Origin of the sequence: Rhodococcus sp. D-46 (assembly GCF_011290655.1) — a bacterium.
In the GTDB taxonomy this organism is placed as follows: Bacteria; Actinomycetota; Actinomycetes; order Mycobacteriales; family Mycobacteriaceae; genus Rhodococcus_F; species Rhodococcus_F qingshengii.
In genome coordinates, this window is the sequence record NZ_JAANTF010000011.1 from 170414 (window position 1) to 285756 (window position 115343).

The following is a 115343-nucleotide window of genomic DNA, read 5'->3' on the forward strand; positions in this document are numbered from 1 at the left end:
AGTTCGCCAAATTCCTGCGTGCCGAGAGTGACGAGCGAGGCAAACTGCTCGAGCGTCTGTTCGACACCAAGCGTTTTGTCTCCGTCGAGGCATGGTTCGACGCCAAGCGAAAGGCAAGTGCGACCGCGCTCGCGGCCAGGGAGCAATCCGTGCGGCTGCTGCTCGCGAAGGTCGAGACAGCTGCGGGACTCGAGGTAGGCGCCGAGGCACACCCACTGGAATGGTCGCGCAAACTCCTCGCCGAGGCTCAGGACACCCGCGATACAAGTCTTGCGGAGCTGGTGACCGCGAAAGATGCAGCAGCCGAGGCTAATCGGGTGCTCACCGTTGCGCAGCGAACCGCAGATCTGGTCGCTCGCCGTAATCGTGCGACCGCTGAACTCGCAGCATTCAATACGGGCACCGCCCAAAGAGCTGTGATCGGCGCTGAACTCGAGACCGCCAAGCGCGCACTGCCGGTGGCCGCTGTCGCCGGCGATGTGGACGCTGCCGGCTTGCACCTCGCTGCCGCACTCGAATCGATGACCGCAGCGATGTCGACCTACTCCGCAACGGGCGGTCCGGAGATTTTCGTGCCGGAGGTGTGGCCACCCACCGACGACGAGCGTCAACGCGTCGTAGCTCGGATCCGGACCTGGCGTGACGAGATCGTTCGCCTGGACGCAATGGCGGAGGATGCTCGCAGAGCCGATGCGGCAGAAGCCGAGATCGAGAAACTCGGAGTTCGGCGAGACGCTCTGTCCGAGCGCATCGATGCCATCGCGGTTGAACGCACTCAACTGCCAGAAATGGTGCGCTCGGCCGGCCAACGGCTGGAGGATGCGCAACGCGCGCACGCGGCTCTGCCCGGCCTCGAAGCTGCACTGGCCAAAGCATCGGATGCTGCGGCAGCGGGTCATGAATTCGTCTCTCTGCGTACGCAAGCCGAGAAGATTCGTGTGCAGGTGTTGGATGCGCGCGACGCCCGTCAGAGTGCTCGCGGGCGCTGGCTCGACCTCGTGCAGAAGCGTATCGAGGGCATGGCTGCGGAGTTGGCGAGTTCACTCGCGCCCGGTGACCCATGCCAGGTGTGTGGTTCGCGTGAACACCCTGCGCCGGCGCAGTCTGATGTCGTGACGGTCACCGAGCCCGATCTGGAAGTCGCGTCCGCAGCCGAGCGTGCGGCCGAGAAAGCCCTGAGCAAGGTAGTCGACCGCCAGGTAACCGTCGACCGTGACATCGACCGGGTGATCGCCCGCGGCGGGGACGGCGACGTCGCAGAACTCGACAGGCTCCGCGCCGCGGCTCGGAACGCCGTTGACGAGGCGACCCACTCTGCCGGTCAGGTTGGAGGGTTGGCCGACAAGCTCGGGCATCTCAACGAGCGTGACGGCGAGCTGCAACAGGAATCCGCTTCTCTGACGGCCGAATTGGCGGCACTGACCGAGCGTACGACGACTCTGTCGGCCACGGTCGAGCAGATTCGAGCGGCGATCGTCGCTGCGGTGGGAGAAGATTCGACCATCGCTGCTCGGCGCTCGTGGTTCGAAAGGATTGCCTCCGCTGCCTCGGCGGCGTCTGAGATGCGTGACGACGCCGTTCGTGCGCAGGCGCGATCGGCGGAACTGTCGACCAAACTGGCCGCTGCGGCGGCCGCTGCTGGATTCGATTCGGTCGAGGCTGCGATCGAAGGGGTGAGATCGCCGGCCCGAATCACGGCGATCGAAACGGAACTCGCCAAAGCACGCGACCTCGAGGTGGCCGCTCGGACGGTCCTCGACGACCCCGAGGTCGTTGCGGTGAGCGAAGTCGAGACAGTCGACGTCGACGGTCCTCGCGAGCGTGCTCTTCGGTGCGCCGAGGTGGTGAACTCGGCTGTTGCAGCTGCTTCCCTGGCCGAGAACCGTGTGTCGGATCTCGAACGGTTCAGCGGACAACTCGAGAAGGCATACGAAGCGGTTGCACCTGAGCGTGAACTGCACGACGAACTCGCGGCGCTTGCCGACGTGATCGCCGGCAAAGGTCAGAACAGTCGCAAGATGTCGCTGCGAGCGTATGTGCTCGCGTCGCGGTTGGAAGAGATCGCCGTGTCGGCGTCGGTTCGGCTGCAGCGGATGTCCGGGGGCAGATACGAGTTCGTGCACAGTGACGAGGCAGGTTCTCGGGGTCGCCGCGGCGGTCTGGGACTCGACATCCGGGACGACTTCACGGGTGTGGTTCGCTCGGCGAAGACGCTCTCGGGCGGTGAATCATTCTTGGCGTCATTGTCTTTGGCCCTCGGACTTGCCGATGTGGTTGCGGCGGAGTCCGGCGGAATCGTTCTCGACACGATGTTCATCGACGAAGGATTCGGCACTCTCGACGCCGACACCCTCGACTCGGTGATGGCTGTGTTGGACGAGCTTCGCGACGGTGGACGAGTGGTGGGCATCGTCAGTCACGTGGACGAGATGAGGCAGCGAATCCCGAGTCGCCTGCACGTCATTCGCGGACGTGCAGGCTCCTCGGTGAAGGTGATCGCGGGCTGATCAGGCCTTTTTGTTCTCTACCTCTGACTCGGCGTCGTCGTCTTGATCCTCGAGGATGTCCGACGCATCGCCGGCGGGCATCGGCTCGTTGTCGCTTGCGCGTTCGTCGATCTGCTCGCCGATGTACCGGATGACAACTGCTGCCACAGCGGCGACGGGCACTGCGAGGAAGGCGCCGACGATGCCGTACAGCGAGCTACCGGCGGCCACGGCAAGCAGCACGATGACGGCGTGGAGTTTCATCGACTTGCTCTGCAGCACAGGCTGAAGGACGTTTCCTTCGATCTGCTGAACGGCCAGGATGATGATCAACACGATGATGGCGGTGGTGAGACCGTTGGCCACCAGCGCAACCAACACAGCCAGGGCGCCGGCGACAAAGGCACCGACGATCGGGATGAAGCCACCGATGAACGTGAGAATTGCCAGCACCGGTGCCAGCGGGACCCCGAGTATCAGCAGTCCGGCGCCGATGAAGACCGCGTCGATCAGACTCACCAGTGCTTGTGTCCTGATGAATCCGCCGAGCGTGTCCCACATGCGGGTGAGGACCTCTTCGAGATGCCGACCGGCACGGCCGCCGCCGACAGCGTGGAGCCAGGGGATGAACCTCGGTCCGTCCTTGATGAAGAAGAAAGCGAGAATCAGGACCAAACCGAGCGTGACCAACAACGAGCTCGCTGTGCTCACGCCGCTGAAAACGCCTGAAGCGATGGCGGTTCCACTTTCCTGCACCTTGGTGATGACGGCATGGACGGCGTTGTCGATCTGGTCGTCCTTCAGGTTCAGCGGCGGACCCTGGAGCCAGTCCTGAACCTGGTTGATGCCCTCGGTGGTCTTGTTCGCGAGCTCGGGGGCCTGGCTGACCACTGACGGAACGATGCCGGCGATCACACCGGCCAGGATTCCGATCGAGAGCACCAGGGTGATGCCGGCTGCCGCGGCCGGTGGCATCCCGCGCTTGATCATGCCGCGGGTCGGCGGCCACATGACTGTCGCAACAACGATAGCCAGAGCCACCGGCAGGATGATGACCCAGAGCTTTTCGATCAGCCAGCCGAAAATCCAGGCGCCCAGCGAAATCGACGCCAACACCAACGACCATTTTGCGAGCCACATACCCCCTTGCCCGATGATCTCGCCGCGGTCGCGCTTGCGCACCCCTGCGGACGTCCCCTTGTCTTGCTCGCTCACTGATCGTCCTTTCCGTCGGCGCAGGGATCTCCTCGCCGATGTGCGAATCCGGTGATCTAGCTGAGCTGATCGTAACGACTGCATGCGATAACTCGTGTGTTGCGCTGCAATACTGTGTTTTGAAGCATGCTGATCGGACTAACATTTCCGTCATGAGAATCGCAGCAGCAGTCGGGGCAGCAGCAATCGTCGTTCTCGGGCTCACCGCGTGTAGCACCGAGGATCAGGACAACGCGCAGAACAAGATCAGCGAGGCAGTCACGAGCGGGCAACAGGCGCTCGAGACGGCGAAACAGTCAGCGGGCAACGCCATCGATCAGGGCAAGACGGCGCTGTTCGTCGCCACGTTCCGTGGGGCTTACGCACCGTTGGCGGAGAACCGCGACGACGCAGACATCGAGGAGATCTTGACGACCACGTGTACCGAGGTCGCCAACGGCACGGACGAGGCGGAGGTCAAGACCAAGATCACCGACCTGGCCGAGAACAACGGCAACAAGCCCACCGACGAGCAGGCCGGCCACATATACGAACTCGCGAAGGCCACCTGCCCCTGACCGGATTCAGCAGCAGCGGGCGCCTGGGTTGGCGTCGGCTGCTGCGTGTCGGCGGCGCCAGAACTCTCGTTCGCTGATCACCGGTGAGTCGGAGTGGTGGCGTCGGGTGTGCTCGACGTAGCGCTGATAGTCGAGATCACCCATCACCGAGCGAACCCACCACAGCGTTCCGCGGAACGCTGTGGTGAGTTTTGCCGTCATGGTCGCCGTCGTCATGGTCAGTGCCCACCTCCGTGTGCGGCGCCGGGCGCCCGGACTTTCCCGGCTTTGATCAGCTCGTCCCATTCTTTCTGGATTTCCTTCTCCGCGGGCGTCGGAATGAAGCTGGCGGGTCCGAAGATTTTCGACGGTTCTTCCGGGGACTCTGTGGTCGGCAGCCCGCCCGCTCGGATTGCCTTGGCACATACGATGATCCCGGCGATGACCACGACGATCACCAGTGACGCGAAGATGATCGACAACGTGCCCTGGATGAAGGTGTTGCGAATGACGGCATCGATGGCCTCCGGAGTCTTCGCGGAACCGTGCGCCGTCTCGCCGGCAGCCTTCGCGTCCTTGAACACGTTGTGCTGAGCCCAGTACCCGATCGCGGGGTTGTCGGAGAAGATCTTCTGGTACGACGCGGTCATGGTTACGACCAGGTCCCACACCAGCGGCACGCCGGGAATCCAGGCCCATTTGAACAGGCCCTTCTTCATGACGATCGTCATGACCACCGTCAGTGCGATCGCGGCGAGTAGCTGGTTGGCGATGCCGAAGAGCGGGAAGAGTGTGTTGATTCCGCCCAGCGGATCGGTGACACCCATGAGCAGAATCGCGCCCCAGGCAGCGACGACGATCAGCGAGCACAGCCACGCGCCGATGCGCCACGACGGGTCCTTGAACTTCTTCGCCGGACCGCCGAAGTTGCCGAGCGAGTCGGAGAGCATGAATCGAGCGACGCGGGTGCCGGCATCGATCGTGGTGAGGATGAAGAGCGCCTCGAACATGATCGCGAAGTGGTACCAGAACGATTTCAGCGAGTCGCCGCCGAAGACGTCGCTGAGCACTTCGGACATTCCGAACGCGAGCGTCGGGGCGCCGCCGGTTCGCGAGATGATCGATTCTTCGCCGACGGCCTCGGCTGCCTGAGTCAGCACGTCCGGTGTGATGGGGGCAGTGCCGAGGGGCAGATTGTTGACGTATTCGGCTGCGGTTTCCGGTGTTCCACCGGTCAGTGCCGCGGGAGCGTTGAGTGCGAAGTACAGGTGCTGATCGAGGATGCAGGCGGTGACCAGAGCCATGATCGCGACAAACGATTCGGTCAGCATGCCGCCGTACCCGATCATCTTGGTCTGGCTTTCCTTCTCGAGCAGCTTCGGCGTCGTACCGGACGCGATCAGTGCGTGGAAGCCCGAGAGTGCGCCACAGGCAATGGTGATGAACAGGAACGGGAACAGTGAACCGGCAAAGGCCGGGCCTTCGCCGTTGGAGGCGAACGGCGTCACTGCCGGCATGTTCAGCGCGGGTCGTGCGACCAGAATTCCGATGGCCAGCAGCGCGATGGTGCCGACCTTCATGAACGTCGACAGGTAGTCGCGCGGTGCCAGGAGCAGCCAGACCGGCAGCACCGAAGCGGCGAATCCGTACGCGATCATCAGCCACGCAATGGTGACCTTCGAGAGTGTGAACCAGTCTGCGCCCCAACCGGTATCGGCTACCCAACCACCGGAGACGATGGCCAGGAGAAGCAGGACGACGCCGATCAGGGAGACTTCGGAAACCTTGCCCGGCCGCAGATACCTCAGGTACACGCCCATGAACAGGGCGATGGGGATGGTCATCGCGATCGAGAACACTCCCCACGGGGACTCGGCGAGCGCATTGACGACCACAAGTCCGAGCACCGCGATGAGGATGATCATGATGACGAACACGCCGATCAATGCGGCGACGCCGCCGACGAGGCCGAGTTCTTCGCGGGCCATCTGACCGAGGCTGCGCCCGCGGCGCTTCGACGAGATCCACAGGACCATGAAGTCCTGCACCGCCCCGGCGAACACGACGCCGACGATGATCCAGATCGTTCCCGGAAGATATCCCATCTGTGCGGCCAACACGGGTCCGACCAGGGGGCCGGCACCGGCGATTGCCGCGAAGTGGTGACCGAACAGCACCCGACGGTCGGTCGGCATGTAGTCGGCGCCGTTCTCCATGATCTCGGCGGGAGTGGCGACGTCGTCGCGAGGTTTGACGATCTTGCGTTCGATCAACCGCGCATAGAAGCGGTAGGCAATCAGATAAGTGCAAATTGCGGCCAACACGAACCAGACGGCACTGATGTGTTCACCGCGGACGATCGCAATCATGTACCAGGCGCCCGCGCCGACCAGTCCGAGAACAAGGAAGACGACGCGCGCAGTCGTGGAGATGGGTGTTTTGTCGATGACGCCGACAGGTGGCAGGTCAGGATCGGTTTTCAGGTACTCGACATTTGGTTCCGGCGCAGTCGTCAAGCTCATCGTCGAACTCCGTCCACTAGTGCACGTGTGGCCGCCGTCACAGCGGGCCATCTGTCACTGTAGGACCAGAAGGGTGAATCCGCGCGATCTGAAACGCGGGAGTCGACCGACGTCAGAATCGGTGAGCGTCGGCGTCGATCCAATCGGTGAGCCAGCTCTGCGGCGGGGAGTCGAGCAGTTCGCCCGGCATCAGCCAGTCGAACAGGTCGGCATAGGTGCGAGTGGTGAGACCGTCGACGCGGCGGTTGAGCATTCCCGGTTGCAGTTGGTCGAAGGAATCGATGCCCATCGACGCGATCATCTGTTGCGCGCTGGCGACGGTTGCCTTCTGGAATCGGTAGACGCGCTCGCTCTTGTCGGGGATGTCGAGTGCGCGGGTGCGTGCCGGATCCTGAGTGGCAACGCCGACCGGGCAGCGGTTGGTGTGGCACATCTGGGCCTGAATACAGCCCACTGCGAACATCATTGCGCGGGCCGCCATCGTGAAGTCTGCGCCCTGGATGATGCGTTTGACGATGTCGGAACCGCTCGCCACCTTTCCGGAAGCGCCGACTTTCACGAGAGGGCGCAAACCAGTTCCCACCAGAGCGTTGTGCACCAGCATCAGGCCCTCGGTCAACGGCATGCCCATGTGGTCCTCGAACTCCACCGGACCTGCGCCGGTGCCGCCTTCGGAACCGTCCACGATGATGAAGTCGGGCGTGATACCGCGTTCGATCATCGCCTTGCAGATTCCGAGGAATTCACGACGCGAGCCGACACACAGTTTCATCCCGACCGGCTTGCCTCCCGACAGTTTTCGCAGGGTCGCGATGAAATCGACCAGTTCGACCGGGGTGCTGAACGCGGTGTGCGCGGGTGGCGAAATCACGGTCTGGCCGACGGGTACCCCGCGGGTTTCGGCGATTTCGGGGGAGACCTTGACTCCGGGAAGCACGCCACCCAACCCGGGTTTCGCACCTTGCGAGAGCTTGATCGAAATGGCCTTCACCTGGTCGGAGCCTGCGCGCTCGGCAAAACGGTCAGGATCGAATCGGCCGTCCTCGGTTCGGCACCCGAAGTACCCCGAAGCGATTTCCCAGATCAGATCGCCGCCGTGTTTGCGGTGATACGGACTGATCGCGCCTTCGCCCGTGTCGTGAGCGAAGCCGCCTTTGGCTGCGCCGGCGTTGAGGGCCTCGATTGCGTTGGCGGACAACGACCCGAAGCTCATCGCGGAGACGTTCAGGAGAGCGATGTCGTACGGCTTCGTGCAATCGCGTCCGCCGAGGCGAACTCGCGGAACGGTGTCGGGGGCGGTCCGTGCGCGAATCGAATGCGTCATGAACTCGTAGCCGATCGCATTGACGTCGCGCTCGGTCCCGAAGGGCTCTTCCGCCAGTGTTCCCTTTGCCCGCTCGTAAACCAGATCTCGCGTTTCGCGATCGAATGGCATTCCATCGGTGGATGATTCGACGAAGTACTGCTGGATCTCCGGTCGAATCTTCTCGAGGAGGAATCGCGCGTGCCCCAGGACCGGATAGTTACGGAGGATGCTGTGGGACTTCTGAGTGAGGTCGTAGGTGCCCATGGCCGCCAGCGCGAGTGTGACGACAGCGATCACCCACCATCCGGGCGAGGCGACAATTGCGAGCGCGGCGGTGCCGAGACCCACTATCCATATCAAGAGCACGATCAGCATCCGAGTCACCTCGAGAGCGTAGGCGCTCACTGTGACACGGCAGCGGTAAGTCTCCACTAGGTTCTGCGATAGAGAACCGAATCCGACTCTTTGGGGGAATGATGACCGAACCGCAATATCCGACCGACCCGCAGGATCCGAAGGAGCAGCAGTATCCGAAGGAACAGCAGTATCCGGCGGGCCAGCAGTATTCAGCCGGTCAGCAATATTCAGCAGGCCAGGAGTATCCGACGGGCCAGCAGTACCCGACCGACCCGCAGTACTCAGCCGGACAGCAGTATCCGACCGGTCAGCAGTACAGCGCGACCCAGCAGTACAGTGCCGCTCCCACGTACGCGGCGCCGCAGTACGGTCCGCCGAAGTCCAACGCGGGATGGGCCGTCGCGTCGATCATCTTCTTCTGGCCTATCGCGTTCGCCGCGTTCAACCATCTCCACGACATCTACCCGAAGTGGGCGATGGGCGATCACCAGGGCGCGCAGTACGCGTCCGAGCGGGTGAAGAAGCTCGGGCAGATTTCGCTCCTGATAGCCGTCATCTGCTGGGTGCTGTTCATCGCGTTCTACGTGATCTTCCTGGTTGCGATCGTGTCGTCCGTCGATTCGTATACCTACAACTGATCACCTGCCGCGACGTGACGGTGGGGCGAGTACCCGTCACGTCGCCGCGAGGCCGTAGAATCCACAGACCGTGAGCCTTACCCTCGGAATCGTCGGACTGCCCAACGTCGGCAAGTCCACCCTTTTCAATGCACTGACCAACAACGACGTGTTGGCAGCGAACTACCCGTTCGCGACCATCGAACCCAACGTCGGTCTGGTCGAGCTGCCCGATCCGCGGCTGCAGAAGCTCGCCGAGATCTTCGGCTCCGAGCGCATCCTCCCCGCGACCGTGTCGTTCGTCGACATTGCCGGCATCGTCAAGGGAGCGTCCGAGGGCGCAGGTCTGGGCAACAAGTTCCTGGCCAACATTCGTGAAGCGGACGCCATCTGCCAGGTAGTTCGCGTCTTCGCCGACGACGACGTCATCCACGTCGACGGCAAGGTCGACCCGGCCTCGGACATCGAGGTCATCGAGACCGAGCTCGTGATCGCCGACATGCAGACCTTGGAGAAGGCTCTCCCGCGTCTGGACAAGGAAGCTCGCAAGAACAAGGAGCTCAAGCCAGCCCACGACGAGGCGCTCAAGGCTCAGGCCTTCCTCAACGAGGGCACGACGCTCTTCAGCGTCAAGGACAAGCTCGATTTCTCGTTGCTGCGTGAGCTGAGCCTGCTCACCACCAAGCCCTTCCTGTACGTCTTCAACGCCGACGAGTCTGTGCTCACCGACGCAGCGAAGATTGCGGAATTGCGCGCATCCGTCGCACCGGCCGACGCTGTGTTCCTCGACGCGAAGGTCGAGCAGGAACTGCTCGAGCTGGACGAGGAAGATCGCCAGGAAATGCTCGACTCGATCGGTCAGACCGAGCCCGGCCTGCACGCGCTTGCACGCACCGGCTTCCACACCCTCGGACTGCAGACTTACCTGACGGCTGGTCCGAAGGAAGCTCGCGCCTGGACCATCCACAAGGGTGACACCGCTCCCCAGGCTGCCGGCGTCATTCACACCGACTTCGAGCGCGGCTTCATCAAGGCTGAAATCGTGTCCTTCGACGACCTCGTCGAGGCGGGTTCCATGGCCGCAGCCAAGGCTGCCGGCAAGGTCCGCATGGAGGGCAAGGAATACGTCATGGCCGACGGCGATGTGGTGGAGTTCCGCTTCAACGTCTAAATCAACGGCTCCTGGTCGTCACCCCACGGGCATCTCGCTGAGCGTCCGACGGGTGACGAACCGCCGCGCTCTCCCCGACAACGGATCGGTGAATTCGAGTTCCCTCGCGAGCAATTGGAGTGGGAGACAATGATCGTCTGGGGCGTCGGGCAACAGGTCGGGGTATCGCCGGTCGCCCAGAATCCCGGCGCCGAGGGCCGCCAGATGCACCCGCAACTGGTGCATCCGTCCGGAGCGCGGACGTAGAACCGTGTGCAGCACAGCACGTCCGGAGGCACTCACACCCATCCCTCGCGCCTCGATCATGGTCTCGGAGTTGGGTTCACGGCTGTCGTCGACGACGACTCGCAACTCGCCGCGTCGAGCTTCGATGTGGTTGCGGTAAACGAGAGGGACGTCGAGCGCTGGTGCATCCCGGCCCCGCCGGGTCGGTCGCGCCGACACCGCCTCGTAGACCTTCGTGACCTGACGCTTCTCGAACAGTGACTGGTACGCGCCGCGCGTCGCGGGGCGGGCCGAGAACATCACCACCCCTGCGGTGCCGCGGTCGAGTCGATGGATCGGGGTCAGATCTGGGTTGTCGAGACGAACCCGCAGGCGGACGAGCGCCGACTCACGCAGGTATCGCCCGCTCGGAGTGGTCGGGAGAAAATGTGGCTTGTCGATGACGACGAGATCGTCGTCGGTGTGCAGGATCTCCTCGTGGAACGGCACCGGGTCCTCCGCCGGCAACTCACGGTAGTACCAGACGAACCGGTGCGCGCTGAGTTCTGTGTTCAGGCAGATCGAGTGGCCGTCGGTATCCACGAACTCGCCGTCGTCGAACCGCCGATACAGGTTCTCGGCGTCCAGATGGTCGAACTTGGCTACGACGTACTCGGCGATCGTCGCCCACGGCCCCGAGAGCGGGATGCGTAGGCGCGTCGGGCCAACCCCGTTCTTGACGGGCAGCGGTGGGGACATGGACACGCAGGTCATCATCCCATCGACTACTGGTCAGCGGTGATTCGGTGTGGCCTCGACGGGGACGTCCCCGCGGGGACGCGGAAACCGAACTCACAGCGGTGGTCGGTGTAGATCGTCTACTCGAAAATCAGTGGCGCGGAAGAGATGCGGGCCCGTATGGTTCGGCAGAGAAAGATCGCAGTCGAAAAGCACTGCGGGCCATACCTTCTGTAGCTCAATTGGTGAGAGCACCCGACTGTGACTCGGGCGACGGCGGATCGTAACCGCCCAGAGGGACCAGCTCAGATACGGTTGAGGTCGGGCCTCTAGGCGCAGAGGCCGGCGGCCCTTTGCCTGCACAGTTGTCGAACGAGCCTGAGCCGGTATTCCCTGAATCGCCGGACCGCATTCCAGTCACCCGCCATTTCCGCGTCGGCAAGTAGGTATTCGCAGTTGTCCAACTGATCCTTCAAAGACATCATCAGAATTCACCTCCGATCACCCGAGCAAGTACCTGTCCAGGATGCGGCCGACGGGACCCCGGGGACATCGGCCGTAGTACCTGTTCAGGTACCTGCTTCGGTGCGCGGTGGAGGCTACTTCTTGACCGCAGGTGCAGGTAGTGGCATGCCTCGCTCGGCCAGAACGGCTCGGAGATGATCGGGGTAGTCGGTGATGATCCCGTCGACACCGAGGTCGATCAGGGCGTGCATGGTGGCGGGATCATCGACGGTCCACGGGATGACCTTCATGCCACGCGCATGTGCGCTCGCGATCATGTCGGCTGTCGGATAGAGGGTGAAACCGGGATCCCCGACCTTTCCGCCCTGCGGAGTTCCTTGGACGGGGGAGTAGGCGGAGGCACCAAAGGTTGCTACCGCCGCGATGCCGTCGCCACCGAAATCATCGATGTCCAGACCGCCGAGCCACGGTGACGCTCCGTCCTTGCCTACCTGGAGAAAGTCGCCGTTTGTGAGCGCAACGACGGGGACACTCGGCGCGAGTTGACGGGTGAGCATGAGCGAGCCCCAGTCGAAGCTCTGAATGGTGACGCTGTCCAACAATCCGGCTGCCCGGATCGTATCGAGGACTACAGAGACGAACTGCTCACGCGGGGCGGTCTCGTGAGGCGCTCCCGCTTCCACCTTGGTCTCGATGTTGAGCTTGATTCCGGGTGCGTTGTACGACTTCACCAGGGCAAGCACTTCTTCGAGCGTCTGCATTTTCGCTCCCGGAACATTCTGCTGTTCAGGGTATCCGGCAAGGGGGAGAGTGCCGCAGTCCATGGTCTTGATCTGCTGCAGGCTCAGCGTGTTGACGAATTTGCCGACGTACGGGAACTCCGGGTCACCCGCAGTTGCGGGCTCGGTGTCGAGGCATTTCTTGTTCGAGATCTTACGATCGTGCGTGACGACAGCGATCCCGTCCTCGGTGATCTGGGTATCGAGTTCCAGTGTGCTGACGCCCATTTCGAGGGCATTCGCGAACGCGGCCAGGCTGCTTTCCGTGTACAGGCCGAGCCCGCCGCGGTGGGCTTGGACGTCGAACGTCGAAACCGGCTGGGGTGCTGAACTACCGAACGAACCGGACCAGTCGAGACTGCCGGTTGGCGATGCGCCGGCCGGGGCCGCCAGGGCGGTGAGGGGGAGTGCGACGGTCACGGCGGCACACGACAATATTCTGCTCAGTTGCATGAAAGGAACGTAGAGGCGTCGAATGGCTCCCCGGGGTTCGTTAGGTAAACTAACGGTAAAGGTCAGGCCGCGTGAATGCGCTGCCCGACGCCGCTCGCGTGGACCTTCATCCACGACGCCAGAAGCTCACACCCGGTCAGTCCGCTCTCGTCGAGAGGTTCGATCGCGTAGCTGATGTGTCTACCGCCGCGAGGGTTCTTGAGCTGAAATCGGTTCAGGTTCAACTTCGTCGGCAGGTAACCAAGTACTTCGAGGAACGCGGTGCGAATACGTCGTAGATCGGTACGCCACTGTTTCGGACTGAAACGAGTCTTCTGCGCATTCTGGAAAGCATTGCTACGAAGTAGTTCCCAAACCTTTCCTGCCCACACGCGTGCCTGCGAGCAGGACATCCAGCGCGTCAAGTCTGCGATGTCGCGAATGTAGCTGTCGTCGCTGGCATTACAGATCATGTCCTGCGGGTGCCCGATCCACTTGACCGGAATCCACGGCTGGATCTCGGGTCCGTCGCCGGCAACTCCGTGTCCCTCACAACCTTCGATCACGCCTGCCGGTTGTTGAGGATCGGAGATCAGTCCGACTCCGATGATGTTGGCGCGGTTCAGCGTCGGAAGAGCCGAGCGGATCACGGTGCATCCCTGTGAGTATCCGATCAGCATCACGGGGCCGTCTGTCTGCGCGATTTCGGCGGTGAGGGCTTTCACACCCATCGCGGTGCTGTGCCGAAAGCTCAGGCCGCCGTCGGCGACCGGACCGTACGATGCGGGATAAGCGACCCAGCGAGAATCGAATCGACTGTCGAGTTCGTCGGTGACGGCACTGAGGAGTCCGCGCACACGGGCGCCGTGGTCGCCGACGTGGGATTCGCCGGTGCCGCCAACTGCAAGAACGGTTACCTCAGCCATGTCAGCGATCATCCACGTCGATTCTGAGAGGTCTGCATCCAAACCCTGAGAAGAGACTGGCAATCCGTTGTACTGCGAAATCGTTATCGAGCGAGCACCATTTACCCATGACGACGCCGAATCGTTCATCCAGACGAAAAGTGTCCGTTGTCGGTGCGGGAAGCGTCGGCACCGCAATTGCGTATGCGTGCCTGATACGCGGATCGGCCGACGCGCTCACCCTCTACGACACCAACAGCGCAAAGGTCCGGGCCGAAGTTCTCGATCTCAACCACGGCACCCAGTTCACACCGCCGTGCACTGTTGACGGAGGCGATGACATCTCGGTCACCGCGGGATCCGACTTGGTCGTCGTCACCGCGGGCGCCAAACAGCATCCCGGTCAGTCGCGGCTCGAACTTGCCGCGGTGAACGTCAAGATCGCGCAGACACTGACCGAACAACTGTTGGCGGTGTCACCGGACGCGGTCCTTCTCTTCGTCACCAACCCGGTCGACGTGGCGACCTACGCAGCGATCCAGGCCGCGGGACCGTCGTACCGCGGCCGAATTTTCGGATCTGGGACCGTGCTGGACACGGCCCGATTGCGATTCCTGCTGGCTACCGAACTCGGAGTCGCGGTGGAGAACGTTCATGCCTTCATCGTGGGCGAGCACGGGGATTCCGAGATTCCGCTCTGGTCGAGCGCAACCATCGGCGGAGTGCCGGCAACCTCGTTCGTGGGACCGTCGGGTGGCGTCCTCGGCCCCGACCTACGCGCGAAAGTAGCGAAGTCTGTAGTCGAGAGTGCTTACGAGATCATCGAGGGTAAGGGTGCGACCAACCTCGCCATCGGATTGTCGAGCGCATTCATCGCGGAAGTCGTGTTGCGGGACGAACAACGGGTTCTGCCGGTGTCGACTTTGCAGAGCGGCGTCCACGGACTCGAGCACGTTTGCCTGTCCCTTCCCACGATGGTTGGTCGTGCTGGTGCCGGCCGAGTCCTCGAAGTACCGCTATCGGAAAGAGAGGCTTCGGGGCTCCGATCTTCTGCCCGGACATTGCGAGAGGTGCAGGAATCTCTGGGATTGTGAATATCTGTTCTCCTCGATATCCGACATATAGGATCAACAAATGATCAGCTTCCTGATTCGCGCCGCGATCTTCCTGGGTTCTGCCGCTGTCGGGCTTCTTGTTGCGTCGTTGATTCTTTCGGGCTTCTCGGCGCCCACATCCGGGTTCATCGTTGCGGTCGTGATCTTTGCGATTGCGCAGTCGGTCCTGGCGCCGTTCATCGCCACGGTGGCAAAGCGCCATGCACCGGCATTTCTCGGCGGAATCGGATTGGTGTCGACGTTTGTCGCGCTGTTGGTGGCGTCGCTCTTCTCCAATCTGTCGATCTCCGGTGTCTCGACGTGGATTCTGGGAACCGTCGTCGTGTGGCTGGTAACCGCCGTTGCGACGTTGGTTCTTCCGTTGTTGTTCGTGCGTAAGAAAGTTCAGGAGAAGAAGGCACAGTGACCCGCCCGAACATCGGTATGGACTACACAGTCTTGGACTGCCCGGATCCGGCTGCATTGGCCAACTTCTACGTCCAGGTCCTCGAGTGGAAAAGTGTTCGCGACGAGGACGATTGGCACGTGATCGAAGGACCCGGCGGGGAGCGGCTCGCGTTTCAGCTCGCTCCGGATTTTGTTCCGGTGGACTGGCCGACCTCCGGTGTCGGGATCCATCTGGATCTGTTCGTGGATTCTCTCGACCCCGCGGAGGCTTGGGTGACGAACCTGGGAGCGCAGCGGGTGACCGACATTCCGGAGCATCAGACTTTCCGCGTGTACCGCGACCCGGTCGGTCACTATTTCTGCCTGTGCCTGCGGGACTGAGTGTCGACTCGCTCCGATCTCGTCGACCGTGGATAATTCCGAACACTTGTCACGCCCGAGAATTGGAGATCGACGATGGCTTCGCAGAATTCCAACGAATTCCTGGTAGAACGTACGACGATCGTCAAGGCAGAAGCACCGGTCGTCTTCGCGTTGATCAACGATTTCCATCAGTGGACTCAGTGGTCGCCGTGGGAAGGTCTCGACCCGGCGATGCAGCGTACGTACGCGGGGCCTGGCGCGGGCGTCGGGGCTTCGTACGCCTGGGCGGGAAACAAGAAGGCGGGCTCCGGTTCGATGGTGATCACCGAATCCGTCCCGAATGAACGAGTAGTTTTGGACCTGGCCTTCCTCAAGCCGTTCAAGGCGCAGAACGTCACCACGTTTCTCATCTCGCCGAATTCCGGTGAAGTTCAGGTGACGTGGAAGATGACCGGAAAGAAGAATCTGTTCTTCAAGATCTTCGGTTTCATCTTCAGCATGGACAAGCTTGTCGGAAAGGATTTCGAGAAGGGCCTGTCCCAGCTGAAAGCTGCTGCAGAAAAGAGCTGACAAGCCGGTGGTACCGTCTCCCGGTGTTACGGATGACGCCCACCGATGCCCAAACCTTCTGGATTTCGGAGAAGATCCCGAACGATCAGCTGCTGCTCTACTGTTTCGACGGGCAGAGCCAGCACATGGACGAGCTACGACGCTCGGTGGTGGAAAGAGCGTCGCTCATTCCGGATCTCAATGTTCGGATTCGTGAATCACCGTGGCACCTCGACTATCCGCTCTGGGAGCCTATGCCGGTCGATGCCTCGTTGGTGAGAGTGCATGAGCTGCCCGAAAACTCGTGGCTCTCGTGCATTCACGGCATCGAGAAGCTACTCGAAAACCACGTCGACCCACGCGAGTCCCCGTGGACGCTGCACCTGTTTCACGGCGTCACCGGCGTGCCGCGCTGCAGTGGCCCGGCGCTGATCGCAGTTCTGCAGGTCGCTCATTCTCTGGCGGACGGCAAACGCGCGTCGGCGATTGCTCGCCAACTGTTCTCGCCGCAACCGCCCGCGAAGCAGAAGACGGACGTGCGGCGTAGCGGATCAGCCGAGATTCTGGGCCGCGCCGCCCTGCGCCTTCCGGGCCAACTCGTTTCGCTGTTCCGCGACGGCCGGGCGGGGCACCGCGCGCAGTTACAGCTGCAGGCGGACACCGAATCGGGAGTTGTTGCGCCGCAGGCAGCGAGCCGTCCGAAGGTGCGCTCGAACATCCCTCCCGGACCGCACCGACTGGTGCGCATGGTCGTGCGGGACAGCGCAGATTTCCGTGGCGACGGCGTATCCGTCACAGTCGGAGCGATGACAGCCATCTCGGTAGCGATGGCGAACTACCTCACCGAGCGAGACGGCTCGGTACCGCCCGAATTGGGAGCTGAGGTGACCATCGCCAAGGCAGGTACACCCACGGCGCGCAATCACTTCCGCAATGCAGGTGTCGGGCTGTTCCCGGAAGTCGATGATCTTCGTGAGCGAGCCCAACTGATCAGGGAGTCGATGGACGAGCGTCGCGCACGTGCGTCCCATCCATCCAGCGCAGCGTCGGATCTCGCGCTGAACGCTGTTCCCGGCCCGCTGGTCCGTTGGGGCGTGCAGCAATACGATTTCACGGCAGTACCCGACGAGGTCACTGGAAACACCGTGGTGTCGAGTGTCGCGCGCGGTGACGCGGATCTGGTGCTCGGAGGCGGCGTCGTTCGGTTCACAGCGGGCTTCCCGAGTTTGTCGCCGGTCATGTCGTTGACCCACGGCGTACACGGGATCGGGGACACGGTGACGATCAGCATCACCAGCAGTCCGGCCTCGATTCCGGACATCGATGTGTACGAGCAGATGATGCACGACGCGATCGACGAGGTGCGCGAGGCGCTGTCGTGACGGCCTGATGTACTGGCTGCATGGGATTCACGCGCGCCGAACTGGAATCGTTCCGAGACGCCGAGATCGAGGATCTGATCGGGCCGGATTGTCGGCTGTTGTTCGTCGGTATCAATCCGGGACTGTGGACGGCGGCGACCGGCGCGCATTTCGCCAGGCCGGGTAATCGGTTCTATCCGGCACTGCTGAGGGCAGGCATAATCAAGCATGCGATCGATCCTTCCGCGGGTATGTCGGACGCTGACACACAGCATCTGATCGATCGGGGAGTGGGCATCACCAATTTGGCGGTGCGGGCAACTGCGCGCGCAGATGAATTGACGTCGGAGGAACTCGCAACTGGCGGAGTTCGGGTCCGAAACATCGTGCGCGCAACCAATCCAGTAGTCGTTGCCTTCGCCGGGATCACCGCCTATCGAACAGCTTTCGGTGACAAGAAGGCGAAGGCCGGGCGTCAGGACCGTGATTTCGAGGGGGCAAAACTGTGGATCGTGCCCAATCCCAGTGGTCTCAACGCACACGAGACGGTGGACACCTTGGCAGCGAAATATCGTTCCGCCGCATCCGAAGCCGGAATTCTCTGAGAGAAGTCGCAGTTCCGTTCGGCCAGAACAAGGTACAAGTTAAAGTGCTTGTATGTCTGTTCTATACAACGTCTTTGTAGTGATTCACCTACTCGGCATGGCTGCCCTGGTCGGTAGCTACTTCACCGTCCTCAAGGCTCCTTCGATCACCGAGGTCATGGTGTGGGGTGCCAGGATGCAGTTCGTGTCCGGCCTGATCATCGTCGGGTTGGGCGAAGGCGCCCTGGACAAGAACTACATTCACGCGAAGATCGCTGTGAAGCTGGTGCTTTCGCTGGTCATCGTGGCGCTTGCCGAGATCACCCGGGCGAAGCAGAAGAAGGGCCAGCCCAATCCGAATCTGGTACACGTCGTCGGCGGTTTGTCGTTCGTGACCGTATTCGTGGCCGCGCTCTGGACCTGACAAAGACACAAAAGAGCCCCGGCGATCGAAACTCGCCGGGGCTCTTTGCTGTTGACGTGTCTACAGACCCGGACGCTTGCCGATCGTCAGGGTCACTTCACCGGTGTGCGCAAAGAAGTCGTTGCCCTTGTCGTCGACGACGATGAAGGCGGGGAAGTCCTCGACGTCGATCTTCCAGACGGCTTCCATTCCCAGTTCGGCGTACTCGAGGATGTCGACCTTCTTGATGCAGTCGAGTGCCAGGCGAGCGGCCGGTCCACCGATCGACCCGAGGTAGAAACCGCCGTGCGAGTTGCAGGCGTCGGTGACCTGCTTGGAGCGGTTTCCCTTGGCCAGCATGATCATCGAGCCACCGGCGGCCTGGAACTGCTCGACGTACGAGTCCATACGGCCGGCCGTGGTCGGGCCGAACGAACCGGACGCCATGCCGTCGGGCGTCTTGGCGGGGCCGGCGTAGTACACCGGGTGATCCTTGAGGTACTGCGGCATCTCTTCGCCTGCGTCGAGGCGTTCCTTGATCTTGGCGTGCGCGATGTCGCGTGCCACGACGAGCGGACCGGTCAAGGAGAGACGAGTCTTCACCGGGTGCTTGGAAAGCTCGGCGAGGATCTCCGACATCGGCTTGGTCAGATCGATCTTGACCGCAGCACCCTTGCCGGTACCCGAAATACCATCCGTCTCTTCGTCGAGCTGAGCGTCCGTGACCTCGGGCAGGAAACGACCCGGGTTGAATTCGAGCTGTTCCAGGAACACGCCCTCCGGGGTGATCTTGGCCTTCGCCTGTCGATCTGCCGAGCAGGACACCGCAATGGCGACGGGCAACGAAGCGCCGTGGCGGGGGAGTCGAACGACGCGGACGTCGTGGCAGAAGTACTTACCGCCGAACTGTGCGCCGATGCCGATCTTCTGCGTGAGCTCGAAGACCTTCTTCTCGAGTTCGTGATCGCGGAAGCCGCGGCCCGTGATGGCGCCTTCGGTGGGCAGCTCGTCGAGGTAGTGCGCGGACGCGTACTTGGCCGTCTTCATCGCGAACTCGGCCGAGGTACCGCCGACGACGATCGCGAGGTGGTACGGCGGGCAGGCCGCGGTGCCGAGTGAGCGGATCTTCGCCTCGAGGAACTGCATCATCGAGTCGGGGTTCAGGATCGCTTTGGTTTCCTGGTACAGGTAGGACTTGTTGGCGCTGCCGCCGCCCTTGGCCATGAAGAGGAACTTGTACGAGTTCTCATGTCCGGCAGCAGTATCGGCGTACAGCTCGATCTGCGCGGGCAAGTTGTTGCCGGTGTTCTTCTCGTCCCACATCGTGATGGGGGCGTTCTGCGAGTAGCGCAGGTTCAGACGCGTGTAGGCGTCGTAGACACCGCGGGCAATGGACTTCTCGTCGTCGCCGGGGGTGAGTACGTGCTGTCCACGCTTGCCCATGACGATGGCGGTTCCGGTGTCCTGGCACATCGGCAGAACGCCGGCAGCGGCGATATTGGCGTTCTTGAGCAGGTCGAGCGCGACGAACTTGTCGTTGTTCGACGCTTCGGGATCGTCGAGGATGCTCGCGAGCTGCGTCAGGTGATCCGTGCGCAGGTAATGAGAGATGTCGTGCAGCGCCGTTTCGGTCAGCAAGCGCATCGCTTCCGGCTCGACCTGCAGGAAGGTGCGGCCGTCCGGTCCCTCGACTGTCGACACCCCTTCGGTGGTGAGCAATCGGTACTCGGTGGTGTCATCACCGATCGGCAACAGGTCCTCATAGAGGAAGTCGGCCATCATCTCTCCTGAACAAGGGTGCGTGCGAAGGTCGCATTCAGGTTATCGTTGGGGGTTTCCTTCTCCGAATCGGGGCGGGTGTGAGCTGGAATTATCCGGATGCCACTGGCTCGATCAAGATACTTCGACCAGTTCGGAGAGCTCGACGCCGCGAAATTCGGCAAGTATTTCGGCCTGCTGGGCCACTGCTGCGCGGGCCGATCGTGACCACGTTCCCCACGGGGTGATCGCGACCTTCAGCTTCTTTCCGGATGCTCGTGGTCGCCACAATCCGGTGATCGTGCCACCGACCACCACCGTGCCCGGTCGCCCGAGGGTCGGCCACACCGTCTTCTGGGCGGTCGGATCGGGAACCAGGGTCTCCCGATCCTTGAGCTGTACATACGGATCGAAAGGCCCGAGCAAGCGCGTACTCGAATCGGTGGGGGAGCCGAACAAGTCTTCGCGGTCCTGTTCGAGAATCCACCGCTTCTCGCCGTTCACCTCGATCTCCTCGGCATCGACTGGCCAGTGGGCTTTGACGTCCCTGACCGGAGCATCGAGAAACGACGCGACGTGAGCAGGAGTCGCGGGGCCGTAGAACCGCAGATAACCCCGGATCACGTCGAAGCGGGAATCTGCGTCTGCGCCCGTGGCGCTGAATGGGCGTCGGCGCCAACCCGGAATGCGTTCGAGCACTGGGGGAGATGTGTTCGGCTGTAGCTCGAGGCCTGCCTGGAGTGCCGCGAGCCGGAACGGCATCTCGTACAGATGAGTGGCATTGCACGGGCGGCAGAATCTCAGATAGGGCTCGGTGACCCGCGTGGTCAATTGCGCGGACATCTCGCCCTTGACGGTTGGTTTCGAGACGATGTCCCGCATCGCAGCAGCAACTGTTTGCAGGGCAGTCAGCGTCGGGATGCCGGCGGCCTTCAGGGGCCGATTGGCGTCGTAAATGCGCTTGGCTGCATCGGCTTCGCTGAACGGCGACGTGGCGGCGGCGACGGCAGGCAGGTCGCCCCGACGGTAATAGTGGGGGGCTCCGCGCAACGTCCAGGCAAGAGCGAGCTCAGTGGCGTCGACGCGGACGCCGCGGATCCGCAGGGCCCAGGCGGCTCCGTCAGGTCCGGTGTTCTGAATCCCGAGATCGAGAATGCTGCAATCGCTGTGATCGGCGTCACCGACAACCGCTCGGTCGAGTTGATGGCGGTGCCACCGGAAATTAGCTACCTGCGTGAGTGAGGTTGCGCTAGACATGATTTCAGTTTACTGGTGGGTAACCGCAGGATTTGGGGCGGTTGATCAATGCGGCGACAGAATTGGTCAAATTCGACCGATTGTCCGGAATTTTTTCAGTAGCAGACCTTATTAGTCGAAATAATGACCCCATTGTCGGAATCCTTTGCCAACTGGTCGTTCGTATGATTACTGTTACCCACGTCACGGATACATTACAGATGTGACGCAGCTGTCACAGCACTGTCGGGTGCTTTTGGCAGCTGACCTCTGACCTCTCAAGGAGATTCACATGGGTTCAATGGAAGGAATTCTCGGCGCTGTTGTTCAGGGCCTGGGATCACTGTTCAGCGCTGACGGTCTGCTCAAGACCTTCATGGGATCGGTAGAGACCATCTCCAAGGACCCCACCCCCTAATTCAGCGCGACATTGCCACGCCCGCTCCGGGTGTAGTTACTTCAATTTCGACAAACTGCAGGAGGAAACTCATGGGATCTCTCGGTGAAGCCATCGGAAGCGTCAACAACCTCGGTCAGCGTCTCGTCGACGCACTGACCACGCTCAGCGGCGGCACGGTTACGCCCAAGTAAGCGTCGTCTGACGAGAAAGGCTCACGCACTCGGTGCGTGAGCCTTTCCGTGTCGACCGGATCGAGTTTTTCCGATCACGTCGGGTTTGCCTGTTTCAGGCGGTACCGTTCGAAAGGTTCCGCTGCCGAAGAGAGTGACCCGGATGATCGAGACTCGTGCGTTACGAACGGTTTTCCGTGTCTTCGTGGCGTTGGCCACGGCAGTGTGTGGGTTCCAGCTCCTCACAGCACCAGGTCACGCTCAGTCGGCGGACAGCAGGCTGGTCGACATCTCGGTGTACTCACCGTCGATGGGGCGCGACATTCCGTTGCAGGTCTTGCGGCCGGCTGATACTTCGACGCCTGCTCCGACGCTCTACCTACTCAACGGAGTAGACGGAGGAAAAGACGACGCGACGTGGTCGGTGCGGACCGACGCACCGAAGTTCTTCGCGGACAAGCACGTCAACGTGGTCACCCCTCTCGGTGGAGCATTCAGCTATTACACCGATTGGGAGCGGCCGGACCCCGGCCTCGCGAAATCCGGCAACAACAACGGGGTCAACATGTGGACCACGTTCCTGACGGAAGAACTACCGCCAGTCATTGATTCGATGTTCGCGACGACCGGCGAGAACGCACTGGCAGGCCTGTCGATGGCAGGCACGTCGGTACTGGATCTGGCTATGGCGGCGCCCGCGCTGTACAACAGTGTCGGGTCCTTCAGCGGGTGCGCGATGACGAGTCGGGGCATCGGGCAGAACTTCGTGAAACTCGTGGTCGCCGTGGGTGGGGGTGACGCGGAAAACATGTGGGGTCCGTACGATGGTCCGGGTTGGCCGGCCCACGATCCGGTTGTCAACGCGGACAAGCTACCTCGAGTCCCTATGTACATCACAACAGCAACCGGAATTCCGGGTCCGTACGACACACTTGCCGATCCGCGGATCGACAACGACGTCACAGATTTGGCGTTGCAGCTTGTTCTCGGTGGCGGAATCGAGGCGGCAACTCACTACTGCACCACCCAGCTTGCGGACAGGACGAACGCATTGGGTATGAACAACATTCGCTACAACTTCAAGCCGGCAGGAACGCATTCATGGGGATACTGGGAAGACGACTTACACGACTCGTGGCCGATGATCGCCGCGTCGCTCGGCGTGTGAGGCCCCATCGAGCAAGCCTTCGAAGCGTCGTTCTCGTCGGCGCGCTCGCCTTGATTTCACTACTTGCGTTGCCCTCGACCGTGCTCGCCGACGAGACCCCGAAGATAACGAGTGTCACCGAACTGTCCTCGCGCTTGGTTCTTCTCGACGTCGCGAGTCCCGCCATGGGGCGCACCATGCAGGTGAAAGTGCTGCTTCCTGCCGACCGCTCGGAACCGCGCGGGACGCTGTATCTCCTGGACGGCAATTCCGGGCAGATCGAAGAGAACAACTGGCTGGCTCCGGCTAACGGCGATATCGTCCCGTTCTTTGCCGACAGAAACGTGAACGTCGTACTCCCCATCGGTGGAACCGGCACCATGTACACCGATTGGCAGGAAGACCACCCGAAATTCGGTCGTCTGAAGTGGGAGACGTTCCTGACGAAAGAGCTTCCCCCACTGATCGACACGAGGTTCGCCACCAACGGGCACAACGCAATCGGCGGGATTTCGATGGGCGCAGAAGCCGCGCTGATCCTGGCCCAGCGCTCAGCCGGGTTGTACGACGCGGTCGCCGGCTACAGCGGCTGCTACACAACTGTCGGGGGATTCGGCAAGGCGTTGACCGATCTTGTGGTGATCAACGGAAATGCCCGTTCGGAGCAGATGTGGGGTCCGGCCGGCAGTGAGGCTTGGCAAGAGCACGACATCTTCGCCAATGCCGACAAGCTGCGCGGCACCAAGGTGTATCTCGCCTCGGGATCGGGACTACCAGGTCCGCACGAAACTCTCGATACTCCTGCCCTGGGCCGGGTATTGGTCGTTGGCGGGGTCATGGAACTGGGATCGAACCTGTGCACCGACCAGATCACGCAGGTGTTGCGCGATCGCGGAGTCGATGTCACCCGCAGCGCTCAACCGGTGGGGACGCACGGTTGGCCGTACTGGCGCGACGAACTCGTTCGCTCCTGGCCGATGCTCGACTCTGCGTTGTCGGCTTGAGTAATTCCTTGCGATGAGTTTCCGCTTCGGGCCGGGTCTATAACCCTGTACACCTGATTCGTAACCTCGTCGACAAGGACAGAACATGCCTTCCATCACTCCCTGTTTGTGGTTCGACAACCAAGCAGAAGAAGCAGCGAACTTCTACATCTCGGTGTTCGGTTCCGGGCAGATCCTGGGAATCGAACGGTACGTCGAGGGATCGCCTTCCGGAATGCCTGCGGGATCGGTGATGACCGTCAGCTTCGAGCTCGGCGGTCAGCGATTCACCGGATTGAACGGCGGGCCGATGTTCACGTTCTCGGAAGCAGTGTCTTTCGAGATTCCGTGCGTCGATCAGGCTGAGGTCGATCACTACTGGTCCAGGCTGACCGAGGGTGGGGAAGAGGGCCCGTGCGGATGGGCCAAGGACAAGTTCGGATTGTCCTGGCAGGTAGTCCCGAATCGTCTTCTCGAACTGATGAAGGATCCGGATCGGGCCAAGGCGCAACGCGCCACGGACGCGATGATGAAGATGAAGAAGATCGACATCGCGGAGCTCGAACGGGCCGCAGACGCGTCCTGAACACGATCTGGCCGATGGGCGACAGCCTTCGTTAGCTGATGCTAGCCTTCCCTAATTCTCGCTGGAGCGTTGGAGGAGTGCTGGTAACCATGCGAATCAAAGTCTCTCGAATGAAGATTGCAGTCACCGCCTTGGCCGCCTCGCTCGCCGTCGCCGGACTTGCCGGCTGCAGCAGCGACAGCGCTGACGCACCCGCGGAGGCGGGAGCAACCGTCACGACCATGTTCGGCGACGTCGAGGTCCCGGCCAACCCGCAGCGCGTCGTCGCGCTCGGTTGGTCGGACGCCGAGACGGCACTTGCCCTCGGAACACAGCCGGTCGGTGTCGCGGACTGGATGGCGTTCGGTGGCAAGGGCGTCGGACCCTGGATTGCGGACGAGTTCACCACGGACCCGAAGATCCTCGGAACGATGGACTTGAGCGTCGAAGACGTCATCGCGCTCGAACCGGACCTCATTCTGTGGACGCGAAGCGACAACACGCAGGCCACCTACGACAAGCTCAGTGCCATCGCGCCGACGGTCGGGCCGCCTCCAGGTCTCGCCACGGCCTACGGGACGACGGTCGAGCAGCAGACCGAACTCGTCGCCAAGGCACTCGGCAAAGAATCGGAAGGCAAGGCGCTACTCGACGGCCTCGACGCCAAGTTCGAGGCCGCGATTGCCGCCAATCCGAACTTCGCGGGCAAGACCGCGGCGGTCGGCGCCTACAGTTCCGACGGTTACGGCGCGTACGTACCCGGCGACGCACGCGCAGACTTCATGACGCGCCTCGGCTTCACGATCCCGACGGCGATCACCGAAAAAGCCACCGGAAACTTCTACATCCCGGTCGCCAACGAGAACCTGAACCTGTTCGACGCGGATCTCACGGTGCTGTTTCCGATCTTCCTCGACAGCAGTGCGTTTGCGAACGATCCGCTACTGCGCGCAATCCCGTCGGCTCAGGAGGGACATCTGTTGATCCTCGATGACCCGGCACTCGTCAATGCGTTCTCGAGTGGCTCGGCACCGGGGTTGACCTACGCAATCGACAACGCCGTTCCGAAGTTTGCGAGCACGCTCGGCGCCTGATCAGAGCTGTTTCGGGACCTGCCCGTCACTGTGAGCGTGTTCGCAAACAGTGGCGGGCAGTTCTCGTGCGCCGGTACACTGGACAAAGTGAACTTTCAGCTAACGAGCGGCGGCCCAGTGGAGATCGGTCCAGTGGAGATCGAAGCGACCGCTCCTCGTTTTCCGCGGATGCATGCATACGTGGATATCGCTGTTGTGATCGTGGTGCTGGTGGGAACCAATCTGATCGCGCATTTCACCACCGCCTGGGCAAGCATCGCGACGGTACCCATCTCTGCTCTCGTCCTGTTGGCGCTCACCAAGCGCCGGGGAATGGGGTGGGCGGAATTGGGGCTCTCACCTCGCGATCTCCGACGGGGTTCGAAGTACGCCCTTGCCGCCGTCGGCCTGGTCCTGACCGTTGTCGCCGTCGGCGCGTTGCTTCCGCTCACACGCCCCTTCTTCATGGCGGATCGCTACGCCACAATTTCCGGCGCGATCATCGCGTCGATGATCGTGATCCCGCTGCAGACCGTCATTCCCGAAGAGTTGGCTTTCCGTGGCGTCCTGCACGGCACGTTGAACCGGGTCAGTGGATTCCGCGGCGTCGCCGCTGCCGGTTCTCTGATGTTCGGACTGTGGCACATCGCGTCGTCGATGGGTTTGACCAGTGGTAACGAAGGGCTGTCCGGCTTTCTCGGTACTGGAGTCGTCGGCCAGGTCGCCGGCATCCTCGGAGCTGTTCTCGCCACCGCTGCGGCCGGTCTCGTATTCACCTGGCTTCGTCATCGCAGCGGCAGCCTCATTGCGCCGATTGCTCTGCATTGGTCGTTGAACGGTGCAGGTGCGCTGGCTGCGGCTCTTGTTTGGCATGCAACTCTTGCTTGATCCCAATATCTGACAAAAAGGACAGCATTCGCCGCGCGGCGCCGGGTAGTTTTGTGCTTTGCTCAGTAAGTGACGCACCTTCATCGAGGCCATGTCTTCCACATCTCCGGTCGTCCGACGGTAGAGGATGCGGCGCAGTCGCTCGTCTCGATCCCCGACGGCGTCTTGGCGATCGACGATGCCGGAACGATCGTCTACTGCGGAGAATTCGAATCGCTCCCCGGAGACCTCGCGGGCGGCGAAATTCACGACCACCGACCGGGTTTCCTGCTGCCCGGATTCGTCGATGCACACATTCATTTCCCGCAGACCTACGCCGGCGACGCCTACGGCGGCGGCCAACTCCTCGAGTGGCTCGACCTGTGCGTCTTTCCCTCCGAATCGAGATTCGCTGATCCGGAATTCGCCCAGCACGCTGCCGAGGCCTTCTGCGCTCGCCGAATCGCCACGGGAACCACGGCCGCGATGGTGTTCGGATCGGCCTTCCCGCACGCGCAGGACGCCCTGTTCTCGGAAACTCTGGAACGCGGCCTTCGAGTGGTCAGCGGACGCGGGATTCAGACCACCGGCCCGGCCTCCGCCGCTGCACTGATCACCTCGGAAGAGGACGCGATCAGACTCACCCGCGAGGAGATCGACAAGTGGCACGCGGCCGACACCGGCGACGTGAACACTGCGCTCGTTCACGTCGCAGTGGTTCCCCGCTTCTCTCTCGCGGTGACAACACGGACGCTGAAGGACTTGGGGGAGTTGTACGACTCCGTCCGTGACCGGGGCGTCTACTTCCACAGTCATCTCAACGAGAACAATCGGCCCGGAACCGGCGAGGTGGCGACCACACTCGCCGAGTACGAGGTCGAGACCTATCTCGACACGTACGACGGCAAGTTCCTCCCCGGCTCACAGGTCGGCGGAAAGAGCTTCCTGGGTCCACGCGCGATACTCGCGCACTCGGTGCACTGCCAGGACTCCGAACTCGCACGAATGGCCGAGACCGGAACCTCGATCGCACATTGCCCTACGTCCCAGCAGTTTCTCGGCTCCGGCACCATGCCGTGGAAACGAACCGTTGCGTCAGGGGTCAACATCGCGATCGGATCGGACTTCGGTGGCGGCGACGAGTGCCTGCTCACCCGAGTCCTCGGCGACGCCTTCAAGGTTCACATCTCCGAAGCCGGAGACGACGGAGTGTCGATGCACCCTGCCGAACTGCTGTTCACCGGAACACTCGGCGGTGCTCGCGCGCTGGACATGGAGAACCGGATCGGCAACTTCGACGAGGGCAAAGAGGCCGACTTCCTGGTGATCGATCCGTCCGGGTGGCCGCCGCTCGCCGGGCTCGTCAACTACGGAACGCGTTCGGATGATCCGATACTCGCCCGCGACCAGACGCTCTTCGGGCTCCTGATGGCGATGCGCGAGCCCGCGATTGCGCACGTGTACGTGCAAGGGCGCCGGATATCGGGCTGACGTGTCCGCAACTGCCATCACCGGGTACCACCGAACGAGTTCGGGATTCCGGGCGTGGGTCGAGCGTGCGGCCGAGACCGCCGGTCGATTCGACGGCTACCTGAGCTGTGGCATCAGTGATCAACCGGAACCGGTGTCGCACGGCGTGTCCGTCACTTTCGACAGTGCCGACGATCTTCATCGTTGGCTGGAGTCGACTGATCGCCACGATCTCGAAAGATCAGCTGCTGCAACGGGAATTCTGGCGCAGACGAGTGATCTCGTTCTGATCGACGGCGTGCTGCCGCCGCCCGGTATCGGTGTGTACGACCACGCCGTCGTCGTGGGTAAGGAGAACGAGTTTCTGCGAACGCAACGACACCTCATCGATCTCAGTTCGCGATTCTCCGGCTACGAGTCGGTGATGTTGTTGCGGTCGGTCACCGACTCCACCCAGTGGAAGTCCGTCCTTCGGTTTCGGACAGAGCAGCAGTTGGCGGTGTGGATGGCGTCGCCCGAGAGGGCCGCAGCACTACCGAAACTGCGGGCCGAGTTGGCCGAGGACTTCACCGAGACCACGCGGTCGACACCGTTCGGCACCATTCTGCGCACGGAGAACGGGCAGACTCGCGCGACGCCGAATTGGAAGACGGCGATGATCATCCTGCTCGTCCTCTATCCGACGGTGATGACGCTGTCGAGGTTTCTCGGGCCGCTGCTCGACGGGATCGGAGCGCCGCCGTGGCTGTCGATGTGGTTGAGCCAGATAGTCAGCGTCGGCGCCATGACGTGGTTCCTGATGCCGACGGTCACCAGGTGGTTCCGCCACTGGCTCGACCCGGTCGACGGCGCCGTTCCCCGCACCAACTGGCGCGGTGGCGCAGCGGTAATTGCGGTGTACGTCGTGACTCTGACGCTCTTCGCGTCGGTGAAGTGGCTGCAGTTCTGGGACTACTTCGACTGAATCCGGCCTCGGCGGAAGTAGGTGAGTGGCCCGAAGAAGTTGACGAAGATGATCGCCGCCCACTTCTTCTTGCTGCCGTTGACCGTATTGGCAGGGCGTCGCGCCAGGTCTGTCCACGCGGCGATCGCCAACAGGGACTGAATCGTTGCGAGCACGGCGACGACGCGGCGTTGCGCGGGTGACAGCTCACTCCAGGACTTCTTCTTTGTGAGGTTCATGAACTCCACTGTTGTGCCCTCGGACGTCCAATCGGTGTCGAGATCGGGTTGTTATCGGTGCCGGGAGTTCCTCAAATCAGTGTGAATAGCGTCACCATGACGACCGATAGGTACGGTCTCGCGGGCCGTCGGGACGGTCGTTTTCGGCGTAAAGATCTCGCTAACCGAAGTTATGGCTGAAAAATTGCGCACACGCTCAGGATGCAATGTGCCCTGGACGGGGAGATTTGGCACCGATTCGCAAGTAAGAGACTTTGACGGCGAATCTCTCAGGGTGGGGAAGTCGAGCCCTCTGTTCTTGCAGCACCGGTACAGCGGTGATGCTGCACGATAACTGCTCTCGGGAACCATGTTCGAATTTTGTCAGGAATGCGCAATATGGTGACAAATTGTTCACCGTGACTGGTTGTTACCTGTGGATATGAGGTCAGTCGAGCGGGCCTGAAATGTAACGTCCCGGACACATTTGGTGTCGTAAAAGTAACGGAAGGGCTCTAGTGTTAGCCCCGGCAGCCAGCCAGTGGCCCGCCATCACGGACAGTTCATCACTGACAGGAGCAATATCAATGCCTACTATCGGTTTCGGCGACATCTCAGACTTCCTCGGCGCTTTCGCTGACCTCTTCGGATTCCTCGACTTCATCTCCGGAAGCGTTGAAGGCCTGTCGGCAGAGTAAGTCCCGCAGAGCAAGAAGTGCCCCCGAGCCTGTGGCGCGGGGGCACTTCTCTGTTTCATCGAGCTGCGCGGTGGAGTGGGCACCGAGCCCATTTGTCGCAAATGTGGCTCATGTTGGCCAAGTGCATGGCGGGGATGATGTGACTGTGGTGGAATGCGAGCGAAAGAAGATAGCTTGCCTGCCCGCCACTTCGAGCGGGACACGCCGATGATCGGAGCTTTGTGCACGTCTCGCGAAGAAACCTCTTCAAGTACGCAGCGGCTGGATCGGCGGCTGCCGGACTCGCTGCATTGAGCGGTACGACGTCGGTGGCCAATGCCGGTTCGCTCGGGACCCTGCTCGATTACGCCGCCGGTGTGCCGTCCGCTCAGGCGATAAAGGCCGCCGGGTATGCGGGCGCCATTCGATACGTTTCGGACAGGCGCCCGGGCGCCGATTGGATGGTCGGCAAGCCCGTACTGGCGCGGGAAACCGACGCGTTGACTGCGGCCGGACTTCAAGTCGTTTCTTGCTATCAATTCGGCAAGGGCGGAACGGCGGACTGGCGCGGGGCCCGCGAAGCGGGCAAGCGTCATGCTGCCCGTGGCCTCGAACTACATGCGGCGGCTGGTGGGCCGTCCGGTCGGCCGATCTACGCGTCGATCGACGACAACCCGACCACTACTGAAATCACTACGCTGATCGCGCCGTACCTCGAGGGGTGGGCCTCGGTTGTCGGCAACGGAGCGCTCGGCGTCTACGGAAACACGCGCGTGATCGACGCAATGATCAGTGCCGGCGTCGGAACCTGGTTCTGGCAGCACAACTGGGGCTCGCCCGCAGGGTATGTGCACCCGCGGGCAAACCTGCATCAGTTCGAGATCGACAAGCGCAAGGTCGACGGCGTCGGCGTGGATCTGAACTCGATCCTCACTCGGGACTACGGGCAGTGGTCGTTGGCCGGTGCGGTCGGTCCGGCCCAGCCGGTCGGATCCTCGTTGCCGACAGGATCTATCGCACCATAGCGCCGAATTTGGCGAGCCAGGCCTTGGCGTCATCGGGGAGGGTGCCCGCCGCATCCGCGGCGAGGCACCATGCTTTTGCCATCGACAGGAAGTTCATCGGGTTGTAGGCGTCTTCTTCGCGAGACCACAGTCCGTTGCCGGCGTAATGCAGGATCGTGATGTTGGCGGCTCCGTGCTTGGATCCGTCACCCGGATCCTCCATCGGGTTGTCGATCTCGCACACGATCCATCCGCGCTGCTCGTCGACCACGAACCAGTTGGCTGGAAATTCGGTCATGCGGTGCCCCGGGAACTCCGTCATCGTGCGAGTAACCCACTTGCGTACGGCCTCTCGGCCATTGAGGGTGCCGAAAGCGTGTTCCACGTAGACGACGTCCTCGGTGAACATGTCCGCGAAGGCGTTCCAATCGCCGGAACGAGTGCACTCGACAACGGTGTTCTGGTAACCCGCGAAGGCGTCTTCGAGTTCGGTGCGTGTCCAGGTCATGAAAGGCTCCTCGGGTAGTCGTCGCCTCAAATTAGAACACGTTGCAGAATTGATTGTCGGCGATTCGATGGAGAAGAGTTCTGCGGTACCGTCGTTGGCGGGTCGGGGACCCGTTATGTGAGAGGGCACCACGTGGATATCATCATCAATTTCATCTACACACTTCTGTCGAAGTTGCAGACGGGCAGCATCGAAGGCTCTTCGGAGAAGTGAGTCCTCCGCCGGGCTGATTCCCTTACGAGACTTTCTGTTTGGGAATCAACCCGGCGAACACCATCGTCACGACGGCGGCGGCGATGGAGATCAGGAACGTGGCACGAAACGCCTCGAACGAGGGGATCACTGCGGTGCCGACGGTGATGGTCATTCCGGCCAGGACGACGCTCACGATCGCGGCAGACGTCGACGTGCCGATCGATCGCATCAGTGAGTTCAGTCCGTTCGCGGCTGCAGATTCCGTGATGGGGACTGCGCCCATGATCAAGGCCGGCATGGCCGAGTACGAGAGCCCGACGCCCGCTCCGATGAACATTCCGGCCACGGCGACCTGCCAGACGCTCGACACCGTGAAATATGCGAAGGCGTAACCCAATCCGATGACGAGGGCGCCGAGCATCAACGTGATTCGCGGGCCGCGCCAAGCCGAAATTCGAGCGGAGACGGGCGAGAGCGCCATCATGACGAGTCCGCCGGGGGCCAGTGCGAGCCCCGCTGCAACCATGGACAGTCCGAGTCCGTAACCGGTGGACGTCGGTGCCATGAGCAGTTGGGGGAGCGTCAGGGAATTGCCGTACATGGCAAAACCGACGGCGATCGACGCGAAGTTGGTGAAGAGAACTTGCGGCCGGGCCGATACGCGGAGGTCCACCAGCGGTGCGTTGCGTCGAAGTTCCCACCATCCCCACACCAGGAAGCTGAGCGCGGAAACCGCAAGGAGCCCCAGGGTTTTCGCGTCGCCCCATCCCCAGGTTCCGCCCTTGGTGATGGGGAGTAACAGGGTGATCAGACCAACGGTGAGGCCGAGCGCACCGACGAAGTCGAAACGTCCCGGGCGTCGTACGGTCGATTCGGGAATGACGAACGCAACCAGTGCGATGCAGATCAGCCCGAACGCTGCCGATGTGACGAAGAGGAAGTGCCAGTTGGCATTCTGGGCGATCACCGCGGCGATCGGCAGTCCGATCGCACCGCCGACGCCGAGGGTGGCGCTCATGACCGCCATCGCGCCGGCCACTTTCTTCGGTGGAAGAACGTCACGAATGATGGCTATGCCCAATGGAATTGCCCCGACCGATGCTCCTTGAAGTGCACGGCCGACAACGAGCACGATCAGTGAAGGTGCGATCGCGCAGATGGCCGAGCCCAGAACGACCATCGCGAGACTGACCAGCAGCATTCGTTTCTTGCCGAACATGTCGCCGAGGCGCCCGCTGATCGGCGTGATCACCGCGGCGGCGAGGAGTGTTGCGGTGACCGCCCACGAGGTGTCGGCGGGAGTGGAGTTCAACAGGTGCGGCAATTGCGGAATGATGGGGACTACCAGCGTCTGCATCAAGGCGACGACGATTCCGCACAGTCCTAGAACGGTGAGCACTGGACCCGAGGATGCGTAGTTCGTGTCGGGGATTTTCTCGTCGACATTGGACGACCCTGCGTGAACGGACATGCGGCTCCCGCCATGGCGTGTTCTGATTGGTGCGTTCGCCCCAGTGTGCACGCTACACATCGTGTGTAGTCTGCACAATATGAGGATGGACCGGGACCCTGATCTGGTGAATATCGAGTACGAGTTGACTCTGCTCTCGCGTTACCACGCGCTCGCACAACGGGCCGAACTTCATCTGGACCGGTCGGCGTATCTACTGCTCGGTCGACTGGAATTGCAACATCCCATGAGCCTCAAGGAACTCTCCTGCGCTTTCTCGCTCGACATCTCCACCATCAACCGGCAGATCGGCGCGCTGAGGCGTCAGGGCTTGGTGGAGCGAGTGGAGGATCCGGACGGAGGGCTCGCGCGAAAGGTCCGGCCGACGGCGCAGGGGCTGTCGAAACTTCGTGCTGATCGCGAACATTCGACAGCCGGTGTCGAAAAGGTCCTCCGCGAGTGGACGCCGGAGCAGCGTCTCGCGCTCGGTGACCTACTGCGGCAATTCAATACCTCGGTCGAAGCGCTGGAAGGCCGCGAATGGCCGCGACCGAATCAGGTCTGAGAGTGCGAGACGGATCGTAGTGAGCGGTCCGGATCGCTCGAATCCGATTCCGGCGCAATGACAACAAGTTTCGGGTGCTCTTCGGGGGCTGCATGATTTCCACGCCAGGAGAGCAGTGACCAACGTGAGAGACCGGACAGCGCGGACCCGAGACTGGCGAACGAGCCCGAACTCAGGACCGACGCCGTAGACCCGATGCTTCCGATCGAAAGAAAAGAGCCGACGCTACCGATCGACAGGATCGAGTACGCCGATCCGATCGAGAGAATGGACCCCTCGGATCGGATGGACAGTATCGATCGCGTCGACTTGTGTGACCGTATCGACTGGTCTGGGCCGGATTTCTTCTCTGGACGACCGTGCGTGATGTCCACTCGTAGATGTCCCATCTATCGGGTCTATCACGGTGATCGGAGATGTAAAAGGGACCCACCGAAATTCGGTGGGTCCCTTTCACAAGACTTCGATCAAGCTACCGCGAACATGCCCACGGTCGGAAGGAAGCTGCAGGTGATGCGATCTGCGCCTTCCGGCTGGGTGGTCAGCGAACCGCTGATCACCGAGAGAACGCGTCCGGGGCCGGTATCGGCGATAGCCGACAGAGTGGCTGGGCCGTCCGGGTTGATGCGTGCGGCGTTGGTCAAGTTCTGGGTGGCGCTGCGCTGGTTGTCGATGTTGACCCAGGTGACGGTCATCGGCACCGGCTGGTCGTCGACGGCGGGAGCCGTACCGAGAGCGGTGAAGACGAATCCGGCCTGACCGGCAGCGGGACCGGGAGGAGGCAGGTGAGCCGGGCCGGGAACGGCAAGTGCAGTTCCGACCGAATCGGCGGTGGCCGAGATGCAGCCCTTGCCAAGCGTCGGGTAGAGGAACTGCGCGATGACGGGGGCGTTCTCGTCCGGGATCGCCGGTCCGCCGCCGCCGCTGCCGTCGAGGAAGGTGATGACCTTCTCGAGGGTGGCCTTGATCTCGGGCGGAATGCCGGGGGAGTTCAGGATCGCGCGAGCCTGGTCGAGCAACGCTTGCTGCGGTCCGCCTGCAACATCGGCCGGACCTGCGGCGGCGCCGATGATGGCGGGCGCAAACGATGCGAGGAACTCGATCGGCACACTTTCGGGTGCGGGCGGTGCTGCCGGATCGGCCATTGCCTGTGCCGGCAATGCCAGTCCTGCTACTGCGGCAATAGCGACGGCGGTGAACGCCTTTCGCATACCTCGGGTTCGAAGCACTGTTTCCCCATCCTTAGTCATACCGCGCGGGCGCCTAGGCGAGCTCCGCGTTTGACGGCTCGAGGGGTCACTCTATGTACAGAGCCCCCGGGTTGTACAGCTGTTCAGTTGCTGAGCAGCTACGCACCGGGGGGAGTCTATGGCATGACCGGCCTCGATCGTGATTTACGGCGACCATACCTGTGACTGAAGTGATCTATGTGAAAGTTGATGCAACTGTTACGTCAGATTGCGAGGTTTGTTCACTCGAAGATCAGTCGAAACGGACCGAATCGTCGACGAGTACGTCAATTCGACGGGCAAGGTCGAAGTCCAGTTCCGTGAGACCGCCCGCCGAGTGTGTCGAAAGCGTGTACGTGACCTTTCGCCAGCGAACGTCGATGTCGGGATGATGATCCGCGGCCTCGGCGACTGCCGCGATGCGTTGAAGAAGCGCGATGGCGTCCGGGAATGTCGCGGAGTCGACCGTGCGAGTGATCGACCCTGGCGACAGTTGCCAGGCGGGCAGTTCGTCGAGAGCGTTTTGGATCGCGGAGTCGGACAACAAAGTGGCCATACTCCATCATGGTGCGATGAGTGATGCACCTGCAAGGGATCGGGAAGTTGTCGCCGGTGCGATCTTCCGCGAGGGAAGGCTGCTCCTCGCGCAGCGGACGAGTCCGCCGGCTTTGGCCGGTCGTTGGGAGCTGCCGGGCGGGAAGGTCGAAGAATTCGAATCGCCACAGAACGCGTTGGCGCGGGAGCTGCTCGAGGAACTGGCGGTCGAGGTGAGATGCGGCGCCAGAATCGGTGTCGACGTGCCACTGTCGCCGGGGTTGGTCCTGCGGGCCTACCGGGCGGAGTTGGTGTCGGGAGAACCGGTCGCGCTCGACCATGCTCAATTGACATGGGTCGACGCCGAAGAACTGTTGTCGATGGATCTGGTGGACAACGATCGAGCCTGGATCCCCGAGTTACTCGCGGAATTGAGCGCGCTTACGCCGCACGAGCCTTCTTGAGACCCGCTTTCAGTTCCTTCTTGGATGCGCCCTCGTTCTCGAGCTTCTTCATCCGCATGATGACGACGGGACACTTGATGCACCGCGTCTTCTTGCGGCAGCACTTCTTCTTCGGCTTGAGCTGCGAGACCTTGCTTGCCTTGACTTTTCCCATGTGACGCTGCGGCTTTCCTGTTTCACTACGGCGGAGAGCCCGCTCTTGGAACGAGGTTAGCGTACCCTTAAATGACCTGTTTCTCCAGGTCGTAATCCTACGCGCATCGGCGTGGTGCAGATCACTATTCGCTGGTGGGGGCGGTGATAGAGGCCGCACAATGCAGGAGTATCAGCCCGGAGCGAGTAGTATTTACTAGGCCGCGGTGCCTTCTCAGGCGATTCGTGCCCTGATTCGGATCACACACTCGTGCAGCGGCCACCAGAAGAGCCGTGCGACTTGACTTTCGCGTGGCCGAATCAACTCAGCCAGGAGAGCCATCGCGTGACCATCACCAGCTTCCGTAACGTTGCCATCGTCGCACACGTCGACCACGGCAAGACCACCCTCGTCGACGCCATGCTTCGTCAGTCCGGCGCGTTCGAGGAGCGCGCCGAGCTGGTCGATCGCGTTATGGACTCCGGCGACCTCGAACGCGAGAAGGGCATCACCATTCTCGCGAAGAACACCGCAGTACATAAGGTCAACGAAGACGGTTCCATCACCGTCATCAACGTCATCGACACCCCCGGCCACGCCGACTTCGGTGGCGAGGTCGAGCGCGGCCTGTCCATGGTCGACGGCGTCGTCCTGCTCGTCGATGCTTCCGAGGGACCCCTGCCGCAGACGCGTTTCGTGCTGCGCAAGGCACTCGCCGCTTCGCTGCCCGTCATCCTGGTCGTCAACAAGACGGACCGCCCCGACGCCCGCATCGAAGAGGTTGTCACCGAGGCTCAGGACCTGCTCCTCGACCTCGCATCGGACCTGTCCGACGAGGCCGCCGAAGCCGCTGAGCTCGCACTCGAACTTCCCGTCCTCTACGCGTCCGGTCGCGAAGGCAAGGCATCGACCGTGCAGCCCGAGAACGGCAAGGCTCCCGACGCCGAGGACCTCACCGCACTCTTCCAGGTGCTGATGGAGTACGTCCCCGCGCCGAAGGGCTCGGTCGACGCACCGCTGCAGGCTCACGTCACCAACCTCGACGCATCCGCATTCCTCGGTCGCCTCGCACTCGTTCGCATCCACAACGGCGAGCTGCGCAAGGGCCAGACCGTGTCCTGGTGCCGCGAGGTCGACGGCGAGCCCGTCGTCACGAAGACCAAGATCACCGAACTCCTCACGACCATCGGTGTCGAGCGCGTTCCCGGTGAGGTCGCCGTCGCCGGCGACATCTGCGCCGTCGCAGGATTCCCGGACATCATGATCGGCGACACCCTCGCCGATCTGGAGAACCCGGTCGCACTGCCCCGCATCACCGTCGACCAGCCGGCAATCTCGGTCACTATCGGCACCAACACGTCACCGCTCGTCGGTCGCGTCAAGGGTCACAAGCTGACTGCACGCATGGTCAAGTCCCGCCTGGACCAGGAGCTCGTCGGTAACGTCTCGCTCAAGGTCCTCGACATCGGTCGCCCCGATGCGTGGGAGGTCCAGGGTCGTGGAGAGCTCGCGCTCGCCATCCTCGTCGAGCAGATGCGTCGTGAAGGGTTCGAACTCACCGTCGGTAAGCCGCAGGTTGTCACGCAGCTCGTCGACGGCAAGGTTCACGAGCCTTTCGAAGAGCTGACCATCGACAGCCCCGAGGAGTACCTCGGCGCCATCACGCAGCTCCTGGCCAACCGCAAGGGCAAGATGGTCCAGATGTCGAACCACGGCGCAGGCTGGGTTCGCATGGAGTTCATCGTTCCTTCGCGTGGCCTCATCGGCTTCCGCACGGACTTCCTCACGGAAACCCGCGGAACCGGTATCGCCAACGCCGTGTTCGACGGATACGGCCCGTGGGCCGGCGAGATCCGTGCGCGCCACACCGGCTCGCTCGTCTCGGACCGCTCCGGCACGGTGACGCCGTTCGCCATGATCCAGTTGGCCGACCGTGGAACCTTCTTCGTCGAGCCCGGCGCAGACACCTACGAGGGACACGTCGTCGGTATCAACCCGCGTCAGGAAGACCTCGACATCAACGTCACCCGCGAGAAGAAGCTGACCAACATGCGTCAGTCGTCCGCAGACGTGATGGAGACCCTCGCAAAGCCGATCAAGCTCGAACTCGAAGCAGCGATGGAGTTCTGCTCCAGCGACGAGTGCGTCGAGGTCACCCCGGAGGACGTTCGCGTCCGCAAGGTGCACCTCAACGCAACCGAGCGCGCTCGCGAGCGTTCACGTAGTAAGGCACGCGACAAGGCTGCTCTGTAGTCTTTCGTCGGTTACAACCTGACAGGCGGATGTGCCTTTCAGCCGAGTTTTCGGCGGAAAGGTACATTCGCCTTCATGGTTTCCAGGCGAAAGATCTGCCAGGGAATCGAGTGCAAAGGGGCGACGCGGCCCCGTACGGAAGGAATTGTCTGTGGCCTCAGGACGTCGCTACCTGGCGTTGGCAGTGGCAGTGACGGCGTTGTCACTGACTGCATGTACAGCCGATCCGCCGCCTCCGGTCGAGAGCACCGAAACCGTCAAGCCCACACCGACTCCGGTCATTCCGGCGATGAAGCAGGTCACTGTGGCAATCGACGAGGTGGGAGGCGGATTCAACCCGCACCTGCTCGCGGATCAGTCGCCGGTCAACTCCGCAGTCGGCAACCTCGTATTGCCCAGTGCGTTTCGCCCGATCAATTCGCCCACACAACCTGGCGCGACGGAGTGGGCGATCGACGATTCTTTCCTCGTTTCCGCTGAAGTGACGTCGGAGGCCCCGTTCACGATTCGCTACCAACTGCGCAACGAAGCCCAATGGTCGGACGGCGCTCCCATTGCGGCAGAAGACTTTCGCTACCTGTGGCAGCAGATGATCTCGGTTCCCGGTGTGGTCAATCCCGCGGGCTATCAGATGATCGACGACGTGAACTCGTCCGGCGGCGGCAAAACGGTCAACGTCGTGATGCGTGCGCCGTATCCGGCATGGCGAGAGTTGTTCACCGATATTCTTCCGTCCCACCTGATCAAGGACACTCCCGGCGGTTTCAGCACCGGCCTGAGTGAGGGGATTCCGGTGTCGGGAGCCCACTTTCACGTGCGCTCGGTCGACCGCGGCCGGGACGAAATCGTGCTCGAACGCAACGACCGATTCTGGGGCAAGCCTTCAGACCCGGATCAGATAGTTCTGCGACGCGGAGGAACGGCTGCGCAGTTGGCGGATGCGCTGCGTACCGACGATGCCCAAGTGGCGCAGGTTCATTCGGGTAGTGCCACGGATATTCAGCTGTCTGCAATCCCGGGTGTCAGGACGGCGTTCTCCTACGTTCCGCGCACTCTCGACATCAACGTGAACGGGCGAAGCAAGAACTTCGCGGATGTTCGGGTGCGTAAAGGTGTTCTGGGACTGCTCGATCCGGACCTGCTCGCCGTGGTGGCGGCAGGGAGTGAATCGGCGTCGGCCCCGGTGCAAGCTCAGATTCTCGCTCCGTCGGATCCGGGATATGCGCCCACCGCGCCGCCGAAACCGACCAGGGAGCAAGCACTGGGCGAGCTGACCGCAGCCGGCTACCTGACGGCACCGCCCACCGGAATCGTCACGGGCACTGGAACGGTCGGATCGATCGTCCGTGACGGCGCCCAGTTGACACTGCTGATCGGCGCTCCCGAAAACGACGACATCGCGATCGCCGTGGCAAACACCGCTGCCGACGAATTGCGTGACGTGGGAATCCTGGCGACCGTCGAATCGGTGGCGCCGGAGGAACTCTACGGCGAGGACCTGACGACAGGACGCGTCGACATGATCGTCGGTTGGAGCCGGGCAGGCGCCGACACGGCCACTTCGCTGGCCTCGCGGTTCAGTTGCCCGAGCGCACCTTCCACTCTGGCAACAAGTTCGGCAGTGCCCGCACCGACGCCGTCGCAGACACCGGAGCCCATCCGAACGACAAGCGTCGAGGCTCCGAGCAACCTGTCCGGGCTGTGTGATCCGGCGTTGCAAGGTCGGATCGACGAAGCGCTCAGTGGCATCGGGGATCTGGGGTCGTTGATCGCCGATGCGGAACCCAAGCTGTGGGATCTTGCGGCGGTTTTGCCGATCGTGCAGAGCCGAGCGCTGGTCGCGGTCGGGACCGGAGTCGAGGGCGTGGTCCTCGACGGGCCGGTGCAGGTGGGGATATTCGGAAACGCTACGGACTGGGTGAGGGTGGAAAAGTGACCGCGTCGGCGAAGCGACTTCTGTTGGTACACGCACATCCGGACGACGAAACGATCACCACCGGTGGCACCATCGCGCGATACGCGTCCGAAGGCGTCGAGGTCACAGTCCTCACCTGCACGTTGGGGGAGGAAGGCGAAGTGATCGGTGATGCGTGGGCCGGGCTCGTGGCTTCCGAGGCCGATCAACTCGGTGGCTACCGGATCGCGGAACTGAGCGCTGCTTTGTCGGCTTTGGGCAGTGCCGCTCCTCGCTTCCTCGCCGGTGCCGGTCGGTATCGCGACTCCGGAATGATCGGCACACCTTCGGCCGCCAATCCCCGTGCTTTTGTCAATGCTCGACTCGACGAAGCAGTCGGCGCGGTGGTCGCCGTCATTCGTGAGATTCGGCCGCACGTCGTGATCACGTACGACCCCAACGGCGGCTACGGGCACCCGGATCACATCCAGGCGCACGCGATCACGACAGCGGCCGTCGAAGCTGCAGGAACGACCGCGTATCCCGAGACCGGCGAGCCGTGGTCGACTCCGAAGTTCTACTGGACCGTGACCGAGCGCAGCGGACTCGAACGCGGCATCGCGGCGATTTCCGAGTTCCCGGAGAACTGGCGTCTGCCCGAGCCCGGGGAATTGCCGAGCGTCGAGGACACAGACGTGACGACGGCAATCGACGTTCGAGGCGTCATCGATGCGAAGGCGAGGGCATTGAGCGCCCACGCCACTCAGGTGACGGTAGCCCCGAGCCGAGCCGAGTTCGCATTGTCGAACAACGTGGTCCAACCGATCCTGACGGTCGAGCATTTCGTATTGGCCACCGGCGCGCTCGGTCCGGTGGGTGAGGACGGCCGCGAGCGCGATCTGTTCGGCGGGCTGCACAGCTGACCTGGGCGTCGGCTCACAGGCATTGCGATCGACGCCGTAGTGGTGTGTGATGCGTGTCACCGGATGGGTGGTCCTTTCGGTAACAGCAAAGCCTGGGGGCTGAAGAAATGTACAACTGGGACCTGCAGAACCAGATCGTCGCCTTCGTCGATTCGTTGCGTCCGATGGCTGGTTATTACCACGACTTGTATTACGGGTCGCTCTACGCATTCGCAGATCAGCAGAGTCATTTGCTGACTCTGCTCGGGTTCCCACCGGTTCCCTGATCAGCTTCGTGCTTTTCGGGCGCGAGCCGGGGTGCTTGTCGGGAGGGACCCCGCGCTCGCGCGATGACGACCGATAGACCACTATCAAAACCATGACGACCGTCGAGAACAACACGGACGCCTCGACAGGAACGTCGCTGTCGTGGCTCGACCCTGTCATCCTCGGCGTCCTGATTTTCGACGGATTCTTGTGCGCGGTGTTGTCCGTCCTGTTCTTGCCGACTCATCTCGGTACGACGGCATTTCCCATCAGCATTCTCGTAGCCGCGACCGCGAACCTCGTATTGGTGATCGCCGCCCGCACGGTTACGACGCCGGGTAGGGCCGCATTGCCGCTCGCCGGTTGGATCGTCGGGTTCTTGGTGTGCATGGTGGGCGGCCCCGGCGGCGACGTACTCGTGCTTTCGTCCCCTCTGACCTTCCTGCTGCTGGTCGGTGCGATCGCTCCGGCCGCCGTTTTCCTCTTCAAGGTGGCGATCAACAGACTCGCCACCCTCAGCTCGCAATAGTTCTCGGCGCGCGCGTAGGAAACTGACCCGTGCATAAGGGACACTCAGCCTGTGGCTGAACATGATTTGGCGGGTGCGACTATCGCCTTGACCGCAGAACGGCGTGTCGAAGAATTTGCGACGCTCCTCGAACGTCGAGGCGCGGAGATCGTGCGGACACCGGTGATCCATGTGCTGCCCTTGGTGGACGATCGAGACCTGAGGACTCAGACGTCCGCTTTGATTGCCGATCCTCCGGAATTGGTCGTGATCAGTACCGGGATCGGCTTCAGGGGTTGGCTCGACGCCGTCGCCTCGTGGGGTTTGACCGAGGAGTTCCTCGGGGCTCTCGCCCACACGCGCATCATCGCCCGCGGCCCCAAGGCGACGGGTGCCATCCGAGGCGCCGGACTGCGCGAGGAATGGTCGCCTTCGGGTGAGTCGTCCGAGGAAGTTCTGGCACATCTCGGAAGCGAGGGAGTGGCAGGCTTGCGCATCGCAGTCCAGTTGCACGGCACCATCACCGAATGGGAGCCGTTGACGGACCTGAGCGCCTCCCTCGCCGACATCGGCGCGGTTGTCACTCCGGTATCGGTCTATCGGTGGATCCGGCCGCCGGATCAGTCGCCGGTCCGCGCGTTGGTCGCTGCAGTTCGTTCCGGTGCGATCGACGCGCTGACCTTCACCAGTGCCCCCGCGGTCTCCTCGATGCTCAGCACGGCAAAAGAAATGGGCGAGCTGGAGCGGTTCGTCGCAGCGATGCGCGGACCGGTACCGACCTACTGCGTCGGACCGGTGACGGCCGCCCCGCTGGAACTCCTCGGTGTTCCGACCATCCAGCCGGAGCGATCGCGTCTCGGTTCGCTGGCGCGGCTCATCATCGACGACCTGCCCACACGTCGCCACCGCCCGGAGTGACGGCTTCGATCAATGCCCACGCGTTCTCGGCGGGGAGATCGATCACCTCGTAGCTTCCGGTGCCGGCGGGCGTCGCGGCGACGACGGTTGCCACTCCCGCGCGTCGTTGGAAGAACGTCTCGCGCACCGTCCATCCGATGACACCTTCGGATTCGAGACTGTGACGCTGGCGATCGAGCGAGCCGTTTCGGGTGATCAACCATCCGGGTAGTACTGCGTGGCCGAGGCCGTTGTATCGGTCGTAGGCGAGGGCGGTGCCACCGATGGCGAGTACGGCGACCCCGAACCACGCGTAGATCGGTACATCGAGTCCAGAAGCCGCGCACGCCACACAGACCAGGAACGCCACCGCGGCGAGGAACAGTGCTCGGGTGTACCGGCGCCGCCGCGCGGCCGGGCCGTGCGGGATCAGCGGGGCGGACGCCTGGCGTGAGTCACCGATCACGGTGGCCATCACTCGCTCGGCTTCCCTGCGTGGTCCCTGTGGGAGCAGTAGCGAAGATTCCTTCTTCTCGGCGCTGACCCCGGTCATGATGGCGTCGAGCCGCGCGCCGCGGGCCAATCGCAGCAGGAGCGGTTCCTTGAGCGTCGTGCCACGGAGGCGGGCGCGGTCGAGTGTGGTTTGCCGAGTCTTCAACAGGCCGTGACTGACATGCAGGATGCGGCCGTTGTCGGTGAGTTTCATGTTGCCGAACGCGATCAGGTACTGGACGCAGGCGAGTGCACTCGACAGCACCAGCAGCACGACGAGTGCGATGACGACCATCAGTGCGATGCCGAGGCTCTCGAGTGAGTCGAAGCTGTCGCTCACTGCCGAGGATTTCGCGACGGCAGTGCCGATGCCGTATTGGAACGAGATGCCGATGATGGCTGCGATGATGGCGATTCCGGTGAACGAAAAGGGGGCGTAGCGAACCCAACTCGGTTCCCAGTGACCGATTTCGGTGTCGACCGGTTCGGTGATGCTTTCGACCGGCGTGCCCGGGGTTTCCAGTCGCCGTGCTTGCTGGGCGCCGGCCAACAGTGCGGCGCGTAGGTCCGGAACCAGGGCGGTCGACAGGGCGTTGAGCTCGAACTTGTTCGAATCGTGGCCGCTCCCGGCGCGCTGGCCGGTACCGATGCGCACGATCGACAGTCCGAGCAACCGGTGCATGACCCCGGCCTCGACGTCGACGGATCGGATGCGGCTACGCGGGACGGAGAGCAGCTTTTTCTGGAAGACCCCGGTGCGCAGTTGAACGTGGACGGGTCCGATTCGGTACGTGGTGGTGAAATACCGCAACAAACCGAAGATGACGAGCAGAGTGACGACGCCGAGTCCCCACCAGTGGTTTCCGGATTGGCTGCCGAGAACTACGGAGACGAGTAGGACCGGGAGCAGTTTGACGACTTCGTTGACGGGGTGGACCAGAAGCATGCGTCGGTCGAGGCGGAGCCAGGGCTGTTCCTCTTCCGCGGCCTCGGCAGCTGCCGTTTCCGCCTCTACCGGGATCTCGATCGCGGTCGGGTCGCCCAACTGTTTCTCGTTCACGTCGCGTCTCCGACGTTGGTACCCGCGATCTCCGTCAGTTGAGCCACCGTGCGGTCGGCGACTTCCTGGTCGAGTGCGGAGATCTTCACGGCCCCGGCCGACGACGCTGTCGTGACCGTGACGGTTGCCAGACCCAACATGCGGTCGATCGGTCCGCGCTCGGTGTCCACGGTCTGCACGCGCGAGATCGGTGCGATGCGTCGCTCCTGGGTGAACCAGCCGGTGCGGGTGTATACCGCGGTGTCACTGATCTCCCATCGGTGGACCCGATACCGCCACGCCGGGACCATCAGAATGTAGGTGGCAGCGAAGAGTACGGTGACTGCGAATACGGTGCCGACCACCCAGGACGGGATTCCGGGCACCAAGACGGCACAGACGATTTCGGCGACGATGACGGGTACCCAGAACAGTGAGGCAGTGATTGCCCACAGCCTCGGGGCTTTGGTGCTGGGTCGCCATAACGGGTCGGCCATGGTCAGCGGTTGCGGCGCAGTCATGGGCACTACTTTGGTCGAGTGAGGGGCGATCTGTCGACATCGGCCCTATCGTGGAGTGTGGCGACCGCGAAGGGAGCACGTGATGACCGAACAAGATGCGACATTCGACCCGGAGGCTCCGGAATCAGATGCGCTCGAACAATCGACACCCGTAGATCCGAACGCCCCTGAAGAACCCGATCTGACCGACATTCCGCTCGACGCGCCAGTGGCTGACGTGGTGGATCAACGAGTCGAGGTTGCGGTCGACGACGACTACCGGCCGTCGTGATCGAGGCGGTGTCGGGGCGGTGAGGCCTCCTACTTCTGGCACCGGGTGGCACTAGTCGTCCCACATGGCGCATGATCGCTAGGTGAACCGAACTGGTGATGACTCCGGCAAACCCACCATGCTTCCGATGCCAGGTATTTCCGCGTCCGCCTCGTCCAGTCCGTCGCCCGGCCCGTCAGCGTCGGCGATGCGGCGAGTTCTCCGTCGTGCACGCGACGGAGCGACCCTGAACGTCGACGAGGCGGCAACGCTGCTGCAGGCACGGGGAACCGATCTGACCGATCTGTGTTCTTCGGCGGCCAAGGTTCGCGATGCCGGTCTGCTGGCAGCGGGTCGGCCGAACACCGTGACGTATTCGCGGAAAGTTTTCATTCCGCTGACCCGTCTGTGCCAGGACAAGTGCCACTACTGCACATTCGTCACGGTGCCGGGGAAGCTGCGTGCCGCTGGGCACGGCATGTTCCTGGAACCGGACGAGGTTTTGGACATTGCCCGGGCAGGCGCCGAATTGGGCTGCAAGGAAGCGTTGTTCACGCTGGGGGATCGCCCCGAGGCTCGCTGGCCGGAAGCCAAGCAATGGCTGGACGAACGCGGCTACGACTCCACCCTCGACTACGTGCGAGCGATGTCGATCCGGGTACTCGAGGAGACAGGCCTGCTCCCACACCTCAATCCCGGTGTGATGAGCTGGCAGGAACTCTCGCGGCTCAAGCCCGTTGCGCCGTCGATGGGCATGATGCTCGAGACGACCGCTACCCGGCTGTTCACCGACAAGGGTGAGTGCCACTACGGCAGCCCGGACAAGGACCCGGCGGTTCGGCTACGCACCCTGACCGACGCAGGCCGACTGAACATCCCCTTCACCACGGGAATTCTTGTGGGCATCGGGGAGAACTTCCTCGAACGTGCCGAGTCGATCATGGCGATACGCAAGTCGCAGAAGGCGTTCGGCCACATCCAGGAAGTGATCATTCAGAACTTCCTGGCCAAGCCTGATACCGCGATGCGCAATACGCCTGATGCGGGACTCGACGAGTTTCTCGCGGCCATCGCCGTCGCACGCCTGTTGCTCGGGCCGACGATGCGGATTCAGAGTCCGCCGAATCTCGTCTCGAACAGCGAGTGCCTCGCGCTGCTCGGCGCAGGCGTCGACGACTGGGGCGGGGTATCACCGTTGACCCCCGATCACGTCAACCCCGAGCGTCCCTGGCCGAATCTCGAGACCTTGGCCGAGATCAGCGCCGAGGGCGGCTTCACGCTGACCGAACGCACTGCGGCTCAGCCGGCATATGTCCTGGCCGGGGCTCCGTGGATCGATCCGCGTATTGCGGGTCACGTGCAAGCGCTGGCGGATCCCAAGACCGGCCTCGCCCTGCCCGACACCAAGCCGGTGGGCCGGCCGTGGCAGGAACCGGACGAGTCGTGGGAATCGAGCGGACGCGTCGATCTCAATACCGAGATCGACACGGACGGGCGCAACACCGAGACCCGCAGTGACCTGGGCAGTGCGTTCGGCGACTGGGAGACCGTGCGCGAACAGGTCCTCGAACTCAGTGCTCCGATTCGCGTCGACACCGATCTGCTGGCTGCGCTCCGCAGTGCCGAACGCGACCCGGCCGGATGTTCCGACGACGAGTACCTGGCCCTTGCCACGGCGGAGGGCCCGGGCCTGGAAGCCGTTGTGGCACTGGCGGATGCGCTGCGCAAGGATGCCGTCGGCGAGGACGTCACCTACGTGGTGAACCGGAACATCAACTTCACCAACATCTGCTACACGGGCTGCCGATTCTGTGCGTTCGCGCAGCGCAAGGGTGACGCCGACGCGTTCACGCTGTCGGCAGAGCAGGTCGCCGACCGTGCGTGGGAAGCGCACGTCGCCGGCGCAACCGAGGTGTGCATGCAGGGCGGTATCGATCCGGAACTTCCCGTCACCGGTTACGCCGACCTGGTCCGGGCCGTCAAGAAGCGCGTGCCGTCGATGCACGTCCACGCGTTCTCTCCGATGGAGATCGTGAACGGTGCATCGCGCAGTGGTGAGAGCGTCAGGGATTGGCTGACGGCCCTTCGTGAGGCGGGCCTGGACACCATTCCCGGTACGGCAGCGGAGATCCTCGACGACGAGGTGCGCTGGATCCTCACCAAGGGCAAACTGCCGACGGCGGAATGGATCGAAGTGGTCACCACGGCGCACGAGGTGGGGCTGCGGTCGAGTTCGACGATGATGTACGGGCATGTCGATCAGCCGCACCATTGGGTCGGGCACCTGAACGTTCTTCGCGGAATCCAGGACCGTACAGGCGGATTCACGGAGTTCGTGCTGCTGCCGTTCGTTCACCAGAGCGCGCCCCTGTACCTGGCGGGCGCTTCCCGGCCAGGGCCGACCAATCGGGACAACCGCGCTGCACACGCGTTGGCACGCATCATGCTGCACGGCCGCATACCCAATATCCAGACCAGCTGGGTCAAACTTGGCATCACCGGAACGCAGATGATGCTCAACGGCGGCGCCAACGACCTCGGCGGAACGCTGATGGAGGAGACGATCTCGCGGATGGCCGGCTCCGAACACGGTTCCGAGAAGACCGTCGCAGAACTGCGCGCCATCGCCGAGGGAATCGGACGTCCGGCACGCGAACGAACCACCACACATGCACGACGCGAAGGAGCGATTGCCTGATGGCTGACGTACTGGGGGACCGCAAGGTCGTCGAGGTTCTCGATCGAGCGGTGTGGGGGATCAACCCGGTTCTCGACCTCGCCTACAGCGATCCGCTCGGTATCAAGCGTCGGACGTTCGAGCCGACCGATCCCGAGCGAAACGCTGCTGCGATGGTGTTGGACGCGGCCGCTTGGGTCCTCGACGTCGTCAAGTTCCCCGGGACGGCGGCGTGGTCGGTGATGACCGACGAGCAGCGCTCGAAGTGGTGGACGACCCGGTTGGGTGCACTCAACACCGTTGCCGTGGCGTTCCCCGGCATCTTCGGCGTCCTCCTCAATCGGTTGCCGATCCAGGACCTGCTGGCCTTCGCGAATCAGGCCGTTGTGCTCGTTGCGGTTGCCCGTGAACACGGAGTGACCGAACGGGATCAGCAGGTGGACCTCCTGGCGTCGGTGCTGTGCCGGCGTGAGACGAAGTCTCGAGAGCTTCTCACCGGAGAGGACTTCGCCGAGAAATCAGCCGGCGGCGCCGACGAGACCTGGCGCCCGTTCGCGCTCATCGGAACGTTGTGGCGCACGTCCAAGACTTTTCGTGCCATCACGGACGAGTTGCACAAGCGGCCGTCTCGGACAAAACCGTACGAGATCATCGGCAAGATTCCGGTGGTCGGCGTCGTGGCGGATTACCTCGGTGAGCGGGGCGCACTGGTACGCGCGGCCGCTCTGGGGGAGAAGTGGATCGCGATTCGGTCGAGGAACATCACCGCAGTAGGCTGAAATGTGTTACCCCCGCCTGCTCAGAGTCGGTCGGCAGGGGGATAATAGGCTGTTCCCGCGGTACGTGAGAGTCGTATCGGATTTTCGGCCCCTTGCAACTGCGTGTTGCGGCGGCGATGCACGACAGGAAGGCAGGGAGATCGGCAGTGACCTACACGATTGCTGAACCGTGTGTAGATGTGATGGACAAGGCGTGCATCGAAGAATGCCCTGTCGACTGCATCTACGAGGGTGGACGCATGCTTTACATCCACCCCGACGAGTGTGTCGACTGCGGCGCGTGTGAGCCTGTCTGTCCCGTCGAAGCCATCTTCTACGAAGACGACGTCCCGGACCAGTGGAACGCGTACATCAGCACCAACGTCGATTTCTTCGACGATCTCGGCTCACCGGGTGGAGCGGCCAAGCTCGGCAAGGTCGACTACGACACGCCGTTCATCAAGGCGCTGCCTCCCATGGGTGAGGAATAGAGATCTTGTCTCGTACTCCGGTGGCCGCTGGGCTTCCTGATTTTCCGTGGGATTCGCTCGCCGATGTCACGGCGAAGGCGCACTCTCATCCCGACGGCATCGTGAACCTGTCCGTGGGGACGCCGGTGGATCCGGTGGACCCGGTGATTCAGGAGGCTCTGGCCTCTGTTGCCGAGGTGCCCGGATACCCGACGACTCATGGCACGCTCGCGCTTCGCGAGGCCGTGGCGGAGTCACTGGATCGCCGCTACAACATTCCCGACGTCGATCCGGCAGCGGTGCTGCCGGCCATCGGTACCAAGGAAATGATCGCGTGGCTGCCGAAATTGCTCGGTCTCGGAGCCGGCGATCTGGTGGTCATTCCGGAGTTGGCGTACCCGACATACGAGGTCGCAGCGAAACTGGCAGGTGCTCGCGTCCTGCGCGCCGACGGCTTGAACAAGCTCGGTCCCGAGTCGGCGGCGATGATCTTCGTGAACTCGCCCTCGAATCCCACCGGCAAGGTGCTCGGCCTCGAGCACTTGCAGAAGGTCGTGGCCTGGGCGCGCGAGCGCGGCGCCATCGTCGTCTCCGACGAGTGCTACCTCGGATTGACGTGGGAAGCCGATGCGCTCTCCATTCTCGATCCTCGTGTCAACGACGGTGATCTGACCGGTTTGCTTGCGGTCCACTCACTTTCGAAGACGTCCAATCTCGCGAGCTATCGCGCCGGGTTCGTCACCGGTGATCCGGCTCTGGTGACGGAACTGCTCGAGGTGCGCAAGCATGCGGGCATGATCCTGCCGCTACCGATCCAGGCGGCGATGACCGCAGCCTTGGGCGACGACCAACACGAGAACATCCAGCGCGAGCGGTACCGCGAGCGTCGTAGTGTGTTGATCGAAGCTGTTCGAGGCGCCGGATTCACCGTCGACAATTCCGAGGCAGGTCTGTACCTCTGGGCGACGCGCGGCGAGGAATGTCGAGCGACGGTCAGTTGGTTCGCCGATCGTGGGATCCTCATTGCCCCCGGTGAGTTCTACGGACCGAGCGGGAGCAAGCACGTGCGGATCGCGCTCACTGCAACAGACGAACGAATCGCCGCGGCAGCAAAGCGCCTCTCCGCCTGAATCGTGTGCTTTCCCAGGTGTCAGGTTCCCTGATGTCGGTATCGGTCCGATGTAAGGTCGCGCTGTGACCACCTCAGGGACCGGCGGCTTGGACGCGGTACTGATTTTTGCTGTCGTTGCTGCCTCGGTTGCACTGATGCTCGTGTGGTTGAAAAGTCGTCGAGTTTTCGGAGAATTCCCACTCTCGGCAGCTCTCCTCTGGCTGATGGTTGCAGTGCCTTCCATCTTGCAGGCGGCGATGCCGGGACTGCTCGAGATGTTTCGTCGTGATCCCGCGTTGATTCGTGACGGGCAATGGTGGCGCATTCTGACCTCCGTGCTCGTTCAGGACGGAGGGGCCGCAGGAACTGTCACCAATCTCGCGACGCTGGCCGTGGTTGCACCGCTTGCGTTTCGGCTCTGGGGCGCCGCACGTGGCTGGGCTCTCTTCCTGCTCGGTCAACTGTTGTTCGGTTTGCTCACCACCGCAGTCTTCCCGTCGACCGGCGCAGGCAACTCCGGTGCCACGCTTGCTCTGGCAGCGGCGGCCGCGGGGATCGGCGTTCTGGTGCGCCCGCGAATGCCTGAGATTGTTCTGACAGTCGTGATTGTCGTCGGCGGCGCAACATTGGTGACGGTCGACGACGCACACGGATTCGCGGTGCTTTCCGGGGCGCTCTTGGGGGCTGCGCTGGTGACGCTGTTCCCTCCGCACTCGATGGACGCGCGTCGGGCAGGAGAAAGTTTGCGACCATCCGCGCTGTGAGATGCTGTCGTGGTGCTGCTGAGATCCTTGAACCCCCTTGCTGTTGCCCGCGGTGACGACCTCGACGACGCCGTGACGATCGGTGACACGGTTCTCTCGCGGAGTGCCATTCTCGGTGCCGCGACCTCGGTCGCGGAGCGAGTGGCGCAGGCCGATCGGGTTGCCGTATTGGCAACTCCCACAGCAAAAACGATTCTCGCCGTCGTCGGGGCGTTGATTGCCGGCGTCACCGTTGTGCCGGTCCCGCCGGACTCGGGGAAGGCTGAGCGAGAGCACATTCTGCGTGACTCCGGTGCCCAGGCGTGGCTCGGCGAAACGGACGACCACTGCGAAGGCCTGCCCGTGGTTCCCGTCCGATTGCACGCTCGCTCGTGGCACAGCTATCCCGAACCGGCACCGCAGTCCACAGCATTCGTCCTGTACACGTCCGGAACTACCGGCCCACCGAAGGGCGTTCTGCTCAGTCGCTCGGCTATCGCAGCCGGGCTCGACGCGCTCGCCGAGGCCTGGGACTGGACGTGGCGAGACACCCTCGTACACGGGCTTCCGCTCTTCCACGTGCACGGACTGATTCTCGGAATCCTCGGCCCCCTCCGGATCGGCAGCCGGGTGATCCACACCGTCAAGCCGACGCCGGAAAACTACGCAAGGGCCAAGGGCTCCCTCTACTTCGGTGTCCCCACCGTCTGGTCGCGTATCGCCGAAGACGAAGAAGCTGCCCGCGCGTTGTCCGGTGCCCGACTTCTGGTCTCCGGTAGTGCGCCGCTTCCCGTGCCGGTCTTCGAAAAGCTGCGGGAGCGAACAGGATTGACGCCCATCGAGCGTTACGGCATGAGTGAGACGATGCTGACCCTGAGCACGCGTTTCGACGGCGAGCGACGCCCGGGGTGGGTCGGCGTGCCGCTGCGCGGAGTCGAGACTCGTCTTCGTGACGAGAAGGGCAACGATGTGCCGCACGACGGCGAGAGTATCGGCGGCCTACAGGTACGTGGGCCGATGCTTTTCGACGGCTACTTGAACCGTCCGGACGCAACCGCCGAGTCCTGGACGGAGGACGGCTACTTCAAGACCGGTGACGTCGCCGTCATCGACGAGGGTGGGTTCCACCGAATCGTCGGCCGCGAATCCATCGACTTGATCAAATCCGGTGGATTCAGAGTCGGCGCCGGCGAGATCGAGACCGCCATCCTCGGGCACCCTTCGGTGTCCGAAGTTGCGGTGATCGGTGTCCCCGACGCCGATCTGGGGCAACGGATCATCGCCGTCGTAGTCCGTAAGCCCGGGACTCCCGAGGTCACCGAAGCCGAATTGGTCGAGTTGGTCGGGGCGGAGTTGTCGGCGCACAAGCGTCCCCGTGAGGTTCGATTTGCCGAGACTCTGCCACGTAACGCGATGGGCAAGGTTCAGAAGCGTGAGCTGCTCTAGGCAGGTCAGTTTGCTGAAAAGTCGCTGCGACGCTTGAAGGTTCGTGAATTCGGCCGGCCTGTCCCGAAATGTGGGCTCGCCGGTTCTCCGACGATTCAGCGCTAGTTGGAATTTCTGTGTTCTTGGCTACACTACCGCCCGGTAGGGACAGTTCCAGTCGCGCGCATACCGTCGGTATGCCTGAGTGCGAGTGGCCTCGGAAGGGCAGATTTCATGGCGGGCGGACGGCATTCGAGTCCTGACAGCGGGCGGTCGATCGGGTTCTACGCAGTGGGTGGGTTGGTTGCCGTCGCGGTAATCGCCACCGGGGTGGTGGTCTTCAAGGCAACACAGTCCGATTCCTGCGAGAGCGTCGACGAGTACTCGCTGGCAGCGGATCCTGCGATCGCGCCGGCAGTCACGGAGATCCTCGCAGAATCGTCGCCGGAGCAGACAGGCTGTTCGCGGATCACGGTTACCTCTGCGCTGCCCGGGGACGTTGCGGGAACTTTAGGTAAGGGCGTGGACGCTCCGGACATGTGGATACCGGATTCGACAGCGTGGGTGGGCAAAGCTGCATTGACGGCCAAGGGGCCGGTCGCTGCCGCCGGCGGTTCGATCGCCACCTCGCCTGTCGTTCTCGCCTCCGGCGGTGGCGAACAGTTTGCCAGTTGGCTCGCGGCGCTACAGGTTCCCGATCTGGCGTTGGGCAATCCGTTGTTCACAGGGGTTGCGTCGGCGCCCATTCTCGGAGCTCTCGCGGAAACCGGGGCCACCTCCGAATCCGTTCGAGCGGCACTCGTACCCCATGCGCAAGCGGAGAGTGTTCGTACCGAAGATCAGCCGGTAGGACAGAAGATGCTCACCGAATTGGTCAGCTCCGGAAAGGTCGGTGTTTCGACCGAGCAACAGGTCGTCGAGTTCACGAAGGCCGAGTCGAAGATTTCCGCGACAGTACCGGCGACGGGAACCATGATCATGGATTACCCCCTGGTGGTCAGTGCTTCGGCACCGGACCGGCACTACGCCGCAGCCAAGAAGAGTGACGCCATCGCCGAGCTGTTGCACAGTGAATCTGCTCAGGAAGTGCTGACGCGCAGCGGGTTCCGTACTTCCGGCGGTGGAGCCGTCGAAGGTGGAGTCGGTGACGTCACGGCACTGACCGTGTCCGAACAGTCGGTGGCCGATCAAACGCTGGGCGCTTGGGCTCTGATGGCCAAGCCGATCCGGACACTCGTTGCGATCGACGTGTCTGCGTCGATGGACTACCCGGCTGCAGGCGGCAAGACGCGCATGCAGTTGACCACTGCTGCTGCTCTGGCCGGCAATCAGGTCTTCCCAGACAGCGTCGCTGCCGGTCTCTGGGCGTTTTCCCAAGGTATGAACGGAACCCAGGACTTCCAGGAATTGGTGCCGATCAGGCGCTACGACACGATCGTCGACGGTGTGACTCAACGAAAGTTGATGGCAGATCAGGCGAACCGGCTCACCGAACTCAAACGTGGCGCCACAGGTTTGTACGACACGACTCTGGCCGCATTCCGTAAGGTTCAGGAATCGTACGATCCGCGAGCGGTCAACAGCGTCATCATCTTGACCGACGGCGCAAACGAAGATCCTGACAGCATCAGCCGTGAACAGTTGCTCGATGTTCTTGCACGCGAGCAGGATCCGGCGCGTCCGGTCATCATCGTCACCATCGGCATCACCGATGACGCAGATGCGGCGGCGCTCGCCGATATCTCCCGCGTGACGGGCGGTTCGACGTACATCGCTCGTGACCCCTCGGAGATTTCCGAGGTGTTCGTGAACGCATTGGCTCACCGAGGAACTTAGGCCGCATCCGGACTGGTCCAGGGTGCCGGAAGTGGCGGAGCCTCAGACGAATACCGGTGCCCGGTAGGTGTCGTCGTGGTGAAGGTGTGCCGGTTACCTGGTACAGGTTCGGCAGTCCAGTCCGAGCCCTGTTTCGCGTAATTGCATGCCGCACACAACCCGGCACCGTTGGCTGCGCTGGTGAGTCCACCCCTCGAGTGATCGCGAATGTGGTCGCGGTGGCGAACCGGCGCGTCGCACCACGGAGTACGGCAGCTTCGATCACGGAGTTCGATCAATCGCGCCAACCCCTTCGGGAAGGTTCTCGCCGTGGATTCCATTGCGGTCAGCGCGCCCGTATCGGGGCGTGCGTAGAGCTTTCGGACCGTTGCCACCGTTTCGGAGTCTTCGCTGGCCTTGGTGATCCATTCGCGTGCAATAGCGGCTGGTACAGGTCCGTACCCGTGGACGTACGCCGGGGCGGAATTGTCGCCCAACAATGACTGGTCGGAGACAACCAGATTCACGGTGACGGGTGTCGGTGTGGCGCGGCCGATTCCGGTAACCCGCTCGACCAGGAGATCAGCCATGATTTGCGCTCGGGTGCGCTTGTCCCCGCCGGCAAGTACGGAATCTGCGTCGCGCCTGAGCGTGGCGTGCACGGCGATACCTTCGGCCGCGGGAAGAAACACATTGAGCCAGCACATCGTGTCGGGCGCAGGCCGTGACGTCACTCGTCTGTCTCCCACGGCTTTGCGTGCTCGTCTGGCAACACTGTCGGAGTCTATTTCGGCAGCGCGTGCGCGGATTCTTTGTGTCAGTTGATGGTTGCCGCATCCGTCCAAGATTGCAGCGTCGCAGCAGAACTCGCGATCCAACGTAGCGCGATCCTGGGCGGTGAGACATGAAGTCTCGCGCATGAGGATCGTCGCCTGATGCTCACTGATGGAGCCGTCGACGAGTAGTCGAAGTGTGTGCGGCATCTCGTCGTTCAGTGCGCGGGCCAGGTTCAGATGCTGAGTTCCGAACCAAGCCGACTCTCGCCGTGCGAGGGCAATCTGCGCGTTGATTCCACGGCCTTGGTATGCGCGCGGCACTCCCCGTTCGCTGCGGTCGTTGCGGGTGAACGCGTCGAGATCGGCAGCCAGCAATGCCTGGGCACCAGCGCAACTGGCCTTCAACTCTTCCAAAGCGCGCAGAAGATCCACGCGTGCTGCGTTGTCGATGGATCGATCCATGCTGACGAGTGATGCTCGGAATTGTCCGATGGTCTCTTCGGATATCGCCTGTTTGGATATGGCCTGTTCAGATACTTGCGTCGTCACTTTTACCCCCCGGTAGTGTCGAACATACATTCGATACTAGCCTCGACAGCGAACGGACGCAACGCCTTTCTCCGTTGGCGTCTGAAAGTTCCGACAGTTCGGTTTTCATGGTTGACTGGTCCTCATGATCGAGCTGAGGGGATTGACCAAGGTTTACGGACCGACGAAAGCGGTGGACGATTTGTCGTTCACGGTCAAGCCGGGCATCGTGACGGGCTTCCTGGGCCCGAACGGTGCCGGTAAGTCGACGACGATGCGGATGATCCTGGGTTTGGATCAGCCGACGTCGGGTGTGGCGTTGATCGAGGGCAAGCCGTATCGGGAGCTCAAGACGCCATTGCGGACGGTCGGCGCGTTGCTGGATGCGAAGTGGGTGCACCCCAATCGCAGTGCGCGTGCGCATCTGCAGTGGATGGCTGCTTCGAACGGGATCCCGAAGTCCCGCGTCGACGAGGTGCTCGGGTTGGTCGGATTGTCCGAGGTGGCGGGCAAGAAGGCCGGCGGGTTCTCGCTCGGTATGTCGCAGCGTCTGGGGTTGGCGGGTGCGTTGTTGGGGGATCCGAAGGTGTTGTTGTTCGACGAGCCGGTCAACGGTCTCGATCCGGAGGGCATCGTCTGGATTCGTAAGTTCATGCAGCGGTTGGCGGCCGAGGGCCGCACGGTGTTGGTGTCGAGTCATCTTCTGTCGGAGATGGCGCTCACGGCGGAGCAGTTGGTGGTGATCGGTCGGGGTCGGTTGATTTCGGATTCGACGGTGGCGGAGTTCGTGGATCGTTCGTCGGAGTCGACGGTGCGGGTGCGTAGTCCTCAGCTCGATGCGTTGCGCAGTGTGTTGCTCTCGCAGGGGTTGACGGTGCGTGAGGACGGTTCCGGTGTTGCCCCGGCATTGGTGGTGGTGGATTCGACCACCGATGTGATCGGTGGGTTGGCTGGTTCGCAGGGGATCGTGTTGTACGAGTTGGCTTCTCAGCAGGGGTCGCTCGAGGATGCGTTCATGAAGTTGACCGGGGACGATGTCCAGTACCACGCATCCGGTGTCGATCCGGGTGTCGGTGCACACCACGCAAATACACAGCAGGCAAACACGCAGCAGGCTATGGGAGGTGCACTGTAATGGCTGTTCTCAGTGCTGAACGTATCAAGATCACCACGACCAAGTCGCCGCTGTGGTGCACGATCATCATCATCGTGCTCGGGTTGGGACTCGCTACCGTTTTCGGACTGAGCGCCAAGTCGTCGCTCAGCAGCCCCAACGGTGCAATGATGCCGACAGTTTCGGGGGCACTCAGTGGAGTGACCGGCTTCGGTGTGTTGGTTCTGATGATCATGGCGGCTCTCGCGATCACCAGCGAATATCGTTTCGGGACCATCCGCACCACCTTCCAGGCAGTTCCGAACCGCGCCTCGGTGCTCGTCGCCAAAGCGGGCCTCATCGGTGGGTTCGGAGCGGTGCTGACTCTCGTGTTGTCGTTCGGCGCCTTCGCCCTCACGAAGGCCACGGCAGGTGACGCCGGAAGATTCTTGACTCTGTCCGGCGACGAGAACTGGCGGGTCGTCTACGGAACACCGATCTACGCGTTCTTCTGCGTAGTTCTAGCAGTCGGAGTGGGCGCGTTGCTCCGGCAGTCTGCAGGTGCGATCGCATTATTGCTGTTGTGGCCCTTGCTGATCGAGAATCTTTTCAACCTGTTCGGAAATATCGGCGAGAAGATCATGCCGTTCCTGCCGTTCATGAACGCCAACAACTTTCTCGGTTCCAGCGGTGGCGTCGATTTCCACTGGGGACCCTGGGGCAGCCTGATCTACTTCGCCCTCTTCGTGCTCGTCGTATTCGGTCTCAGCATCGTCGTCGTGAACAGGCGGGATGCATAGGCACACGGATCAGACGGGCTGATTCTGCTTACGCCAACGGGCGTTCAGGAAACCCAATGCCGCGATCACGAGGAACAACACGGTGGTCGAGATCAACTGTGCACGGGCATCGGCGTCGAAGAGCATGAGGACGACGAACACACCGAGCATCGCGAGTGTCGCGTAGCTCAGATACGGGAACAGCCACATCCGAACCGTCAGCTTGCCCGACGCTTCGAGTTGTTTTCGCAGTCGCAGATGCGAGACGACGATGAAGATCCAGATGACCAGCAGCGCAGCGCCGACTGCGTTGAGCAGGATGCCGAGCAGGTCGTCGGGGAGCAGCCAGTTGAGCAGGACGCTGACGAAACCGAAGAACACCGACAGCAGAACGGCATTGGTCGGAACTCCGGTGCTCGATAGTTTCGCCATGAAGGCGGGTCCGTCGCCGCGGCGCGAAAGTGAGAACGCCATGCGAGAGGTGCCGTAGATGTTGGCGTTGAAGGCGGAAAGCAACGCCACCACTACGACGAGTTCCATGAACCCGGCAACGCCTGGAATGTTCGCCTTGTTCAGGACGGCCACAAACGGGCCGCTCTCGAGTTCGGGGTCGTTCCAGGGCAGCACCAGAACCATGATCGAGATGGCGCCGATGTAGAAGACGCTGATGCGCCACACGACGCTCCGGACAGCGACGGCGATGGAGCGTTCCGGATTCTCGGATTCGGCTGCGGCGATGGTGACGATCTCGATCCCACCGAAGGCGAATGCCACGACGAGAAGTCCTGCGGCTATGCCGGACAATCCATTGGGCATGAAGCCGCCCTGCCCGAATAGATTGCTCGTACCGACCGGGTCGGTATCGGGGAGGAGACCGAACACCAGCAGGACACCGATGATCAGGAAGCCGATGATGACGGTGACTTTGATTGCGGCGAACCAGAACTCGAACTCACCGAAGTTGCTGACTTTCGCCAGGTTCACCACGGCGAAGAACACCACGAAAACCAGGGCGACAACCCATTGCGGGATCGACGGCACCCAGTCGTTCACGATCGCCGAAGCCCCGGTGATCTCGGCGCCCAGCACCATGATCAGCATGAACCAGTAGAGCCAGCCCATCACGAAGCCGGCCCACTCGCCGATCCCCAGGCGCGCGTAGTGAGAGAAGGAACCGCTGGCCGGGATCGCGGCGCCCATCTCGCCGAGCATGCGCATCACGAACACCACGACGGCGCCCGCAAGGATGTAGGAGATCAGGACGGCCGGCCCGGCCTTGGCGATACCGACGCCGGTTCCGAGGAACAGGCCGGCGCCGATGGCCGAGCCCAAGCCCATCATCGTCAGATGGCGGACCTTGAGACCGTGGCCGAGAGCAGTGGTTGTTCCGTCGGAGACGTCGGTGTCAGTCATCAGTCGTTGGCGTGCAAAGCAGCGTTCAGTTCGACGCCGGTGCCCTTCCACGGCACGACCTCGACGGCACCCGAGACCGAGTTACGACGGAAGAGAAGGTTCGACTTGCCGCTCAGTTCCTTGGCCTTGACGACGGTTCCGTCCGGGCCGGTGACCTTGGTGCCGGCGGTGACGTAGAGGCCCGCTTCGAGGACGCAGTCGTCGCCGAGCGAAATGCCGAGGCCGGCGTTTGCGCCGAGGAGGCAGCGCTTGCCGAGGGAGATCGTTTCCTTGCCTCCACCGGAGAGGGTGCCCATGATCGAGGCGCCGCCGCCCACATCGGATCCGTCGTCGACGACGACGCCCGCGGAGATGCGGCCTTCGACCATCGAGTTGCCGAGGGTGCCGGCGTTGAAGTTGACGAAGCCCTCGTGCATGACGGTCGTTCCGCTGGCGAGGTGTGCACCGAGTCGGACACGGTCCGCGTCACCGATGCGAACTCCGGACGGCACGACGTAGTCGACCATGCGGGGGAACTTGTCGACGCTGAACACGGTCACGACGCCGCGGATGCGCAGACGCGAGCGAACCTGCTCGAAACCTTCGACGGCGCACGGGCCGAAGTTGGTCCACACGACGTTGCTGAGCAGGCCGAACTGGCCGTCGAGGTTGACACCGTGGGGTGCGACGAGACGGTGCGAGAGGAGATGGAGGCGCAGGTAGACGTCATGTGCGTCGACCGGCGCCTTGGAGAGATCGGCGATGGTGGTGCGCACGACGACCTGCGATACCTCGCGAGCGTCATCAGTGCCTGCCAGCAGTGCAAGATCGGAAGGAATATCTGTTCCCTCGACGTTCTCGGTACCGGTCTTGTCGAATGTTCCCAGCTCCGGTGCCGGGAACCAGGTGTCGAGGACGGTTCCGTCCGCGGTCACGTTGGCGATACCTACTGCTGTTGCTCCCTGTGCGCTCACGGGACTAGAGATTACTGGGTGGTGGGTGCACCGGCCTAGGCTGGTGCGTGTGAGCATCCTCGATCTTGCTTCGGACCCCATCGACTTGACGGCCGCCCTGGTCGACATCCCCAGCGTCTCGCACGACGAATCCGTCATCGCGCAGGCTGTCGAGGATGCGTTGCGTGAGCAGACTTCGGGCTTCGAGATCATCCGCAACGGCAATGCCGTGTTGGCGCGTACGTCGCGTGGTTTGCCCAGTCGGGTCATGCTCGCCGGACATCTGGATACGGTGCCGATCGCGGACAACGTTCCTTCGCGGCGTGACGGCGACATCCTGCACGGCTGCGGGACCGTGGACATGAAGTCGGGCGACGCGGTCTTCCTGCACCTTGCGGCCACCATCGAGAACCTGGCCCACGATCTGACCCTCGTCTTCTACGACTGCGAAGAGATCGCCGCAACGTACAACGGCCTGGGACGGATCGAACGCGAGATCCCGCAATGGCTCGCGGCGGACGTCGCAATTCTCGGTGAGCCGACGGCCGGTTTCATCGAGGCCGGGTGTCAGGGCACGATGCGGGTGCGGTTGACGGCTTCGGGAACTCGCGCCCATTCGGCCAGGTCCTGGCTGGGGGACAATGCCATTCACAAGTTCGGCGGAGCGTTGGAGCGGTTGTCGGCGTACCAGCCGCGCTCGGTCGACATCGACGGTTGCGGCTACCGCGAGGGCTTGTCGGCGGTGCGGATCTCCGGCGGTGTCGCCGGAAACGTCGTCCCGGACGAAGCCGAGATGGACGTCAATTTCCGATTCGCGCCCGATCGCAGCGAGGTACAAGCCGAGGCGCACGTGCGCGAAGTGTTCGACGGTCTGGGCCTCGGATTCGAGGTCACCGACTCCTCGCCCGGCGCGCTGCCCGGCTTGGCGAACCCGTCCGCTGCCGCCCTGATCGAGGCGGCCGGTGGTCAGTTCCGTGCGAAGTACGGGTGGACCGACGTGTCCAGGTTCTCGGCGCTCGGCATTCCTGCCGTGAACTACGGACCGGGTGATCCGAACCTCGCGCACAAGCGCGACGAGCACGTTCCGGTGCAGCAGATCACCGACGTCGCGGCCGTGCTGAGGAAGTATCTGTCGGCCTGACCGTTAGCCTTGCCGCATGGCACCAGAGAAGAATTCGGCTTCGAAGAAGCAGAGCTCGTCGATCAAGCACCGCGGGCCGGTTCAGCTTCGACGCAAGCGCAAGGACGAGAAGACCACGACGGATCAGCGCTTGCTCGACAAGCGCGGACCCACGGATTGGGTACACACCGATCCGTGGCGTGTGCTGCGTATCCAGAGCGAATTCATCGAAGGTTTCGGCGCACTCGCCGAGGTCCCGCGTGCGGTGACGGTGTTCGGTTCGGCCCGCACCACGGTCGATCATCCCGAGTACCAATCCGGGCGCGAGCTGGGAACGGCGTTGGCCGAGGCCGGGTACGCCGTCATCACCGGTGGTGGGCCAGGAGTGATGGAAGCTGCCAACCGCGGTTGCAGTGAGGCCGGCGGGTACTCGATCGGCCTCGGCATCGAGTTGCCGTTCGAGCAGGGACTCAACGAGTGGGTGGATCTCGGAATCAACTTCCGGTACTTCTTCGCACGCAAGACGATGTTCGTGAAGTACTCCCAGGCATTCATCTGCCTGCCGGGTGGCTTCGGAACACTCGACGAGCTGTTCGAGGCACTCACCCTGGTGCAGACCCACAAGGTCACGCGCTTCCCGATCGTCCTGTTCGGTACCGAGTACTGGTCCGGACTCGTCGATTGGATCCGCGGCACCCTCGAGCGTGACGGCAAGATTTCCGAAGGTGACGTGAACTTGCTGCACGTCACCGACAGTGTGGAAGAAGCAGTACGAATCGTCCTCAACGCCGACAAGGGCGTCGACGAGGCCGCAGATCTGGGGAAAGAAGAAGAATGGTGACCGATTCCGACAAGAAGTACTCGATCTGCGTCTACTGCGCGTCGGGTCCGGTGGACGAATCGTTCCTGGCGTTGGCTGCCGAGGTGGGAACCGCGATCGGTCGACGCGGATGGCAGTTGGTCTCGGGTGGCGGCAACGTGTCGATGATGGGCGCTGTCGCCGAGTCCGCTCGCGCGGCGGGTGCCTGGACCGTCGGCGTCATCCCGAAGGCCTTGGTGCACAAGGAAGTTGCCGACGTCGATGCCGACGAGCTGATCGTCACGGACACCATGCGCGAACGCAAGAAGCTGATGGAAGACCACGCCGACGCGTTCATCACGCTGCCCGGCGGAATCGGGACGCTGGAAGAGTTGTTCGAGACGTGGACAGCCGGCTACCTGGGAATGCACGAGAAACCTGTCGTGATGCTCGATCCCGTCGGCCACTTCACCGGCCTGCTCGAGTGGTTGAACAAGCTCGACGGGACCGGCTTCGTCGGGCGTCAGGCGCTGGACACTCTGCTGGTGAGGACGGACGTCGAGGCCGCGCTCGACGCGTGCGTCAAATCCTGATCAGACGCGTGCGTGAAACCCTGACCTGGGGCATGGCGGGCTTTATTACCGTGCAGTAAGGTGGCCGCAGACTGGGCGGCCGAATGGGCGCCGGATACGTGTTAGGGGAGCCATGAGTTCGGAAGCCCGTTCGACCGTCGGCCTGCTCGATCTGGCGGCAAAACTGCCGTCGATGATCACCGAGGTGCCGATCCTGGCGCGGGGGGCCGCCGGGCTCACCCGTAAGCCTTCGGCCAAGGAATCGATCGGGTTGATCTTCCAGAAGGCCGCGCACGCGCACCCGTCGCGCCCGTTCATCCGGTTCGAGGGCCACGCGACCAGTTACGCGGAGGCCAACGAACTGGTGAACCGCTACGCGGACGTTCTCCGTGGTCGAGGAGTCGACCGCGGAGACGTCGTCGGAGTGCTGGCAAAGAACACTCCCGAAGCGCTGCTGATCGCCTTGGCCGCGGTAAAACTCGGCGCGGCAGCGGGCATGCTGAACTACAACCAGCGCGACGACGTTCTGGCACACAGCCTTACGCTCCTCGATGCGCGCGTCCTGGTGGTCGCCGACGAGTGCGAAGAAGCCCTCGAATCGTTGCCCGCCGGATTTAGCGGACCGAACCAACTTCTCGTCAGCGAACTCGCGGATCTGGCGAAGACGGCTGATCCGTCCAACCCCGCGGTCACCGCCGAGGTGCTGGCAAAGGAGAAGGCGTTCTACATCTTCACCTCGGGCACAACCGGAATGCCCAAGGCCAGCTTGATGACTCACTTCCGTTGGTTGAAGTCGATGTCGGGGCTCGGGTTGATGGGCGTGCGCTTGCGCGGCTCGGACACCCTGTACTGCTGCCTGCCGCTCTACCACAACAACGCGTTGACGGTCTCGCTGTCCTCGGTGCTCGCGTCCGGTGCGACAATCGCGATCGGACGTCAGTTCTCGGCCTCGCGGTTCTGGGACGACATCGCACTCAACAAGGCGACCGCGTTCACCTACATCGGCGAACTGTGCCGCTATCTGCTCAACCAGCCGGTCAAGCCGACCGACAGCGACAATGCTGTTCGGCTGATGGTGGGTAACGGTCTGCGCCCTGAGATCTGGGCCGAATTCACCCAGCGGTTCGGCATACCCCGCGTCGCCGAGTTCTACGGTGCGAGCGAATGCAACATCGCGTTCGTCAACGCACTCAACGTCGACAAGACAGCAGGCATCTGCCCGTTGCCGCACGCCGTCGTGGAGTTCGACGAGGACACCGGAAAAGCGTTGCGAGGAGCCGACGGTCGACTCCGCAAGGTTTCCACGGGTCAGGTCGGACTCCTGCTGTCGAAGGTCACCGACCGGGCGCCTTTCGACGGTTACACCGACGAAGCGGCGAGCAACAGCAAACTGGTACGCGGCGGATTCAAGGACGACGACACCTGGTTCGACACCGGAGACCTGGTGCGCAAGCAGGGATGGGGCCACGTCGCCTTCGTCGACCGTCTCGGCGACACCTTCCGTTGGAAGGGAGAGAACGTCGCCACCACGGAGGTCGAGGGCGCGCTGAGTTCGCACCCGGCCGTCGAGGAAGCAGTTGTCTACGGCGTAGAGATTCCGGGCACCGACGGTCGCGCGGGCATGGCGGCGGTCAAGCTGCGGGACGGTCAGAGCTTGGAGGGAAGTGAAGTCGCGGCACACCTCTACGGCAAGCTCCCCAACTACGCGGTCCCGCTGTTCATCCGCATCGTCGACTCACTCGAACACACCAGCACTTTCAAGTCGCGCAAGGTGGAATTGCGCAACGAGGGTTACGACGTCGGCGCCGACACTCTGCACGTTCTCGAAGGCCGCGAGGGTGGTTACGTGGACTCGTACGACGAATACGTCGGAAAGGTCGCGGCGGGCTCGGTACCCAAGGGCTAGACCGAGTTCCGTCATGCCAGTATGAGTGGCATGTCTTCACTCCCCGGTTCTACCGCGCAGCCAGGTCCGGCGCCCACCCTGTGTGGGCGTCCGGTCGCGGTCGACCGTGCACTGGTGATGGCCATCGTCAACCGCACTCCCGATTCCTTCTACGACCAGGGCGCGACGTTCTCGGATTCGGCAGCGATGGCTGCCGTCGACAGGGCCGTCGACGAGGGCGCCGATCTGGTGGACATCGGGGGAGTGAAAGCTGGGCCCGGTGACCTCGTCGACGCCGACGAAGAGGTCAGGCGAGTCGTTCCGTTCGTCGCCGCGATCAGAGCCAAGTACCCCGAGCTGATCATCAGCGTCGACACCTGGCGGAGCGGCGTCGCGCGGTTGGCACGCGCCGAAGGCGCCGACCTGATCAACGACACGTGGGCGGGTGCGGATCCCGACCTCGTCCTGGTTGCTGCCGAGACTGGTGCCGGGATCGTCTGCTCGCACACGGGTGGCGCGGTTCCGCGCACCCGCCCGCATCGTGTCCGCTACGACGACGTCGTCGCAGATGTGGTCACCGAGGTCGTGTCGGCGGCAGAGCGCGCCCTGGCACTCGGGGTTCCGCGTGACGCGATCCTGATCGATCCCACCCACGATTTCGGTAAGAACACCTTTCACGGGCTCGAGTTGTTGCGGAAAGTGGACGTTCTTGTAAACACCGGGTGGCCAGTGCTGATGGCGCTGAGTAATAAGGACTTCATCGGGGAGACTCTTGGTGTGGAGCTTTCCGAGAGGTTGGAGGGAACATTGGCAGCGACAGCAATGGCCGCGGCGGGCGGCGCCCGGGTGTTCCGTGTTCACGAGGTGGCGTCCACCCGTCGAGTCGTCGACATGGTGGCCGCGATCCAGGGACGCCGTGCCCCGGTACGTACGGTTCGAGGTCTGGCATGAGCATCACCGGTGCGGGCCCGACCCGCGTATGGGCAGAAGCCAACAGTTGGGACCATCCGAGTTGGACGGTCGCAGAACTTGAACGGGCGAAGGGCGGCCGAACCGTCTCGGTGGTGTTGCCCGCGCTCAACGAAGAGGACACCGTTGCTGCGGTGGTCGACACCATTCATCCGTTGCTCGGTGGTTTGGTCGACGAGTTGATCGTTCTCGATTCCGGTTCGACCGACCGTACCGCCGAGCGTGCTCGCGCGGCGGGGGCGACGGTGATCAGTCGTGAGAGCGCAGTCCCGTCCATCCCGCCGACCGCGGGCAAGGGTGAGGTGCTGTGGCGTTCGGTCGCCGCAACGACCGGCGATCTGATCGCATTCGTCGACTCCGATCTCATCAATCCCGATCCGGCGTTCGTGCCCAAACTGCTGGGGCCACTGCTCACGGTTGACGGCATCCATCTGGTGAAGGGCTACTACCGCCGTCCGCTGCGCGTGAGCGGCACGGAGGATGCCAACGGCGGCGGGCGAGTCACGGAATTGGTTGCGCGGCCCATGTTGGCCGCGCTGCGGCCGGAACTCACGTCGGTACTGCAACCGCTTGGCGGTGAATACGCGGGCACCCGTGAGCTGCTGTCCGCTGTGCCGTTCGCGCCCGGCTACGGCGTCGAGATCGGTTTGCTGCTCGACACGTACGACACGTTGGGGCTGGCGGCGATCGGTCAGGTCAATCTCGGTGTGCGCAAGCATCGCAACCGGCCGCTCGCCGACCTCGGCGTGATGAGCCGGCAGATCATCGGAACGATGCTCAGGCGGTGCGGGATCGAGGATTCGGGTGCCGGGTTGACCCAATTCCTGGTCGACGGCGATTCTTTCGTGCCCGAGACCACCGAGGTTTCGCTACTCGATCGACCCCCGATGAATTCGATAGTGCGCACCGCGGGGGTCTGACCGCTCACACTCGGGTATGGGAGTATCGGTCCATGATGACGATCCTCCTGTACCTGATTGTCATGGCTCTGGTCGGCGCGATGATCTTCCTCGCCGCCAGCGCTGTGTTCGGGCGCTCGGAAGAGCTGCCGCCGCTGCCTCCTGGCACGACGGCGACCGTACTCCCGGCAGAGGACGTCACCGGGGCGGATGTCGACGCGCTGCGTTTTCAGCAGGTGCTGCGTGGCTACAAGGCGAGTGAAGTGGATTGGGCCCTGCATCGCCTCGGGTTGGAAATCGATTCTCTGCGTGCACAACTGGGCCGTGACGAGCGGTCTGAGGTCCTGGTGAAAGCGGATGCTCCGGCCAAGGCAGAAGCATCGCAGGAGGAGCCTGAGACCGTATCCGAATCGAAGGATTCCCAGGGCTGATGGCCGACGGACTGGTTCGGTGCGGCTGGGTGGTCGAGACGCCCGGCGACACGCTCTACCGCGACTATCACGACGAGGAGTGGGGGCGTCCGCTGCACGGGCGCGACGAACTGTTCGAACGACTCGCCCTCGAAGCATTCCAATCGGGACTTTCGTGGATCACGATTCTGCGCAAACGCGAGGCGTTCCGCGAAGCCTTCGACGGGTTCGATCCGGACAAGGTCGCAGCGTACGGAGTTGCGGATGTCGAGAGATTGCTCTCCGATGCCGCGATCGTCCGCAATCGCGCGAAGATCGAGGCGACGATTTCCAACGCCCGAGTGCTCGTGAATTCGCCCGATCTGGACCTCGATTCGTTACTCTGGTCGTTCTCGCCGCCTCGACGCACCAGAAGACTGACATCAATTGCAGAGGTTCCCGCGGTCACTCCCGAGTCGACTGCCATGGCTAAGGAACTCAAGCGGCGCGGGTTCAAGTTTGTGGGTCCTACCACGGCTTATGCGCTCATGCAGGCCACCGGAATGGTCGATGATCACGTGGCTGATTGCTGGGTTCCGGCGCAGGTGTGACGGTCGACTGAACACCCCTAAATGTGACTCAGATTCCCGGTTCCCGCATCCATAGGGAACAATGGAGGGTACGAGCCTCGCTGATTGTTGGCGGGGCGCACCGTTAGTCGAGGCGCAGAGCAATGCAGCGCAGATCTGGAGGGAGCAGAGGATGGCGGCCATGAAGCCCCGGACCGGGGACGGTCCCCTCGAAGCAACCAAAGAGGGACGAGGAATCGTCATGCGGGTTCCACTCGAGGGTGGCGGACGCCTCGTCGTCGAGCTGACCCCGGATGAAGCTGCAGCGCTCGGTGTGGAACTCACGAACGTCACCAGCTAGTCGGGTCCAGGTTGTAGCAGTACGAACAACAGCACGTGATTGCACGCAGGCTCCGTATCCGTTTCGGTACGGGGCCTGAAGTGTGTGCGCACCGCCGGTAGCCGAAAGGACGGATCAATGCTTGCCGCCGTGATCGATCTTCTGTCCTGCCCGCAGTGTGCTGCTGATCTGGAATTGGTGGACGGCGCCGCCGAGTGCGACCGCGGACATCGATTCGATATCGCTCGTCAGGGTTACGTGAGCCTGATCAGTGGCGGTGCCACGAAGTTCACCGGCGACAGTGCCGAGATGATTGCCGCGCGTGCACGATTGCTCGGCGCCGGCCACTTCGGCCCGCTGATGGATGCCGTCACCCGGGCCTGCGCGACGACGGCGGGGTCGGATCCCGCGCGGATCGTCGAAATCGGCGCAGGCACAGGACAATACCTCGCACACGTCGTGGATTCGCTGCCTGATTCTCGGGCGATAGCCTTGGACGTGTCCAAGTTCGCGGCCCGGCGTGCCGCGAAGGTCCACGAAAGAATCGGTTCGATCGTCGCAGACGTCTGGCAACCACTGCCCATTCGCGGCGGAGCGCTCTCTCATGTGCTCTGTGTGTTTGCTCCTCGTAACGGTCCGCAGTCCCATCGAGTTCTCGCCGAAGACGGCGCTCTGGTGGTCCTGACGCCCACCGACAGGCATCTGCGCGAGCTGATCGACATTCTCGCGATGGTCCGGGTCGACGACCGCAAAGTGGAACGTCTCGAATCGTCGATGGCCGGATACTTCGAGCGTGTGAGTAGCGACGAGGTCGAGTTCACGATGTCACTCTCACACCAGGACGTCCTCGACTTGGTGGGGATGGGACCGTCGGCGAGACACCTGACGCCCGCCGATCTGGCTGCCGCCGTGGCGAAGCTGCCGCAGCCGAGTACCGTCACCGCGTCGGCGACGGTCTCGACCTATCGCAAGATCTGACGCGGATCAGCGTCTCGTGACGGCGTCCGCGTAGACCTCGAGCGTCTGCTTGGCGATTTCGGCCCAGGAGAACTCGTCGATCGCACGGATCCTGCCCGCACGACCCATCGCGTCGGCGCCTTCTCGGTCGGCGACAACGGCATTGACGGTGGCCGCGAGCGATTCCTCGAATGCGTTCGGCTCGTAGGCGTTGTAGTGCACGAGTCGACCGGTGACGCCGTCGGCGACCACCTCGGGGATGCCGCCGACGTCGGAAGCGACCACGGCGGTCTCACACGCCATGGCTTCGAGATTGACGATCCCGAGGGGTTCGTACACCGAAGGGCAGACGAATACCGTTGCTGCCGAAAGTATTTCCCTGATCTGCTCGGTCGGGAGCATCTCGCGCACCCAGTAGACATTGCCCCGGTGCCGGGCGAGTTCGGCCACCGCCTTCTCCGTCTCGGCGGCGATCTCCGGCGTATCGGGAGCGCCGGCGCACAGCACGAGCTGAATCTCCGGGTCGAAGTGGTGGGCTGCCGCGACGAGGTGCCCGACGCCCTTCTGCCTCGTGATGCGTCCGACAAAGGCCACGATGGGTTTCGCCGGGTCGACGCCGATCGACGCGAGTGCGGACTGTGCTCCCGGCGCAGATCCCCCGGGATGCCATACCTCGGTGTCGATTCCGTTGCGGACTACGTGAACGCGACTCGGATCGACAGCGGGGTACGCGTCGAGGACGTCGAGTCGCATACCGGAACTGACGGCGATGATCGCGTCTGCGTGCTCGACGGCGTTGCGTTCGGACCACGACGAGATCCGATAGCCGCCGCCTAGCTGTTCGGCCTTCCACGGGCGTCTGGGCTCGAGTGAGTGCGCGGTGAGGATGTGCGGCACGTCGTAGAGAGCCGACGCGAGATGCCCGGCCAGTCCGGTGTACCAGGTGTGGGAGTGGACGATGTCGACACCGGCCGCGGCGTCCGCCATGCGCAGTTCGGTGGAGAGCGTCGTCAGGGCCGGGTTGGATCCGGCGAGAGCGGGGTCGGGAGAGTGGACGATCGCGCCTTCGCGCGGGGCGCCTATGCAGTGCACGTCGACCTCGCACAGCCGTTTCATCTGAGCGACGAGCTCGGTTACGTGTACTCCTGCGCCGCCGTAGATCTCCGGCGGGTATTCCTTGGTCATCATCGCGACTCGCACGCGCTAAACCTAACCGCCCGTGGTCGATCCGGCTACCGATCGCGTTATCCCCGGCCGTTCGGAGGGGGACACGATCGGACCTCTCGGACTGCTTCGCTAGCGGGAGTTCACCAGTGCGGATAGGTTAGCGGTGTGAGAAGCCAGCCGCATGTGCTTGGAATCGTGCTCGCCGGGGGCGAGGGCAAACGCTTGTATCCGCTGACCGCGGACAGAGCGAAGCCCGCAGTGCCCTTCGGAGGTGCATATCGACTTATCGACTTCGTGTTGAGCAACCTTGTCAACGCGGGATATCTGCGTATTTGTGTGTTGACGCAATACAAGTCACATTCACTCGACCGCCACATTTCGCAGACGTGGCGGTTGTCCGGGTTCGCGGGTGAGTACATCACCCCGGTCCCGGCCCAGCAGCGGCTCGGGCCGCGCTGGTACACCGGCAGTGCCGACGCAATCCTGCAGTCGCTCAATCTCGTTTACGACGAGGACCCCGAGTACATCGTGGTTTTCGGTGCCGACCACGTGTACCGGATGGATCCGGAACAGATGGTTCAGCACCACATCGAATCCGGGGCAGGCGTGACGGTCGCGGGTATTCGTGTACCGCGAAGTGAGGCTTTTGCTTTCGGCTGCATCGACAGTGACGAGTCCGGACGCATCACCCAGTTCCTGGAAAAGCCCGCCCATCCTCCCGGGACACCGGACGACCCCAATTCGACGTTCGCGTCCATGGGTAACTATGTGTTCACCACCAAGGTACTCGTGGACGCCATCCGCGCTGATTCAGAGAATTCCGATTCCGACCACGACATGGGCGGCGACATCATTCCCGCCTTGGTCGCCGCGGGTGAGGCGTCGGTCTACGACTTCAAGGACAACGTCGTTCCCGGTGCCACCGATCGAGACCGCGGCTACTGGCGTGACGTCGGTACCCTCGACGCCTTCTACGACGCTCACATGGACCTGGTGTCGGTGCACCCGATCTTCAATCTCTACAACCGTCGCTGGCCCATCCGCGGCGCCACCGAGAATCTCGCGCCCGCAAAGTTCGTGAAGGGCGGACTCGCGCAGGAATCGGTCGTCGGTGCGGGGTCGATCCTGTCCGCGGCGACCGTGCGCAATTCGGTACTCAGTTCCAACGTGATGATCGAGGACGGTGCGACCGTCGAGGGCAGCGTGCTGATGCCGGGTGTGCGCATCGGCAAGGGTGCCGTCGTACGGCGAGCGATCCTCGACAAGAACGTCGTCGTCGGTGACGGCGAAATCATCGGCGTCGATCTCGAACGTGACCGCGAACGATTTGCCGTCAGTCAGGGTGGCGTCGTCGCCATCGGTAAGGGCGTCTGGATCTAGAGCTTGCTCGCGCAGAGGAGGCCGTCACCGAGGGGGAGGAGGACTCGAATGAGTCGCTCGTCCTCGGTCACGGCCTTTGCCGCTTCTCGGACCGCAACCGTTGTCGCGTCGCGTGCGGAGCTGTCTGCAACGCGGCCGTCGGCCAGGGCGTTGTGCAGAACGATGACACCGCCGGAGCGCAGCAGGCGGACACCTTCGCGGACGTAGTGCGGGTGGTCGATCGCGGCGCAGTCGACGAATACCAGGTCGTAGCCGCCGTCGGCGAGCCGGGGAAGCACGTCGAGAGCCCGTCCGTTGATCAGGCGAGTGCGTGCCGGAGCGATTCCGCTTTCGCGGAAGGTCAGCTTGGCGGCCCGCTGATGTTCGGGTTCGCTGTCGATCGTGGTCAGGACGCCGTCGTCGCGCATTCCGTGCAGAAGCCACAGACTGCTCACGCCGGCTCCGGTACCCACCTCGACGGCCGTCTTCGCGTCGAGCATCCTCGCGAACATCGCGAGCGTTGCACCGACGGCGGGCGTCACCGGATGGGCTCCGAGATCCAGCGCTCGATCTCGCGCCGCGGTCAAAATCTCGTCCTCGGAAACTACGTCCTCGACGTGGCGGAGTATCTGTTCGGCGTGGGTCACGCTCATGAGGTTATCGGGCGGTTCGGATTGTCGCTGCAAGGCGCGCAGTCACCAGGATTCTCAGGAATCCCTCAGGCTCCTCATATGGCGTGCACACCGCGATGAGAAAAGGTGTATACATCGCCGGATCGAAGATCGCACGGCGGTATCGATTTCTACCAAGTTGATCTTTCGCAGCTCGGTGATCGGGAACAAATCACAGCATCGGCTGGTTCTCCCGAATATCGCGCATCACGTGATTCGGACAACGCGGTGATCGAACTACGCGATCCCGAGCAGGAGGATCAACTTATTTACCAGGTCAACGACGAGCCTCGCCCTCGAGAGTCGGAAGTTTTGACGACGGAATCGGCTGTGGATTCCGAATTGATCGGCACTGCTGTGTTCGATGCAACTGGTGAGAAGTCCTCCATGCCGTCTTGGGACGAACTCGTGCGTCAGCACGGTGACCGGGTGTACCGCCTGGCCTACCGGTTGTCAGGCGATGCCCAGGATGCCGAGGACTTGACGCAGGACACCTTCATCCGGGTGTTCCGCTCGCTCTCCGATTATCAGCCCGGAACTTTCGAGGGCTGGTTGCACCGCATCACCACAAACCTGTTCCTCGACATGGTTCGCCGACGCAATCGCATCCGTATGGAAGCGCTGCCCGAGGACTACGACCGCGTTCCCTCGCCCGGTCCCGACCCCGAGCAGATCTACCACGACGCGCGCCTCGACGCAGGTCTGCAAGCCGCACTGGACTCGCTCGCACCTGAATTTCGTGCCGCTGTCGTGCTCTGTGACATCGAAGGTCTGTCGTACGAGGAAATCGGTGCCACACTGGGAGTGAAGCTCGGAACGGTTCGTAGCCGTATCCATCGTGGGCGACAGGCGATTCGTGATCATCTGGCAGCGCAGCGCGCAGCCGAATCCGAACTCGTCGGTTTCTGACGGTCGGGTTCGAGCTACAGAGCGGGACGTGGTCAATCACCTGGAGGGACGAATGACGGAGGCGCGGGCACATCGCCAGTTCGGTTCGACCGAACATCTGGCCAGCGAGGCAATCGCTGCCTACGTCGACGGAGAACTCCGAATGCAGGCCTACTTGCGGGCCTCGCATCACATCTCGATCTGTGCCGAGTGCGCTGCGGCCGTCGATGCTCAGCAGCAGGCACGTGGTGCGCTGCGTCGAAGCGGCGAGATGACGATGCCGTTGTCCCTGGTGGGACTTCTCAGCCAGATTCCTTCGTGCAACAGTCCGACTACCGGGCCGAATTCGGAAAACGCCGACAGTTCCGTCGGTAATCAACCCGCCGGCTTCTCCACCATCAGCAAGAGGTTGTCCCGTCGCTGGCGCAAATGACGCCGCGCGCCAGCTTCCCGGCGCGGATCAGTGATACTGGACCATGTGACTGACGGAAAAAGGGGGCACTCCGGAGTGAGTTCGGATTCTTCGGCAAACGGTTCGGTGGACAGACCGGCAGATGCGCCGGTTCTCGACCCCCGTCCGGTCTATCGACCCCAGATCGATCCGGCCTCGCGCCAGGTGTTCGGTCGGCCGAGTGGAGTCGAGGGCTCGTTCACTCCGGTGGCCGCGCGATCGACTCCGTCCTCCGATGTCGTGATCGGGACTCCGGACCCGGTTCTGGCCGAAGCGTTCGGTCGACCCGCAGACGCCACCGAGTCGATCGGTCGCGATCCCGATGCGACGGCGAACAACACGCCCGACGAAGAACCGCCGCGTGATCCGTGGCGTGATCCTGAATCCGCCGTCTCGCTCGGCAAGCCCGCAGAGTCCGAGGCGCCGGTGCAGTTGCCTCCCGCCCAGAAACTCGACGTGCGTGAGCTGTTGTTCGGTCGCAAGGTCGCCCCCTCGGCACTGGCCGCGCTTGCGGGCATGGCGCTTGTCATCGCTCTCGTCGGTGGGTTGCTTGCCACTGTCATCACTGCCGATCGCAGTTCACTCACCAGCTCACGTGTCACGCTCGTTCAATCCGGCGGTGGGGAACAGCCGGAGTCTCAGGTGGCGAAGGTCGCCGACGCGGTACTGCCATCAGTGGTGTCGATTCAGGTCGCCGTCGGCGACCAGGGCAGCACGGGTTCCGGTGTGGTCATCGACGGCGCCGGATACATCGTCACCAACAACCACGTGATCTCCTCGGCCGTTCCGCCCGCTCAGGACGCGAAGATCCAGGTGATCTTCTCCGACGGAACCAAGACCGACGCCCAGATCGTCGGACGTGACGTCAAGACAGACCTCGCAGTGCTCAAGGTGTCGGCGAACAATCTGACGGTCGCTCAGCTCGGAAAATCCGAGGATGTTCAGGTGGGCGACGACGTCGTCGCCGTCGGCTCACCGCTCGGATTGAGCAAGACCGTCACCCGCGGAATCGTCAGTGCACTGAACCGGCCTCTGCGGTTGTCGGGTGAAGGCACCGACACCAACGCCGTCATCGACGCCGTCCAGACCGACGCGGCGATCAACCACGGCAACTCCGGTGGTGCGCTCGTCGACGACGAAGCCCGCGTCATCGGCATCAACACCGCAATGCTCAGTGAGTCCGGCGGTTCGGTCGGGCTCGGCTTCGCGATTCCGATCGACACGGTGACCGAGGTGGCGCAGACCATCATCCGCGACGGCAAGGTTCATCACCCCGACATCGGCGTGAATGCCCGCACCGCGGTCAACGACGCGACCAGTGGTGCGGCAGTGGCCAATGTCCGCGACGGCAGCCCCGCTCAACGCGCGGGGATCGTCGAGGGGGACGTCATCGTCAAGGTCGGTGACCGACCGGTGACAAGCGCCGACGAATTGGTGGTTGCGGTCAACGCGACGACCGTCGACCAACCCGTCAACGTTCAGTTGATCCGCGACGGACGGCAGGTCGACATTTCGGTCACGCCGGTGTCGGACTGATCGGCCCCTGCGATCTTCCTGTGAGGTTGATCCAGACATGCGCGCACCGAGCGAGCACACAGTAGGCTGACCCTGTGTTTGGCAACATCGGTTGGGGCGAGTTCATGATCCTCCTCGTAGCGGCTCTGGTCATCTTGGGACCTGAGCGGCTTCCTGGTGCGGTCTCCTGGGTCACGAAATCCCTGAGGCAGGTGCGCGAATATGCTTCGGGCGCTTCCAATCAGCTCAAGGAAGAACTGGGCACCGATTTCGAGGATCTGCGTAAACCGCTCGCAGATCTGAACAAGCTGCGCGGAATGACGCCGCGCGCTGTGATCACCCAGCACCTCCTCGACGGCGACGACTCCATCTTCACGGGCAACTTCGACAAGAAGCCGCAGAGCGGAGTGCAGGAGCCGAAGACGCTGTCGAAGGACAAGCCACTCACCGCCGGCGAACGTCCTCCTGTGGACTTCGACGCCACCTAGCTTCGACATACGCAAGGGCGCCTGTCACCGATCGGTGACAGGCGCCCTTCCGTATGAGGGGGTTCTACAGGTTGCGAACCGTGTTGATACCGAGCGACATTCCGGCCAGCCCGCGCTGACGGACGGCCAACTTGTCGGCGATGTCCTTGAGTGCGATGGCTGCGGGTGAATCGGGAGCGCTGAGGACGATCGGCGTCCCGGCGTCGCCTGCCTCGCGGACGGACGGATCCAGCGGGATCTGTCCGAGAAGCGGAACCTTGGCGCCGACGGCCTTCGTGAGGCGATCGGAGACGGTCTGCCCGCCGCCTTCGCCGAAGACGTCCATACGGGTGCCGTCGGGAAGTTCGAGCCACGACATGTTCTCGACGACGCCGGCGACGCGCTGGCGGGTCTGCAGGGCGATGGCGCCCGCTCGCTCGGCGACCTCGGCAGCGGCCTGCTGCGGTGTGGTGACGACCAGGATCTCGGCGCTCGGGATGAGCTGAGCCACCGAGATGGCGATGTCACCGGTGCCGGGCGGCAGATCGAGCAGCAGCACGTCCAGATCGCCCCAGAACACGTCGGCGAGGAACTGCTGGAGTGCGCGGTGAAGCATCGGTCCGCGCCAGACGACAGGAGTGTTGCCCTGGGTGAACTGCGCGATGGAGATCATCTTCACGTCGTGTGCAACCGGCGGCATGATCATGCGCTCGACCTGAGTGGGCTTGGCGTCGGTGCCGAGCATGCGGGGGATCGAGTGACCGTAGATATCCGCGTCGAGTACGCCGACAGACAGTCCGCGCGCGGCCATTGCTGCCGCGAGATTGACTGTCACACTGGACTTTCCGACGCCACCCTTGCCGGAGGCTACGGCGTAGACGCGGGTGAGTGAACCCGGCTGGGCGAACGGGATGACGGGTTCGGCGGAATCGCCGCGAAGCGACTTGCGGAGCTCGGTCCGCTGGGCGTCGTCCATGACGTCGAGTTCGACGCGAATCGCACCGACCCCGGCGACGTCGGCGACGGCCTTGGTGACGCGTTCGGTGATCTCGGTGCGCATCGGGCAGCCGGCGGTCGTGAGATAGATGCCGATGTCGACGCTGTTGTCACTGGAGAGGGAGATCCCCTTGACCATCCCCAGTTCGGTGATGGGTTTGCGGATCTCTGGGTCCAGAACTCGCGCGAGCGCGGAGCGAACGTCGGACTCGGTCAGTACAGACATGACTCCATGGTAAGTCCAGGTAGGTCAGTGGATGCGCGGCAGGTCCGATGCGGCGGGCACGATGCCGGTGGAGTACCCGAGCGACCAGGCCAGAACGTTGGCGACGTAGGCGGCCGAGTTGTTGTAGCGGTGGATGGCGGAGGCAACCTGGGTGACGTCCTGCATGTTGAGTCCGCCGTCGCACAGGTACTTGCCGGTGGTCAGTGCGGAGTCGAAAAGGTTCTGCGGGTCGGCGATTCCGTCACCGTTGCCGTCACCGGCGTATTGGTTCCACGTGGACGGGATGAACTGCATCGGGCCGACTGCGCGGTCGTAGACGGTGTCGCCGTCGAGGGCGCCGCCGTCGGTGTCCATGATGACGGCCTGGCCGGGGAGGCTGCCGTTGAGTGGCAGGCCGATCACGGGCTTGTAGAGGTTGCCGTTCGCGTCGGCGTCCTTGCCGTCGTTGGCGTGGCCGGATTCGACGCGGCCGATTCCGGCGAGGAGCGTCCAGTGCATGTTGCAGTTGGGCTTCTCGACAGCGAGGATTCGCTCGGCGTTCTGGTAGGCGGCGACGCTCACGCTCGGGATTCCGAGTGCTCCCTCGGCCATCGAGGCGGGGAGCGGGGGAGTGGCCTGCACGGGAGCCAGCGGCGCGGGTTCCGGCGCGGGGGCGGGAGCCGGCTCGGCGATTGCTTCGACGGCGGGCAGAATCTGCGCCTGCGGTTCCTGCGTGGCTTGTGCGGCGGTGTCCACCGTTTCGGCGGAGCTGGTGTTGAAGAACGGGACCTTGGGAGCGGCGCCGGCCGTGTTGGCTGCGGTGACGAGTCCGATAGGGATGAGTCCGGTGAGCGCGATGACCGAATTTCGACGGATGTGCGAATCTGTCTTCTTGCTGTGCCGACCCACTGTTTATGCCTCCTGAACCTCCGCGAGGAGGTTTTCCGTTCAACTGACGGAGTCGAGGCTACCTGATTTGTTGCGTTTCCGTTATTCAACCGTGATCTAGAAGGGCAGTTTGGGGCATATGCACTGTTCTTTCGTGATTTTTCGGTTACAGAGCGGGCATGCCGGGCAGGCCTGGGAAGAACGGCACGAATGCCGGAGCCGGGGCCGGAGCGGGCTCCGGTGCGGGTGCGGGTGCCGGTGCCGGTGCGGGCTCCGGAGAGGGGGCGGCGGGTGGAGAGGATTCCGCGGGAGCCGCGTCGGTGGTGGCGGGTGCCGTGGCGGCCACTGCCATGCCCGGGATCGTGCACGGCAGAAGGATGCCGTCCTGCAAGGCGTCGAGGGCTGCGGGGTCCGGAAGGATCACACACATGTCGTCGGGCCAGCGCCATCCCTCGGCCGTCAGAATCGGCCACACGAGACCCCGTGAGGTGAGGACGGGGAGCGGGATGATCGGACCGGGAGCTGCGTTCCGGGCGGCGTTGGGTCCCGGAGCGGGGCTGGTCGGCATGACGCCCGGCGGGATCAGTGCCTGGATCTCGGGTGAGAGTGCAGGCATGTCCGGCAGACCCGGGAAGAGGGGAGTGGTGGTCGGGGTCGGCGTCGTCGACGCTGATTCCTTGTCGCCGGCCGCCGGATCGGTAGCCGCAGCCGCGGCGAGTACGGCCGAAGCGGCGGAGTCTGCCGAGGCGGCGGCGTTGATCGCGGAGCTGCCGGTGTTGATGCCCGAGGTGTACGGCAGCTGACCGGAGGGAATGACACCGTTCTTGTATGCCGTCGACCACATGATCACGTTTGCTGCGTAAGTGGCCGAGTTGTTGTATCGCAGAACAGCTTTGGTCTCCTGGGCGACATCGCGCAGGTTGAGTCCGCCGCTGCAGAGGTACTTCGCTGCCGAGAGTGCCGCATCGAAGACGTTGTTGGGGTCCTTGATTCCGTCCCCGTTGCCGTCGCTGGCATATCCGGCCCAGGTGGCCGGAATGAACTGCATCGGCCCGACGGCGCGGTCGTGAGTGGGGTCGCCGTCGATTGCGCCCTTGTCGGTGTCCCGAATGACTTCGTTGCCTGCCAGCCGTCCGTCGAGGACGGGGCCGAGGATCGGGGTGACCGTCGTACCCACCGAGGTCGTCTTGCCGCCGTTGGCGTGACCGGATTCGATGCGTCCGATGCCGGCCAGAAGATGCCAGGGGATTCCGCATCCCGGTGCCTCGGTCATCATCACCAGCTCCGCGGAGCGGTACGCGTTCAGGACGATCTCGGGGATGCCCAGAGAGGTGAGGACGACGGCCGCAGCGTTGGGCGCTGCCGGGGCGCCGGCGACCGTATCGCTGGGCGGGGCCGATCTTTGCGTTCGGACCGTGCGGGGCGTCGGGAGGAAGTCGACAGAGTCCGGCTGCGCAATCGAGGCGGAGCCCGCCAGTGCGATCGGAACCTGTGACCCTCCGGTCGGTGCGCTTCCGGCAGTGAGGGCCGCTGGACCTGTGACGACGAGCAGTCCCCCCACCAGTGTGGATGCTGCAATTATTCCGCGTACTCGCACGATTCCCCTTTGCTGGCGCTCCCGCTCCGGAGTACCCACCGTGATATCCATATTGCTGTGACTTACGTTACATATCGGTCACGGTGCGTGCAGCAAAACTCAGCGAACGCTCAGCTAGTTGTGACTTTGTTTCGCAGTATTCGAGTCACGGTGCTTCTTCTTCGGGGTCGGTTCGCCGTCGGCAGCAAGGATCGACTTGATCTCCTCGAGCTCCCGTCGCAGGTAGTCGCGGGTGGCAACCTCGCCGACGGCGATACGCAGAGCTGCGAGTTCTCGGGCGAGGAATTCGGTATCCGCCTTGGTTTGCTCGGCGCGTGAGCGGTCCTCCTCGAGCGAGACCCGGTCGCGGTTCTCCTGACGGTTCTGGGCCAGCAGGATCAGCGGCGCCGCGTAGGCGGCCTGGGTGGAGAAGGCCAGGTTGAGCAGGATGAACGGGTACGGGTCCCACTGCAGGGCCACCGCGAACACGTTGATCAGGATCCAGACGATCACGATGATCGTCTGGATTGCGAGATAACGCCCGGTGCCGAGGAAGCGGGCGATGCGTTCACTGACGCGCCCGACAGCTTCGACGTCGAAATCGAGATTGAACCGGCGGCTTCCGCGAGGCGTTTCCAGTCGTTGCCGTGCGGTCGTGCTCGACGCCCGTTCGCTCATCGGAGTAGTTCCTCGTCGTCGGAGTAATCCTCACGCCAGTCTTCCGGCAGGAGGTGATCGAGCACGTCGTCGACCGTCACGGCCCCGATCAGGTGGTTCTCGTCGTCCACGACCGGCCCGCATACCAAGTTGTACGTCGCGAAATATCGGGTGACCGACGCCAACGAGTCGTCCGGGGCCAACCGGGGCATGTCGGTGTCGAGTAGTCCGCCTACCAGGCTGGCGGGAGGCTCGCGGAGAAGCTTCTGCAAGTGGACGCAGCCGAGATACCGCCCGGTCGGAGTCGCCGTCGGCGGACGTACGACGAAGACCATGCTCGACAGCGCCGGGGTCACGTCGTAGTTGCGGGCGCGGGCAAGGGCCTCCGCGACCGTCGTCGAGGCCGTCAGTACCACTGGTTCGGGCGTCATCAGACCACCGGCCGTGTCCGGGGAATGCTCGAGCAGGCGTCGAACAGGTTCGGAATCCTGCGGGTCCATCAACTGAAGCAGTGACTCGGCCTCGGTTTCGGGCAGCTCGCCCAACAGGTCGGCGGCGTCGTCGGGATCCATCGCTTCGAGTAGATCGGCGGCGCGTTCGACTTCCAGGTGCATCAGCAGATCGGTCTGGTCGTCCGCCGGCAGTTCCTGCACGACGTCGGCGAGGCGTTCGTCGTCGAGCGCCACGGCCAGTTCGTGGCGGCGCTTCTCCGGCAGTTCGCGCATGGCGTTGGCCACATCGGCGGGTCGCATGCCTTCGTACTGGAGAAGCAGGTGAGCTACGCCCTGGCCGGGGAGTGAGAGATCGCTCTGGGTGAGGCCGGCGACGTGCTGCCAGTCGACGATGTGTATCGCCGCGCGTCGACCGAGGCGTCCGCGATGGCCGCGAACCGCGACCTTGGAGACCACCCAGTCTCGCGTCCGCGTCGATTCGATTCCGAGATCGACGACTATCGTGTCGACGCCGTGAAGCTCCTCGAGTTCCGGGTCGTCCACGCGCACATGCGAATCGAGTACCTGCGCCAGAGCGAGCACTTCGCCCGGGCGCTGGTTGAAGCGCCGCAGACTGACGTTACCGGTGGTGAGGGTGACTGCACTCGGTTCGATTGCTGTCACACGCAACATCGGAACGAAAATGCGTTTGCGCGTGAACATTTCGATCACCAGACCGAGAACGCGGGGTTGCTGGCGTCCGATGCGGACCGTGATGACGACGTCGCGCACACGACCGATCGATTCGCCGTCCGGGCCGAGTACAACCAGGCCGGCAAGCCTGGCTGCAAATACCTTGCCTGCTGCTGCCATGATTGCAAGGCTAATTCGTCCAGCGTCAAAATCTGCAACGGCGCCACCGAAAATCGAGAAGGGCAGTCCGCAATGACTTCACGCAACCGTTCCCGTCGATCGGTATTGGCAGTTCCCGGCAGCAGTCGGAAGATGATCGACAAGGCGAAGGGATTGCCCGCCGACGAGATCTTTCTCGACCTCGAAGATGCGGTGGCGCCGCTGGCGAAGCAGGCGGCCAGGGAGTCGATCGGCGACGCGTTGGCCGAGGACGGGTGGGGCAAACAGGTCAAGGTCGTCCGGGTCAACGACTGGACCACCGAATGGACGTATGCCGACGTCGTGGAGGTGGTGGGCCGCGCCGGAGCGCATCTGGACGCCATTCTGCTGCCCAAGGTTCCCGATGCGAGTCACGTCCAGGCGCTCGATTTGTTGTTGACGCAGGTCGAGAAGGCCAACGGTCTCGAGGTCGGCAGGATCGGGATCGAACCGCAGATCGAGAACGCGATCGGCTTGACCAACATCGACGCGATCGCCACCGCGAGTCCCCGCGTCGAGGCGCTCGTGTTCGGCCCGGCCGACTTCATGGCGAGCTTGAACATGCGAACTCTGGTCGTCGGTGAGCAACCGGACGGCTACGACCGCGGTGACGCGTATCACCACATCCTGATGACCATCTTGATGGCCGCGCGGGCGCACGGCGTCCAGGCCATCGACGGGCCGTACCTGCAGATCCGCGACGTCGAGGCTTTCACTCGGTCGGCTGCGCGAACGGCAGCGCTCGGTTTCGACGGCAAGTGGGTTCTGCACCCCACGCAGATCGAGGCGGCCAACGAGGTGTTCAGTCCGCGCCAATCCGATTACGACCGTGCGGAACTCATCTTGGACGCGTACGCGTTCCACACCTCGGCTGCCGGGGGAGGGCGGGGCGCGGTCATGCTCGGCGACGAGATGATCGACGAGGCGAGTCGCAAGATGGCACTGGTGATTTCGGCCAAGGGTCGCGCCGCGGGGATGGCGCGCACGTCGGAATTCACGCCGCCCGAACACGCCTGACGCTCGCCTAGCCGAACGAATCAGGTCTGTAAAGGGCACAATAGGGGGTAGATGTACTTGCGTCATCCGCGTGGATGACGTGCCCGAAAAGAGGAGCGCAGCCAGCCATGTCCAATCCGCTCGGTCAATCGTCGAATGGGTCGCGCCGTGGAGCGTTGCCGACACCGCCTTCGGGATGGCCCATCGGGTCGTACCCCACCTACGCCGAGGCGCAGCGCGCAGTCGATTACCTCTCCGATCAGGAATTCCCGGTTCAGGACGTCACGATCGTCGGCGTGAACCTGATGCAGGTCGAGCGAGTTCTCGGTCGGTTGACGTGGGCCAAGGTGATCGGTGGCGGCATCGTCTCCGGTGCTTGGCTCGGTGTCTTCTTCGGCCTGGTGCTCGGAATCGTCACCGGTGGTTTCCTCGCTCCGCTGATCGCGGGCATCGTGGGCGGCATCATCTTCGGTGTCATCTCCACGACGATTCCGTACGCCGCGACGCGTGGGCAGCGGGACTTCGCCTCGACGATGCAGTTGGTCGCCGGACGTTACGACGTACTGTGTGAGCCCAAGACGGCGGAGTCGGCGCGCGACCTGCTCGCCAAGCTCGCCATCTGACATTCTCGCTCGGGCTGCCAACTTGTGTGATCTCGGTTACGTTGTGTACACGCGGGCGAGGTAATGCTCACTTCCCCGTGACCGTTTGCCGGACAAGGAAATAGGTCCCTTCTCCGGCAAAAGTGCCGATGTGTGGTGCGTCGGCCAGCCGTAACGACTGCGCCGTCTCACCGCCCGAGGAGGACGGCTGTGCAGAACAAGAGATCGCGGGCGGGGCAGAACGAGAGATCGCGGGCGGGGCAGAAGAAGAAATTGCGGGCGGGGCTGCTCGGCGCGGCAACATTGTTGTTGGCGCCCTTGCTCAGTGCGTGCGGATCGGACAATGACGACGGCGTGGTGCTGTCCTTCTACACCGCTGCCGACGGCGCCGAGCAGTATGCGGAGGCCGCCGCGAATTGTTCGGCGGCGTCGAACGGCGCGTACCGGGTCGAGCAGAAAACTCTGCCCAAGGGTGCCGACGACCAGCGACTTCAGTTGGCCCGGCGTCTGACCGGCAATGACAAGTCACTCGATCTGATGACGCTCGACGTGGTGTGGACTGCCGAATTCGCCGAAGCGGGATGGGCATTGCCGCTTCCTGACGACGTGGCGGCCGAGGTCAGCAACGGGACGCTCGAGGGTCCGCTGGAGTCGGCGAAGTGGCAGGACCAGCTCTATGCGGCGCCATTGAACACCAACACCCAATTGCTCTGGTATCGAAAGGATTTGATGCCGGACGGGCAACCACCCCAAACCTGGGATCAGATGATCGACATCTCCGAAGGCCTGGCCGCGGAGGGGCGCCCCAGCTGGATCGGTGTGCAGGGCAAGCAGTACGAAGGATTGATGGTCTGGTTCAACACCCTTCTCGCCAGTGCCGGCGGATCGGTGGTGGGGCCGGACGGAACAACCGTGACGGTGGCCGACGGTGATGCTGCCCAACAGGCGCTGACCGTCATGAAGCGCGTCGCTACCGCCAAGGGTGCGGATCCCTCGATCTCGCAGGGGGATGAAGCGTCGTCGCGACTGGGTATGGAGAGCGGCAAATCTGCCTTCCAGGTCAACTGGCCGTTCGTGCTGCCCGGCATCATGGAGAACGCCGAGAAGGGCGATCTGCCGTACATCGACGACAAGGGCAACGTCACCAGTGAGAACACCGGAAACACGGTGCTCACGGTGAACGGAGAACGGAATTTCCTTGCCGCTCCGTATCCCTCGGTGATCGAGGGTAAGCCGGCCGAGGTCACGATCGGCGGCTTCAACGTAGCGGTGGCCAAGACCAGTCAGCATCCGGACCTCGCGTTCGAGGCGCTCACCTGTCTGCGTAACGAGGAGAATCAGCGCAACAACGCGGTAGCCGGTGGCGTTCCGCCGACTCTCGAGAGCCTGTACGACGACCCGGCGTTCCAGGAGGCGTACCCGGCGTGGCGTGAGGTTCGCGACAGCCTGGACACCGCTTCGGTTCGGCCGGTTTCTCCTGCCTATCAGAGTATTTCGACGCTCATCACTGCCACGCTGAACCCTGTGGGAAACATCGATCCGGAATCGACCGTGAACGATCTTGCCGAGCAGGTACGCAAGGCAGTCAATTCCGAGGGGCTGATTCCGTGACGATCGACAGCGAAAATTCGGGAGCTGCACCAACAGTCGCGACGGCGTCGCCGGAGCCGAAGCACTCCGCGAAAACGAAGATATCCGACGGAAAGGCGGCCGAGCGTCGCCTCGGTCTCTGGCTGGTGGCCCCGGCCGCGATTCTCATGATCGCGGTGACCGCATATCCGGTGGTCTACGCCGTCTGGCTGAGTTTGCAGCGCTACGACCTGCGCTTCCCGGATCAACGAAAGTTCGTGTGGTTCGACAACTACGTGTCGGTGCTGACCGACGGTTACTGGTGGCAAGCGTTCGCGGTGACGACGTCGATCACGGTTGTCTCGGTCGTCATCGAGTTCGTTCTCGGACTGACCATCGCACTGGTGATGCACCGAACGATCGTGGGTAAGGGGCTCGTCCGCACCGTTGTGCTCATCCCGTACGGCATCGTCACCGTCGCGGCGGCATACAGCTGGTACTACGCGTGGACGCCGGGGACCGGCTACCTCGCCAATCTCCTGCCCGACGGCAGTGCGCCGCTCACCGACCAGATCCCGTCGCTCGCGATCATCGTCCTTGCCGAGGTCTGGAAGACGACGCCGTTCATGGCGCTGCTCCTGCTCGCCGGCTTGGCGCTCGTGCCCGATGACCTTCTCAAGGCGGCTCAGGTGGACGGCGCCGGCGCGTGGACCCGGTTGGTACGCATCATCCTTCCGCTGATGAAGCCCGCCATCCTCGTCGCTCTGCTGTTCCGCACACTCGACGCATTCCGCATCTTCGACAACATCTACGTGCTCACGAAGGGAGCGAACGACACCGGGTCGGTGTCGATTCTGGGTTACGACAATCTGTTCAAGGCATTCAACTTGGGCATCGGATCCGCGATCAGCGTGTTGATCTTCGTGTGTGTGGCCGTGATCGCGTTCATCTTCATCAAACTTTTCGGTGCTTCGGCTCCCGGATCCGATACGGAAGGACGCTGACATGACCGTGACTCCCAGACTCAAGATCAGCTGGTCCGTCGTCAACCTTCTGGTCTTGCTGTACGCGCTGGTTCCCGTCCTGTGGATTGCGAGCCTGTCATTCAAACCGGCCGGAACGATCAAGGACGGCAAGTTCATTCCGGAGAAGTGGACCCTGGACAACTACCGAGGAATCTTCGACACCAGCGCCTTCACCAGTGCTCTGATCAACTCCATCGGCATCGGACTCATCTCGACGGTCATCGCCGTGGTGATCGGAACCATGGCTGCTTACGCGATTGCGCGCCTGGATTTTCCGGGCAAGAAGCTGCTGGTGGCTGTTGCCCTGCTGATCGCGATGTTCCCGCAGATTTCATTGGTGAGCCCGCTGTTCGACATCGAACGACGGCTCGGACTCTTCGACACCTGGGCCGGACTCATCCTGCCGTACATCACCTTTGCGTTGCCGTTGGCGATCTACACGCTCTCGGCATTCTTCAAAGAGATTCCTTGGGAGCTCGAGAAGGCGGCGCAGATGGACGGCGCGACGCCGGGGCAGGCGTTCCGGAAGGTGGTAGCTCCGCTCGCCGCGCCCGGCATCGTCACGGCGGGCATTCTGGTGTTCATCTTCTGCTGGAACGATCTGTTGTTCGCGATTTCGCTGACGTCGACCGAACGCTCCATCACCGCCCCTGCGGCCATCGCAAACTTCACCGGCGCTTCACAATTCGAGGAGCCCACCGGGTCGATCGCCGCGGCCGCCATGGTCATCACCATTCCGATCATCATCTTTGTTCTGTTCTTCCAACGTCGTATCGTGGCCGGGCTTACTTCCGGCGCAGTGAAGGGATAAGCCTGTGGCCGAGATCGTGCTGGACAAGGTGACCAAGCTGTACCCGGACGGAGCCAAGGCGGTCAGTGATGTCGACATCACCATCGCCGACGGAGAATTCATCATTCTCGTGGGCCCGTCCGGTTGTGGAAAATCCACGACTCTCAACATGATTGCCGGGCTGGAAGACATTTCGACCGGTGAGTTGCGGATCGCGGGTGAACGCGTCAACGAACGCGCCCCCAAGGACCGCGACATCGCGATGGTCTTCCAGTCGTATGCGCTGTATCCGCACATGACGGTGCGTCAGAACATCGCTTTCCCACTGACATTGGCGAAGATGTCCAAGGACGAGATCAACGCCAAGGTCGACGACGCTGCGCGGGTCCTCGACCTCACCCAGCATCTCGATCGCAAACCGGCGAACCTGTCGGGCGGTCAGCGTCAGCGTGTCGCGATGGGACGCGCAATCGTGCGCAGCCCGAAGGCGTTTCTCATGGACGAGCCGCTTTCCAACCTGGACGCCAAACTGCGCGTGCAGATGAGGACGGAGATCGCCCGTCTGCAGCAGCGACTCGGTACGACAACGATTTACGTGACCCACGACCAGACCGAGGCGATGACGCTCGGCGATCGGGTAGTCGTGCTGCGCGGCGGAATCGTGCAACAGATCGGTGCGCCGCAGGAACTCTACGATCGACCGAACAATCTGTTCGTGGCGGGGTTCATCGGGTCCCCGTCCATGAACTTCTTCCCCGGACAGTTGACGGCCGACGGTGTGAGCACGCCGATCGGCGATGCTCGCCTGCCCGCGGCGGCGCAGTCGAAGATCTCGGGCAGCGGCTCGGGCAAGGACGTCGTGGTCGGTATCAGGCCGGAACATTTCGAGGACGTGGCGCTGGTCGATGCAGCGCAGAAGCCGCACGGTGGGACGTTCACCGTCGACGTCGACGTGCTGGAATCGATGGGTTCGGACAAGTACGCGTATTTCCTCGCTGGTGGCCCCGCCGTCAACTCTCGTGAACTCGAGGAACTCGCCGCCGATTCGGGAACGGCCGTCGCTGGTGGCGGTCAACTGGTTGCCAGGCTCTCGTCCGAGTCCACGGTGGCCCAGGGCAGGTCTGTCGATCTGTGGTTCGATCCCGCCAAGATCGCGGTGTTCGACGGCGGTACGGGAGCCAATCTGCTGCTGTGACCTTTACCCGGGCAAGGTGACCGAATACGTCGCGCCCCAGGGGAGCGGTACCTGTTCGGGGCCGGGCGCTGCGTCGGCCGGTTCGGGTAGGGGGACCAGGCGGCCGAATTGTTCGTGATGGGTGGAGGCCGGGGTGGCTTGCGCTGTCCCGGCCACCACGGCGATCGGCGCCGCTGCCAGGGCGCCGGCGACGGCAAATCGAGTGGCGATGCGGCGCTTGCTTGCTCGGGTCGAGATCATGAGCACTCCTGCGTGGTTTCGAGGTTCGGTGAATGCTGTGTCATTCACGGTATTGCGGGTTGATTGTGAAATCTCGTGTGCGAAGCTCATTCACAGGGAACTGGAATGGGCGGCACAGGAGGACAGATGAACGAATCCTCGGTACGAACCGAGCACCTGCCCGGTGGCCCGGACCTCGAGCGGATCATGCGCGAACACGCCTACCGCGGTGCGTACCTCCAACTGACGGTGCGCGGCGCTCTGGTGCTGTTCATCGCCCTGACACTGATTTTCGTCCCGCCGATGAACGACGCGGGATGGTGTTTCGCGATTCTGGGCGCCTATGCACTCTGGTCGGCAGCCGTGGCGCTGTGGATCCGCAAGGGCGGCACCGGCCCGGTGACGATGATCTGGCTCGGCTTGTTCGTCGACCTTGCCGTGCTCGCAACTCTGACATTGCTGACCGGTCTCGCGGCCGAGCAGAGTTGGACCGCCGACATCTTGAGTAACGGGCTCTTCGTCATTCCGGTTCTGGCGTGTACGCAACTGCGGACGGACGTGTGTGTCGGCGTCGTTGCCTGCACGATCGGTGTGTTCTTCGTTTCCAGTTGGGCAACGATGACTTCGAACTCCGAGCCGTGGCCGTCGATCCTGCTGAGCACCATGGCCTTGGCCGGAGTAGGCGCGGGCGCAATCGGACTGACTCGGATTCAAAGATCACGCGTGCTGACCATCGGGCACCTCGTCGGGCATCGCACGAGCCTTCTTGCCGAGCTCATGGGGCTCGAGCAGCGTGAGCGCACGGAACTGTCGGAGCAATTACACGACGGGGCGCTGCAGTACGTCCTCGCGGCGCGGATGGATCTCGACGAATTGGCAGACAGCGCGGAGCCTGTCGCCCTGGCGCGAGCCGGAAAAGCGCTCGGTGAAGCGACCACGCTGTTGAGATCGTCCGTCTCGGAACTGCATCCCACAGTTCTCGTCCACGTGGGCCTTGCCCGCGCGATCGGGGACCTCGCGCGATCGGCGCAGGGACGCGGCGGAGTAGTGGTCGACGTCGACACTTCGGGCTGGAACGACGATCTACGCACGTCTGCCGACGAGGTCTTGTTCGGCGCCACCCGAGAGCTTCTGGGCAACGTCGTCAAACATGCCGGCGCGCAGAACGTCCGGATCGAGCTTGCACGACTGGACCACCGTGCGGTGCTCGTGGTCTCGGACGACGGTCGGGGGATCAGCGCCGATCGGATTGCCGAACGACGGGCTGCCGGGCACATCGGACTGCTCTCGCACGAACTGCGAGTGGTTGCCGCGGGTGGCTCGTTCTCGGTCGGACCGGGTGAAGAGTCCGGAACCCTCGCGCGAGTCGAGATACCGTTCCAGATCGTCACCGCCACTGACCACGATCGTTGAGGAGTTGTCGATGGCTGCACTGATCACCGATCGCGAGCTCAACCTGGCGACTCTGGCGCGGCAGTTCCTGCTGCGGAGGGCCGAGGTCAGTGCGTTGGATGCGATCGAGCACCTGGCAGGTCTGCAGGCCCAGGCGCCGAACCCGCCCTACCTGGCGCTGTGGGCGCGGCTGAAGAACTTTGCGGCAGAAGACCTCTCCACCCTTGTCGAGAAGCGCCAGGTGGTGCGGCTTGTTGCCATGCGGGGCACGGTCTTTGCTCTTTCGGCCGCGGATGCGGGCCCATTCCGGGCCACGGTTCAGACGATCATGGAACGCGATCTCCACACCAACAGCACACAGCGTGCGGCGCTCACCGGGTTGGATCTCGACGCTCTGGCGCGGGCGGGACGGGACCTCGTAGCGGACGGGCCGCTCACCCAAATGCAGATGAGACCGATACTGGCAGAGCGCTTTCCCGGCCACGCGGCCGAGGGGCTGGCGCACGGCGTTCGAGGACTTCTGCCGATGGTGCAGGTCCCACCGCGAGGCCTGTGGGGACGATCCGGAGTACCGGCACTGACGACCTTGGAGAATTGGCTTGGCACGGAAGTGAGTTCATCGCCGGATCCGGATGCGATGGTGCTTCGTTATCTGGCGGCCTTCGGGCCCGCGAGCGTGAAGGACGCTCAGGCGTGGTCGGGTCTGACCAGACTCGCCGAAGTATTCGAGCGGCTACGACCCGGCTTGGTCACCTTTGTCAACGAGAATGGGGCCGAGGTGTTCGACCTGCCGGACGCGCCACGACCGACCTCCGGAACACCCCCGGTTCGCATACTTGCACCGTTCGACAACATCTTGCTCTCGCACGCCGACCGATCTCGAATCATGGACGAGCAGTACCGAACTCGCGTCTTCACCGTGAACGGCATCATCAAGCCCGCCATCCTGGTGCGCGGGAAGGTGGTGGGATATGCGACGGTGACGCCGGCAAAGGAGACGGTCGAGTTGGGTGCGACTCTGTTTGCGCAGCAACCGAAGACCGCCCTCGCGTCCATCGAGAAAGAAGCGCGTTCGTTGCTGAAGTTCATGCACCCGAAGATCCCGAACCGCGAGGTTCGCTTCACTGCATCTACGTAGCGGGCTTGTGCTTTCGCGGTGCTCGATCGCGTAGTTCGGCCACGATCTCGTCGTTCCACATGTGCCGCCGCACCAGTCGGTACCGCTCCCGGGCGATCCACAAGTAGGCCTCGGCGTCGGTGTGCTCGGGCAACATGTCGGCACCCCGCAGCATTCGCACGACGGGCAGAAACTCCTCGCCGAACCAGCGGCGGGCGACGGTGTCTCGGCCGAGGAACTCACCCTTCTCCTGCATGAGCCGAAAACCCCACGCCTCCACACACTCACTGAGTTCGGCGTACTCCCACGGGTCGGTGACCTGGACGGCTTCGCGTTGTGAACCCTGCAGCGGAACGCGGGTGAGGAAGAGTCGACGATGATCCTTGATGAGCAGATCGGCGCGCTGAGTGATGCCTTCCGGCGAGATACGCGTGATGATCTCGGTGACGTACGCGTCGATTGTCTTCTGGTGCATCGCACACGCAATGGACACTCGGTGGTGCCCGTCGATCACGAAATGCATGGAGCCGACGCGATACAACTGAACAGGTGGTACCGATTCGCCGCGTCGTTGCGCCACCGCAAGTCGCTCCCAACGAGCGCGCGAGTGAGTGGACGTCGGACGGAAGTACCTGTCGAAATCACCTGTGCGGTCGACACTTCCGACTATTGATTCGATGGTGACGACCTGCAGCCCCAGAGACTTCTCGCCGACCTTGCCCAGAGCTGCGACAACCTCGTCGAACGGCAGGATCGCGTTGACGTCGTCGGGTTCGCGTCGTAGCCAACTGACCAGACGGGCAACGTCGGCACGTCGACGCTGACGAGCGAAGTCGTTTTCCGCGTCGGCTGTGGGAAATCCGGTGTCACGAGCCATGTCGGCGCCTCACGATCGTCGGCGGAGTACCTGGGGAAATCTCCATCAGCGTGAAGCCGACGGTATTGAGCACGATAGTCCGGCCTACCTCCAGATCGAGAGGGGTTCGCCCGTGTGGGTGGATGTGTCCGTGGACCATGACCGTCGGATCGAGGTTGTGAATCAAAGGCGTGAAGCATTCGAACCCTCGATGTGGCCGATCCTCGGCGTCGCCGACACCGCGGGCGGGGCTGTGGGTGAGCAGCACATCCACGCCCGCCCGGCCGCCGGGAAGCCGCGATTGCCAGGCGTTTCGCCAGGTGAGCGAGCGAGCGCGTCGGCTCTGCTGGCGCTCGGACCACTGATTGGGACCCGTGTTGTATCGGATGGAACCACCGAGGCCCGCGATCCGCAGACCGGCGACGGTCACGATGCGTCCGTCGGCGTTGACTGCGCCGGTAGGCCCTGGCCACTGCGCAGGCATCCCGGCCCGCGTCCAACCCGATCTCTTGTTCGAATATCCGGACAGATCGGCGTCGTGGTTTCCGGGAACGAACACGCAAGGCGCATTCAGTTGGTCAGACAGGTACTCCAGATACGCAAACGGCAGATCGCCCGCGCCCAGGATCACGTCGACTCCGAGTGAACGAACTTGACTGCTCCACAGGAATTCGACGGTCTCGTCGCTGACAGCGAGAACGGAGACCATTTCGACGACGCTACCGCCACCGCGAGGTATCTGCGCTGCGAACCTCGCGGGCACGGTGTTTAGATGGACGAGTGTCAGACAGCGTCGTATCTTCCGTCCGGGCCCATCTCGTCAGCAGCATCGAGGGGCCGGACCCCACCGCGGCCTCGGTGACGTTCCTCGGTGTCGAACCGCTGGACGTGCTGCGTTTCGAATCACCCGACGGCCTGGTCCGCTACGTCACACTGGGGTGCTCGCGTCATCCGATGGGCGACCCCAACGAACTGGTCGCAGACCCCACGCGCGGACCCCGCGCCGAGTTGGTACTCACGCTGCGCGGTGGCACCGGTGTGGCGTCAGGTGTGGCCAGGACGCTCGCGGTGCTGGCCGCGGCGCCGTCCGTCGAAGGCGTCGTGCTGCTCGAGGACGCACTGTTGGACCTGGGCGAGCCGCTGTGGAAGGACACTGCGTTCACGGCGGTGCTTCTCGGTGACAGCGGGATCGAAGACCTGACGCTGCCGGAGCCGTTCGACCCGGTGCGCTTCCTTGGTGTGGTCCCCCTGACCGGTACCGAAGCCGCCTGGGTGCGTCTGCGCGGCGCGGAGGCACTGAGGGAAGCATGGACCGAGGCGGGGATCGACATCCGCGATCCGCACCGTTCCGCTGCCTCGCTCTAGCTGCGCTGGCGCTTTGTCCGTCAGATCATTCGGCGTGCACGAGGATGTCCGCCAAGTTCTCGAGACTTACCCGAACCGTCCGTGAAAATGCTTTCGTGACGATCGGGTCGGCCATCTTGCCGAATACTCCTCCCAGGCCGCTTTCGCTGTCGAGTCGGTAGGTGACCCGAGTGCCGTCACCGACTTCTTCGCAGGTCGTGGTCTGCGAGAAGCTGACCGGACTTTCGACGGACGTCGATTTCGACGATCTCGGTGGGTCGTACTCGGTGAATTCGGATGTCCACTCGAGACGCTTGCCCAGGATTCGCGAGACACCGTGCCAGCGGCTTCCCACGCCCATCGGGCCGTCGGTGATCTGTTTGCACTCGACCATCGAATTCTCCCAGTTGGGCCAGTTCTCGGCGACGGCGATGTACTCCCAGACGTCCTTGGGTGGCAACGCGATCTCCACGGATTGCTCGACTGTAGGCATGGTTGCTCCTCCACTTCTCCTTGGATCTGAATTTGCTTGTCGCAAAATGGATTTCGGGAACGGAATGAAAATGCGTACCCATCTCCATTGTCCGCCTGCGACGGTGGCAAGTACAGGGAGTCAGCGTGCGAGGTTCACAGCCAGTTGTTGCGACGGAAGAGAAAGAACAAGCCGACACACACCGAAGCGATGAGGAACAGGATGGACTGATAGCCGTACTTGTAACCGAGTTCCGGCATGTTCTCGAAGTTCATCCCGTAGATACCGGCAACGCCGGTCGGCACGGCGGCGATAGCGACCCACGCGGAGATCTTGCGCATGTCGGTGTTTTGCTGCACCGCGATCTTCGCGAGTGCGGCGTCGACCAGCGAACTCAACACCTCGTCGTATTCCGAGATACGTTCGGCCACGATCGTGTGGTGATCTCGTACGTCACGGAAGTATCGCCGGATCTCCTTCGGGACGAGGCCGCCCGCGGGCTGGGTCAGCTGGAGCAGTGGCAATCCGAGTGGAGTGACCGAGCGTCGTAGTTCGACGATTTCACGTTTGAGCAGGTAGATGTGCTCGACGGCAACGGTGTTCCGCGGGTTGAACACCAACTCTTCCATGCTGTCGACGTCCTGTTCGACGAGTTGGATGACGGAGAGATAGCTGTCGACGACGTGGTCGGTGATCGCGTGCAACACCGCGAACGGGCCCATGGTGAGGCGCTCGGGGTTCTCCTCGAGTGACTTGCGCACGCTTGCCAGTTCGGAGTGATCCCCGTGCCGGACGGTCACTACGAAGTCGGGGCCGACGAACACCATGATCTCGCCGGTTTCGACGATCTCGCTCGCCGTCGCGACGGACTCGTGCGGTACGTAGACGACCGTGCGCAGCACCAGGAACATGACGTCGTCGTAGCGTTCGAGTTTCGGGCGCTCGTGTGCATGGACGGCATCCTCGACCATCAGCTCGTGGAGTCCGAAAGTTGCTGCGACATCTTGCATCTGACCTTCGTCGGGAGCGTGCATGCCCACCCAGACGAACGCGTTGTCGCGACTACGAACCTCGGCCAACGCAGCGCGGTGCGTGTACTTGCCCGGCAACCGCACGCCGTCCACGTAGACCGCGCAGTCGACGATCGCGCGGGCTGCCGGAACGGGGATCTTGGGCGCATCGGCTTGCGTCGATTTGCCGTTCGACCAATTCGGCAGTGACGGCATGGTTGGCACGCTCGCTCCTTCTCGGTCTGTAATGCAGTGGAACGGCAGGGGAACGGCACTACAGCGACACCTGATCGAATTGCGCTGCCGCTGCGGCGTAATCGTACGTCAGCTTCCGGCTCGCCCACCGGAGCGCGATGAAGTTGCCGATTGCTGACACACTGGAACAGTGCGAATAGATCTTCACACCCACTCCAACGCATCGGACGGCACCGACACCCCGGCTGCCCTCATGCGCGCCGCAGCCGACGCCGGACTCGACGTCGTCGCCATCACCGATCACGACACGACTTCGGGCTGGGCCGAGGCGGCGCAGGCCTTGCCGGCCGGCGTCAGCCTGGTTCGTGGGATGGAGATGTCGTGCGAAGGTCGAGGTGAGCGTGGTTGGCCGGTCGCTGTACATCTGCTTGCGTACCTGTTCGATCCGACGCACCCCGAATTCGCAAAAGAACGTGAGCGACTGCGCGCCGAACGCGTCGAACGTATCCGGGTGATGACGACCATGATGGCGCGTGACGGTCTGCCCGTCGATCCCGATCAGATCCTCGCCGACGCCGGTCCGTCCGTCGGACGCCCGCACGTCGCAGCGGCCTTGATGCGAGCGGGAGTGGTGTCGAGCATCAGTGAGGCTTTCTCCGACCTGTTGTCCAGTCGAGGGCGATACGACGTTCCCAAGTACGACACTCCGCTCGAGTACGCCGTCGAACTGGTGGCAGCGGCCGGGGGAGTAACTGTCCTTGCGCATGGACGGGCCCGTTCCCGCGGCGGATTGCTTGCGCTCGACCACATCCGCGATCTGGCCAATCTGGGTCTCGGGGGTCTCGAAGTCGATCACCCGGACCATCGCAGCGACGATCGTGACGTCCTGCGCCGCCTGGCTGTCGACCTCGGTTTGGCAGTCACCGGATCCTCGGACTACCACGGCGAGAACAAGACGATCGGACTCGGCGACGAGCTCACGGACGAAGCCGAGTTCGACAAACTCGTCTCGGCTGCCACCGGCGTGGAGGTACTGGGGCGCTGATGCTCGACACCACGCTCTACCTCACCGTGTTCATCACGCTGTTCGTGATCATGGACCCGCCCGGAGTCATCCCGGTGTTCTTGTCACTCGTCGGACGTAAAAGTCGTGAAGATCGCAATCGAGCGGCATGGCAGGCCCCCGCCGTCTCCCTTGCGGTCATCTCGGTCTTTGCCATCGGCGGTCAGGCGATCCTCAACTACCTCCACATCGGCATTCCGGCGTTGCAGGGCGCCGGCGGATTGCTGCTGCTTCTCATCGCACTCGAACTGCTGACCGGAAAGGCCTCCAACCGTCCGCAGGGAGCCGACGACGTCAACGTCGCACTCGTTCCTCTGGGAACGCCGATGATGGCCGGTCCCGGTGCGATAGCGGCCGTCATCGTCTTTGTCGCCCAGGCCGACGGTGAAGCGGCGTCGTATCTGGCGATCGCGTTGGCGATTCTGTCCATCCACCTCGTGCTGTTCGTGGTCCTGCGCTTCTCGACCGCACTGATCCGGATACTGGGCGAGGGTGGCATCAGTCTGCTGGCACGCATCGCCGGTCTTCTGCTCGCCGCCATCGCGGTTCAACTCATTGCGGAATCAGTCCGCGGATTCGTCGCGGGAGCGTAAGAGATGACATACGACGACAGGTACGACCGGAACGACAGGTACGAGGACGACTACCAGTACCAGGAATATCAGGACTATCAGTACGAAGACGATTACGACTATCCCGCCGACAAACGACAATGGCTGCTGGTCCGCGCTCTACGCGCCCTGAGTGGCACCGTGGCGGCCGGAATCGTGGTCTTGACACTCGTGATCATCGGTTCGGCATATCTGGGCGGCAACCGCGGATTCCCGGGTCCGGGAACAACGTCGATCACCGCGCACATTGCGGCCTCGGTGGTTGCTCTCGCCGCGCAGATCTGGTGCGACCGCAGGCGGGGTATCGCGGCGGTTGCCGGATCGGTGGTCGTGCTCGTGGTGGCAGGGCTGTTGTTGGTGACGCAGTGGTGGGGATGACTGGGTGGGGATGACACGGTGGGGATGACACGGTGGGGATGACTGGGTGGGGATGACACGGTGGGGATGACGGCTCGGGTTCGAGTGTGGTGAGGAATCCGACCGCTTGGAGGATTTGATTGTGATCCGACTCTGGTGGCAAACTGGAGTTACTTCGAGGCGGCGCCACAGCCCGGCCCCGAAGTGCAGGTTTCGTCAGAATTTCTCCCGAAACCTAGATTGCATGGATACGCCAGGGCTCACCCGCCCCACACCATGACGCTTCGGATGTATTGCGGCCCACTTTCTCGCGCACGCCGAATGCTCTTCTTCTCAGTAGTCGTTCGCGGAAGAAATGATCTCTGACCGTTGTGAACGTAGTTTCGCAGCGGTCCGAAGGATTACTTCCCAGTAACCCAGCCCCGCTTGAGGCTGGACTAATCAGGAGTGTCATCGTGTCCCTCGTGACTGAAGCCATCAACGTACCCAAGGTCGAGTTGACCGACGAAGAAATCTTTGCCGCTCACGTCGGTGGCAAGCTCTCGGTCGAGACCACAGCACCGCTCGATACGCAGCGGGCACTCTCGATCGCCTACACGCCGGGTGTTGCTCAGGTGAGCCGCGCCATCGCTGCAGACGAAACCCTTGCCGATCGATACACGTGGACCAACCGACTCGTCGTCGTGGTCAGCGACGGCACCGCGGTTCTCGGACTCGGCGACATCGGCCCTCGCGCGTCGCTGCCCGTCATGGAGGGCAAGTCGGCGCTGTTCAAGAACTTTGCCGGACTGAACTCCATTCCGCTGGTTCTCGACACCAAGGATCCCGACGAGATCGTCGAGACACTCATCCGACTGCGTCCGAGCTTCGGCGCGGTCAACCTCGAGGACATCTCGGCGCCGCGTTGCTTCGAGATCGAGAAGCGCGTCATCGAAGCTCTCGACTGCCCCGTCATGCACGACGATCAGCACGGAACCGCCATCGTGGTCCTCGCGGCACTCAAGGGCGCCGTGAAGGTCCAGAGCCGCGACATCACCACACTCAAGGTCGTCATCTCCGGCGCCGGCGCTGCGGGTGTTGCCTGCGCGAACATCCTGCTCGCCGCCGGAATCAGCGACGTCATCGTGCTGGACTCGAAGGGCATCATCTCGGGTGAGCGCAGCGACCTCAACGACGTGAAGGCAGAACTCGCGGCCCGCACCAATCCCCGTGACCTGCATGGTGGTGCCATCGAGGCTCTCGAAGGTGCTGACGTGTTCCTCGGTGTCTCGGCGGGCAAGATCCCCGAGGAGCTCATCGCTTCGATGGCTCCCGAGTCGATCGTGTTCGCACTCTCCAACCCGGACCCGGAGATTCACCCCGAAACCGCGTCGAAGTACGCGGCGATCGTGGCGACGGGCCGTAGTGATTTCCCGAACCAGATCAACAACGTTCTCGCCTTCCCCGGTGTCTTCAAGGGCGCGCTCGACGCCGGCGCCCGTCGCATCACCGAAGGTATGAAGCTCGCTGCCGCCGAGGCAATCCTGTCGGTGGTCGGCGACGAGTTGGCGGCGGACAAAATCGTCCCCAGCCCACTCGACCCTCGCGTGGCACCCGCAGTAGCGGAAGCCGTCGCGGCCGCAGCGCATGCTGAGGGCGTGACCAGCTAAGAGGGACTACGAAAGCCCCGATCGGAACCCGCACACAAGGTTCCGATCGGGGCTTTTTCGTGTGTACCGAGAGCTACAGACGAGTGAGGTCGGGTGTTCGGCGCAGCCTGCCGGTGCCGGGAACCGATGCCCAGACCACCAGCGCCAGTAAGCCGTCCACGACGAGAGCCACAACCGCGACCAGGATTGCGCCGACGACCACTCGGTCGTACTTGTAGAGCGCGAGACCGTCGAAGATGTACCGGCCGAGGCCGCCGAGGTTGACGTAGGCGGCGACCGTTGCCGTGGCAATCACCTGTAGTGTCGCGTTACGCAGTCCGCCGAGAATCAATGGCAGCGCATTGGGTATCTCGACGCGGAAGAGCACTTGGAGTTCGGTCATACCCATCGCCCGTGCGGCCTCGACGACGCCGCGGTCGACGCTGGCGATTCCGGCGTACGTGCCGGCGAGTAGTGGGGGAATACCAAGAATGACGAGGGCGAGAATCGGCGGCATCACTCCCAGACCCATGAGAAGAACGAGGAAGGTCAGCAGGCCGAGAGTGGGCAGTGACCGCAGTGCGTTGACCAGACTGACGACCACGATCTCACCGCGACGCAGATGGCCGATGAGTAATCCGATGGGCACCGCGATCACAGCCGAAAGTGCCACGGCCAGAACGCTGTACCAGAGGTGCTGGAGGATGCGGGTGCCGATTCCGGTGTCGCCGCTCCAATTTCCGGGATCGACGATGAAGTCCCAGGCCCCGGTGAAGATGCTCATACGGGTTCCCCCTCGGCTGACAGGACGGCGGGAACCTTCGACGAGGTCGACGTTCTGGTCCACGGGGTCAGGAATCGGCCGATCAGATACAGGATCAGATCGAGCGCCAGTGCCAGCACGACGATCGCGATGATGCCCGCAACGATCTGGTCGGGATAGTCGCGGTCGTAGCCTTGTTTGAACAGGACTCCAAGCCCGCCGATTCCGATCAGAGATCCGACTGACACCAGCGAAATATTGGTAACGGCAATAACTCTGATGTTCGCGATCATCACCGGCAGCGCCAATGGCAACTCGACCGTCAGAGCGCGTCGTAGCGGTGTGAAACCGACGGCGGTGGAGGCGTCGATGACGTTGTCCGGCACCGAGTCGAGTGCTTCGGGTACAGCCCGGATGAGCAGTGCCGTCGCATACACGCTGAGTGCGATCACGACGTTGAGAGGATCAAGGGTCTTGAGTCCGAACAACTGGGGGATGGTGACGAACAGCGCGAGCGACGGAATCGTGAACGCAATGCTCGCCAGGGTCAACGTGATTCGGCGCAGCCATCTGACGTTGCGGATCGCTGTTCCGACCGGAACGGCAATCAGGAGACCGATCAGCAAAGGAAGCAGTGCCAGATACAGATGGGTCTTCGAGTAATCCACGACCGTCGAGAAATTGTCGATGAGCCAGCGCATGCCGCTACGACCCGAATCCCTCGGTGAAGGCGACGCGGTTGCGTTCCTCGTCCTCGCGTCGACGCTGATCTGCCAATTTCGCCACGACTTCGGAACCGAGGATCCCGCCGATGACCGCGCCCTCGCCGTCGACGGCAACGCCGATACCGGAAGGCGACGAGATTGCCGCATCGAGTGCTTGGCGGAGATCGCCGCCGGGGGAGAACAGCGAACCACCGGCAGACGTCGACTGAGCAAGGGTTCGTCCCGAGCGCAGGCCTTCGACGCCGGTCACGTCGATCCATCCCTGCGGAGTTCCGTTGTCCGTGACCACGAGAACCCATTCGCCCAATTCGAGACGCAGAGCCTTCAATTCGTTCTCGACGGCCGTGCGTACAGGGTGCAACGGAACCTCGTCGGCAGCGCGGAACGACAATCCCCGATAGCCGCGATCGCGTCCGACGAATCCGGCGACAAAATCCGTTGCCGGTGCGGCCAACACGTCGCGAGGTGCCGCAACCTGCTGAAGCCGCCCGCCGGGACCGAAGACGGCAATGTGATCACCGAGTTTGACTGCCTCGTCGATGTCGTGGGTGACAAAGACGATCGTCTTCTTCAGTTCGCTTTGAAGACGGAGCATTTCGGTCTGCAGATCCTCACGCACCACCGGGTCGACGGCGCTGAAGGGCTCGTCCATCAACAGGATCGGCGGATCGGCAGCCAATGCTCGCGCAACTCCCACACGTTGTTGCTGCCCACCCGAGAGTTGTCCGGGATAGCGGGTGGCAAGGGAGATGTCCAGACCGACTCGTTCGAGTACCCCCAACGCGGCTTTGCGCGCTGCGCGGCGGGACTCACCGCGCAGTACCGGAACTGTTGCGACGTTGTCGATCACGGTGCGATGCGGAAGCAAGCCGGCGTTCTGGATGACGTACCCGATGCCGAGACGCAGCTTCACCGCGTCGGTCTGGGCGATGTCACGACCGTCGACGAAGATCTTACCCGACGTCGGTGTGATCATCCGGTTGATCATGCGCATTGACGTCGTCTTGCCGCACCCGGACGGCCCCACGAACACCGTGAACGACTCGGCCTCGATGGTGAGATCGAGACGGTCGACGGCGGTGGTGCCGTCCGGATACTGCTTGGTGACGCCCTCGAAGGTGATCACGTGACTACGAGACCGGCTTGTCGAGGCCCTGGGCCGTCACCCACGCCTTGGCCGCCGCTGCCGGCTCCGTCTTGGTGTCGCCGGACACCTGGACGTTGAGTGCCAACAACTCTTCGGTGGTGAGCTTGGCGGACACCGCATCGAGGACTGTCTTCAACTTGTCGGAAGACTTCGACGCGCGCAGCACCGGCACCACGTTCTGAGCCGGGAAATTGTTCTTCGGGTCTTCGAGAACCACGAAGTTGTTCTCCGGGATGGAGGCCGACGTCGTGAAGATGTTTGCCGCGGTGATGTCACCGGAGGAGAGAGCCTTCACGGTTGCCGGTCCACCGCCGTCGGCGATCGGAACGAAGTTGGCTGCCGAGATGTCGAGGCCGTAATTGGACTTCAAACCGGGCAATCCGGCTGGACGTTCCTGGAACTCGGCCGGAGCACCGAACTTGACCTCGGCGGAATGCGGAGCCAGATCGGCGATCGTCTTCAGGTTCCACTTGTCAGCGGTTTCCTTCGTGACGACGACGGCGTCCTTGTCCTCGGCGGATGCAGGCGTCGCAATTGCCAATTCCGACCCGAGAGCTGCGGGAAGAGCAGCGAGGACGTCAGCGGAGCTGGTGGCCGTGCTGTCGGGATCCAAGTACTGCAGGAGATTTCCCGTGTAATCCGGAATGACACTGATGGACCCGTCCTTGAGTGCCGGAATGTACGCCTCGCGGCTGCCGACGTTGAACGACGTGGACACATCGAACCCGTTGACACGCAGTGCTTCGGCGTAGATGTTGGCGATCGTCTCGGATTCGGTGAAGTTGGCGGAGCCGACGACGATCGCGTTGGGATCGCTGTTGGAGTCACCGTCGCTGCTACCGCACGCTGTCAGCGCAGTCAGAGAGACAACGGTTGCCGCGGCTACGAGCCAACGGTTGGAACGAAATCGTGAGGTGCGCATGAGCGTCCTTCCGGTTTTTCGGGCGTCCCGTGTTTCGGGCGTCGGAAACCATTCCCTTGTGGCGAAGCCACCCGAGTGACTTCGACGGCGCCGCCACCGAGTGGCTGCGTCAGGACTGGTTACCGCGCATCGCCCGACAAGTGTAACGATAGGTACCGACATGGCACGGTTTTCGATCCATGGGATTGGATGTGAGGATTTCGGTGAAGAGCACACGCACGAAGTATTCGACTGTTGTTGCAGCACTGATGGTCCTGCCGATTCTCAGCGGATGCGCAAACGGTGATTCGGTGGTAGAGGGTGCCGAAGCGGAGTCTCGTGACCAGATCGTGGTGGCTGCTGACGCATCGGTGGAGAGTTCGGTGTTGGCCGAGGTGTATTCGACGGTGCTCTCCTCCTCCGGCCTGTCGGCTCGCATCGAATCGGTGGGTGGTGGCCGAAACCAATCACTCGAGGCTCTGGACGCAGCGCGAGTCACTTTGGTGCCCGAGTTCACCGGCGCGCTGCTCGATCACTACGACCCGTCATCCCCGGCCCGCAAGGCCGACGACGTCTTCGAAGCCTTGAGTCGCTCTCTGCCGGAGGGTCTTTCGGTCTCCGACTATGCGATGGCCGAAGATCGTGCGGTCCTCGCACTCGACACCGGATACGCACAGTCGTTGGGAGCGAAGACGATAGAAGCCTTTGCTCCTTCGTGTGCCGCGGCGACGCCGCTCGTCTCCGCGAGATTCGTCGAGGACGGGGCAGTGGAACAGTTGGCCGAGGGCGCCGAGTGTGTCTTCGCCGGTGTCGATCAGGCAACGCCGGCAGACGTACCCGGTGCACAAGTATTCGGAACCACGACGCTGTCGGCGTTGGCACAATCCGATGCCGTCACAGTGCTCGCTGATTCGAATCACGTTCTGGCTGCGCAGAATGTCGTTCCGCTCTTTCGAGCGGGCGCACTGGGAGATTCGGCTGTCAAGGCGCTCAGCGTCGTTGCCGGTGAACTGTCCACCACCGATCTCGCCGCAATGATCGAGCAGGTGCGGACCGGCAAGGCGTCAGCCTCGGAAGTCGCCCGCACCTGGTGGGACACCCGTCAGTGACATGGACGGAGTGGGCCACCCGTCAGTGACATGGACGGAGTGGGCCACCCGTCAGTGACTGTTCGAGCCCACTGCTGAACTCGAATCATCCTTGGCACGAATCAGTTTCGATGCGATGAACTGGCCGAGGTCGGAAACGGCGTCTGCTGCTTCCTTCACCAGTGACGCCTGTGCGTGAGCCACGTGCCAGAGTCTTGCGTACTCGACCAGGGACACATCGACGCCGGCAGCGGCGAGCTTGTCGGTGAACGTCATGATCTGCGGGTAGAGGACTTCCTCGGAACCGACGTGAATTCTGGTGGGTGGCAACCCGTCGAGCTTGCCGTGCATCGGTGCGTAGCCGGGATCAGTACGGTCGCCTCCGGCGAGGTAGGCGTCGGCGGCGTCGAAGGACCACGCTGTGTTGACCACCAGGTCGGCCTTTTTGGTGGCACCCCGATCGCCGGGATCGACCCACGGTGAGATCAGTGCAAGCGCGCCGGGGGTCACGCCGTGACGCTCGATCAGACGGATAGCGGTCGCCGCGGCCAGGCCGCCACCGGCCGAATCGCCGGCAATGGCAACGCGGTCTTCCGAATAGTCGAACTCGGTGACCAACTGCATGAAGGCTGAGACCGCGTCGTCGAGAGCGGCGGGATACGGATTCTCCGGCGCGAGACGGTAGTCCAAGGTGAAGACCGCACTGGACGACTCACGGGCGAGATGAGCTGCGAGAGAACGGTGTGTGGACAGCGAACCCAGCGTGTACGCCCCGCCATGCAGGTAGAGAACTGCGGTGGGGCGCTCGGTTGCGCCGACGGTGATCTTCTCTGCCGGTCGGCAAGCCAGCTCCAACGGGCGCACGACGGCGCCCGCTGGAACCTGCTGTAGCGGTGCCCCGGCCTCGAGCAACAGACGTTGAATCCGATACGGCAGCCGCGAGTTGAAAGCCAGACGGAAGTACGGCTTCAACAAGAATGCGACCACGGGCAGCGGAAGGGTGAACGTGCTCACCGGCAGGGCTCCTGACTCTATATGCGAACTGCGCTGTGAAACGAACGGCGCTGTGAAACGAACTCAGCTGGACTTGGGCATCATTCGGCCGGCGACGATCGCGACGATGCGCTGGTAGCCCGATCCTACGAGGCGAACCCAGGCGTCGAGTGCGATTGCGTCCATCCCGATGAGAACTCGCGGCTTGCTCTTGCGAACACCGTTGACGATCGTCTTGGCGGCGTCCTCCGGTGTGGTGCGTGCGAGCTTGCGGTCGAAGAACTCGGAGAAGACCGCAAGATCTTCACCCGGGCCTGCGGTGGCGTTGCGTGCGATGGCCGTCTTGATTCCGCCCGGGTGCACACAGGTCACCTTCACCGGGTGCTTGGCGATCAGCATTTCCTGGCGAAGCGACTCGGTGAAACCGCGAACGGCGAACTTGGCCGAGTTGTATGCGCTCTGACCCGGCATCGACAGCAGACCGAAGAGGCTCGACACGTTCACGATGTGCCCGTCACCGGAGGCGATGACGTGGGGAAGGAATGCCTTGGTGCCGTTGACAACTCCCCAGAAGTCTACGTCCATGACACGTTCGAAGTCCTTGAACTCGGACTTCTCGAAGGTGCCGTGGTAGGCGATTCCGGCGTTGTTGTAGATCTGGTTGACCTTGCCGAAATGGGCGACAACCGCGTCGGCGTACTCGAGAACCGCTTCGCGCTGGGTGACGTCGAGATGGTCCGACTTCACCTCGGCGCCGATGGCTTCCACCAGACGCGTTGTCTCGGCGAGCCCGATGGTGTCCACGTCGGAGATTGCCAACTTGGCGCCCTGGCCGGCCAGGTTCAGTGCTAGTGCGCGACCGATGCCCGATCCCGCTCCGGTGATGACTACGACCTTGCCTGCAAAATCACTCATTGTGCTACTGCCTTCTCGTCGTCGAGGTCGATCTGTGAAGTGGTCGCGGTGCCGACGGCGCCAAGATCCGAGGTGGCGACGCTGCGGTATGCCGCGAGGTCGAAATGCTTGGTGGCATTGCGGAACTGGAAGGTGAAGCCAGGCCACAGGGTGGTGTTGTTTCCGTGCTTGTCCATGTACCAGCTGGCGCAACCGCCGTTGTTCCACACGCTCTTGGACATAGCTGCCTGCAGGTCCTTGTTGTACTTGTCCTGCTTGTCCTTGCGCACCTCGATGGTGCCGATGTCGTACTTGTCGATGGTGGCGATCGCGTCGACCAGGTAGTTGATCTGCGACTCGATCATGAAGACCATCGACGAATGTCCGAGGCCGGTGTTGGGTCCGACGAGGAAGAACATGTTGGGGAAGTTGGCAACTGCCGCGCCCTTGTATCCCTGCATGCCGGTCTCTTCGAAGACCTCGGCGAGCGAGCGTCCGTCCTTGCCGAAGATTCCCGCGAAGGTGGGGGAGTCGGTGACGTGGAATCCGGTCGCCACGACGATGGCATCGATCTCACGCGTGGTGCCGGTCTTCGAGACGATCCCGTTGGCGGTGACCTCCTCGATGCCTTCGGTCACCAGGTCGACATTGTCCTGGGCGAGGGTGGGGAAGTAGTTGTTCGAGATCAGCATGCGCTTGCAGCCGATCTGGAAGTTGGGCATGACCTTCTTGCGAAGATCCTTGTCCTTGATCTGGGCCTTCAGGTGACGCTCGGCGGCGAACTGCAGCGGCTTCATGAAGACCGGCGCCTTGGCCAGGCCGACGACCTGCGTCTCTCGCATCCAGTAGATACCGGTGCGGCACAACTTCTGGAAGCCGGGGAGGTACTTGAACGCGAGGTGCTCGATCTTGGTGTACTCGCGGTCTGCGCGGGGCAGGATCCACGGCGCCGTGCGCTGGTACACGTCGAGATGCGAGACCTTCTTGCCGATGGCCGGCACGATCTGGATGGCCGAGGCGCCGGTTCCGATGACGGCCACACGCTTGCCGGTCAGATCGGCGTCGTGGTTCCAACGCGAGGAGTGGAAGATCTCGCCCTTGAAGCCGTCGATGCCCTTGATGTCCGGAAGTGAAGGCTCACACAATGCGCCGACGGCCGAGACGACGATCTTTGCGACGAATTCGCCCTTGTTGGTGCTGACGTGCCACCGAGCAGACGCCTCGTCCCAGCGTGCGGAGAGAACGTCGCAGTCGAAGATGTGCTTGTCGAGCACCTTGTGGCGGTTGGCCACCGACTGGATGTACTTGTAGATCTCGGGCTGAGTGGAGAAGGAGCGCGTCCACTCCGGATTGAGTGCAAAAGAGTACGAGTACAAATGCGACGGCACGTCACACGCGGCGCCCGGGTAGCTGTTGTCACGCCAGGTCCCGCCGACGTCGTTGCCGCGCTCGAGAACGACGTAGTCGGTGATGCCGGCCTGTGCCAGTTTGATCGCCGCACCGAGACCGGCGAAACCACTGCCGATGATCAGTGTGCCGACGTGGCGAGTATCCGCGGCAGGTGCTGAGGTATCTGTAACTGGAAGACTCATGTAGGGAACGATATGCCTTTATTGAGTCACGGTCAATAGCTTATTGACGAATATTCAGTAGTCTATTGGGCATGGACGCAGTAAAGCGAACGCGGCTCGACCCTGCGCAACGCCGAGCGCAACTCATCGACCTCGGGGCGCGGATGCTGGCCGAACGGCCGCTCGAACAGATTTCCGTCGAGGACATCGCCGATCAGGCTGGTGTCTCGCGGGGGCTTCTGTTCCACTACTTCGCGTCGAAAAGCGAGTTCCATCTGGCGATCGTCCGACACAGCAGTGAACAGATGCTCCAGCGCACCGAGCCGAGCGAGTCGGACGATCCGATGCTCACCCTCCGCTCGGTGCTGGCGTCGTACGTCGACTACGTGACCGAGAACCGCAATACCTACGTCTCGCTGCTCCGGGGGACCGCCAGCGGGGATCCGCAGATGCGTGAGGTGTTCGAGCAGACTCGCGACATCATGGCCAAGAGAACCCTCGATCAGCTCCCGAAGATCGGCCTGACTCGAACACCTCAGGTGGAGTTGGCCGTTCGCGGTTGGATCGCGTTTGTCGAGGAAGCCACCATCAGTTGGCTCCGAGCGCCCGCCATCACCCGCGAGGAACTGATCGACCTGACGGTTCAGTCGTTGCCCGCGTTGGCACTGGCCGCCGTCGGCTTCGATGCCGGGCCGGATCTGGGTCTGCTGCAATCGAATTGACGTGAACGCAGAAAGGCCGGGCCCCACACTCCTTGCGGAATGTGGGGCCCGGCCCTTGTCAAATTACTGAGATCAGTTGGTCGGCAGGAACGCCTCGTCCAAGATCTCCTGCTGCTCCACCGCGTGGACCTTGCTCGATCCCGAAGAGGGAGCGGACATCGGACGACGCGAGATGCGCTTGATACCGGTCAAGGTCTCCGGCAGAAGGTCCGGCAGAGCCAGCCCGAGGAACGGCCACGCACCCTGGTTTGCGGGCTCTTCCTGGACCCAACGGAACTGATCCGCATTCGGGTAACGGTCCAGGGTCTCCTTGAGGCGACGCTTCGGCACGGGGTAGAGCTGCTCCATGCGCACGATGGCGATGTCGTCACGCTCGTCCTTGTGCTTCTTCGCCAGGAGTTCCCAGTACAGCTTGCCGCTGACCAGCAGAACCCGCTTGACCGATTCGCGTGCGCTTTCGCCGCTCTCGTATGCCGGCTCCTCGAAGACCGAACGGAACTTGCCCGTCGTGAAGTCCTCGACGTTGCTGACGGCAGCCTTGTTACGCAGCATCGACTTGGGCGTGAAAACCACCAGCGGACGGCGGATGCCGTCGAGGTGATGGCGACGCAGCAGGTGGAAGTAGCTGGCCGGAGTCGACGGAACCGCAACGGTCATCGAGCCTTCTGCACACAGCTGAAGGAAACGCTCGATGCGACCGGAGGTGTGGTCCGGACCCTGACCCTCGTGACCGTGCGGCAGGAGCAGCACGACGTCGGAGAGCTGACCCCACTTGGCCTCACCCGAAGAGATGAACTCGTCGATGATGGTCTGCGCGCCGTTGACGAAGTCACCGAACTGCGCTTCCCACAGGACCAGAGCGTCGGGGTTACCGACCGAGTAGCCGTACTCGAAGCCCAGACCTGCGTACTCGGTGAGTGCGGAGTCGTAGACCATGAACTTGCCGCCGTTTTCGGCGTCGGCAGCGATCTTGGCGATCGGGCTGTACTCGTTGCCGGTCTTGCGGTCGATGAGGACCGAGTGACGCTGCGTGAACGTTCCTCGCTTGGAGTCCTGACCCGCGAGGCGGATCAAGGCACCCTGCTCGGCCAACGAGCCGAACGCAAGCAATTCTGCGAACGCCCAGTCGACATGTCCCTCACGGGCCATCTCGCGGCGCTTCTCGGCAACCGGCTTGACGCGCGGGTGAACGGTGAAGCCCTCGGGGACGTTGACGAACGCGTCTCCGATGCGCTCGAGAACCTCGGGAGCGACAGCCGTGGTCAGGCGAGCCGGGGGAGTCTGGTCGAGTTCGACGGACTCGGACGGTTCGGGCTGGAACTTCTCGAGTTCACGGACCTCGTTGAAGACCCGTTCGAGCTGGCCCTGGTAGTCGCGAAGTGCGTCTTCGGCTTCCTTGAGCGAGATGTCACCGCGGCCGATGAGGGACTCGGTGTAGCTCTTACGAACGCTGCGCTTGGTGTCGATGACGTCGTACATGGCCGGCTGGGTCATCGACGGGTCGTCGCCCTCGTTGTGACCGCGACGGCGGTAGCAGATGAGGTCGATGACAACGTCCTTGCCGAACTTCTCACGGAAGTCGACGGCCAGCTGAGCAACCCAGACGCAAGCCTCGGGGTCGTCGCCGTTGACGTGGAAGACCGGTGCGGCGATCATCTTCGCGACGTCGGTGCAGTACTCGGACGAGCGTGAATGTTCCGGAGCGGTGGTGAAGCCGACCTGGTTGTTCACGACGATGTGCACGGTGCCACCGGTGCGGTAACCGCGAAGCAGCGAGAGGTTGAGCGTCTCGGCGACAACGCCCTGACCGGCGAATGCAGCGTCACCGTGCAGCATGAGCGGCAGGACGGTGAAGCCTTCTTCACCCTTGTCGAGGATGTCCTGCTTGGCGCGGACCAGGCCTTCGAGAACCGGGTCGACGGCCTCGAGGTGCGACGGGTTTGCGGTCAAGGAGACAGCGATGTCGTTGTCACCGAACATCTGGATGTACGTTCCGCTGGCACCCAAGTGGTACTTCACGTCGCCGGAGCCGTGAGCGGCTGCCGGGTTCATGTTGCCCTCGAACTCCGTGAAGATCTTGGAGTACGGCTTGCCGACGATGTTGGCAAGCACGTTGAGACGGCCACGGTGCGGCATGCCGATGACGACCTCGTCGAGCTGGTGCTCGGCGGCCTGGTCGATCACGGCGTCCATCATCGGGATGACGGCTTCGGCGCCTTCGAGCGAGAAGCGCTTCTGGCCGACGTACTTGGTTTGCAGGAACGTCTCGAAGGCCTCGGCGGCGTTGAGCTTGCTCAGGATGTACTTCTGCTGAGCGACCGAAGGCTTGGCGTGATGGCCCTCGACGCGGTCCTGGATCCACTGACGCTGATCCGTCTCGAGGATGTGCGTGTACTCGACGCCGACGTGGCGGCAGTACGCGTCGCGCAGCACGCTCAACACGTCGCGCAGCTTCATCTTCTCTTGGCCGTGGAAGCCGCCGACCTTGAACTCACGGTCCAGATCCCACAGCGTCAGGCCGTGGCTGATGACGTCGAGGTCGGGGTGGCTGTGGAACTTGTCCTTGACGAACTGCAACGGGTCCGTGTCGGCCATGAGGTGGCCGCGGTCACGGTATGCAGCGATCAGTTCGAGAACGCGGGTGTTCTTGTCGACAGCGCCTTCCGGCACGTCCTTGCGCCACCGCACCGGCTCGTACGGGTTGCCGAGCGCGTGGAAGATCTCGTCGTAGAACTCGTCGCTGATCAGCAGGTTGTGGATCGTGCGCAGGAAATCGCCCGACTCGGCACCCTGGATGATGCGGTGATCGTAGGTCGAGGTGAGAGTCATCAACTTGCCGACGCCCATCTCGGCCAGCTTCTCGTCGCTGGCGCCCTGGAACTCGGCGGGGTATTCCATCGCGCCGGCACCGATGATGGCGCCCTGGCCCTTCATCAGGCGAGGAACGGAGTGAACCGTGCCGATACCGCCCGGGTTGGTCAGCGAAATGGTGACGCCGGTGAAGTCTTCGCCGGTGAGCTTGCCTTCACGGGCGCGTCGGACGATGTCCTCGTATGCCGCGTGGAACTGGACGAAGTTCATCGACTCGGTGTTCCGGATGGCGGCAACTACCAGTGAGCGGTTGCCGTCCTTTCCGGGAAGGTCGATCGCGAGTCCGAGATTGGTGTGCTCGGGCGTGACCGCGTTCGGCTTGCCGTCGATTTCGGCGAAGTGCCGGTTCATGTTGGGGAACGCGTTGACTGCCTGGACGATCGCGTAACCCAAGAGGTGGGTGAACGAGATCTTGCCGCCGCGGGTACGCGCGAGGTGGTTGTTGATGACGATGCGGTTGTCGAACATCAGCTTCGCGGGGATGGCACGCACGCTGGTTGCAGTCGGGATCTCGAGCGAGAGCGACATGTTCTTGACGACTGCGGCTGCGGCGCCGCGGAGAACCTTGGTTTCCTCGGCTCCGCCGGCAGGGGCGGGCTTGGCAGTAGCGGCCGCGGGCTTGGCTGCTGCGGGCTGGGCCGGGGCGGCCTTGGCGGCGGGCGCTGCCGTCTTCGCGGGGGCCGGAGCGCCAGCCTTGGCAGCCGGCGCAGGAGGTGCGGTCTTGGGGGCGGGAGGCGTGGCCTTGGGAGCAGCAGGCGGAGCTACAACAGCGGCGGGTGCAGCCGCGTTGCCGTTCGAGGCAGTCCCGTTTCCACCTCCCGTGTTCGCCGAGTCCGGCGAGTAATCGGTCAAGAATTCGTGCCAACTGGGATCCACGGACGACGGATCGTCCTGGAAGCGTTGGTACATCTCGTCAACCAGCCACTGGTTCTGTCCGAATTGGGATGTAGAACTGCTGCTCACGGCAGGTGTTCGCCTCGTTTCTATTTCGGTACCCGATCAGAGCGCCTATATACATGAGATTAGCCCGAGCGTGTGACGAGCAATTGTGCGGCACACAATTTGTGAGCTGTCTCACGGAAGTCCGTGATCTTGCGATCGCGCACTACCTCTCGGCGGTACAAATCCGTGCCGACTGTCACGCGACGGGGTTGCCTTCGATGACAGTTCTCGACGTCAGATTATTCCCCTCACGCGCCTGCGATGCATCCCAGAGTCCCGAGTAGTGACCACCGGCATACCGCAGAACATCGTGCGGGCCGTATTCAACGATACGTCCCCGGTCAACTACGACAACGAGGTCCGCTCGGGCAGCTGTCGCGAGGCGGTGAGCTACGACGACGGAAGTCCGTTTCCGGGTGACCGACCGACTTGCTTCGAGCACCATTCGTTCGGTCGCGGGATCGAGCGTCGCGGTCGCCTCGTCGAGGAGCAGAAGGTCCGGGTCGACGAGTTCGGCACGGGCCAATGCGATCAGTTGGCGTTGGCCCGCCGAGAGCCCCTGGCCGCGCTCGCCGACGGGATGATTCATGCCTCCACGCATGTCGGCTATCGAATTCAGTGCGCCGACGGAACGTGCCGCTTCCTCGATCTCCGCGTGCGACGCCGACGGCCTGCCGTACGCGATGTTGTCGGCGACCGTGCCGGTGAACAGATGGGCTTCTTGTGGGACCACGCCGAGGCGACGTCGGTACTGCGAGAGGTGGAAGTTCCGGATGTCGGTTCCGTCCACGTCGACCGATCCGGACGTCGGGTCGTAGAAGCGGGCGAGCAACTTCACGACCGTCGACTTCCCGGCACCGGTTCGGCCGACCAGAGCGACGGTCGTGCCCGGCGGGATTTGCAGATCGAAATCGGAGAGGGCGTCGACGTCCGCACCCGAGTACCGGAACCCGACCCCGTCGAGATGGACGGCGCCGTCGAGTCGTCCGGAGATCGCGATCAAATCCTCGCTGTCGGCAGTCTCGATCGAACTGCGAGTGCGCAGCAGGTCGCCGATTCGTTGCAATCCGACGTTTGCCTGTTGGTAACCATCGAACACTTGTGAGAGTTGCTGAATCGGTCCGAACAGCAGACCGAGGTAGAGCACGAAAGCGATCAGTACGCCGGGCGAAGTCGATCCGTTGGCGATCTGGTGCGCACCGACGAACACGACCGCGGCCAACGCGAGGTCGGACAGGAACGAAATGAAAGGGAAGTAGATCGAAATGGCTCGCTGCGACCGCATCCGCGATCGGCGGTAGCTTTCGGAGCGTTCTGCGAACCTACGCGCCGCACCTTCTTCGCGGCGGTAGGCCTGAGCTGCTCGCAGACCGGCGATGTTCTCCTGGAAGTCGGCATTGACGAGCGAGATCCGTTCGCGGGACTGGCTGTAGGCAACCGAGGAGATCTTGCGGAAGATCACGGTCGCAACCACGAGCGGTGGGATGACGGCCAGCGCCACCAGGCCGAGCGTCACGTCGGTCGCCAGGAGGGCGATCGAAATTCCGCCGACGGTCAGGACGCTCACGATCGCCGTTGACATACCGGTTTGGATGAACGACGAGAGCGCGTCGACGTCGGTGGTCATACGCGTCATGATGCGGCCGGACAATTCCCGTTCGTAGTAGTCCAGACCCAGGCGCTGCAAGTGCGCATAGCTGCGGACGCGGAGCCCGAACAGCACTCGTTCACCGGCTCGGGCCGTGAGCACCGTCATGACCGCCACGATGACCCAGTCTGCGGCGACCAGGAGCGCGCCGAACGCCGTCGCGATCCAGACTGTGGTGCTGTCTGCGGTCACGACTCCGTGGTCGATCGCATATCTGACGAGGGAGGGAAATGCGATCGCCGCGGCGGAGTCCAGGGCAAGGCACACGACAACCGCCAGTAGAACCCAGCGGACCGGCCTCAAGATCTGTCGGAGTGAGAACTGTGGATTCGATTCGCGCAGGCTCTCAGGAGCGATTCCGGGGTCTTCGCGTGCGGGTGGGAGAGCGTCGACTGCTGCCCGCAGGGACGGCGTCACCGCGATTCCGCTGAGCGCTCCGGCCATCGGTCCGCCCGCACCCTGCGTCGTAGCGGCTGTGCTGTCGGCTTCGGATTCCGGTGCCTGCGGCCACAACTGCTCGGTTGTCGGCTCGCTGCGGTCACGTCCGAAAGCATCGGAGTCGACGTCGTCGAGTTCGGCCGGTAGTTCCGGCGGCGAGGAGAACAGGGCACGAAAGAGCGGACATCGCGCTTCCAGTTCGTCCACGGTTCCGGAGTCGATGATCCGTCCGCCGTCGAGAACCGCGACCCGGTCTGCGAGCGTCAGGGTGGACCGCCGGTGAGCGAGGATGAGCGTGGTCTGGCGCCGTCTGGCCCGGAACGAGTCGAAGATCGCGGCTTCGGTAGCCGCATCGACTGCGGAGGTCGCGTCGTCGAGGACCAGGATCCGTGGGTCGACGAGCAGTGCCCTGGCAAGTGCGATGCGCTGACGCTGGCCGCCCGACAGCGTCAGACCTCGTTCACCGACAACGGTGTCGTATCCGTCCGGGAGTGCCTCGATGAACGAATCTGCCTGTGCCAGTGCTGCTGCGTCGCGGATGTCCTCGTCGGAGGCGTCCTCGCGACCCAGTGCGATGTTGGCGGCAATGGTGTCCGAGAACAGGAAAGGTTCGTCGAAGACCAGGCTGACGGCGGCACGAAGCTGCTCACTGCGCAGTTCGCCGATGGGGAACGTCTCGCCCGCGGTATCGACGGTCACTACACCCGAAGTCGGGGCGTAGAACCGGGGGAGAAGCAAGGACAACGCGGTCTTGCCCGACGCGGCCGGCCCCACGACGGCGACGGTCTCGCCTGGTTCTATGCGGAGGTTCAGCCCGGTCAGGACGTCGCGTTCGGTGTCGAACCCGAATGCGACGTCTTCGAAAGTGACGCCGAGCGGACCGTCGGGCAGGTCCACCGGATGGTCAGGATCGGCGATGTCCGGCTGAGCGTTGATGACGTCGTAGACACGCTCGACAGCGGCGCGCGCAAGCTGCGCCATGACGATGACCGACGACAGAGTTCGGGTGACGCCGGTCATCGTCACGATGTAGGTGGCGAACGCGAGAAACGTTCCCACGGTGATCTTGTCGTGCAGTGCGAGATACCCGCCGAGGGCGATCACTCCCACCTGCCCCAGCTGGGGCAAGGCGGCCATGGTCGGCGCGAATTTCGCGTTCAACCACGCGGCGCGAAGACGCTCCGAATACAGCGTGCGGCTGTGCTTTTCGAGTTGGTCGACGGCTCGTTGTTCCTGCCCGAATCCCTTGACGACGCGCACGCCCGTGACGGTTTCCTCGACATGTTGGGCGAGGTCGGCGGCCCGCTGCTGCGCGGACCATGTTGCGGCGAAGAGCATCGGTCGCATCAGGAACACCACCAGCCCTACTGCGGGGATGACGGCGACAGCGACGAGAGTCAACAGCGGCGAGAGCCACGCCATGATGCCGATCGCGAGCACGAATTGCAGGAGCGCACCCGCGGACATCGGCACCATCGCGAGCAAACCCTGGACGAGTTGTAAATCGGTGATGGACCGGGATACCACCTGGCCTGTGCGGATCTGATCCTGCCCGCGTCCGTCGAGGCATTGCAGCGAGCCGAGCAAGGCGAGCCGCAAGTCGTGTTGAACATCGAGCGAGAGTCGGCCGGCAAGCATCCGTCGGCCGTACTGGCACGCGAAGCGGACGACCGCGAGCAGCGCGATCGCCAGCGCGACGAACCCGATCACCTTGCCTGGGTTCTCCTGGCTTGCGGCGTCGAGCGCATAGCGGGTCAGAAGAGGAAACGAGATGTCGATCGCCGAAGCGATGACGGTCACCAGAAGCGCGCCGATGGCAACTCTTCGGTGCAACCAGCATGCGTGCGCCAAGCGGCGGATCCAGCCCGGAGCTCGATCGACCTCTCCAGCTACCGGACTGTCCGTGTTGATCGTGTTCATCGAGATCCACGGTAGACCCGGCCCCAGACAGCCTTTTCAGGTGATGTCGCGGGTCCTGGTCCGCAGCCAACCGAGCCCGCAGAACAGAACCACCCAAGCTGCCAGCATCATCGGGCCGCTCGGCCAGGACGCAAACGCGTCGACGTCGATCGACGGGGCCGCATTGACTATCGTGCCGATCGTGGCCGACACCGGAAGCGCGGCCCCGATCCCACCGAGATCCATCGCGAGCAGCACTGCGCGGACGATCCATTCACCGAAGACGAACCACAGGATGATCGAGAGGGCACCGGCCATCGACGAACCGGTGAGCAGTGCCACCCCGGCGCCGAGCAGTGCCCACAGAGCGCACGCCAGAATGCCTGCGGCGCAGATGGCGAAGAGATCGGTGGTGAAGCTGAAGTCCCGGCCGAAGAGCAACATCGCGCCGATGCTGACTACTTCGACCGCCAACGCGTAGCCGACGGCGAATACCGCGACGACGGCAAGTTTTGCGCCGAGAACTCCGTCACGGCCGCGAGCTGTGAGGAACGTCGTGGTGAGAGTTTTGTAGCCGAATTCGGATCCGGCGGTGAGTGCTCCGAAGACAGCCGCGAACACCAGGACAAGCGTGTTGGAGACACCGAGGCTGACGCCGGTGGACACGACATCGACGTCGAAGGTGGTGTCAGCCGAATCGGCCACGACTTCGACGAACGTCCGAGTCGAGGCAGCAATCAGCACGGCCACGACGACCGGTGCGATGGCCAGTGCCCACCAGTAGCGCAGGGTGAGAACTTTGAGTGTCTCCGCGCGCACGAGCGTGGTCATCGGTGTCCTCCGGAAGGTCCGTATGCGGCAGGGCCGTAATAGCCCGGTCCGGAACCGGGACCGGGTGGGCGGTGGTATCCGACCTGGGGAACCGCGTACTGCGGTGTTGTCATCGCGAGGAACAGTTGCTCGAGATCTGCGCCTTCGGTTGCGACGCCGAAGATCGTGACACCGGCGGCGGATGCCACCGGTGGGAGCACCGACGTGTCGGTGCCGCCCACGGCGAGCCGTCCGTCCTGCGTGATCTGGGCGTCGATGATTCCGCGAGCGGCCAATGCCGTGGCGAGGAGCGCTGGGTTGGAACACGAGACGAGCAGTCGACTGCGCTGCGAGCGGCGAAGTTCGTCCATGGTCCCTTGGTAGACGAGTGAGCCGGCGCTGACGATGACCACGCTGTCGACGGTCGCTTCCACTTCACGAAGCGCGTGACTCGAGATCAGAACCGTTCGGCCGGAACCGGCGAAGGTCTGCAGGAACTGACGAAGCCACGCCATGCCCTCGGGGTCGAGTCCGTTCGCGGGTTCGTCGAGCACGAGGATCTCGGGATCACCGAGCATCGCGGTGGCAAGGATCAGGCGTTGGCGCATCCCGAGCGAGAAGGTGCCGGTCTTGTGGACTCCGACCGATCTCAGACCGACCATGTCCAGCACCTGCGCCGCGCGCTGAGTCGGCATGCCGATAGCGGCCGCGTAGATCTCGAGGTGTCCGAGCGCCGTTCGTTTCGGATGGAGACTGCCGACGTCGAGTACTGCGCCGACGGTCCGAGCCGGGTTGGGCAGCAAACGCATCGGGGTGCCGTTGATCGTGGCCGATCCCGACGTCGGTGACACCAGTCCGAGGAGCATCCGCAACGTGGTCGTCTTGCCCGAACCGTTCGGGCCGAGAAACCCGGTGATCGAGCCCGCCTGAACGTCGAAGCTCAGGTCGTTGACCGCGCGCGCCGCCTTGAACGTCTTCGTCAACCCACGAATCTCGATGGGGGCAGAGAAGGATCCCATTGCGGTGTTCGTCAATGCTGCTCCCGGGTCGGCGGCGAATACGTGATGCGAGCCTACGGCCCGGACGGCTATCTGCGGATGGCCCGGCGTGTCTCCGTCTGGGGAAGCACTGCGGCATCGTCGGCAGGCATCACGATCAGGTGGTCGGTCCACCTGGCCGGTGCCGGTCCGAAGGCTTCGCGC

At 63.0% G+C, this 115343-nt stretch carries 113 protein-coding genes and 1 tRNA gene (2 of these 114 running past the window's edge); 69 read left to right on the forward strand and 45 right to left on the reverse strand.

Annotated elements, in window-relative coordinates:
• Positions 1–2507 carry the 3' portion of an SMC family ATPase gene (locus tag G9U53_RS27140; RefSeq protein ID WP_165639618.1) on the forward strand. 472 nt of this gene lie to the left of the window's left edge, so 2507 of the gene's 2979 nt are visible here — the last part of the coding sequence; the start codon falls outside the window, past its left edge; its stop codon occupies positions 2505–2507.
• Here G9U53_RS27140 and G9U53_RS27145 read toward each other — a convergent pair whose 3' ends face one another.
• Positions 2508–3701: an AI-2E family transporter gene (locus G9U53_RS27145; RefSeq protein WP_003945249.1), complete on the reverse strand. Its 1194-nt coding sequence runs from the start codon at positions 3699–3701 to the stop codon at positions 2508–2510. It lies immediately after the preceding gene.
• A gap of 152 nt (positions 3702–3853) precedes the next feature.
• Between G9U53_RS27145 and G9U53_RS27150 the strand changes: the two genes are divergently transcribed.
• Entirely contained in the window at positions 3854–4258 is a 405-nt protein-coding gene (locus tag G9U53_RS27150) for a hypothetical protein (RefSeq protein ID WP_003945253.1), read from the forward strand.
• Between the two features lie 6 nt (positions 4259–4264).
• On the opposite strand, the gene G9U53_RS27155 is transcribed toward G9U53_RS27150, so the two are convergent.
• From G9U53_RS27155 to G9U53_RS27165, 3 genes are all read right to left on the reverse strand, one after another.
• Complete coding sequence (locus G9U53_RS27155; RefSeq protein ID WP_242692801.1) at positions 4265–4459, reverse strand: YbdD/YjiX family protein; 195 nt, start codon at positions 4457–4459, stop codon at positions 4265–4267.
• 17 nt (positions 4460–4476) lie between these two features.
• Complete coding sequence (locus G9U53_RS27160) at positions 4477–6759, reverse strand: carbon starvation CstA family protein (RefSeq protein ID WP_007726338.1); 2283 nt, start codon at positions 6757–6759, stop codon at positions 4477–4479.
• 112 nt (positions 6760–6871) lie between these two features.
• A complete protein-coding gene (locus G9U53_RS27165) occupies positions 6872–8449 on the reverse strand; it encodes an FMN-binding glutamate synthase family protein (RefSeq protein WP_037132028.1) in 1578 nt (525 codons plus the stop codon).
• A gap of 89 nt (positions 8450–8538) precedes the next feature.
• On the opposite strand from G9U53_RS27165, the gene G9U53_RS27170 reads away from it, so the two are divergent.
• Both G9U53_RS27170 and ychF read left to right on the forward strand, forming a co-directional pair.
• Positions 8539–9060 (forward strand): CD225/dispanin family protein, encoded by a 522-nt coding sequence (locus G9U53_RS27170; protein WP_030244403.1) that lies wholly within the window; start codon positions 8539–8541, stop codon positions 9058–9060.
• A 70-nt stretch (positions 9061–9130) separates the two neighbouring features.
• The gene (gene ychF / locus G9U53_RS27175) at positions 9131–10210 is read left to right on the forward strand and encodes a redox-regulated ATPase YchF (protein WP_003945278.1); all 1080 of its coding nucleotides are present in this window, start codon (positions 9131–9133) and stop codon (positions 10208–10210) included.
• An 18-nt stretch (positions 10211–10228) separates the two neighbouring features.
• On the opposite strand, the gene G9U53_RS27180 is transcribed toward ychF, so the two are convergent.
• Positions 10229–11191, reverse strand: a complete 963-nt coding sequence (locus G9U53_RS27180; protein ID WP_047270325.1) for a pseudouridine synthase — start codon at positions 11189–11191, stop codon at positions 10229–10231.
• Positions 11192–11379: 188 nt separating this feature from the next.
• Between G9U53_RS27180 and G9U53_RS27185 the strand changes: the two genes are divergently transcribed.
• Positions 11380–11455, forward strand: a tRNA-His gene (locus tag G9U53_RS27185).
• 296 nt (positions 11456–11751) lie between these two features.
• Here G9U53_RS27185 and G9U53_RS27190 read toward each other — a convergent pair.
• Together G9U53_RS27190 and G9U53_RS27195 are read right to left on the reverse strand one after the other, a co-directional pair.
• Positions 11752–12816: a glycerophosphodiester phosphodiesterase family protein gene (locus G9U53_RS27190; protein ID WP_256082859.1), complete on the reverse strand. Its 1065-nt coding sequence runs from the start codon at positions 12814–12816 to the stop codon at positions 11752–11754.
• Positions 12817–12911: 95 nt separating this feature from the next.
• A complete protein-coding gene (locus tag G9U53_RS27195) occupies positions 12912–13754 on the reverse strand; it encodes a PE-PPE domain-containing protein (RefSeq protein WP_165639621.1) in 843 nt (280 codons plus the stop codon).
• 107 nt (positions 13755–13861) lie between these two features.
• Here G9U53_RS27195 and G9U53_RS27200 point away from each other — a divergent pair, with 107 nt between their 5' ends.
• From G9U53_RS27200 to G9U53_RS27230, 7 genes are all read left to right on the forward strand, one after another.
• Complete coding sequence (locus tag G9U53_RS27200) at positions 13862–14827, forward strand: L-lactate dehydrogenase (RefSeq protein ID WP_165639622.1); 966 nt, start codon at positions 13862–13864, stop codon at positions 14825–14827.
• Positions 14828–14867: 40 nt separating this feature from the next.
• Positions 14868–15254 (forward strand): phage holin family protein, encoded by a 387-nt coding sequence (locus tag G9U53_RS27205; RefSeq protein WP_003945275.1) that lies wholly within the window; start codon positions 14868–14870, stop codon positions 15252–15254.
• Positions 15251–15616, forward strand: a complete 366-nt coding sequence (locus G9U53_RS27210) for a VOC family protein (protein WP_064113484.1) — start codon at positions 15251–15253, stop codon at positions 15614–15616. Before G9U53_RS27205 ends, G9U53_RS27210 begins: the two co-directional genes overlap by 4 nt.
• A gap of 75 nt (positions 15617–15691) precedes the next feature.
• A complete protein-coding gene (locus tag G9U53_RS27215) occupies positions 15692–16168 on the forward strand; it encodes an SRPBCC family protein (RefSeq protein ID WP_165639623.1) in 477 nt (158 codons plus the stop codon).
• Between the two features lie 32 nt (positions 16169–16200).
• Positions 16201–17529, forward strand: coding sequence for a WS/DGAT domain-containing protein (locus G9U53_RS27220; RefSeq protein ID WP_058037410.1), 1329 nt, complete (start codon positions 16201–16203; stop codon positions 17527–17529).
• A 20-nt stretch (positions 17530–17549) separates the two neighbouring features.
• Positions 17550–18113 (forward strand): mismatch-specific DNA-glycosylase, encoded by a 564-nt coding sequence (locus G9U53_RS27225; protein ID WP_063316827.1) that lies wholly within the window; start codon positions 17550–17552, stop codon positions 18111–18113.
• A gap of 52 nt (positions 18114–18165) precedes the next feature.
• Positions 18166–18516 carry a hypothetical protein gene (locus G9U53_RS27230; protein ID WP_165639624.1) on the forward strand — a complete coding sequence of 117 codons (351 nt, stop codon included), beginning with the start codon at positions 18166–18168 and terminating at the stop codon, positions 18514–18516.
• Positions 18517–18576: 60 nt separating this feature from the next.
• Here the strand turns inward: G9U53_RS27230 and G9U53_RS27235 are convergent, their stop codons facing one another.
• Together G9U53_RS27235 and G9U53_RS27240 are read right to left on the reverse strand one after the other, a co-directional pair.
• Complete coding sequence (locus G9U53_RS27235; protein WP_007726313.1) at positions 18577–20274, reverse strand: fumarate hydratase; 1698 nt, start codon at positions 20272–20274, stop codon at positions 18577–18579.
• 114 nt (positions 20275–20388) lie between these two features.
• The gene (locus tag G9U53_RS27240; protein WP_165639625.1) at positions 20389–21510 is read right to left on the reverse strand and encodes a winged helix DNA-binding domain-containing protein; all 1122 of its coding nucleotides are present in this window, start codon (positions 21508–21510) and stop codon (positions 20389–20391) included.
• A 271-nt stretch (positions 21511–21781) separates the two neighbouring features.
• On the opposite strand from G9U53_RS27240, the gene G9U53_RS34090 reads away from it, so the two are divergent.
• From G9U53_RS34090 to G9U53_RS27275, 8 genes are all read left to right on the forward strand, one after another.
• Positions 21782–21907 (forward strand): hypothetical protein, encoded by a 126-nt coding sequence (locus G9U53_RS34090; RefSeq protein ID WP_019744544.1) that lies wholly within the window; start codon positions 21782–21784, stop codon positions 21905–21907.
• Between the two features lie 315 nt (positions 21908–22222).
• Positions 22223–23227, forward strand: coding sequence for an alpha/beta hydrolase family protein (locus G9U53_RS27245; protein WP_165639626.1), 1005 nt, complete (start codon positions 22223–22225; stop codon positions 23225–23227).
• The gene (locus tag G9U53_RS27250) at positions 23224–24210 is read left to right on the forward strand and encodes an alpha/beta hydrolase family protein (RefSeq protein ID WP_333823904.1); all 987 of its coding nucleotides are present in this window, start codon (positions 23224–23226) and stop codon (positions 24208–24210) included. The genes G9U53_RS27245 and G9U53_RS27250 overlap by 4 nt, the downstream gene beginning before the upstream one ends.
• 85 nt (positions 24211–24295) lie before the next feature.
• Entirely contained in the window at positions 24296–24775 is a 480-nt protein-coding gene (locus tag G9U53_RS27255; RefSeq protein ID WP_007726307.1) for a VOC family protein, read from the forward strand.
• 89 nt (positions 24776–24864) lie between these two features.
• On the forward strand, positions 24865–25848 hold the full coding sequence (locus G9U53_RS27260; RefSeq protein ID WP_165639627.1) for an iron-siderophore ABC transporter substrate-binding protein: 984 nt from the start codon (positions 24865–24867) through the stop codon (positions 25846–25848).
• A gap of 168 nt (positions 25849–26016) precedes the next feature.
• A complete protein-coding gene (locus G9U53_RS27265) occupies positions 26017–26715 on the forward strand; it encodes a CPBP family intramembrane glutamic endopeptidase (RefSeq protein WP_020908494.1) in 699 nt (232 codons plus the stop codon).
• 69 nt (positions 26716–26784) lie between these two features.
• Complete coding sequence (locus tag G9U53_RS27270; protein ID WP_165639628.1) at positions 26785–28185, forward strand: amidohydrolase family protein; 1401 nt, start codon at positions 26785–26787, stop codon at positions 28183–28185.
• Position 28186: 1 nt separating this feature from the next.
• The gene (locus G9U53_RS27275) at positions 28187–29128 is read left to right on the forward strand and encodes an antibiotic biosynthesis monooxygenase (RefSeq protein WP_165639629.1); all 942 of its coding nucleotides are present in this window, start codon (positions 28187–28189) and stop codon (positions 29126–29128) included.
• Here the strand turns inward: G9U53_RS27275 and G9U53_RS27280 are convergent.
• Positions 29116–29346 (reverse strand): PLD nuclease N-terminal domain-containing protein, encoded by a 231-nt coding sequence (locus G9U53_RS27280; protein WP_007726301.1) that lies wholly within the window; start codon positions 29344–29346, stop codon positions 29116–29118. The genes G9U53_RS27275 and G9U53_RS27280 overlap by 13 nt on opposite strands.
• An 898-nt stretch (positions 29347–30244) precedes the next feature.
• Here G9U53_RS27280 and G9U53_RS27285 point away from each other — a divergent pair.
• Positions 30245–31027, forward strand: coding sequence for a DUF1906 domain-containing protein (locus G9U53_RS27285; protein ID WP_003945204.1), 783 nt, complete (start codon positions 30245–30247; stop codon positions 31025–31027).
• Here the strand turns inward: G9U53_RS27285 and G9U53_RS27290 are convergent.
• Both G9U53_RS27290 and G9U53_RS27295 read right to left on the reverse strand, forming a co-directional pair.
• Complete coding sequence (locus G9U53_RS27290) at positions 31014–31514, reverse strand: nuclear transport factor 2 family protein (protein ID WP_003945197.1); 501 nt, start codon at positions 31512–31514, stop codon at positions 31014–31016. The genes G9U53_RS27285 and G9U53_RS27290 overlap by 14 nt on opposite strands.
• 235 nt (positions 31515–31749) lie before the next feature.
• Entirely contained in the window at positions 31750–33180 is a 1431-nt protein-coding gene (locus G9U53_RS27295; protein ID WP_054188751.1) for an MFS transporter, read from the reverse strand.
• A gap of 85 nt (positions 33181–33265) precedes the next feature.
• On the opposite strand from G9U53_RS27295, the gene G9U53_RS27300 reads away from it, so the two are divergent.
• Positions 33266–33724 carry a MarR family winged helix-turn-helix transcriptional regulator gene (locus tag G9U53_RS27300; RefSeq protein ID WP_003945257.1) on the forward strand — a complete coding sequence of 153 codons (459 nt, stop codon included), beginning with the start codon at positions 33266–33268 and terminating at the stop codon, positions 33722–33724.
• Here the strand turns inward: G9U53_RS27300 and G9U53_RS27305 are convergent.
• The 3 genes from G9U53_RS27305 to G9U53_RS27315 form a co-directional block, all read right to left on the reverse strand.
• Positions 33715–34113, reverse strand: a complete 399-nt coding sequence (locus tag G9U53_RS27305) for a hypothetical protein (protein WP_042448789.1) — start codon at positions 34111–34113, stop codon at positions 33715–33717. The two genes, G9U53_RS27300 and G9U53_RS27305, sit on opposite strands and share 10 nt — an antisense overlap.
• A 78-nt stretch (positions 34114–34191) precedes the next feature.
• Complete coding sequence (locus G9U53_RS27310) at positions 34192–34935, reverse strand: hypothetical protein (protein ID WP_003945233.1); 744 nt, start codon at positions 34933–34935, stop codon at positions 34192–34194.
• Between the two features lie 271 nt (positions 34936–35206).
• Positions 35207–35509: a 4a-hydroxytetrahydrobiopterin dehydratase gene (locus tag G9U53_RS27315; protein ID WP_003945236.1), complete on the reverse strand. Its 303-nt coding sequence runs from the start codon at positions 35507–35509 to the stop codon at positions 35207–35209.
• A 16-nt stretch (positions 35510–35525) separates the two neighbouring features.
• On the opposite strand from G9U53_RS27315, the gene G9U53_RS27320 reads away from it, so the two are divergent.
• Complete coding sequence (locus tag G9U53_RS27320; RefSeq protein ID WP_007726279.1) at positions 35526–35951, forward strand: (deoxy)nucleoside triphosphate pyrophosphohydrolase; 426 nt, start codon at positions 35526–35528, stop codon at positions 35949–35951.
• Here the strand turns inward: G9U53_RS27320 and G9U53_RS27325 are convergent.
• On the reverse strand, positions 35929–36105 hold the full coding sequence (locus G9U53_RS27325) for a hypothetical protein (protein WP_003945207.1): 177 nt from the start codon (positions 36103–36105) through the stop codon (positions 35929–35931). The genes G9U53_RS27320 and G9U53_RS27325 overlap by 23 nt on opposite strands.
• A 324-nt stretch (positions 36106–36429) precedes the next feature.
• Here G9U53_RS27325 and typA point away from each other — a divergent pair, with 324 nt between their 5' ends.
• The 6 genes from typA (at position 36430) to G9U53_RS27355 (ending at position 42826) form a co-directional block, all read left to right on the forward strand.
• Complete coding sequence (gene typA, locus G9U53_RS27330) at positions 36430–38337, forward strand: translational GTPase TypA (RefSeq protein ID WP_007726276.1); 1908 nt, start codon at positions 36430–36432, stop codon at positions 38335–38337.
• Positions 38338–38488: 151 nt separating this feature from the next.
• Positions 38489–40273, forward strand: coding sequence for an ABC transporter family substrate-binding protein (locus G9U53_RS27335; RefSeq protein WP_165639630.1), 1785 nt, complete (start codon positions 38489–38491; stop codon positions 40271–40273).
• Positions 40270–41154, forward strand: a complete 885-nt coding sequence (gene mshB, locus G9U53_RS27340; protein WP_165639631.1) for an N-acetyl-1-D-myo-inositol-2-amino-2-deoxy-alpha-D-glucopyranoside deacetylase — start codon at positions 40270–40272, stop codon at positions 41152–41154. The genes G9U53_RS27335 and mshB overlap by 4 nt, the downstream gene beginning before the upstream one ends.
• 107 nt (positions 41155–41261) lie before the next feature.
• Positions 41262–41420 carry a hypothetical protein gene (locus G9U53_RS27345; protein ID WP_003945210.1) on the forward strand — a complete coding sequence of 53 codons (159 nt, stop codon included), beginning with the start codon at positions 41262–41264 and terminating at the stop codon, positions 41418–41420.
• Positions 41421–41512: 92 nt separating this feature from the next.
• Positions 41513–41929: a hypothetical protein gene (locus G9U53_RS27350; RefSeq protein ID WP_030536224.1), complete on the forward strand. Its 417-nt coding sequence runs from the start codon at positions 41513–41515 to the stop codon at positions 41927–41929.
• Positions 41930–41980: 51 nt separating this feature from the next.
• Positions 41981–42826, forward strand: a complete 846-nt coding sequence (locus G9U53_RS27355; protein ID WP_003945251.1) for a uroporphyrinogen-III synthase — start codon at positions 41981–41983, stop codon at positions 42824–42826.
• Here the strand turns inward: G9U53_RS27355 and G9U53_RS27360 are convergent.
• A complete protein-coding gene (locus G9U53_RS27360) occupies positions 42786–44357 on the reverse strand; it encodes a PH domain-containing protein (RefSeq protein WP_082931405.1) in 1572 nt (523 codons plus the stop codon). The two genes, G9U53_RS27355 and G9U53_RS27360, sit on opposite strands and share 41 nt — an antisense overlap.
• On the reverse strand, positions 44354–44857 hold the full coding sequence (locus G9U53_RS27365; protein WP_042926352.1) for a PH domain-containing protein: 504 nt from the start codon (positions 44855–44857) through the stop codon (positions 44354–44356). Before G9U53_RS27365 ends, G9U53_RS27360 begins: the two co-directional genes overlap by 4 nt.
• 82 nt (positions 44858–44939) lie before the next feature.
• Between G9U53_RS27365 and G9U53_RS27370 the strand changes: the two genes are divergently transcribed.
• From G9U53_RS27370 to G9U53_RS27405, 8 genes are all read left to right on the forward strand, one after another.
• The gene (locus G9U53_RS27370; protein ID WP_003945217.1) at positions 44940–45128 is read left to right on the forward strand and encodes a hypothetical protein; all 189 of its coding nucleotides are present in this window, start codon (positions 44940–44942) and stop codon (positions 45126–45128) included.
• A 118-nt stretch (positions 45129–45246) separates the two neighbouring features.
• A complete protein-coding gene (locus G9U53_RS27375; RefSeq protein ID WP_165639654.1) occupies positions 45247–47805 on the forward strand; it encodes a bifunctional FO biosynthesis protein CofGH in 2559 nt (852 codons plus the stop codon).
• Positions 47805–48563, forward strand: coding sequence for a hypothetical protein (locus G9U53_RS27380; RefSeq protein ID WP_003945247.1), 759 nt, complete (start codon positions 47805–47807; stop codon positions 48561–48563). The genes G9U53_RS27375 and G9U53_RS27380 overlap by 1 nt, the downstream gene beginning before the upstream one ends.
• Positions 48564–48709: 146 nt before the next feature.
• Positions 48710–49033: a ferredoxin gene (gene fdxA, locus G9U53_RS27385; protein ID WP_003945248.1), complete on the forward strand. Its 324-nt coding sequence runs from the start codon at positions 48710–48712 to the stop codon at positions 49031–49033.
• 5 nt (positions 49034–49038) lie between these two features.
• A complete protein-coding gene (gene dapC / locus G9U53_RS27390) occupies positions 49039–50142 on the forward strand; it encodes a succinyldiaminopimelate transaminase (protein WP_064075826.1) in 1104 nt (367 codons plus the stop codon).
• Positions 50143–50206: 64 nt separating this feature from the next.
• Positions 50207–50887, forward strand: coding sequence for a hypothetical protein (locus tag G9U53_RS27395; protein WP_007726255.1), 681 nt, complete (start codon positions 50207–50209; stop codon positions 50885–50887).
• Between the two features lie 12 nt (positions 50888–50899).
• Positions 50900–52312: an acyl-CoA synthetase gene (locus G9U53_RS27400; RefSeq protein WP_007726254.1), complete on the forward strand. Its 1413-nt coding sequence runs from the start codon at positions 50900–50902 to the stop codon at positions 52310–52312.
• A 213-nt stretch (positions 52313–52525) separates the two neighbouring features.
• Positions 52526–54127 carry a substrate-binding and VWA domain-containing protein gene (locus tag G9U53_RS27405; RefSeq protein ID WP_042926345.1) on the forward strand — a complete coding sequence of 534 codons (1602 nt, stop codon included), beginning with the start codon at positions 52526–52528 and terminating at the stop codon, positions 54125–54127.
• On the opposite strand, the gene G9U53_RS27410 is transcribed toward G9U53_RS27405, so the two are convergent.
• On the reverse strand, positions 54124–55431 hold the full coding sequence (locus G9U53_RS27410) for an HNH endonuclease signature motif containing protein (protein ID WP_058226004.1): 1308 nt from the start codon (positions 55429–55431) through the stop codon (positions 54124–54126). The genes G9U53_RS27405 and G9U53_RS27410 overlap by 4 nt on opposite strands.
• Before the next feature lie 124 nt (positions 55432–55555).
• Between G9U53_RS27410 and G9U53_RS27415 the strand changes: the two genes are divergently transcribed.
• Together G9U53_RS27415 and G9U53_RS27420 are read left to right on the forward strand one after the other, a co-directional pair.
• Positions 55556–56545, forward strand: coding sequence for an ATP-binding cassette domain-containing protein (locus G9U53_RS27415; protein ID WP_165639632.1), 990 nt, complete (start codon positions 55556–55558; stop codon positions 56543–56545).
• Complete coding sequence (locus G9U53_RS27420) at positions 56545–57303, forward strand: ABC transporter permease (protein ID WP_165639633.1); 759 nt, start codon at positions 56545–56547, stop codon at positions 57301–57303. Before G9U53_RS27415 ends, G9U53_RS27420 begins: the two co-directional genes overlap by 1 nt.
• A gap of 9 nt (positions 57304–57312) precedes the next feature.
• On the opposite strand, the gene G9U53_RS27425 is transcribed toward G9U53_RS27420, so the two are convergent.
• Together G9U53_RS27425 and dapD are read right to left on the reverse strand one after the other, a co-directional pair.
• A complete protein-coding gene (locus tag G9U53_RS27425; protein WP_165639634.1) occupies positions 57313–58695 on the reverse strand; it encodes an amino acid permease in 1383 nt (460 codons plus the stop codon).
• Entirely contained in the window at positions 58695–59648 is a 954-nt protein-coding gene (gene dapD, locus G9U53_RS27430) for a 2,3,4,5-tetrahydropyridine-2,6-dicarboxylate N-succinyltransferase (protein ID WP_019749368.1), read from the reverse strand. The genes G9U53_RS27425 and dapD overlap by 1 nt, the downstream gene beginning before the upstream one ends.
• A gap of 49 nt (positions 59649–59697) precedes the next feature.
• Between dapD and dapE the strand changes: the two genes are divergently transcribed.
• From dapE to G9U53_RS27480, 10 genes are all read left to right on the forward strand, one after another.
• On the forward strand, positions 59698–60768 hold the full coding sequence (dapE, locus tag G9U53_RS27435; protein ID WP_174519520.1) for a succinyl-diaminopimelate desuccinylase: 1071 nt from the start codon (positions 59698–59700) through the stop codon (positions 60766–60768).
• 16 nt (positions 60769–60784) lie between these two features.
• The gene (locus tag G9U53_RS27440; RefSeq protein WP_003945176.1) at positions 60785–61588 is read left to right on the forward strand and encodes a TIGR00730 family Rossman fold protein; all 804 of its coding nucleotides are present in this window, start codon (positions 60785–60787) and stop codon (positions 61586–61588) included.
• Entirely contained in the window at positions 61582–62139 is a 558-nt protein-coding gene (locus G9U53_RS27445) for a TIGR00730 family Rossman fold protein (protein WP_003945191.1), read from the forward strand. Before G9U53_RS27440 ends, G9U53_RS27445 begins: the two co-directional genes overlap by 7 nt.
• 112 nt (positions 62140–62251) lie before the next feature.
• Complete coding sequence (locus G9U53_RS27450) at positions 62252–64024, forward strand: long-chain-acyl-CoA synthetase (RefSeq protein ID WP_003945170.1); 1773 nt, start codon at positions 62252–62254, stop codon at positions 64022–64024.
• 30 nt (positions 64025–64054) lie between these two features.
• A complete protein-coding gene (gene folP, locus G9U53_RS27455; protein WP_030536944.1) occupies positions 64055–64954 on the forward strand; it encodes a dihydropteroate synthase in 900 nt (299 codons plus the stop codon).
• On the forward strand, positions 64951–65892 hold the full coding sequence (locus G9U53_RS27460; protein WP_019749363.1) for a glucosyl-3-phosphoglycerate synthase: 942 nt from the start codon (positions 64951–64953) through the stop codon (positions 65890–65892). Before folP ends, G9U53_RS27460 begins: the two co-directional genes overlap by 4 nt.
• A gap of 32 nt (positions 65893–65924) precedes the next feature.
• Positions 65925–66302 carry a DivIVA domain-containing protein gene (locus G9U53_RS27465; RefSeq protein ID WP_003945181.1) on the forward strand — a complete coding sequence of 126 codons (378 nt, stop codon included), beginning with the start codon at positions 65925–65927 and terminating at the stop codon, positions 66300–66302.
• A complete protein-coding gene (locus tag G9U53_RS27470) occupies positions 66302–66871 on the forward strand; it encodes a DNA-3-methyladenine glycosylase I (protein WP_003945189.1) in 570 nt (189 codons plus the stop codon). Before G9U53_RS27465 ends, G9U53_RS27470 begins: the two co-directional genes overlap by 1 nt.
• A 151-nt stretch (positions 66872–67022) precedes the next feature.
• Positions 67023–67190, forward strand: a complete 168-nt coding sequence (locus G9U53_RS27475; RefSeq protein WP_003945169.1) for a DUF3117 domain-containing protein — start codon at positions 67023–67025, stop codon at positions 67188–67190.
• A gap of 117 nt (positions 67191–67307) precedes the next feature.
• Positions 67308–68147, forward strand: coding sequence for a putative RNA methyltransferase (locus G9U53_RS27480; RefSeq protein WP_165639635.1), 840 nt, complete (start codon positions 67308–67310; stop codon positions 68145–68147).
• A 6-nt stretch (positions 68148–68153) separates the two neighbouring features.
• On the opposite strand, the gene glgA is transcribed toward G9U53_RS27480, so the two are convergent.
• Positions 68154–69326, reverse strand: a complete 1173-nt coding sequence (gene glgA / locus G9U53_RS27485) for a glycogen synthase (protein WP_165639636.1) — start codon at positions 69324–69326, stop codon at positions 68154–68156.
• 132 nt (positions 69327–69458) lie between these two features.
• Between glgA and glgC the strand changes: the two genes are divergently transcribed.
• Complete coding sequence (gene glgC, locus G9U53_RS27490; RefSeq protein WP_003945185.1) at positions 69459–70673, forward strand: glucose-1-phosphate adenylyltransferase; 1215 nt, start codon at positions 69459–69461, stop codon at positions 70671–70673.
• Here the strand turns inward: glgC and G9U53_RS27495 are convergent.
• Positions 70670–71305 carry an O-methyltransferase gene (locus tag G9U53_RS27495; protein WP_007736091.1) on the reverse strand — a complete coding sequence of 212 codons (636 nt, stop codon included), beginning with the start codon at positions 71303–71305 and terminating at the stop codon, positions 70670–70672. The genes glgC and G9U53_RS27495 overlap by 4 nt on opposite strands.
• A 330-nt stretch (positions 71306–71635) precedes the next feature.
• On the opposite strand from G9U53_RS27495, the gene sigE reads away from it, so the two are divergent.
• From sigE to tatB, 4 genes are all read left to right on the forward strand, one after another.
• A complete protein-coding gene (sigE, locus tag G9U53_RS27500) occupies positions 71636–72232 on the forward strand; it encodes an RNA polymerase sigma factor SigE (protein WP_029255812.1) in 597 nt (198 codons plus the stop codon).
• Between the two features lie 52 nt (positions 72233–72284).
• Positions 72285–72644: a hypothetical protein gene (locus tag G9U53_RS27505; protein WP_003945180.1), complete on the forward strand. Its 360-nt coding sequence runs from the start codon at positions 72285–72287 to the stop codon at positions 72642–72644.
• Positions 72645–72719: 75 nt separating this feature from the next.
• The gene (locus G9U53_RS27510) at positions 72720–74198 is read left to right on the forward strand and encodes a trypsin-like peptidase domain-containing protein (protein ID WP_042450379.1); all 1479 of its coding nucleotides are present in this window, start codon (positions 72720–72722) and stop codon (positions 74196–74198) included.
• A gap of 74 nt (positions 74199–74272) precedes the next feature.
• Positions 74273–74665 carry a Sec-independent protein translocase protein TatB gene (gene tatB / locus G9U53_RS27515; RefSeq protein WP_003945177.1) on the forward strand — a complete coding sequence of 131 codons (393 nt, stop codon included), beginning with the start codon at positions 74273–74275 and terminating at the stop codon, positions 74663–74665.
• A gap of 64 nt (positions 74666–74729) precedes the next feature.
• Here tatB and G9U53_RS27520 read toward each other — a convergent pair whose 3' ends face one another.
• The 5 genes from G9U53_RS27520 to G9U53_RS27540 form a co-directional block, all read right to left on the reverse strand.
• Entirely contained in the window at positions 74730–75866 is a 1137-nt protein-coding gene (locus G9U53_RS27520) for an Mrp/NBP35 family ATP-binding protein (RefSeq protein ID WP_003945178.1), read from the reverse strand.
• A gap of 24 nt (positions 75867–75890) precedes the next feature.
• A complete protein-coding gene (locus G9U53_RS27525) occupies positions 75891–76754 on the reverse strand; it encodes a lytic murein transglycosylase (RefSeq protein WP_003945171.1) in 864 nt (287 codons plus the stop codon).
• A gap of 145 nt (positions 76755–76899) precedes the next feature.
• Entirely contained in the window at positions 76900–78381 is a 1482-nt protein-coding gene (locus tag G9U53_RS27530; RefSeq protein ID WP_242692789.1) for a lytic murein transglycosylase, read from the reverse strand.
• 63 nt (positions 78382–78444) lie between these two features.
• Positions 78445–78987: a DUF1003 domain-containing protein gene (locus tag G9U53_RS27535; RefSeq protein WP_003945067.1), complete on the reverse strand. Its 543-nt coding sequence runs from the start codon at positions 78985–78987 to the stop codon at positions 78445–78447.
• Positions 78984–80270, reverse strand: a complete 1287-nt coding sequence (locus tag G9U53_RS27540) for a CBS domain-containing protein (protein WP_003945077.1) — start codon at positions 80268–80270, stop codon at positions 78984–78986. The genes G9U53_RS27535 and G9U53_RS27540 overlap by 4 nt, the downstream gene beginning before the upstream one ends.
• 72 nt (positions 80271–80342) lie before the next feature.
• Between G9U53_RS27540 and G9U53_RS27545 the strand changes: the two genes are divergently transcribed.
• The 6 genes from G9U53_RS27545 to ugpC all read left to right on the forward strand — a co-directional run bounded on the left by G9U53_RS27545 (position 80343) and on the right by ugpC (position 86465).
• Positions 80343–81305, forward strand: coding sequence for a CoA ester lyase (locus G9U53_RS27545; RefSeq protein ID WP_054187358.1), 963 nt, complete (start codon positions 80343–80345; stop codon positions 81303–81305).
• Between the two features lie 107 nt (positions 81306–81412).
• Positions 81413–81907, forward strand: coding sequence for a general stress protein (locus G9U53_RS27550; RefSeq protein WP_003945065.1), 495 nt, complete (start codon positions 81413–81415; stop codon positions 81905–81907).
• Positions 81908–82159: 252 nt separating this feature from the next.
• Positions 82160–83497: an ABC transporter substrate-binding protein gene (locus G9U53_RS27555; RefSeq protein ID WP_037131899.1), complete on the forward strand. Its 1338-nt coding sequence runs from the start codon at positions 82160–82162 to the stop codon at positions 83495–83497.
• Entirely contained in the window at positions 83494–84459 is a 966-nt protein-coding gene (locus G9U53_RS27560) for a sugar ABC transporter permease (RefSeq protein ID WP_058037429.1), read from the forward strand. Before G9U53_RS27555 ends, G9U53_RS27560 begins: the two co-directional genes overlap by 4 nt.
• Position 84460: 1 nt before the next feature.
• Positions 84461–85291: a carbohydrate ABC transporter permease gene (locus G9U53_RS27565; RefSeq protein ID WP_003945075.1), complete on the forward strand. Its 831-nt coding sequence runs from the start codon at positions 84461–84463 to the stop codon at positions 85289–85291.
• Positions 85292–85295: 4 nt separating this feature from the next.
• Complete coding sequence (ugpC, locus tag G9U53_RS27570) at positions 85296–86465, forward strand: sn-glycerol-3-phosphate ABC transporter ATP-binding protein UgpC (protein WP_058037430.1); 1170 nt, start codon at positions 85296–85298, stop codon at positions 86463–86465.
• 3 nt (positions 86466–86468) lie between these two features.
• Here the strand turns inward: ugpC and G9U53_RS27575 are convergent, their stop codons facing one another.
• Positions 86469–86705, reverse strand: coding sequence for a hypothetical protein (locus G9U53_RS27575; RefSeq protein WP_207624637.1), 237 nt, complete (start codon positions 86703–86705; stop codon positions 86469–86471).
• A 126-nt stretch (positions 86706–86831) separates the two neighbouring features.
• Here G9U53_RS27575 and G9U53_RS27580 point away from each other — a divergent pair, with 126 nt between their 5' ends.
• Complete coding sequence (locus tag G9U53_RS27580; RefSeq protein WP_058037450.1) at positions 86832–88097, forward strand: ATP-binding protein; 1266 nt, start codon at positions 86832–86834, stop codon at positions 88095–88097.
• 10 nt (positions 88098–88107) lie between these two features.
• Positions 88108–89214 (forward strand): winged helix DNA-binding domain-containing protein, encoded by a 1107-nt coding sequence (locus tag G9U53_RS27585; RefSeq protein ID WP_054782366.1) that lies wholly within the window; start codon positions 88108–88110, stop codon positions 89212–89214.
• Here the strand turns inward: G9U53_RS27585 and G9U53_RS27590 are convergent.
• Both G9U53_RS27590 and G9U53_RS27595 read right to left on the reverse strand, forming a co-directional pair.
• Positions 89207–90070 (reverse strand): hypothetical protein, encoded by an 864-nt coding sequence (locus G9U53_RS27590; protein WP_003945080.1) that lies wholly within the window; start codon positions 90068–90070, stop codon positions 89207–89209. The two genes, G9U53_RS27585 and G9U53_RS27590, sit on opposite strands and share 8 nt — an antisense overlap.
• Positions 90060–90758, reverse strand: coding sequence for a metallophosphoesterase (locus tag G9U53_RS27595; RefSeq protein ID WP_165639656.1), 699 nt, complete (start codon positions 90756–90758; stop codon positions 90060–90062). The genes G9U53_RS27590 and G9U53_RS27595 overlap by 11 nt, the downstream gene beginning before the upstream one ends.
• 71 nt (positions 90759–90829) lie before the next feature.
• Here G9U53_RS27595 and G9U53_RS27600 point away from each other — a divergent pair, with 71 nt between their 5' ends.
• Entirely contained in the window at positions 90830–91414 is a 585-nt protein-coding gene (locus tag G9U53_RS27600; RefSeq protein ID WP_007736116.1) for a suppressor of fused domain protein, read from the forward strand.
• 25 nt (positions 91415–91439) lie between these two features.
• Here the strand turns inward: G9U53_RS27600 and G9U53_RS27605 are convergent, their stop codons facing one another.
• Both G9U53_RS27605 and G9U53_RS27610 read right to left on the reverse strand, forming a co-directional pair.
• Complete coding sequence (locus tag G9U53_RS27605; RefSeq protein ID WP_007736117.1) at positions 91440–91886, reverse strand: SRPBCC family protein; 447 nt, start codon at positions 91884–91886, stop codon at positions 91440–91442.
• Between the two features lie 134 nt (positions 91887–92020).
• A complete protein-coding gene (locus G9U53_RS27610) occupies positions 92021–93091 on the reverse strand; it encodes a magnesium and cobalt transport protein CorA (protein ID WP_064112521.1) in 1071 nt (356 codons plus the stop codon).
• Positions 93092–93260: 169 nt separating this feature from the next.
• Here G9U53_RS27610 and G9U53_RS27615 point away from each other — a divergent pair, with 169 nt between their 5' ends.
• The 4 genes from G9U53_RS27615 (at position 93261) to G9U53_RS27630 (ending at position 96750) form a co-directional block, all read left to right on the forward strand.
• Positions 93261–94115 carry a PHP domain-containing protein gene (locus G9U53_RS27615; RefSeq protein WP_064075557.1) on the forward strand — a complete coding sequence of 285 codons (855 nt, stop codon included), beginning with the start codon at positions 93261–93263 and terminating at the stop codon, positions 94113–94115.
• On the forward strand, positions 94115–94726 hold the full coding sequence (locus tag G9U53_RS27620) for a MarC family protein (RefSeq protein WP_003945093.1): 612 nt from the start codon (positions 94115–94117) through the stop codon (positions 94724–94726). The genes G9U53_RS27615 and G9U53_RS27620 overlap by 1 nt, the downstream gene beginning before the upstream one ends.
• Before the next feature lie 3 nt (positions 94727–94729).
• Entirely contained in the window at positions 94730–95122 is a 393-nt protein-coding gene (locus G9U53_RS27625) for a hypothetical protein (RefSeq protein ID WP_007736120.1), read from the forward strand.
• Positions 95123–95556: 434 nt separating this feature from the next.
• Positions 95557–96750: an NADP-dependent malic enzyme gene (locus G9U53_RS27630; RefSeq protein ID WP_003945072.1), complete on the forward strand. Its 1194-nt coding sequence runs from the start codon at positions 95557–95559 to the stop codon at positions 96748–96750.
• Between the two features lie 73 nt (positions 96751–96823).
• Here G9U53_RS27630 and G9U53_RS27635 read toward each other — a convergent pair whose 3' ends face one another.
• From G9U53_RS27635 to G9U53_RS27650, 4 genes are read right to left on the reverse strand one after another with little or no spacing between them, the layout of a single operon-like run.
• Positions 96824–97513, reverse strand: coding sequence for an ABC transporter permease (locus G9U53_RS27635; RefSeq protein ID WP_003945081.1), 690 nt, complete (start codon positions 97511–97513; stop codon positions 96824–96826).
• Positions 97510–98193, reverse strand: coding sequence for an ABC transporter permease subunit (locus G9U53_RS27640; protein ID WP_007736121.1), 684 nt, complete (start codon positions 98191–98193; stop codon positions 97510–97512). The genes G9U53_RS27635 and G9U53_RS27640 overlap by 4 nt, the downstream gene beginning before the upstream one ends.
• A gap of 4 nt (positions 98194–98197) precedes the next feature.
• On the reverse strand, positions 98198–99343 hold the full coding sequence (locus G9U53_RS27645; protein WP_003945084.1) for an ATP-binding cassette domain-containing protein: 1146 nt from the start codon (positions 99341–99343) through the stop codon (positions 98198–98200).
• A 4-nt stretch (positions 99344–99347) separates the two neighbouring features.
• Positions 99348–100286, reverse strand: a complete 939-nt coding sequence (locus G9U53_RS27650; protein WP_003945094.1) for an ABC transporter substrate-binding protein — start codon at positions 100284–100286, stop codon at positions 99348–99350.
• A gap of 203 nt (positions 100287–100489) precedes the next feature.
• On the opposite strand from G9U53_RS27650, the gene G9U53_RS27655 reads away from it, so the two are divergent.
• Complete coding sequence (locus G9U53_RS27655; RefSeq protein WP_165639637.1) at positions 100490–101374, forward strand: ABC transporter substrate-binding protein; 885 nt, start codon at positions 100490–100492, stop codon at positions 101372–101374.
• A 51-nt stretch (positions 101375–101425) separates the two neighbouring features.
• Here the strand turns inward: G9U53_RS27655 and G9U53_RS27660 are convergent, their stop codons facing one another.
• The 3 genes from G9U53_RS27660 to G9U53_RS27670 form a co-directional block, all read right to left on the reverse strand.
• Positions 101426–102367 carry an alpha/beta hydrolase fold domain-containing protein gene (locus G9U53_RS27660; protein WP_070161761.1) on the reverse strand — a complete coding sequence of 314 codons (942 nt, stop codon included), beginning with the start codon at positions 102365–102367 and terminating at the stop codon, positions 101426–101428.
• Positions 102368–102430: 63 nt separating this feature from the next.
• Positions 102431–103261 (reverse strand): SDR family NAD(P)-dependent oxidoreductase, encoded by an 831-nt coding sequence (locus tag G9U53_RS27665; protein WP_007736128.1) that lies wholly within the window; start codon positions 103259–103261, stop codon positions 102431–102433.
• Positions 103258–104832, reverse strand: coding sequence for an NAD(P)/FAD-dependent oxidoreductase (locus G9U53_RS27670; protein ID WP_003945071.1), 1575 nt, complete (start codon positions 104830–104832; stop codon positions 103258–103260). The genes G9U53_RS27665 and G9U53_RS27670 overlap by 4 nt, the downstream gene beginning before the upstream one ends.
• 71 nt (positions 104833–104903) lie before the next feature.
• Between G9U53_RS27670 and G9U53_RS27675 the strand changes: the two genes are divergently transcribed.
• Positions 104904–105533 (forward strand): TetR/AcrR family transcriptional regulator, encoded by a 630-nt coding sequence (locus G9U53_RS27675; protein ID WP_007736130.1) that lies wholly within the window; start codon positions 104904–104906, stop codon positions 105531–105533.
• Positions 105534–105605: 72 nt separating this feature from the next.
• Here the strand turns inward: G9U53_RS27675 and G9U53_RS27680 are convergent, their stop codons facing one another.
• The 5 genes from G9U53_RS27680 to G9U53_RS27700 form a co-directional block, all read right to left on the reverse strand.
• Positions 105606–109367, reverse strand: a complete 3762-nt coding sequence (locus G9U53_RS27680; RefSeq protein WP_165639638.1) for a multifunctional oxoglutarate decarboxylase/oxoglutarate dehydrogenase thiamine pyrophosphate-binding subunit/dihydrolipoyllysine-residue succinyltransferase subunit — start codon at positions 109365–109367, stop codon at positions 105606–105608.
• 175 nt (positions 109368–109542) lie between these two features.
• Positions 109543–113352, reverse strand: a complete 3810-nt coding sequence (locus G9U53_RS27685) for an ABC transporter ATP-binding protein (RefSeq protein WP_165639639.1) — start codon at positions 113350–113352, stop codon at positions 109543–109545.
• Between the two features lie 36 nt (positions 113353–113388).
• Positions 113389–114162, reverse strand: coding sequence for an ABC transporter permease (locus G9U53_RS27690; RefSeq protein WP_058037435.1), 774 nt, complete (start codon positions 114160–114162; stop codon positions 113389–113391).
• Positions 114159–115160 carry an ATP-binding cassette domain-containing protein gene (locus G9U53_RS27695; RefSeq protein ID WP_007736138.1) on the reverse strand — a complete coding sequence of 334 codons (1002 nt, stop codon included), beginning with the start codon at positions 115158–115160 and terminating at the stop codon, positions 114159–114161. Before G9U53_RS27695 ends, G9U53_RS27690 begins: the two co-directional genes overlap by 4 nt.
• A 68-nt stretch (positions 115161–115228) precedes the next feature.
• On the reverse strand, positions 115229–115343 hold the 3' end of the coding sequence (locus tag G9U53_RS27700) for a hypothetical protein (protein WP_003945111.1). Its footprint extends 635 nt past the window's final position; 115 of the gene's 750 nt are visible here — the last part of the coding sequence; its start codon lies off the right edge, out of view — the gene reads right to left on this strand; it ends in the stop codon at positions 115229–115231.

Excerpts from the sequence above, each read along its gene's own strand:
- G9U53_RS27150 (WP_003945253.1), top strand. The coding sequence starts at position 3,854 with ATGAGAATCGCAGCAGCAGTCGGGGCAGCAGCAATCGTCGTTCTCGGG.
- G9U53_RS27155 (WP_242692801.1), bottom strand. The coding sequence starts at position 4,459 with ATGACGGCAAAACTCACCACAGCGTTCCGCGGAACGCTGTGGTGGGTT.
- G9U53_RS27160 (WP_007726338.1), bottom strand. The coding sequence starts at position 6,759 with ATGAGCTTGACGACTGCGCCGGAACCAAATGTCGAGTACCTGAAAACC.
- G9U53_RS27170 (WP_030244403.1), top strand. The coding sequence starts at position 8,539 with ATGATGACCGAACCGCAATATCCGACCGACCCGCAGGATCCGAAGGAG.
- G9U53_RS27180 (WP_047270325.1), bottom strand. The coding sequence starts at position 11,191 with ATGATGACCTGCGTGTCCATGTCCCCACCGCTGCCCGTCAAGAACGGG.
- G9U53_RS27195 (WP_165639621.1), bottom strand. The coding sequence starts at position 13,754 with ATGGCTGAGGTAACCGTTCTTGCAGTTGGCGGCACCGGCGAATCCCAC.
- G9U53_RS27200 (WP_165639622.1), top strand. The coding sequence starts at position 13,862 with ATGACGACGCCGAATCGTTCATCCAGACGAAAAGTGTCCGTTGTCGGT.
- G9U53_RS27205 (WP_003945275.1), top strand. The coding sequence starts at position 14,868 with ATGATCAGCTTCCTGATTCGCGCCGCGATCTTCCTGGGTTCTGCCGCT.
- G9U53_RS27215 (WP_165639623.1), top strand. The coding sequence starts at position 15,692 with ATGGCTTCGCAGAATTCCAACGAATTCCTGGTAGAACGTACGACGATC.
- G9U53_RS27220 (WP_058037410.1), top strand. The coding sequence starts at position 16,201 with ATGACGCCCACCGATGCCCAAACCTTCTGGATTTCGGAGAAGATCCCG.
- G9U53_RS27225 (WP_063316827.1), top strand. The coding sequence starts at position 17,550 with ATGGGATTCACGCGCGCCGAACTGGAATCGTTCCGAGACGCCGAGATC.
- G9U53_RS27230 (WP_165639624.1), top strand. The coding sequence starts at position 18,166 with ATGTCTGTTCTATACAACGTCTTTGTAGTGATTCACCTACTCGGCATG.
- G9U53_RS27235 (WP_007726313.1), bottom strand. The coding sequence starts at position 20,274 with ATGGCCGACTTCCTCTATGAGGACCTGTTGCCGATCGGTGATGACACC.
- G9U53_RS27240 (WP_165639625.1), bottom strand. The coding sequence starts at position 21,510 with ATGTCTAGCGCAACCTCACTCACGCAGGTAGCTAATTTCCGGTGGCAC.
- G9U53_RS34090 (WP_019744544.1), top strand. The coding sequence starts at position 21,782 with ATGGGTTCAATGGAAGGAATTCTCGGCGCTGTTGTTCAGGGCCTGGGA.
- G9U53_RS27245 (WP_165639626.1), top strand. The coding sequence starts at position 22,223 with ATGATCGAGACTCGTGCGTTACGAACGGTTTTCCGTGTCTTCGTGGCG.
- G9U53_RS27255 (WP_007726307.1), top strand. The coding sequence starts at position 24,296 with ATGCCTTCCATCACTCCCTGTTTGTGGTTCGACAACCAAGCAGAAGAA.
- G9U53_RS27260 (WP_165639627.1), top strand. The coding sequence starts at position 24,865 with ATGCGAATCAAAGTCTCTCGAATGAAGATTGCAGTCACCGCCTTGGCC.
- G9U53_RS27265 (WP_020908494.1), top strand. The coding sequence starts at position 26,017 with ATGCATGCATACGTGGATATCGCTGTTGTGATCGTGGTGCTGGTGGGA.
- G9U53_RS27280 (WP_007726301.1), bottom strand. The coding sequence starts at position 29,346 with ATGAACCTCACAAAGAAGAAGTCCTGGAGTGAGCTGTCACCCGCGCAA.
- G9U53_RS27290 (WP_003945197.1), bottom strand. The coding sequence starts at position 31,514 with ATGACCTGGACACGCACCGAACTCGAAGACGCCTTCGCGGGTTACCAG.
- G9U53_RS27295 (WP_054188751.1), bottom strand. The coding sequence starts at position 33,180 with ATGTCCGTTCACGCAGGGTCGTCCAATGTCGACGAGAAAATCCCCGAC.
- G9U53_RS27300 (WP_003945257.1), top strand. The coding sequence starts at position 33,266 with ATGGACCGGGACCCTGATCTGGTGAATATCGAGTACGAGTTGACTCTG.
- G9U53_RS27305 (WP_042448789.1), bottom strand. The coding sequence starts at position 34,113 with ATGGGACATCTACGAGTGGACATCACGCACGGTCGTCCAGAGAAGAAA.
- G9U53_RS27310 (WP_003945233.1), bottom strand. The coding sequence starts at position 34,935 with ATGCGAAAGGCGTTCACCGCCGTCGCTATTGCCGCAGTAGCAGGACTG.
- G9U53_RS27315 (WP_003945236.1), bottom strand. The coding sequence starts at position 35,509 with ATGGCCACTTTGTTGTCCGACTCCGCGATCCAAAACGCTCTCGACGAA.
- G9U53_RS27320 (WP_007726279.1), top strand. The coding sequence starts at position 35,526 with ATGAGTGATGCACCTGCAAGGGATCGGGAAGTTGTCGCCGGTGCGATC.
- G9U53_RS27325 (WP_003945207.1), bottom strand. The coding sequence starts at position 36,105 with ATGGGAAAAGTCAAGGCAAGCAAGGTCTCGCAGCTCAAGCCGAAGAAG.
- G9U53_RS27345 (WP_003945210.1), top strand. The coding sequence starts at position 41,262 with ATGTACAACTGGGACCTGCAGAACCAGATCGTCGCCTTCGTCGATTCG.
- G9U53_RS27350 (WP_030536224.1), top strand. The coding sequence starts at position 41,513 with ATGACGACCGTCGAGAACAACACGGACGCCTCGACAGGAACGTCGCTG.
- G9U53_RS27365 (WP_042926352.1), bottom strand. The coding sequence starts at position 44,857 with ATGACTGCGCCGCAACCGCTGACCATGGCCGACCCGTTATGGCGACCC.
- G9U53_RS27370 (WP_003945217.1), top strand. The coding sequence starts at position 44,940 with ATGACCGAACAAGATGCGACATTCGACCCGGAGGCTCCGGAATCAGAT.
- G9U53_RS27375 (WP_165639654.1), top strand. The coding sequence starts at position 45,247 with ATGCTTCCGATGCCAGGTATTTCCGCGTCCGCCTCGTCCAGTCCGTCG.
- G9U53_RS27380 (WP_003945247.1), top strand. The coding sequence starts at position 47,805 with ATGGCTGACGTACTGGGGGACCGCAAGGTCGTCGAGGTTCTCGATCGA.
- G9U53_RS27405 (WP_042926345.1), top strand. The coding sequence starts at position 52,526 with ATGGCGGGCGGACGGCATTCGAGTCCTGACAGCGGGCGGTCGATCGGG.
- G9U53_RS27415 (WP_165639632.1), top strand. The coding sequence starts at position 55,556 with ATGATCGAGCTGAGGGGATTGACCAAGGTTTACGGACCGACGAAAGCG.
- G9U53_RS27420 (WP_165639633.1), top strand. The coding sequence starts at position 56,545 with ATGGCTGTTCTCAGTGCTGAACGTATCAAGATCACCACGACCAAGTCG.
- G9U53_RS27425 (WP_165639634.1), bottom strand. The coding sequence starts at position 58,695 with ATGACTGACACCGACGTCTCCGACGGAACAACCACTGCTCTCGGCCAC.
- G9U53_RS27440 (WP_003945176.1), top strand. The coding sequence starts at position 60,785 with ATGGCACCAGAGAAGAATTCGGCTTCGAAGAAGCAGAGCTCGTCGATC.
- G9U53_RS27445 (WP_003945191.1), top strand. The coding sequence starts at position 61,582 with ATGGTGACCGATTCCGACAAGAAGTACTCGATCTGCGTCTACTGCGCG.
- G9U53_RS27450 (WP_003945170.1), top strand. The coding sequence starts at position 62,252 with ATGAGTTCGGAAGCCCGTTCGACCGTCGGCCTGCTCGATCTGGCGGCA.
- folP (WP_030536944.1), top strand. The coding sequence starts at position 64,055 with ATGTCTTCACTCCCCGGTTCTACCGCGCAGCCAGGTCCGGCGCCCACC.
- G9U53_RS27460 (WP_019749363.1), top strand. The coding sequence starts at position 64,951 with ATGAGCATCACCGGTGCGGGCCCGACCCGCGTATGGGCAGAAGCCAAC.
- G9U53_RS27465 (WP_003945181.1), top strand. The coding sequence starts at position 65,925 with ATGATGACGATCCTCCTGTACCTGATTGTCATGGCTCTGGTCGGCGCG.
- G9U53_RS27470 (WP_003945189.1), top strand. The coding sequence starts at position 66,302 with ATGGCCGACGGACTGGTTCGGTGCGGCTGGGTGGTCGAGACGCCCGGC.
- G9U53_RS27475 (WP_003945169.1), top strand. The coding sequence starts at position 67,023 with ATGGCGGCCATGAAGCCCCGGACCGGGGACGGTCCCCTCGAAGCAACC.
- G9U53_RS27480 (WP_165639635.1), top strand. The coding sequence starts at position 67,308 with ATGCTTGCCGCCGTGATCGATCTTCTGTCCTGCCCGCAGTGTGCTGCT.
- G9U53_RS27495 (WP_007736091.1), bottom strand. The coding sequence starts at position 71,305 with ATGAGCGTGACCCACGCCGAACAGATACTCCGCCACGTCGAGGACGTA.
- G9U53_RS27505 (WP_003945180.1), top strand. The coding sequence starts at position 72,285 with ATGACGGAGGCGCGGGCACATCGCCAGTTCGGTTCGACCGAACATCTG.
- G9U53_RS27520 (WP_003945178.1), bottom strand. The coding sequence starts at position 75,866 with ATGTCTGTACTGACCGAGTCCGACGTTCGCTCCGCGCTCGCGCGAGTT.
- G9U53_RS27530 (WP_242692789.1), bottom strand. The coding sequence starts at position 78,381 with ATGGATATCACGGTGGGTACTCCGGAGCGGGAGCGCCAGCAAAGGGGA.
- G9U53_RS27535 (WP_003945067.1), bottom strand. The coding sequence starts at position 78,987 with ATGAGCGAACGGGCGTCGAGCACGACCGCACGGCAACGACTGGAAACG.
- G9U53_RS27540 (WP_003945077.1), bottom strand. The coding sequence starts at position 80,270 with ATGGCAGCAGCAGGCAAGGTATTTGCAGCCAGGCTTGCCGGCCTGGTT.
- G9U53_RS27545 (WP_054187358.1), top strand. The coding sequence starts at position 80,343 with ATGACTTCACGCAACCGTTCCCGTCGATCGGTATTGGCAGTTCCCGGC.
- G9U53_RS27550 (WP_003945065.1), top strand. The coding sequence starts at position 81,413 with ATGTCCAATCCGCTCGGTCAATCGTCGAATGGGTCGCGCCGTGGAGCG.
- G9U53_RS27565 (WP_003945075.1), top strand. The coding sequence starts at position 84,461 with ATGACCGTGACTCCCAGACTCAAGATCAGCTGGTCCGTCGTCAACCTT.
- G9U53_RS27575 (WP_207624637.1), bottom strand. The coding sequence starts at position 86,705 with ATGATCTCGACCCGAGCAAGCAAGCGCCGCATCGCCACTCGATTTGCC.
- G9U53_RS27580 (WP_058037450.1), top strand. The coding sequence starts at position 86,832 with ATGAACGAATCCTCGGTACGAACCGAGCACCTGCCCGGTGGCCCGGAC.
- G9U53_RS27585 (WP_054782366.1), top strand. The coding sequence starts at position 88,108 with ATGGCTGCACTGATCACCGATCGCGAGCTCAACCTGGCGACTCTGGCG.
- G9U53_RS27590 (WP_003945080.1), bottom strand. The coding sequence starts at position 90,070 with ATGGCTCGTGACACCGGATTTCCCACAGCCGACGCGGAAAACGACTTC.
- G9U53_RS27595 (WP_165639656.1), bottom strand. The coding sequence starts at position 90,758 with ATGGTCTCCGTTCTCGCTGTCAGCGACGAGACCGTCGAATTCCTGTGG.
- G9U53_RS27605 (WP_007736117.1), bottom strand. The coding sequence starts at position 91,886 with ATGCCTACAGTCGAGCAATCCGTGGAGATCGCGTTGCCACCCAAGGAC.
- G9U53_RS27610 (WP_064112521.1), bottom strand. The coding sequence starts at position 93,091 with ATGCCGTCACTGCCGAATTGGTCGAACGGCAAATCGACGCAAGCCGAT.
- G9U53_RS27620 (WP_003945093.1), top strand. The coding sequence starts at position 94,115 with ATGCTCGACACCACGCTCTACCTCACCGTGTTCATCACGCTGTTCGTG.
- G9U53_RS27625 (WP_007736120.1), top strand. The coding sequence starts at position 94,730 with ATGACATACGACGACAGGTACGACCGGAACGACAGGTACGAGGACGAC.
- G9U53_RS27635 (WP_003945081.1), bottom strand. The coding sequence starts at position 97,513 with ATGAGCATCTTCACCGGGGCCTGGGACTTCATCGTCGATCCCGGAAAT.
- G9U53_RS27640 (WP_007736121.1), bottom strand. The coding sequence starts at position 98,193 with ATGCGCTGGCTCATCGACAATTTCTCGACGGTCGTGGATTACTCGAAG.
- G9U53_RS27650 (WP_003945094.1), bottom strand. The coding sequence starts at position 100,286 with ATGCGCACCTCACGATTTCGTTCCAACCGTTGGCTCGTAGCCGCGGCA.
- G9U53_RS27665 (WP_007736128.1), bottom strand. The coding sequence starts at position 103,261 with ATGAGTGATTTTGCAGGCAAGGTCGTAGTCATCACCGGAGCGGGATCG.
- G9U53_RS27670 (WP_003945071.1), bottom strand. The coding sequence starts at position 104,832 with ATGAGTCTTCCAGTTACAGATACCTCAGCACCTGCCGCGGATACTCGC.
- G9U53_RS27675 (WP_007736130.1), top strand. The coding sequence starts at position 104,904 with ATGGACGCAGTAAAGCGAACGCGGCTCGACCCTGCGCAACGCCGAGCG.
- G9U53_RS27685 (WP_165639639.1), bottom strand. The coding sequence starts at position 113,352 with ATGAACACGATCAACACGGACAGTCCGGTAGCTGGAGAGGTCGATCGA.
- G9U53_RS27690 (WP_058037435.1), bottom strand. The coding sequence starts at position 114,162 with ATGACCACGCTCGTGCGCGCGGAGACACTCAAAGTTCTCACCCTGCGC.
- G9U53_RS27695 (WP_007736138.1), bottom strand. The coding sequence starts at position 115,160 with ATGGGATCCTTCTCTGCCCCCATCGAGATTCGTGGGTTGACGAAGACG.